At 38.5% G+C, this 83498-nt stretch carries 71 protein-coding genes, 1 tRNA gene and 3 pseudogenes; 17 read left to right on the top strand and 58 right to left on the bottom strand.

What is annotated here, in order from left to right; all coding sequences use genetic code 11:
- The first annotated feature begins 199 nt into the window (after positions 1 to 199).
- Both ACKWB9_RS14715 and ACKWB9_RS14710 read left to right on the top strand, forming a co-directional pair.
- A complete protein-coding gene (locus ACKWB9_RS14715; RefSeq protein ID WP_414003777.1) occupies positions 200 to 448 on the top strand; it encodes a type II toxin-antitoxin system ParD family antitoxin in 249 nt (82 codons plus the stop codon).
- Complete coding sequence (locus ACKWB9_RS14710) at positions 441 to 740, top strand: type II toxin-antitoxin system RelE/ParE family toxin (RefSeq protein ID WP_414003776.1); 300 nt, start codon at positions 441 to 443, stop codon at positions 738 to 740. Before ACKWB9_RS14715 ends, ACKWB9_RS14710 begins: the two co-directional genes overlap by 8 nt.
- Before the next feature lie 297 nt (positions 741 to 1037).
- On the opposite strand, the gene ACKWB9_RS14705 is transcribed toward ACKWB9_RS14710, so the two are convergent.
- Complete coding sequence (locus ACKWB9_RS14705) at positions 1038 to 1307, bottom strand: transposase (protein ID WP_414003775.1); 270 nt, start codon at positions 1305 to 1307, stop codon at positions 1038 to 1040.
- A 46-nt stretch (positions 1308 to 1353) separates the two neighbouring features.
- Positions 1354 to 1413 (bottom strand): annotated as a pseudogene (locus ACKWB9_RS14700) (hypothetical protein); the annotation flags it as partial.
- 652 nt (positions 1414 to 2065) lie between these two features.
- Between ACKWB9_RS14700 and ACKWB9_RS14695 the strand changes: the two are divergent.
- From ACKWB9_RS14695 to ACKWB9_RS14675, 5 genes are all read left to right on the top strand, one after another.
- Complete coding sequence (locus ACKWB9_RS14695) at positions 2066 to 2482, top strand: hypothetical protein (RefSeq protein ID WP_414003774.1); 417 nt, start codon at positions 2066 to 2068, stop codon at positions 2480 to 2482.
- Between the two features lie 200 nt (positions 2483 to 2682).
- Positions 2683 to 3228, top strand: coding sequence for a toxin-antitoxin system YwqK family antitoxin (locus ACKWB9_RS14690; RefSeq protein ID WP_414003773.1), 546 nt, complete (start codon positions 2683 to 2685; stop codon positions 3226 to 3228).
- 104 nt (positions 3229 to 3332) lie between these two features.
- Positions 3333 to 3572: a ribbon-helix-helix domain-containing protein gene (locus ACKWB9_RS14685; protein ID WP_414003772.1), complete on the top strand. Its 240-nt coding sequence runs from the start codon at positions 3333 to 3335 to the stop codon at positions 3570 to 3572.
- Complete coding sequence (locus tag ACKWB9_RS14680; RefSeq protein WP_414003771.1) at positions 3565 to 3945, top strand: type II toxin-antitoxin system RelE/ParE family toxin; 381 nt, start codon at positions 3565 to 3567, stop codon at positions 3943 to 3945. The genes ACKWB9_RS14685 and ACKWB9_RS14680 overlap by 8 nt, the downstream gene beginning before the upstream one ends.
- A protein-coding gene (locus ACKWB9_RS14675; RefSeq protein WP_414003770.1) for an IS3 family transposase occupies positions 3879 to 5059 on the top strand; the annotation gives its coding sequence in 2 pieces (ribosomal slippage) (positions 3879 to 4134 and positions 4134 to 5059; 1182 coding nt in all). Before ACKWB9_RS14680 ends, ACKWB9_RS14675 begins: the two co-directional genes overlap by 67 nt.
- Before the next feature lie 86 nt (positions 5060 to 5145).
- On the opposite strand, the gene ACKWB9_RS14670 is transcribed toward ACKWB9_RS14675, so the two are convergent.
- The 7 genes from ACKWB9_RS14670 to ACKWB9_RS14640 all read right to left on the bottom strand — a co-directional run bounded on the left by ACKWB9_RS14670 (position 5146) and on the right by ACKWB9_RS14640 (position 12615).
- Complete coding sequence (locus ACKWB9_RS14670; protein ID WP_414003769.1) at positions 5146 to 6432, bottom strand: cryptochrome/photolyase family protein; 1287 nt, start codon at positions 6430 to 6432, stop codon at positions 5146 to 5148.
- Positions 6422 to 6907 carry an SRPBCC family protein gene (locus tag ACKWB9_RS14665; RefSeq protein ID WP_414003768.1) on the bottom strand — a complete coding sequence of 162 codons (486 nt, stop codon included), beginning with the start codon at positions 6905 to 6907 and terminating at the stop codon, positions 6422 to 6424. Before ACKWB9_RS14665 ends, ACKWB9_RS14670 begins: the two co-directional genes overlap by 11 nt.
- A 109-nt stretch (positions 6908 to 7016) precedes the next feature.
- Positions 7017 to 7718 (bottom strand): lycopene cyclase domain-containing protein, encoded by a 702-nt coding sequence (locus ACKWB9_RS14660; RefSeq protein ID WP_414003767.1) that lies wholly within the window; start codon positions 7716 to 7718, stop codon positions 7017 to 7019.
- Positions 7715 to 8170 carry a sterol desaturase family protein gene (locus ACKWB9_RS14655; protein WP_414003766.1) on the bottom strand — a complete coding sequence of 152 codons (456 nt, stop codon included), beginning with the start codon at positions 8168 to 8170 and terminating at the stop codon, positions 7715 to 7717. Before ACKWB9_RS14655 ends, ACKWB9_RS14660 begins: the two co-directional genes overlap by 4 nt.
- A gap of 115 nt (positions 8171 to 8285) precedes the next feature.
- A complete protein-coding gene (locus ACKWB9_RS14650; protein ID WP_414003765.1) occupies positions 8286 to 9128 on the bottom strand; it encodes a phytoene/squalene synthase family protein in 843 nt (280 codons plus the stop codon).
- Complete coding sequence (locus ACKWB9_RS14645) at positions 9112 to 10596, bottom strand: phytoene desaturase family protein (protein WP_414003764.1); 1485 nt, start codon at positions 10594 to 10596, stop codon at positions 9112 to 9114. The genes ACKWB9_RS14650 and ACKWB9_RS14645 overlap by 17 nt, the downstream gene beginning before the upstream one ends.
- Positions 10597 to 10731: 135 nt before the next feature.
- Positions 10732 to 12615 (bottom strand): fasciclin domain-containing protein, encoded by a 1884-nt coding sequence (locus tag ACKWB9_RS14640; protein WP_414003763.1) that lies wholly within the window; start codon positions 12613 to 12615, stop codon positions 10732 to 10734.
- Between the two features lie 163 nt (positions 12616 to 12778).
- Between ACKWB9_RS14640 and ACKWB9_RS14635 the strand changes: the two genes are divergently transcribed.
- The gene (locus ACKWB9_RS14635) at positions 12779 to 13672 is read left to right on the top strand and encodes a MerR family transcriptional regulator (protein WP_414003762.1); all 894 of its coding nucleotides are present in this window, start codon (positions 12779 to 12781) and stop codon (positions 13670 to 13672) included.
- Positions 13673 to 13800: 128 nt separating this feature from the next.
- On the opposite strand, the gene ACKWB9_RS14630 is transcribed toward ACKWB9_RS14635, so the two are convergent.
- From ACKWB9_RS14630 to ACKWB9_RS14475, 32 genes and pseudogenes are all read right to left on the bottom strand, one after another.
- Positions 13801 to 14115 carry an endonuclease/exonuclease/phosphatase family protein gene (locus tag ACKWB9_RS14630; protein WP_414003761.1) on the bottom strand — a complete coding sequence of 105 codons (315 nt, stop codon included), beginning with the start codon at positions 14113 to 14115 and terminating at the stop codon, positions 13801 to 13803.
- Positions 14072 to 14323: pseudogene (locus ACKWB9_RS14625) on the bottom strand (tyrosine-type recombinase/integrase); the annotation flags it as partial. The pseudogene ACKWB9_RS14625 and the gene ACKWB9_RS14630, both read right to left, overlap by 44 nt.
- A gap of 428 nt (positions 14324 to 14751) precedes the next feature.
- Positions 14752 to 15582: a glycoside hydrolase family 17 protein gene (locus tag ACKWB9_RS14620; RefSeq protein WP_414003780.1), complete on the bottom strand. Its 831-nt coding sequence runs from the start codon at positions 15580 to 15582 to the stop codon at positions 14752 to 14754.
- Positions 15583 to 15660: 78 nt separating this feature from the next.
- Positions 15661 to 17103, bottom strand: coding sequence for an MFS transporter (locus ACKWB9_RS14615; protein ID WP_414003760.1), 1443 nt, complete (start codon positions 17101 to 17103; stop codon positions 15661 to 15663).
- 49 nt (positions 17104 to 17152) lie between these two features.
- Positions 17153 to 18154 carry a glycoside hydrolase family 2 TIM barrel-domain containing protein gene (locus ACKWB9_RS14610; RefSeq protein WP_414003759.1) on the bottom strand — a complete coding sequence of 334 codons (1002 nt, stop codon included), beginning with the start codon at positions 18152 to 18154 and terminating at the stop codon, positions 17153 to 17155.
- Positions 18151 to 19440, bottom strand: coding sequence for a glycosyl hydrolase family 17 protein (locus ACKWB9_RS14605; RefSeq protein ID WP_414003758.1), 1290 nt, complete (start codon positions 19438 to 19440; stop codon positions 18151 to 18153). Before ACKWB9_RS14605 ends, ACKWB9_RS14610 begins: the two co-directional genes overlap by 4 nt.
- A gap of 17 nt (positions 19441 to 19457) precedes the next feature.
- Entirely contained in the window at positions 19458 to 22919 is a 3462-nt protein-coding gene (locus ACKWB9_RS14600) for a hypothetical protein (RefSeq protein ID WP_414003757.1), read from the bottom strand.
- Positions 22920 to 23047: 128 nt separating this feature from the next.
- Complete coding sequence (locus ACKWB9_RS14595) at positions 23048 to 24739, bottom strand: family 16 glycosylhydrolase (RefSeq protein WP_414003756.1); 1692 nt, start codon at positions 24737 to 24739, stop codon at positions 23048 to 23050.
- 11 nt (positions 24740 to 24750) lie between these two features.
- The gene (locus ACKWB9_RS14590; RefSeq protein ID WP_414003755.1) at positions 24751 to 26835 is read right to left on the bottom strand and encodes a hypothetical protein; all 2085 of its coding nucleotides are present in this window, start codon (positions 26833 to 26835) and stop codon (positions 24751 to 24753) included.
- A gap of 19 nt (positions 26836 to 26854) precedes the next feature.
- The gene (locus tag ACKWB9_RS14585) at positions 26855 to 28306 is read right to left on the bottom strand and encodes a RagB/SusD family nutrient uptake outer membrane protein (RefSeq protein WP_414003779.1); all 1452 of its coding nucleotides are present in this window, start codon (positions 28304 to 28306) and stop codon (positions 26855 to 26857) included.
- A 34-nt stretch (positions 28307 to 28340) separates the two neighbouring features.
- Positions 28341 to 31394 carry a SusC/RagA family TonB-linked outer membrane protein gene (locus tag ACKWB9_RS14580; protein ID WP_414003754.1) on the bottom strand — a complete coding sequence of 1018 codons (3054 nt, stop codon included), beginning with the start codon at positions 31392 to 31394 and terminating at the stop codon, positions 28341 to 28343.
- Positions 31395 to 31630: 236 nt separating this feature from the next.
- Complete coding sequence (locus ACKWB9_RS14575) at positions 31631 to 34312, bottom strand: helix-turn-helix and ligand-binding sensor domain-containing protein (protein WP_414003753.1); 2682 nt, start codon at positions 34310 to 34312, stop codon at positions 31631 to 31633.
- A 201-nt stretch (positions 34313 to 34513) separates the two neighbouring features.
- Positions 34514 to 35131 (bottom strand): BfmA/BtgA family mobilization protein, encoded by a 618-nt coding sequence (locus ACKWB9_RS14570; RefSeq protein WP_414003752.1) that lies wholly within the window; start codon positions 35129 to 35131, stop codon positions 34514 to 34516.
- Between the two features lie 347 nt (positions 35132 to 35478).
- Positions 35479 to 36711, bottom strand: coding sequence for a site-specific integrase (locus tag ACKWB9_RS14565; protein WP_414003751.1), 1233 nt, complete (start codon positions 36709 to 36711; stop codon positions 35479 to 35481).
- Positions 36712 to 36928: 217 nt separating this feature from the next.
- Positions 36929 to 37002: transfer RNA gene (locus ACKWB9_RS14560), tRNA-Pro, on the bottom strand.
- A 260-nt stretch (positions 37003 to 37262) separates the two neighbouring features.
- Positions 37263 to 37988 (bottom strand): M15 family metallopeptidase, encoded by a 726-nt coding sequence (locus ACKWB9_RS14555; protein WP_414003750.1) that lies wholly within the window; start codon positions 37986 to 37988, stop codon positions 37263 to 37265.
- 75 nt (positions 37989 to 38063) lie between these two features.
- On the bottom strand, positions 38064 to 38780 hold the full coding sequence (locus tag ACKWB9_RS14550; protein ID WP_414003749.1) for a gluconate 2-dehydrogenase subunit 3 family protein: 717 nt from the start codon (positions 38778 to 38780) through the stop codon (positions 38064 to 38066).
- A 6-nt stretch (positions 38781 to 38786) separates the two neighbouring features.
- Positions 38787 to 40508 (bottom strand): GMC family oxidoreductase, encoded by a 1722-nt coding sequence (locus ACKWB9_RS14545; protein ID WP_414003748.1) that lies wholly within the window; start codon positions 40506 to 40508, stop codon positions 38787 to 38789.
- A gap of 192 nt (positions 40509 to 40700) precedes the next feature.
- Positions 40701 to 42026 carry a xylose isomerase gene (gene xylA, locus ACKWB9_RS14540; protein ID WP_414003747.1) on the bottom strand — a complete coding sequence of 442 codons (1326 nt, stop codon included), beginning with the start codon at positions 42024 to 42026 and terminating at the stop codon, positions 40701 to 40703.
- Positions 42027 to 42036: 10 nt separating this feature from the next.
- Complete coding sequence (locus tag ACKWB9_RS14535; RefSeq protein ID WP_414003746.1) at positions 42037 to 43518, bottom strand: xylulokinase; 1482 nt, start codon at positions 43516 to 43518, stop codon at positions 42037 to 42039.
- A 322-nt stretch (positions 43519 to 43840) separates the two neighbouring features.
- Positions 43841 to 44461 (bottom strand): response regulator transcription factor, encoded by a 621-nt coding sequence (locus ACKWB9_RS14530; protein WP_414003745.1) that lies wholly within the window; start codon positions 44459 to 44461, stop codon positions 43841 to 43843.
- Between the two features lie 766 nt (positions 44462 to 45227).
- The gene (locus ACKWB9_RS14525; protein WP_414003744.1) at positions 45228 to 46910 is read right to left on the bottom strand and encodes a PorP/SprF family type IX secretion system membrane protein; all 1683 of its coding nucleotides are present in this window, start codon (positions 46908 to 46910) and stop codon (positions 45228 to 45230) included.
- Positions 46911 to 47015: 105 nt separating this feature from the next.
- A complete protein-coding gene (locus ACKWB9_RS14520; protein ID WP_414003743.1) occupies positions 47016 to 48254 on the bottom strand; it encodes a TolB-like translocation protein in 1239 nt (412 codons plus the stop codon).
- Positions 48255 to 48726: 472 nt separating this feature from the next.
- Entirely contained in the window at positions 48727 to 50934 is a 2208-nt protein-coding gene (locus ACKWB9_RS14515) for an Ig-like domain-containing protein (RefSeq protein WP_414003742.1), read from the bottom strand.
- 566 nt (positions 50935 to 51500) lie between these two features.
- On the bottom strand, positions 51501 to 51965 hold the full coding sequence (locus ACKWB9_RS14510; protein WP_414003741.1) for a YHS domain-containing (seleno)protein: 465 nt from the start codon (positions 51963 to 51965) through the stop codon (positions 51501 to 51503).
- Positions 51966 to 51984: 19 nt separating this feature from the next.
- Positions 51985 to 52266: a M23 family metallopeptidase gene (locus ACKWB9_RS14505; protein ID WP_414003778.1), complete on the bottom strand. Its 282-nt coding sequence runs from the start codon at positions 52264 to 52266 to the stop codon at positions 51985 to 51987.
- Positions 52267 to 52397: 131 nt separating this feature from the next.
- Positions 52398 to 52934, bottom strand: coding sequence for a hypothetical protein (locus ACKWB9_RS14500; RefSeq protein ID WP_414003740.1), 537 nt, complete (start codon positions 52932 to 52934; stop codon positions 52398 to 52400).
- A 14-nt stretch (positions 52935 to 52948) separates the two neighbouring features.
- A complete protein-coding gene (locus ACKWB9_RS14495; protein WP_414003739.1) occupies positions 52949 to 53815 on the bottom strand; it encodes a M23 family metallopeptidase in 867 nt (288 codons plus the stop codon).
- A gap of 218 nt (positions 53816 to 54033) precedes the next feature.
- On the bottom strand, positions 54034 to 54501 hold the full coding sequence (locus tag ACKWB9_RS14490) for a hypothetical protein (protein ID WP_414003738.1): 468 nt from the start codon (positions 54499 to 54501) through the stop codon (positions 54034 to 54036).
- A gap of 78 nt (positions 54502 to 54579) precedes the next feature.
- Positions 54580 to 55350 carry a M23 family metallopeptidase gene (locus ACKWB9_RS14485; protein WP_414003737.1) on the bottom strand — a complete coding sequence of 257 codons (771 nt, stop codon included), beginning with the start codon at positions 55348 to 55350 and terminating at the stop codon, positions 54580 to 54582.
- Between the two features lie 167 nt (positions 55351 to 55517).
- On the bottom strand, positions 55518 to 55907 hold the full coding sequence (locus ACKWB9_RS14480; protein WP_414003736.1) for a hypothetical protein: 390 nt from the start codon (positions 55905 to 55907) through the stop codon (positions 55518 to 55520).
- A 14-nt stretch (positions 55908 to 55921) separates the two neighbouring features.
- The gene (locus ACKWB9_RS14475; RefSeq protein WP_414003735.1) at positions 55922 to 56875 is read right to left on the bottom strand and encodes a glycoside hydrolase family 19 protein; all 954 of its coding nucleotides are present in this window, start codon (positions 56873 to 56875) and stop codon (positions 55922 to 55924) included.
- 7 nt (positions 56876 to 56882) lie between these two features.
- Between ACKWB9_RS14475 and ACKWB9_RS14470 the strand changes: the two genes are divergently transcribed.
- The gene (locus ACKWB9_RS14470) at positions 56883 to 57095 is read left to right on the top strand and encodes a hypothetical protein (protein ID WP_414003734.1); all 213 of its coding nucleotides are present in this window, start codon (positions 56883 to 56885) and stop codon (positions 57093 to 57095) included.
- 19 nt (positions 57096 to 57114) lie between these two features.
- Complete coding sequence (locus ACKWB9_RS14465; protein ID WP_414003733.1) at positions 57115 to 57351, top strand: hypothetical protein; 237 nt, start codon at positions 57115 to 57117, stop codon at positions 57349 to 57351.
- Positions 57352 to 57795: 444 nt separating this feature from the next.
- On the opposite strand, the gene ACKWB9_RS14460 is transcribed toward ACKWB9_RS14465, so the two are convergent.
- From ACKWB9_RS14460 to ACKWB9_RS14425, 8 genes are all read right to left on the bottom strand, one after another.
- Positions 57796 to 58251, bottom strand: coding sequence for a hypothetical protein (locus ACKWB9_RS14460; protein WP_414003732.1), 456 nt, complete (start codon positions 58249 to 58251; stop codon positions 57796 to 57798).
- A 30-nt stretch (positions 58252 to 58281) separates the two neighbouring features.
- Complete coding sequence (locus ACKWB9_RS14455) at positions 58282 to 59988, bottom strand: hypothetical protein (protein ID WP_414003731.1); 1707 nt, start codon at positions 59986 to 59988, stop codon at positions 58282 to 58284.
- 72 nt (positions 59989 to 60060) lie between these two features.
- Positions 60061 to 61878 carry an O-antigen ligase family protein gene (locus tag ACKWB9_RS14450; protein WP_414003730.1) on the bottom strand — a complete coding sequence of 606 codons (1818 nt, stop codon included), beginning with the start codon at positions 61876 to 61878 and terminating at the stop codon, positions 60061 to 60063.
- 274 nt (positions 61879 to 62152) lie between these two features.
- On the bottom strand, positions 62153 to 64096 hold the full coding sequence (locus tag ACKWB9_RS14445; protein ID WP_414003729.1) for a discoidin domain-containing protein: 1944 nt from the start codon (positions 64094 to 64096) through the stop codon (positions 62153 to 62155).
- A gap of 55 nt (positions 64097 to 64151) precedes the next feature.
- Complete coding sequence (locus ACKWB9_RS14440) at positions 64152 to 64337, bottom strand: hypothetical protein (RefSeq protein ID WP_414003728.1); 186 nt, start codon at positions 64335 to 64337, stop codon at positions 64152 to 64154.
- A gap of 104 nt (positions 64338 to 64441) precedes the next feature.
- Positions 64442 to 64906 (bottom strand): YHS domain-containing (seleno)protein, encoded by a 465-nt coding sequence (locus tag ACKWB9_RS14435; RefSeq protein ID WP_414003727.1) that lies wholly within the window; start codon positions 64904 to 64906, stop codon positions 64442 to 64444.
- A 147-nt stretch (positions 64907 to 65053) separates the two neighbouring features.
- On the bottom strand, positions 65054 to 65407 hold the full coding sequence (locus tag ACKWB9_RS14430; RefSeq protein WP_414003726.1) for a hypothetical protein: 354 nt from the start codon (positions 65405 to 65407) through the stop codon (positions 65054 to 65056).
- A 394-nt stretch (positions 65408 to 65801) separates the two neighbouring features.
- Positions 65802 to 66407, bottom strand: a complete 606-nt coding sequence (locus ACKWB9_RS14425) for an RNA polymerase sigma factor (protein WP_414003725.1) — start codon at positions 66405 to 66407, stop codon at positions 65802 to 65804.
- Between the two features lie 108 nt (positions 66408 to 66515).
- Here ACKWB9_RS14425 and ACKWB9_RS14420 point away from each other — a divergent pair, with 108 nt between their 5' ends.
- The 7 genes from ACKWB9_RS14420 (at position 66516) to ACKWB9_RS14390 (ending at position 77539) form a co-directional block, all read left to right on the top strand.
- Complete coding sequence (locus tag ACKWB9_RS14420; RefSeq protein WP_414003724.1) at positions 66516 to 67652, top strand: FecR family protein; 1137 nt, start codon at positions 66516 to 66518, stop codon at positions 67650 to 67652.
- Positions 67653 to 67774: 122 nt separating this feature from the next.
- Positions 67775 to 71314: a SusC/RagA family TonB-linked outer membrane protein gene (locus ACKWB9_RS14415; protein WP_414003723.1), complete on the top strand. Its 3540-nt coding sequence runs from the start codon at positions 67775 to 67777 to the stop codon at positions 71312 to 71314.
- Positions 71315 to 71332: 18 nt separating this feature from the next.
- Entirely contained in the window at positions 71333 to 72655 is a 1323-nt protein-coding gene (locus ACKWB9_RS14410; RefSeq protein WP_414003722.1) for a RagB/SusD family nutrient uptake outer membrane protein, read from the top strand.
- Positions 72656 to 72975: 320 nt separating this feature from the next.
- Positions 72976 to 74277, top strand: coding sequence for a redoxin domain-containing protein (locus ACKWB9_RS14405; RefSeq protein WP_414003721.1), 1302 nt, complete (start codon positions 72976 to 72978; stop codon positions 74275 to 74277).
- A gap of 466 nt (positions 74278 to 74743) precedes the next feature.
- On the top strand, positions 74744 to 75841 hold the full coding sequence (locus ACKWB9_RS14400; RefSeq protein ID WP_414003720.1) for a DUF2652 domain-containing protein: 1098 nt from the start codon (positions 74744 to 74746) through the stop codon (positions 75839 to 75841).
- 44 nt (positions 75842 to 75885) lie between these two features.
- Positions 75886 to 76938 carry a helix-turn-helix transcriptional regulator gene (locus ACKWB9_RS14395; protein ID WP_414003719.1) on the top strand — a complete coding sequence of 351 codons (1053 nt, stop codon included), beginning with the start codon at positions 75886 to 75888 and terminating at the stop codon, positions 76936 to 76938.
- A 244-nt stretch (positions 76939 to 77182) separates the two neighbouring features.
- The gene (locus tag ACKWB9_RS14390) at positions 77183 to 77539 is read left to right on the top strand and encodes a hypothetical protein (RefSeq protein WP_414003718.1); all 357 of its coding nucleotides are present in this window, start codon (positions 77183 to 77185) and stop codon (positions 77537 to 77539) included.
- Positions 77540 to 77779: 240 nt separating this feature from the next.
- Here the strand turns inward: ACKWB9_RS14390 and ACKWB9_RS14385 are convergent, their stop codons facing one another.
- The 9 genes and pseudogenes from ACKWB9_RS14385 to ACKWB9_RS14345 all read right to left on the bottom strand — a co-directional run.
- Complete coding sequence (locus ACKWB9_RS14385; RefSeq protein WP_414003717.1) at positions 77780 to 78103, bottom strand: hypothetical protein; 324 nt, start codon at positions 78101 to 78103, stop codon at positions 77780 to 77782.
- Positions 78073 to 78297 (bottom strand): hypothetical protein, encoded by a 225-nt coding sequence (locus ACKWB9_RS14380; RefSeq protein ID WP_414003716.1) that lies wholly within the window; start codon positions 78295 to 78297, stop codon positions 78073 to 78075. Before ACKWB9_RS14380 ends, ACKWB9_RS14385 begins: the two co-directional genes overlap by 31 nt.
- A gap of 364 nt (positions 78298 to 78661) precedes the next feature.
- On the bottom strand, positions 78662 to 79294 hold the full coding sequence (locus ACKWB9_RS14375) for a hypothetical protein (protein WP_414003715.1): 633 nt from the start codon (positions 79292 to 79294) through the stop codon (positions 78662 to 78664).
- On the bottom strand, positions 79295 to 79468 hold the full coding sequence (locus tag ACKWB9_RS14370) for a hypothetical protein (RefSeq protein ID WP_414003714.1): 174 nt from the start codon (positions 79466 to 79468) through the stop codon (positions 79295 to 79297). It lies immediately after the preceding gene.
- A 231-nt stretch (positions 79469 to 79699) separates the two neighbouring features.
- Positions 79700 to 80710 carry an endonuclease/exonuclease/phosphatase family protein gene (locus tag ACKWB9_RS14365; RefSeq protein ID WP_414003713.1) on the bottom strand — a complete coding sequence of 337 codons (1011 nt, stop codon included), beginning with the start codon at positions 80708 to 80710 and terminating at the stop codon, positions 79700 to 79702.
- A gap of 64 nt (positions 80711 to 80774) precedes the next feature.
- Positions 80775 to 81923, bottom strand: a complete 1149-nt coding sequence (locus ACKWB9_RS14360; protein WP_414003712.1) for a hypothetical protein — start codon at positions 81921 to 81923, stop codon at positions 80775 to 80777.
- Between the two features lie 209 nt (positions 81924 to 82132).
- Entirely contained in the window at positions 82133 to 82651 is a 519-nt protein-coding gene (locus tag ACKWB9_RS14355; RefSeq protein ID WP_414003711.1) for a DUF4138 domain-containing protein, read from the bottom strand.
- Between the two features lie 15 nt (positions 82652 to 82666).
- On the bottom strand, positions 82667 to 82816 hold the full coding sequence (locus tag ACKWB9_RS14350) for a hypothetical protein (protein ID WP_414003710.1): 150 nt from the start codon (positions 82814 to 82816) through the stop codon (positions 82667 to 82669).
- Positions 82817 to 83158: 342 nt separating this feature from the next.
- Positions 83159 to 83498 (bottom strand): annotated as a pseudogene (locus ACKWB9_RS14345) (hypothetical protein); the annotation flags it as partial.

The following is an 83498-nucleotide window of genomic DNA, read 5'->3' as shown; positions in this document are numbered from 1 at the left end:
AAAGTATATAAAAAATTGCTATTTTTAGCTTAACCAATGTGAGTTGCTTTGTTTGCTAGCTTCTGATTTTCCTTCGGAAAATCCTCGCACACAAACACGCAACTTTCCATATACATAACCGTTGGGTGTAATTATGCCTCTGAATCAATAGTTTGCAGGTCTTACCAAAAATTGGTATTTTTCAAAAAAAATAAGCGGTATGAAAAATACGTCTATATCACTCGGAAATTATTTTGATCAATTTGTTCAATCACAAGTGTCAGCCGGACGCTATAAAAATGTTAGCGAAGTTATTCGCGCGGGCCTTAGGCTTTTAGAAAACGAGGAAAGTAAGGTAATTGCACTTCGAAATGCAATTCAAGAAGGCCTAAATAGCCCAAGAGTCGAAGATTTTGACTTTGATAAAAACCTTGAAAAACTTAAAGCCGAAAAAAGGAAGAATGGCTAAAGTTATCTTAAGACAGGAGGCCATTGATGATTTGAATGATATTTGGCGATACACTTCTGATCAATGGTCCGAAAAGCAAGCTGATAAATACTATGCTAGAATAAAATTTGCCTGCAAAGAAATTGGTGAAAACCCAGAACTTGGGAGGAATTACAATGGAATTGAACAAAATCTACTTGGACTTAAATCTGGAAAACATATAATCTTTTATTGTCAAATATCGGATAACGAAATTGAAGTAATCAGAATTTTACATGAGCGTATGGATTTAAAAAGGCGAATTAGAGAGTAGTAAAATAACTACACTCAACAACGGCTCCTATGAAAAGCCCTGGTCCAGTTCTCTAAAGTTAATCAATATTTTCTTTTTTTGCTTAAACCACCTTTTTTCTTTTAATATAACTTGCTCCGCATCCTATGTGCGATACATCTTTTTTTAGGGTTCACCGGCATCTGTATGATCATAAGTTATAATAGGCCCGGCCACTTGCTATAAATTTGTAATCCTCGATGGCTATCGGGGTCACCCACGTTGTTTTGTGGTACAGGTCTTATCTACTGTTTCGTGAGCTTTGTTATTTAATTACTTTTATTCGATTATACCTATCGTATAGGGTGTCTCGGTCTTTATAACCGCCAATGTCCTACTTAGCGGCTTTCTCGCTACTTTGATGATGATACTCTTTGTGTTCTTGCCCTGATGTTTACGGTAATACGCCTGCATGATCGGATCTGCCCGTATCGCCTGCCAGGCGGCCTCCACGAAATACGACCGGATCAAACGGTGGGCCCGCATGCTCATGCCCGTGGTCTTGTAATTGCCGCCACTTTGGTGCACCCCGGGGGGCAAGGCCCACATAGCCCGCCAAATGCTTTATGTTGTTGAAACGACGAAGATCGCCCGGTTCGCAGAGTATGCCACAGGCCACTATGCCCCCGATACCCGGGATACTGCGGAGCAACATATAGTCTTTCTTGTAGTTCACCTTGCAATAGCGTCTGAGTCGGGTCGAGACATCCCTGAGCTCTTGGTCCACGAAACGGAAGGAACGCATCCCGCTCTCCAAGGTGGCCTTGGCCGTGGCAACTTCATAGCCCGGGAAATGTTTTGAAACATAGGTTCGCAATCGTTCCGGATCAGGGGACATGCTGAAGGACTTGCCCGTGAAAAGGTCCGTACCGCAATGCACCTTCCAGCTCCGCTTGTGAATGTCGATACCAATGTATAGCTTTGGATAAGCGGTAATTTGAGGTTCCATATCTTTTCTAATTTTCGTGAATTCTACAGATACTCGACTTACTGCTTTTTCATAGATGCTATAATTCATTGTGGTTTTGTGCCACACCAAAGTAAAAGTATAAATCAAACGGCTGGATTTCGGCGGAATAATCCTGCGGATGATTCCACAACGAAATCATAGCCAGAATAATATAACAGACGAACACAGAAATGAACAAATTGAATAAAACCGAAATTTTGACAAACCTATTATGGACTGTATTTGGAATAATTGGAGGAATAAGTTATTATTCAAAAGCGGAATATTGGATTTGCGGAATTATGTTTTTAATCGGAATTTTATATGCTTATAAATTAATTAAATCAGTAGTGGAAAAATGAAGAGAATACATTTTGACAATTTAGGGAAAAATAAATATTGGATAATAATTATACTTTTATCTCTGGTTTTAATTTTTATTGAGGAATTACCAATTGAATTTGAAAACCCAAAATTTTATAAATATTTACGCGCAAGTGGATTTCTACTACAAGCAATTTATTGGAGTAAGTTATTTTGGTTTAAAAATACTATTCAATGGAATAAAAAAGGAGCAGTAATACGAATTAATTCTTTTATGGGGAAATCTTTGCGTTTTGATCAAATAAAGAAAACCGAACTGAACGAAAACAAATTGATTATCACAAAAAATGGCGGAGAAATAGTAACATTTGACTTGAATGAAATTGCGGAATCTGACACAAAGAAACTAAATGAAATAATCGTGAAAAATACTATAGCCAACACAGTATAAAAATAATTGCGGTTTAGTGCTTAATCAAAGGTCGTTGCGTGTTTGTAACGACTGAATTTCCGAAGGAAATTCCTCGCATACAAACCCACAACTATTCTTATACAAACACGTTATACACTATTTTGAAAACAGTTCTAAAATCAATATTTCTGCTAACAATAAGCCTCGCGTGTTTTAGTCAAAACAGTGGGGAAAAGAAATTGAATTTAGTATTTTATGATGATTGTTTAAACCAAATAATTGAACCTGAATTTGAAATATTATATGTGTCTGGCCTGAATTATGACTTGATTACGGTCTATAAAGAAGTTGACGATTGGGTACTTCAATACTCAACAACCCTAAAAACAAAAAACGACACGATACGAATTCCAAAAATTCTTTTTGCTGGTGGGAATGAGTTGCATTCTCAACGTTGGACCTATCTCAATTGCGAAAAAGTTTGCAATGGAAAAGAAACAGACTTTTATCACAATGGAAACAAGCGGACTTCGGGAACTTATGAAAATGGAAAACCAATTGAAATCAAGGAATATCATGAAAACGGAACTTTGAGAGCTCAATATTTTTATAAAAATCTGACTCTCAACTATAAACGAATTGATTATTACGATGGAAATGAAAACTTGGAGGAATATCAGATTTATGAAAACAAGAAAAGAAAAATGATAATCAAAACGTTTAACAAAAATGGAAAACTGACTAGTAAAGAGACTGAAAAAAAATACATTGTACGAAATAAATAACTACGCGCAACAATGTATAACCGCAACTGACGGTTATACGAGACCGTTGGTAATAATTTGGAAGCGATTCACATTTGGTGTACATTTACATCAAATTAAGGATTATGACAAGACAAAGCATATCATTTACAAAACCGAATGACGAATGGCTGAAAACTCAAGTAGATAATAAAGAATATTCAAGCAAAAGTGAGTTAGTGAATGACTTGATTAGACAAGCTCGAAAACAACAAGTTCAAATTGACTGGATTCGAACTAAGATTGAAAAGGCTGAACAAAGCGGATTTACAAACAGTAGTAAAGACGAAATCTTGGCTCAATCAAGGTCTTTATTAAATGGCTAAATATCGATTAAGCAACGAAGCCAAAAATGACTTGATCCGAATTCATCACTATGGCGTTAAAAAATTCGGAATGATTCAAGCTGACAAATATTTTTACTCATTTTTTGAATATTTTGACATTATTGCTGAACGACCATTTTCGTTCGAATCAGTTGACTATATAAAAAAAGGATACAGACGCTGTGTTTGTGGAGTTGATAGCATTTATTATAAAGTCAATGAAGATATAATCGAAATAATGGACTTACTACATTTGACCGGACAGTTAGAAAAGAGCATGTTTGTTGTTCAGATTAAATCAGAAACATGTCAAAACCAAAAAGAGGGTATACTGCGGAGTTCAAACAAAAAGCAGTTGAACCGAGTTGTGTAAGGGGCAATGCCGCCGAAGTCTGTAGGGAACCGGGGCTGAACCCTTCGGTGCTTGGCCGATGGCGCCGGGAGGCCAAGAAGTATGGTCCGAACAGTTTCCCTGGCAAGGGGAACCCAAAGCTGACCGATGGGCAACGGGAAATAGCCGAGTTGAAGAAAAGGTCAAGGGATATGGAGATTGAACGGGACATCTTAAAAAAGGCGATCAGCATCTTCTCCTAGGGCGACAGGAAAAATATAGGTTCATAAAACATCATAAGTTTAAATTTCCTGTTGGGAAGATGTGCAAAATATTCAAGGTGGGCAAAAGTGGATATTATCACTGGTTGAAGAGGGCCCCCTCCAAGAGATGGTCGGAGAACGGGTCCCCGACAGTTGCCATCCGTGACATTTTCAATGAAAGCTTTGGGAGTTACGGGGCACCAAGGGCCAGGGCCGAACTCTTGAAAAGGGGGTATAACGTCTCAAGGCCCAGAGTGGCCGGATCGATGGGCGCAAATGGATCGTTTGCAAAGAGAAGGCGAAAGTTCAAGGTGACAACGGACAGCGGGCACGATTATCCATTGGCCCCCAATATATTGGACAGGGGCTTTACGGTATCGGCGCAGAACCGGGTCCGGGTGTCGGACACCACCTATATCAAGACCGGTGAGGGCTGGACGTACCCGACGGTCATCGTGGACCTGTTCCACCGCAAGGTGGTCGGGTGGTCAATGGGCAAGACCTTGGAAACGGCGGATACCATAATCCCTGCTTGGAAAATGGCAATAAGGTCGAACAATATCACAAAGGAATTGATATTCCATTCAGACAGGGGTTCACAATATGCCGGTCATGATTTTGCCAATATCCTTAAAGACCATAACGGCTTGGTGGTACGGTCCATGGGCAGGAAAGGAAATTGCCGGGACAATGCAGTGGCGGAATCTTTTTTCAAGAGTTTAAAGGTCGAATGGGTGTACCATCAAGATTATAGGCTAAGGTCCGAGGAGGAACTCTCCATATTCCAATGGATAGAGACCTGGTACAATAGAAAGAGGATACACTCTACTTTGGACTATAGAACAATAGAGGAATTTGAAAACGAAATGTATAACCAAAAAACAGCGGCATAGCTCTTAACTATTATATCTTAACCAATAGTCCAATTTTTTGTTGCAAGTCCAATTTCTATTTACACACTTTATGAGACAGTACTAGGCTATTTAAAAGCATCTTTATATACCCTTAAGCATCTTTCCCTTGCATGTTTATGGTCTACCATGGGCTTTGGGTATGTTAATTCTTGAAATTCGGGCACCCATTTTTGGATATAATCAAAATCTTTGTCAATTCTTTTTATTTGGGCGGTCGGGTTGAATATTCGAAAGTATGGGGCCGCATCGCAACCGGTACCGGCCGCCCATTGCCAATTGCCATTATTAGAGGACAATTCAAAATCCAATAATTTTTCTGCGAAATAGGCCTCTCCCAAACGCCAATCCATTAACAAGTGCTTACATAGAAATCCAGCGGTCAGCATCCGTATGCGATTGTGTATATAACCTGTTTCATTCAGTTCTCTCATACCCGCATCTATAATTGGGTATCCGGTTTTTCCTTCACACCACTTAGCAAACTCATTTTCATTATTTCTCCAGACAACCGCATCGTATTTCCGTTTAAAATTATTCGTAACTACTCTCGGGAAATGAAACAAAATCTGCATAAAGAACTCCCTCCAAATAAGTTCACTTAAAAATGTGGCGTTCGTCTTGAACGCAAGTTGAACTATTTTACGAATACTCACTATTCCAAATCGGAGATAAGGAGATAAATATGACGTTTTATCTTGCGAGGGAAAATCCCTGATTTTATCATAATCACCTAAATTCGATAAATTATATGGCTTTACTTTCATTGTACCTTCTTTAAAGCCAATCCATTTTAATGTGGGGAAATCCAGTGAAATCTTATAAAAACCCGAAAAGTCCGGCACAAATTCTTGGGTGTCTTTTTCTATTGAAAATGTTTGCGACCACTTGTTCTTATAGGGGGTGAAAACTGTATAAGGTAACCCGTCGTTCTTTACTATTTCATTTTCTTCAAAAATGACTTGATCCTTAAAGGAGTAAAATTTAATACTTTTTGCCGCTAAAAAATTCTTGACACGATCGTCCCTTTTTATTGCATAAGGTTCATAGTCTTTATTTGCATATACAGCATTAATATTAAATTCGTTGGTTAAATCTTGCCAAACCTGGATCGGAGTCCCTTTCTTAACAAGCAAGGATGACCTTTGATTTTTTAATTCCGCATCAAGATCTTTTAAGGTTTTATAGATAAAAGAAAGACGTGCATCATCTTTGGGAAGTTTGTCTAAGATATTGTCATCAAAAATAAAAATAGGAATTACCTTGTTCCCAGATCGTAGTGCTTTATACAACCCTTTATTGTCCTCTAACCGTAAATCTCTACGAAACCAAAAAAATGAGACTCTATCCACCATTGAACATTCTTTCTAAAGCTGCATAACGGTATTCAAAAATAGATTTCAGTTTTTTTCTTATGAAAATTTGTTGTGCCAAACTACCTATGATACCAAAAGGAACTTTATAGGATATTTCATCCTTCATCAAGGTTTTTCCGTTTGGTAAAGCTTTGAACCAATGCTCATGATGCCACATTTTATAAGGACCAAAACGCTGTTCGTCAATAAAATATTCCTGATTTTTAAGCTGTGTGATTTCTGTTACCCAGCTAGATTTTATTCCTGGCAATATTCCTATTTTATAGGTTATGACCTGACCTGCATAGACTTTTTTGTTAAGCTCGGAAGTTATTTGAAACCCCATATTTAAAGGTGTTATTTCCTCTAGATTCCCTGGGGAACTAAAAAAATCCCAGGCCTTACCCAAAGGTATATTTAAAACTTGCTCGGTTTTTATTGAATGTATTCCTGAATGTTTTTTAAAATCGATCATTTACAACAACTTGGTTATTTAAGAATCTATGGCTTTTTGATTTGAGCTTGTTAGATCCAATCCCGTATTTTATGTCATTTAAAACAGAAAAGGCATAAGTCTATATGGTTTATGCTTCTGCATAAAACTTTTTCTTTAATGTGTTAAATATCAATTGAATTGGAAACAGCATGTTAAATGCATAAAAAAAATCCTCTAACGGAATAGTAAAGATTCTAAATCCTAAATTTTCATTGTCATTGTACCATATCACGGAACTATCGATAAAACTTCCCGTTAAAATTCCGTTTACCAGCAGGAACGGTAATAAAATCACCAAAAAACTGGGAAAATACTCCTGAAGTGTTCCTAAATGATACTTCAATCCGTATAAAACAAGTAAAATAAAAAGCATAAAGTTTATGGTCGTATACCATTTACCGTAGTTCAAAATAAGTAATAACCCCATTATCATAATCAATGAAGAACTTATAATCAGTGTTATCGTTTTTGACAATTTGAACTTTGGCAAATGATATTTTAAGATTTCATGTGTAAATAAACAGGCATACGGAATACAAAAGAAGAACAGCCATTCCTCTATGGGCATACCAAAAGCTTTTACGCCCAAAAAATAATCCGGATCAAAACCCCAAATGCCATTCTTTGTAAAAATCCCGTCCCAAATTAAAAATGGAACGGCCACTGAAACTATACTTATAACCGCTATTTTAAAGTATCGAATAAAATAAAATTTTCTTTCTAAAATACTGTACAACAGCGGTACGCTTACACTTCCTAAATTTAGTAAGAGGTATAGATATGGGCTCACTTTGCGTTTTTAAAATATTTAAACGGAACAAACAACATTCCAAAACATTCACCATCTGGTTTGCCTAAATGCTTATGGTGAATCTTATGCCCTTTTCGCAATCCCCGTAAATATTTATTGTTCGTATTTTTAAACCATTTAAAGCGCCTATGTATTAAGACATCGTGCACTAAAAAATAAGCAATTCCGTAACATAGGATACCCAAACCCATAAAGAATAAAAAATTCAATTCGGGTCTAATTCCAAAGTAGAACAATAAAATACTCGGGATTGCAAAAATGACAAAAAAGGCATCGTTCTTTTCAAATTTATGAGGATATCCCGGTTGGTGATGGCCTTTATGCAAATACCATCCAAAACCGTGCATTACATACTTATGGGTACACCACGTAATGGCTTCCATAATAATAAAGGTTGCTATTGTTATTGTTAAAAAAAAGAGCCAACTCATAATGAGGTGTTTTTAATAATATACGTACCTAGATAATCTGTACTCCGGCAACAACATTTGAAATACTATTGTTGACACAACAATGTAAAAAGCATATGGAAAACAGAGGGTATTATTAAATTATTTTCAACTTATATTTCACATAACTTCTTGCCAACAAGTTCATTTTCATTGTGTTGGATATTCTAACCCTAGTTTTCATAATTTCGGAAATAGGTACTTTCTTTAGCTTTTTCAACAATCTCGAATAATAACGATATGCCACATAAACTCCAAATTTAGATTCAACGGGCAATTTTAAAATCCCATTGCGAAAGGCATAATTAAAATCACCTTCTATATCTTTTATAATCGCATCTTTGGAACTCGCATTTAACCCCGTTAAATTTATTTTAGGAAAATACGAACGATTTAACACTTCAAAATCATCCCTTAGATCACGTAAAAAATTAACTTTTTGAAACGCAGATCCCAGTCGCATTGCCGCACCCTTTAGCTCATCATACTTTTGTTGATTTCCGTTTACAAATACCTTTAAGCACATTAGACCGACAACATCGGCCGAACCATAAATATAGGTTTTATAAGCCTCATAGGATGTGTACGCCGTTTGGCACAGATCGGTCTTCATACTTTTTAAAAATGCCCGTATTAGGTCATCTGTAATATCAAATTCATTTACGGTATGCACAAATGAATTAATAATAGGGTTTAAGCTAATACCATTTTTTTCAGATTCATAATAATCCCTTTCAAACTTGAGCAACAACTGTTCTTTGTCATAATTGTGAAAAGAGTCGACAATTTCATCGGCAAAACGAACAAAACCATAAATATTGTAGATGGCCGAACGTATTTTAGGCGATAACATTTTGGTCGCCAGCGTAAACGATGTGCTGTATTTTTGAGTTACCAATTTACTACAGGCACAAGAGACTTCATCAAATAATTGCTTCATTCCTGTTTTCTTTTAAAATTAAATCCGAAGCGATCTTACCGGAAATCAATGATGGTGGAACTCCGGGGCCCGGTACTGTCAATTGTCCGGTAAAAAATAGATTCTTAACCTTTTTACTCTTGATTTTCGGCCTTAAAAATGCAGTTTGGGTCAATATATTTGCCAATCCGTAGGCGTTTCCTTTATATGAATTATAATCCTTTATAAAATCGTTTACACAAAAACTTTCTTTAAACAATATGTGCTTTTTAACCGTTTGGCCCGTTAAACTTTCAAGTCTGTTTATTATGATATTAAAATAATGCGCTCTAATTTCAGCCGTGTCCTCTATTCCGGGAGCTAACGGAATTAAAAAGGTTGCCGCTTCGTTTCCTCTTGGAGCAAAAGAATTATCTGTTATAGATGGAAAGCTTGCATAAAATAATGGTCTTTTTGGCCAACTTGGATTATCATATATTGTTTTGGCATGTGTATCAAAATCCGTATCAAAAAATAAGGTATGATGCTGTACATTTTCCAATTTCTTATCAAAACCAACAAAAAACAATAAAGACGATGGCGCAAAAGTCTTTTTGTTCCAATATTGTTCTGAATATTGTCTGTAACTATTTGGCAATAGCGTTTCTGTATGGTGATAATCCGCTCCGCTCAAAACAATATCCGCTGGAATAAATTTGTCATTTACAACAACTCCCGTAGCTTCGCCAGCTCTGTTTACAACAACTTCTTCTACACTTGCGTTGGTTTTAAACGCTACGCCCAAAGTAGTTGCCAAAGTAACCATAGCCTCAATAATTTTATACATGCCTCCTTTTGGATGCCATGTTCCCGATCCAAAATCGGCATAATTCATAAAATTATAAAAGGCAGGGGTGTTACTTGGTTTTGCCCCTAAAAACAATACGGGGAATTCTAAAATTTGTATGAGTTTTTTGCCCTTTATCTTTTTTCCGACTTGTTTTCGTAACGTTGAAAAAAACTGACCGATTTTTCCAACAGTTGCCGGTGTAATTAATTCCAATGGAGATATTCCCGGTTTATACACCAAACCGTTAATAGCTATATCATAATTATATTTAGCGGACTTTAAAAAGGTTTTTAAATGTTTGGAACTTCCTTTTTCCTCCTCCTCAAAAACCTTATATATCTCTTCTAAACTTCCTGGAACCGTAATTGAATCATTTTCACCAAAATATACCTGATACGCCGGGTCCAATCTTTCCAATTCATAATAATCGGATGGTTTTTTATTAAAATCGGCAAAAAACCTTTCAAAAACATCTGGCATCCAATACCAAGTTGGACCAATATCAAAGGTAAACCCATCCCTTTTTATTTGACGGGCCCTTCCTCCAATATCAGAATTTTTCTCCAATACTTGCACATTAAAACCAGCCTTTGCGAGATAACAACTAGCCGCAAGTGATGAAAATCCTGAACCTATTATTGTGACTTTCTTATTGTTCATTTACGGTCAATTGAAAGAAAAGTGTTTTCACTTTTTACCTATTTAATATAACAAGCACTGCGAACATATTGTACCAGTGCTTGTTACTCAACAAAAAACAACCTAAATTTTCTTTTTCATCAAATCATAGTTATGTTAATTGGTCGTATCTGGAATCAATACTTGATCCACCACGTGTATGACACCATTATTAGCTTGTACATCTACAACAATAACACCTATACCGGTATTGCCGGAGCCATCGGTAATATCGGCAATATTATCTCCGGTTCCCGGTAAGTTAATGGTTAAATTATCCCCTTCCAAGGTCTCCGGGGCAATTCCATCGGTTAGGTCGCCCGCTCTAATGTTGCCGTTTACTACATGATGGTTTAAAACAGATGTCAATAATGTTTCATCAATATCACTGACAGTAGTCCAGTCCATATTATTATCCAATAATGTTTGAAAAGCGGTATCCGTAGGTGCAAAAACCGTGAAAGGCCCGTCTCCGTTAAGGACTGAAACAAAATCAGTTTCAGGTGTTCCATCAGTAAGTGCCGTTACAAGTGGACTAAATGTGGCGTCCGCAGTGGCGAAAGTGACTATCGTAGGAAGATCGATCACTGCATCTACCGCATGAATTACCCCGTTAGTGGCCACGATATCGGCTAGAGCAACTTTACTTGTCCCGTTTAAGGAAACGCCATCATCAATATTTATGTACATGCTTAAATTGTCCCCATCTGAATTGGTGGCGACGGTCGTTACATATGAATTGGTCAATTCAGAAGAAAAAGCAGCAGTTCCCCAGATTACGTGATTGGATAGAATTGCATCTAAATCATTTGACATAGGATTGGTAAATTCCATAAAGGCCGCGTTCACTGGAGCAAAAACAGTAAAGTCCGTTGCGCTATCCGAAAGCAGATCGGTAAAGGTAGTATTACCTTCTGCCGTTAAGGCTCCTACCAATTCGGATAAATCAGTGTTAGCAACAGCATGGTCTACAATATTCGGCAGCCCTATAACCGCATCAACAATATGTACCACCCCATTAATTGCCTTATTATCGGCAGCAGTAACATTGGATATACCGTTTAAAGTAACCCCGTCAGAAAGATCGATCAACATACTTAAATTGTTCCCTTCCGGCCCTGCGGTGGACAGCGATGATACATAGCCCGAGACCAAAGATGTAGACACATTATTTCCGCTAACAACATGATTTAAAAGTACTTGGGTAAGCAACTCGACAGGTACCTCGCTCAAATCGGCAAAACCATTATCGGTCAAGAATGTCTCAAAAGCACCATTTGTTGGCGCAAATACCGTGAAGGGGCCCTCTCCGGCCAAAACAATGGGCAAATCACCCTCCGCTGCCATAAGTGCCGCTACCAAGTTTTCCAATCCGGGAGTGGCTATCGCCAAATCGGTAATTGAAACCAAAAGTATATCATTAAGGGCGTCCAATGCCGCTTGTGGAAGAAGTATTTTATCGATTAAATGCACGATGCCATTATCCGTAGATACATCCGCAGTGGTTACCGCTGCCGATTCCCCCGCAGCGTCCGTAAAAAACACACCTCCATCGAGACTAACGACCACGTTCTCTCCCTGAACCGTGGTAATGACTTGTCCTTCCGTTAAATCGCCTGATGCGACCGAAGCACCGGATACGACATGATAGGCCAAAATATTGGCCAATAAATCTTGTAATTGTGCCGTATTAAAATCATCCAGTGAATCAAAACCGTCCAATCTACCTAACAGTTCATCAAAAGCATCATTTGTTGGTGCCAAAACGGTAAAAACACCATTTTCATCACTCAATGTGGAAACCAAGTCGTTTGAGGCACTTTCATCCGCTTTCATCAAAGCAGCAACTAAACTACTCAGGGCTTCAGTACCTTGAGCAGTTTCTACCACGTTCATGGTTTCCGGTTGCATTTCAATAATAGGTTCGTCATCATCACTACAGGAAAAGACCAATAGAGATACCGCAAGAACCAAAAACAAATAACTAATTTTCTTTTTCATAATTTAAAGTATTTGAATTTTTTGTCTAATATTTTTTCTTTATTGTTAGACAATATTAAATAAAAATTTTAACATGTCCAACTTTTTGAATTTTTATTTAGACATTTGTAACATATAATTGAGAATCAAATTGAATTATTCTCGTAAAAACTCAAATCGTTTTATGTCTACATACTCAATGTCAGATATTGTTTCAATTACTGGAATCAATGCACATAGCTTAAGAAAATGGGAATCACGATATGATTTTATTGCAGCAAAAAGAACAGCTACGAACATTAGATATTATACGGATGATCAATTGCGAAAATTGCTCAATATTGGTATTCTCACGAGAAATGGGTATCGCATATCGAACATCAACACTATGTCCGATGACCAAATACATGAAATTGTTTCAAAAATTCTTCTGAAGGCCACTCCACAAGATGACATAAATGCGCTCATAGTAAGTATGTTGGAAATGAACGAAATGAGCTTTAACGACATATTGGGCAAACACATCTCAAAATATGGCTTATTAAAAACGGTAACAGACCTTTTATATCCTTTTTTGAATCATGTGGGGGTACTTTGGGGAACGAACAAGGCCATGCCGGCGCAGGAACATTTTATCTCTAATCTTATTAAGCAGAAAATGTTCAGTGCCATTGATACCATTCCCTCTAAGGATCAAAGCTACCCCACTATCTTATTGTATCTGGTGGAGGGTGAAAGTCATGAAATAGGGTTGCTTTTAGCAAATTACATCGCTAAACAATTAGGGTGGAGAACTTTTTATCTTGGCTCCAATGTGCCTTTAGAAAATATCAAGGATGTCTTGGAAATAACCAAACCTCAATTAATGATGACCATTTTCACCATGTTAAGGCCGGCAAAAATAGAAGAACTATTTGTATCACTTTTAAAGAATACTACTGTAACTCTTGCCGTTTCCGGTAACGGAATTTTTAAAAATTCCCTGGAAACTCCTAATCGGGTCATTTACTTAAATAATCCGAAAGAGTTTATTGAACTGCTTAACCAGGAACAAAATTCGTTTACTTCTGAAAAGTAAACGAATTTTTAGATTTCCCGATGCACGGTTGACTTCCTCTCTTGTTTAGATACCGGCCATAACTAGAGAATCCGGGCTTTTGGATATGTTAGTTGATCGGATTTTTTGTTTTATCTAAAAGATTGTTTCTATTGTTGGTTATTATCAACTAATTCAAGTATTGCCATTACAGGTCTGTGATCCGAAGCTATTTTTTCATCCAGAACTTTTGTAGAAGAGATCTTCCAATTTTTATTCGAAGCATACATTATATAATCCAGTTGGATTTTAGGTAAGTCAGCAGGTGCAATTTTTTCATTTGTCACTGCATTTCCCATATTTTTTTTGAGTTGGCCTATAACTTCACTATCCGGCACATCGTTCAGATCACCTGCAAAAAGTAATGGGGTTTCCCGATAGCTAGACAACATATTTTCTATTGACCACAATATGTTTGTTGTCATCCTTCCCATTAATTCCTTTAAGTCGGTTTTTCAAATTTCCAATATCCACACTTACTTTTTGTTCCAACACACGTGCATAGACCTGTGTAGTGGAAATTTTGGTATGACCCAGCAATTTTGAAACTGTTTCAATTGGTACGCCATTTGAAAGTGTCACCGTAGTTGCGGATGTATGCCTAGCGGAATGAAATGGCAAATTCTTATAAATGTTCTTGAAGCACCCATATACTCTCACTTTAAGTGAATATTCGATTTGTTCGTGAAAGTCAAATCGAAGCGAAAGTCAAACGCTATAGAGTTACCAAAATAGTGAAAAAATGCGGCTAAAATAGGTAACCGAATAGGTAACTTTTGTTGTGATATTAAAGCTAACCAGATGAAATCAGAAAAAATGAATTTCACTGAAAATCATTTAGTTAGCATTTTTATGGTTTCGTTTGAAACCCATTTTGTCGGGATGACAGGATTTTTCAAATCATCACAACTGAATGAATATCAATATTTTACACGAATCCACCAAACTGATTCACCGAACTCTAAACTAGGTTTAAATCAGTACGTTCTGTTGCAAAATTTATGGGTTATTTTGCTTTTCAAAATTACAAAACTAAACTTAGTTCTGTCGAATACATATCCCTAAAACTTCAATTTTTCGTTTTTGTTCCAAAGTCCCCAATAGGCCCCGACATCGCCTTCATCTCCAGTTTTCCAACCTTCATCAAAGGATGAGAAATAGAAAATCTCAATATCCTCTTCTAGAGACCATTTTTGGGTATTTATAAAATATTTCAAGGCATTTGGGTAAGATGGGAACGCTCCTTCCAAATTAGTACCCTGACTAGGCCAACCCGTTTCTGTTATAATTACTTTTTTACCGTTTCCAGCCTTAATCGCCCTCTGATACATATCCTTCATATATAAAAGGGAGTAATCCAAGTCGCAGCCTTCCCAAAACGGATAACAATTGGCCAAAATAATATCGCAGGCTTCGGTAATTTTTGGTCGTTCCGAAAACTCGTAATAGGCATCAACATAACCAACGTTAATGTTCGGAACTGCATCCTTTACAAGGTAGATGTGCTTCAACAATTCTTCTTCTGTAAGATCACCGCGGTACATTACTTCGTTTCCTACGGCAGCAACATCTACGTACCCTTCATTTGCCAATTCAATTAATCCAGCGATTTCCTTTTCATTGGTTTCCGGGTCCGAACCTAGCCACGCTCCCACCAAAGTTTGCATTCCATATTCCTTGGCAATTTTCGGAATCAGCTCATTTCCCTCAGTGCAGGAAAAAGAACGCACCCATTTGGTATAGGGTTGAATTACCTCGATTCGCTTTCGTATTTGTTTTTCTGAAACTTGGTCTCCAGGTTGCTGTCCTTCAACATAGGGGCTGAAGCACAATCCATGCAAACCATCCTTAAGCGTCGTCTTAGCCAACTTTCTCAGTTTTTTGACCGACATACCATTGTAATCAAGGGCTGTAAGTGCTAAAAATTTCTCTGGGCGTTTAGATGACATACTATTGCAATTGTTATTTCGCTATTGAAGGGTTGACTTATTTTCTTGATTTTTCCGCTTTTCCAATGCTGTTCGTATTTCAGCGGCACGTTCTTCGGTCACATCGTAGTTTCGCATCACGTAAATTGCCGCCAATGTTCCTAAAATGGGAAATCCGGAATAGAATACCCGCAATCCCGTAATGGCACCTTCAGGCTGAACAGATGCTTCAGGATCAAAACCGACTACCGACATAATGGTGCCTGTCAACAATCCTGCAATAGCAAAACCAAATTTCACCATCCACCAATAAATCGCACCGAAAACGCCTTCTCTGCGTAGACCGGTATTCAACTCGTCCAAATCAATGACATCTGCGGTCATGGACATCATTAACGTGAATAGACTTCCTATCCCGAAAGAGAAAAATGGCAAGGCAAAAATGAACAAATAGGGTTTTCCTGGAACAAATAGGAACCACAACATGATGTACCCCAAAATGGAAATCGCCTGGGACACAATAAATGCTTTCTTTTTTCCCATTTTTTTTGACATTCGTGCTACCAACGGAATCACCATAAACGTAGTGGCCAAAGCGCCTATACTTCCAAAAAGGGTGGGCCACACACCTGCAGCTCTGGCATCACCATTGAACAAATGGTACACGACTATGAAAAATGAAAAACTGGCAATCGTATAAAATGTATTGTAAATGAGAAATGTGGCCACGCAAAGTTTTCTGAAAGGCACAGACTTGAAGGCTTCTTTAAAGCCATCAACAATTTTCTTTAGGCTGCCTCCAATATTTTTTAGGGTCAAAGGGGCATAATCGGCATCAACGGTGGATTCACTTTTTAAAAATATAGCAGGAACCATGGCAAACAGCATACAGACTATCCCTACCCAAATGGCCAGTTCACGAGTGGCAACATCGGCCGATTCGAACCAACCTTGATCGTACATGATTACCCAAAACCAAGGGGCAATCACCCAGGCCCATTGACCTATCCATTGTGCAACGGCCATGATATCGGTGCGTTCATGGAAATCATTGCTCATTTCGTACCCCATTGCCACGTAGGGAACACTGAAAATTGTCAATCCCAAGTAGAAAACAAATGACCAGAGCAAGAAAAAATTAAAATTGTAGTCCAATCCGTTTTCTCGATACAATTGCCACATGATCACAAAGGATATGCCCATAATTACAGCTCCAATAAGCACATATTGTCTTCGACGACCCCATTTGGACCGCGTGTTATCTGAAATAAACCCCATAATTGGGTCGGTAATGGAATCGAATATTCTGGGAATAAAAAACAGAACGCCCCACATCCAACCGGGAAAACCTAAATCTTGTACAAGCACCACCATAAAAATTCCAAGTACCGCAGGAAACATTTGGTTGGCCAACATTCCAATACCAAAAGCGACCTTATCCCTAAAAGGGATTTTCTGCTGCAATAAATTATCTGTGTTGCTCATAATTGTTCTTTTATTCGATTTGTAATGGAACTATTTCATCAACATCATGCTATCGATATTTGTTTTTCACCACCTCAAAAGCTTGTTTTTTGTTTCTATCGATGTCCACAATCCCCCAATATTCTTCATTGGGCGTACCATCGTATGGCACTCCACTACTGTTGGGTGCCCAACCTCCGGGGTTCTGTTCGTTGGGGTTGCCTGCTTTCCACCATCCATCGGTGAATGAAAAAAGTGTCACTCCAGCACAAACAATTTTATTGTTAAAAACAGCTTCTAGGATTTTTGCATTGGCATCTGCCTGTGCTTTTTGGTTCATTCCTTTTTGATAGCCTTGCTTTGTAATGGTCATGTAACTATCTCCACCAGCTTCGGACAGGTACATTGGCTTTTCACTGACATCTTCCCATTGTTCAAAAATTTCCGATGGGTCGTCCCAACGGTAGACATTCATTCCCCACACATCGATATTCGGGCATGAAGTCAAGGCCGTAGCATCTGGTAAATCTCCATGAGCGGTGGTAACGGGGTGCGCATCATCTATATTTTGAATGGCTTTTGCGGATTGATTTAGAATCGCATACCAATTGTCAATATTCCCTTCAAACCATTCTGGGTGATAGTTGTATTCGTTTCCCAATTCCCACATAAGGATGGCTTTATGGTCTTTGAATTCTTCTACGTAATCCAAAAAAGTGCTGGAAAGGATATCAAATTTCCCATTTTGATTGTACCCAAATCCTATGACCACCCTTATTCCTGAAGCATACATGGCATCCAGAACTTTTCTATCGGCTATGGGTTCATACACTCGTATGGTATTTATTCCAGCTTCTGCCATTAAAGCCAAATCCACATCCAAGGTTTCAAAACTCCTTTGCGTGCTTCCCTTCGGAACTGGATGATAACAGATTCCTTTGATCACATAATTTGCTCCATCAACTAAAATATTCCGTCCATTGACTTCCACTTTGCCGCTGGATTGACTTTGGCATGCCACTATGCAAAATGATGCAATTAGGACTATTATTTTGGGGAACTTCACCATCATTGATTTATAATTTCTTCTCTTCTTAGTTCAGGAATCACAATAGCATTCAATAATACTGTTTCGTTTCCATTATAGGTTTTGGTTATTGGGTTGCCACCTCTTGACAGGCCATTAAAAACTCCTTCGTCAACCAAATCCCAAAGAGCATATTTGGCCTTGCCATCTATGGTGAACAGTCCAAAATGATTTTCCGAGCCTTCTTGGTTTTCGGCATCTTTCCATTTTTCGTTGAAGGCTTCAAAATAAAAACAAGAGATTCCTTCTTTATTGGTCCAATCCCGTATGTGGTGATAGTACTTCGCTTCTTTGTATTCGTCTGTAGCCTTTGACCCTTCATTTCCATAGAAACCATTTGAAGCACTGGCCCAACCTGTTTCACCAATATGAATCGGTTTTTGAATTCCCAAAGATTCCATGTAATTATGGACGCTTTTATATTGGGAAATGGCGTACGATTTGGCACGGAACATCGCTGAATCTATTTTTTCGGTTTTTGATAGGCTTTGTTCTTCTTCATTAACACCCCAGAAATTGGGATTGTAATGGGTATCGTGCATGGGGTAGGTATGCATGGATATAAAATCTACCGCATGCCATAGTTTTTCCAAATCGGGAACGTGGTACTCAGCATCTCCCCCGCCCCAAGAAGCAAAATTATCTGAACTGGTAATCCACAGGTCTTTGGGCAATTCTCCCCCATTTTTTAATGCCTGAAGATGGTTTACCCACTTTAGAATAACCCCTGGTTGCACATAATAACTGGTGGCCCATTTTACCATGGCTTCGTTACCAACTGCAATAATTTTCACAATTTCTGGATACTTGTTGGCCAAAAACACCGCCCGAGCAATTTCATATTTGTTTTGCTCGCTTTCAGCTTCATGGTCTGGTGACGCATCCGTCCATGCATTTTTGCAATCAATCCAAGCGCCCAGCATCACATACATTTCAAAATTTGGATTTTCTTGCTTGAGCTGATCAATGGCCCGTAACACATTGGAAGCATGTGCCCGCTGCACATTGTAGGTTCGTAACACCTTAATTCCCATTGCGGACAAAATTCTCATGTCCTCCTTGAGTTCTTCTACGGTAGGCTGAACATCACGGCTCATTTCTCGATATCCGCCATATGAAATGGCCTGATATTCAGGGTTTCCTAAAATGTCTTTTGCCGTTACTTTCATGTTGGTTTGGGATTGCTCCGCTACTGCTTTTATATTTTGGTTACAGGCGCAAAAAGTCGTAAGAATCATTGCTAAAACAACCGATTTTACACTTATTTTCATCACGCCTTTTGTATTCGTTATCTTAAATTGTCCTCATCAATACTTACAATGATATGCTCCACTTCTCCGGTTCGTTCAAAAATCATTTTACTTGTTGCCAAATCAAGGTTTGATGTTTCAAAATCCAATTGGGTACCATTTTTAAAATGTACCGTGATCGCTTTTACTGAAGCCTTCTTATAGGTTATGGGTACTTGACAATAGGTAAAACCGAGGGAATCAGCTTCCAAATCGAGCTGCTTGTTCACACCCTCAACATCCACATAATCAAACGCATTGGAACTTGTCAAAAACTCTTCTTTTCTCAGAAGTTTTGGGGCAAAGCATAGCTTTCCTTCTTCCACAAATACGCCCAGCTCATAAAATCGCGTCAGGATATCCTCTTTTACCTGCCCTGTCATTCCTGGTTGTTGGGCTCCCTTTCCCGCTGGTGTATGTGAATATGGGTCTGTTGGAAATGCCCCATATAATGATGGTGATTTGTGAACCCCGATACCTTCATTGATTTCGTAGAAATGTTCCAAAAGTCTTCCGATGGTTTCTTCATCTTCTTGTTCATCGATGGCCTTTAAACAGCATTCTTGGGTCACCAACACCAATTTGGACACCATATGCCAATAGATGGACCCCAAACCTTCATAACCGTAAAATGTCCCTGATCTTCCCGTGAAGGACTTATGATCAAATACATTTTCAAAAATTTGAAGTGCTTTTTTATTGTCCGAAGCTATCAAACTACCATATTGTGCTTCGGATAATTTGGTCAACGTCGCTTTTAAATCATTGGCATTTTTGAAATTTCCATTGAAATGATAGTCTCCGTTTTCGTCTTTTTCTAGGATGCTGGTGTTTCCATCCGCCACTAATTGCTTCAAAAGATCACTGGAATGTACAGCTGCTTCGGGAATAGTATTTCTTTCGAAAAACAAGGGAAGTTCTTTGTTGGGGTACAAAATATAACTGTACTGGTCTTCCCTGAAAAGCTTACTCTTTTTAAGGGCATCCAAAACTTTTAGGGATGCTTTGGGAGTCAAATAACCCGAACTCAAAACGGCCACTTGCCCTTCCAACATCTCACTGAGATAGGAAATGGACACCTCATCTGCATTTTCTACCGTCATCAAGTTATAGGCGTGAAACAAACCATCCGCTCTTTGGTTTTCTTTGATGGAGTGTTCCAAATATTGAAGCGCCAATGCCACAAATTTTTGAATGTACTCGATGGAAATAGAACTTTTAGTTCCTGAAAAGGCATTCTTGTAAATCTGTTCCCTAAAATCGCTTCCGGCATTGCCAAGACCATCCATTAGCTGCTTTCTGGCGTTATCGTCCATTTTAGCCGACAATAGTCCTTGATGCATATCGAATGTTTGGTAAATTCCATCAAAAAATGAAACAACTTCTTCAGAAATTGCTATTTCCGTCACCTTAGATTGCTCCAATATTTCATCAAAAAAGCTCAAAAATCGTCTTAGGTAATAGAGCGTGACCATGGAAACGCCGTTCCCTACAAGGGCATTGTTCGCATCGTTCCATTCGGGGCGTTGGGTGTTCATCCAAATGCCTCCTTCGGGAATAAAATTGGAAAGTTTGGACAGTACCGTCGCCAAAATCTTTTCCATAAAATTGACGCGACAGATGTCTCCCTTTTTATTTTGAAGCAAAGCTCCATCAGCCCCAAGTTCATTCCTTCTTTCACGAATCTTCACATCCAGATCATGGTCGAACGTTATGGTATCCTTTGGATTTTTTAAGATTTCCGCGTAGCTTTTAATGCGATAGGGAACATTGGCATAAACAAAGTTTTCCTGATCTAAATAGGCTTCCAGTTTTCCTGGGGATTGTCGGTTTACGAACTCCAAAAACTTGAGCAAGTAAATAATTTGATGATCTCCCCAATACCCAATATAGGACCATGGGTCGTCCGGTTCAATGGTTTCCCAATCAAAACCATCCTTGGTAACCCTATAAGGGTTATAGCCATCAAAAGTGCTAGCATTCAGAAACTTGGCGATCATTCCTTCAATAAATTCGGGATAGGAATGCACCATCGCCTCCCAATTTTGGAAAATGTCCCTCCAGTTGCCTTGATAATCCAAGACTTTGGAACCATCGTTCTCATTCTTGGTATTGATGGAAAAACGGTTCCACGGCCTACTGGGATCTCCATGCCTTCTACTGAACTTCAAAGGCATGTATTCCAAGCAAAGTCTTTGAAAGTTCGTATTATCACTTTTACCAACCAATGCTTTTAGGTCAGCAAGTGAAAATACATCAGGAAGATTTTGAGTTAGCCCTTTTGAAGCTTCAAAGACTTCTTTGTTCGCTTTGGAAATATAATTGGTGAAATCCCATTTTTCAATAGCATAGTTGTCATCGAAAATCCCACCACGCATTATGTTGAACATGGTGTTGGAAAAATGTCGGGTATCGCGAAGTCCATCCGCGGTCATCTGCAATCCGTCCGAAGCGGCCGTCAATTGCACCAATCGCTGTGTACCCAACGTTATATCTGTCATTACTTTTTGATGCAGATCCGCATTTTGTTGTATTTCGTTTGAAATTTTGACAATGGATGCGTGGCTCTGATTTACATTGGCCACAAACATCCATTGCTTTTGATCTTTTGGTACAAGAGTTACGTTGGCATGTACCAAATAAGCTCCTTTTTCGGCCTTGATATCATTTTCTGGTTGTAATGGGAGTCCTTTTCTAAAATTGGACAACTGCAATGACGATAATAAGTGCACTGCACTTTCAAACCCCATTGACCATACCGTATTTGCTTTTAGGGCTTCGCTAGGTTCTGCCTTGTCGACAATAATGGCGCTCAAGGCATAGATTCCCATTTTCGAAGCTGTCAAAAGTTCGCTTCGCTTGTAGGCATCCACCAAGTTACTTTGTCTGTTTTGGATATCACTGCCCACACCATAGGGCAAAATATTCTGGATTCCGTCCAAAATTGCGATGGAGGTTTCCGCATATCCATTATTGGTCAAGGTACACTGCCTTACAAACCCATAGGTATCACTGGAACTCCATTGGTATTTAAAGGTAAGCTCCAAATCATCGTTTATTTCTTCAAAAATGATTTTGTTGCCGTACCTGTTCTTGTACAAATTTCTTCTGATTTGATAAATGCCCTCTAGCCGGTCCGAAAAGGGTTCCCACAGTTGGGTATTGCTATCCTTTTCTACCCGAAACAACGTTTTGCAACCTGTTGTTTCAATGGATTCCGTGATTTTATCATCCGTGTAGTACGGCAATAATGCGTATTCGGCATTTTTTCTTCCTGCGGTAAGCCCCCCATTACTGGATATGAACATCCAATGGTCAGAATCGCTCACAATGCTCATAAAAAATCGGCGAAGTGCATCACTATCGGAAATTTTAAAATAGGTTTCGTTATCTATTTGAACCTGTTCCAATTTGTTGTTCTTATTTGTTTCCACTTCAGAAATGGCATTTAAATCTATCATCTCAAATTCAATGTGCTTGACGGTTCTGAACCGCTCTTTGTATTTTGATTTGGTTTGATAAAAAAGGCCAGCTTTGACCACTGGCCTTTCTCAATCCAACACTTAACCAACCAATTAGACCTATATTTTTATTGATATACTCTTATATAATCGACTTCCATGGTCGAGGATGTGAATGCAGGATCTATGTTTCCTCCAAAATTGCCTCCCATGGCCACGTTCATTATTAAGAAAAAGTCTTTATCGAACGGACGGTTTGTATCATTGGTGAGGGTTCCAAACTCCACGTCATCTACCAAGAAGGTAATGTTGGTTTCTGTCCATATCACACTATATACATGAAAATCGTCCGAAGCACCTTCAACCGTGGTCTCGACACTTCTTGCATCTCCTCCTGAATTAAAGGGGTCGTGTGTACTTCCGAATATTTGGTCTTGCTGGTTGCCCACGTGCTCCATGATGTCAATTTCTCCCGCAGCGGGCCAAATATTGGTTTCAAAATCGGCACCCAACATCCAAATGGCAGGCCAAGTGCCTCCTCCTGTAGGAAGTTTTGCCCTCGCATCTACCCGTCCATATTGAAATTCAAATTTTTGATAGGTCTGTATTCTTGAAGAAGTATAGTCGCTGCCACTAAAGCTCTCTGCTTGTGCGGTAATTTTCAACACACCATCTTCAATCCTAATATTTTCAGGGCGGTCAGTATAATATTGTGATTCTCCATTGCCCCAACCGTTGTTCCCTGTACCAAGGTCATAATTCCATATGGCAGGGTCGGGAGCACCATCAACATCAAATTCTTGCGAAAAGACCAAGGTATCGAACGAATCCTCAGAACCTCCTCCATCATTTCCTTGTTGATCCACGGGAGTGGTGGAAAACTTAAGATACCATGCCAAATTGGGGTCGTTTCCGTCAATTGCCCTAACGTGCATAAAGTTGTTGGTAATTTCCAATATTTCATAGGATGATGTACTGATGTAATATCCCATAAAGCCATCATTGGTGAAGTTCATTACCGTACCTCTTGAACTGAAAGCCGGGTCTGGAACCTGAGTCCAATCTACTGTCGTTGGTGCCAAGGAAACACTGCTCACGCCTGAAGTATCAAAATCGAAACAAGCATCTTCGCCAGCATTGCCGCCCACAACATCTTGATGATTTGCATTGAAGAATGTAGCTCCTTTATTGTCTTGTTCATAGGTTAAATCGCCTGCTGCATTCAATGAAAATGTAAATTCATCATCACAGAAACAACTGCTGATATCGTCCTCGCATCTTTCAAAAGGTGAAGCTGAAAAGAAAGCTGGAAACCAAAATTGGTCTGGTAAAAATGCAAAGGTGGCTCCAACGCCAAGGTGTCCGGGTTCAACAGCTGCCAAATACCACGTTTTGGATGCTGGCGACACTACTTCTCCTTCATCATTTAAATCACCTCCTGAAAGCAATTCTGTAGCTTGAAAGTCTGAAAAATCACTTTCAACCGACACTTGGAACGATGCTGATGAGCTTACTCCACCCGTTCCAGAAGCCACAACGGAATAGTCATAGGTATTGAGACCTACGCGAGTGAATCTTTTGGTGACCGTTCCATTTGGAGATACCTGAACATCTCCATCGTTAAACCTAAAAGTATAGGTGATTGCATTATCCGCATTGGCGGTAAACATTACAATTCCTGAACCATCCATGCTCACCTCAGTGGCAACCGACAGGTTTGAAGGGACTATGATGGCATCTAAAATCGGGTCTTCTTCTTGGCAACCTACCGCAAGGATAAGGGCCAAAAATGATACGATAACTAATTTAACTTCTTTCATGCTTACTGGTTTTAATCTTTAACCAATTTATATTGCCAGAACACTCCTGACCCTGCTTCAACAACCACATTCATAACAGTGTCATTATCCGATAATGTGATTTCGTAGGTAATGGAATCGGGAAGTGCAACATTTGGGAGTTCCCCTGCATTAACGGCTTTGGGGAGTCCCAGATAGGAACCTGCTCCGTTGATTGTCAATGTTCCCGCAGCTGAATCATAACTAAAGGTACCAGCCGTCGCGCCATCGTGCGGGGCTACGGGAGCTCCACAAGCTTCGGAACCTCCTTGCCATCCTTCGATCCAAGTTTCCGATCCTAAAACATTTTGGAAGGAACCATCTCCACCAAAGACATAGGTGTCATCAAAATAACAAGCTCTATCCGTCAACCCTTGATCATCAATGGCAAACCAACTTGTATCTCCTGGTGCGGGGCCCACTCCCAAAGAGCCTGCCTCCGAGGCCATTCTCCATGTACCTTCCAAAGGAGAGGGTACATCCTTGATCAACTTGTACTGCCAGTAAACACCTGACCCTGCTTCAATGACCACATTCATGGTATTGTTATCATCGGCAAACGTTACATTATAAGTGATTGATGTAGGCACGGCAACATTGGGCAATTCCCCTGCATTTACGGCTTTTGGCAATCCTAAATATGCTCCTGCACCTTCAATGGTCAATGTTCCAGCTGCTTGATCAAACACATAGGTGGCGGAAGCCGAACCATCGTGCGGGGCTACGGGAGCTCCACAAGCTTCGGATCCTCCTTGCCATTCTTCAATCCAAGTTTCAGATCCTAAAACATTCTGGAAAGAACCATCTCCACTGAAGACATAGGTGTCATCAAAATAACAAGTTCTATCTACCAGACCTTGGTCGTCAATGGCGAACCAACTAGTATCTCCCGGTGCCGGGCCTACGCCCAAAGAGCCTGCTTCAGGAGCCATTCTCCAAGTGCCTTCCAAAGAAATAAGGGGAACACTTTTTATCAATTTGAATTGCCAGAACACTCCTGAACCAGATTCTATGACAACATTCATTGTTTCATTATTATCTGTCAACGAAACATTATAAGTTACTGATGAAGGAACGGCCACATTGGGAAGTTCTCCTTCATTTACGGCCTTTGCAAGTCCGATGAACGCACCTGTTCCATTTAGGGTCACCGTACCGGCCACCCCATCTACTGAATAGGCAGCTGCTGCCGAACCATCGTGTGGGGCTACGGGAGCTCCACAGGCTTCGGAACCTCCTTGCCATCCTTCTATCCAAGATTCACTGCCGAGCATATTTTCAAAAGAACCATCTTCATTAAAGGTATAGGTGTCATCGAAATAACAGGCTCGGTCAATTACGCCTTGATCATCTATAGCGAACCAACTGGTATCACCTGGTGACGGCCCTACACCCAAGGAACCTGCTTCGGGTGCCATTACCCAAGTACCGACCAAATCTTCTGCAACAAGGGTTATTGGTTCTTGAATGTTTATGGTTTGGGTGGATTCCACGGTTGCGGAACCTACTCCACGGGCAATTACCCTAACTTCAAAGTTTCCAGCTTCGGTATATATGTGGTTGATGGTTTCTCCACTCATGATAGTGGTAGCTTCTTCATTCTCGACATCTCCAAAGAACACATCAAAAACTGTAGCGTTGCTAGCGGTGGGAGATACCGTAATCTCAAAGGAATTTGTTGTGGATACGGCAACATCCACAGCCAAATCACTTGGTGGTGTGAACGAAATGGTGACTATCCTACTCAATTCGCTGGTAAGTCCGGTTGCCCCGACACCTATAATCTTTAAGGTAAACTCTCCTTCCGCATATACGTGATTTGCGGTTTCACCTGGGGCAACCTCGGTAGCCGATTCATCTTCCACATCACCAAAAAAGACTTGGAAAATTGATGCACCTTCGCCCGTTGGGGTCACTGAAACGGTTCCGGTATCGTCATCGGAGATATCGAAAACGGCATTCAGATTTGTGGGTGCTGAAATATCTTGGAATGCGAAAGATTGATCATCATCTTCTTCACAAGAATTGAATACGCCAAGTACGACGAAGAATACCAATAGATGTTTAAAATATTTCATTGTTCAAAGTTTAGTTTTATTAATATCCTGGGTTTTGCTGCCAGCGATTGCCCGCTAATTCTATTTCTATGGATGGTATTGGGAAGAGTTCGTGTTTTCCCGTTTGGAAACCATCAATTTCGGCTCCTGCCCTTCCTGTTCTTACCAAATCGAAGAAGTGGTGTCCTTCTCCAACAAGTTCAACCCTCCGCTCTCTGTAGATTGCATTGGTGAGGGCACTACCAGTATCCATAACATTGGCCAGACCTGCCCTGTTTCTTACGCTATTTAAATAGGTGAGTGCCCTTGTGTCGTCTATATTTCCTCTGTTAAGGGCTTCTGCTGCCATCAACAGCACATCGGCAAACCTGATTGCCCTGTAATTGTTGGGATTGGTCAGGTTAGCATCCCCGGTGTTCAAATCTCCTTGACGTGCTATGTATTTTCTGTTGTAGTAGCCTGTGTGCTCAAAGCCTTCAAAGTAGGATACTCCCGAGTTTGCATCGGCCCAAGCTTCTATATCCAAAATGGCTACATCACGACGTATGTCACCGGCCTCAAAAGCGTCAAATACTTCTTGGGTGGGTATGTTAAAGCTAAATCCTGATTCGAAAACCGGTCCCGAGTAGTTTCTGATGCCGTTAAACCCAACGGCCACATTTCCTTCACTACATTGCAAGCAGTTAAAATCCGCACCTTCCAAATCGGTGTATTGTACTTCGAAAACGGATTCTATATTGTTCTCGTTGTCATTTTCGAACATTGTGGTGTAATCTTCCAACAGGTCATAGGTGCCCGAATTGATCACTTGTTCCAAAACGGTTGCTGCTTCTTGGTATTTTTCTTGAAAAAGGTATGCTTTGCCCAAGAGTGCCTGTGCGGCTCCCCTTGTCGCCCTACCTACTTCGGCTTGGGTTTGTGGGAGGTTGGCCGATGCGAAAATCAGATCGGCTTCAATCTGGGCATACACTTCGGAAGCTGGGGTGCGTTCTACCGTGTTTTGATCTCCAAATAACAAGCGTTGGTCAACGGCCAGTGGAACATCTCCAAACCATTTCACCAATTCAAAATAATAATAGGCCCTAAGAAAGGTAGCTTCTGCAAGTACTGCATCTTTATTGGGAAAATCGGTCTTGTCCCGAAACTCCAAGATATAGTTTGCTCGATTTACCCCTGCAAACATCCAGTTCCAAATATCCCGAAGTTGTTGGTTCACGGGGGTGTGCACCATATCGTCAATTTCTTGGATGCCTGGGGTATCGGTAGCACTTTCGCCGCCTGCCAAGGTATTGTCCGAAGCAATCTCGCCCAGCATCACATTCAAATAGGTAGAATGGAGCATGTCATAGGCCGCGATAAGCGCACTTTGGTAATCTTCTTCTGAATTGAAAAAGTTTTCAGAATCCTCATTAAAGGAGTCCACATCGACAAAGTCGTCGGAACAAGCCCATATTGCAAGGCTAGAAAGCAGTACAAAAAGAATTCTTCTCATTGGTTTTATTGTATAATTGCTCATCTTCATCCTTTTAAAATTTAAAGTTCACTCCCAACAAATAGGTTCTTGGCACTGGATAGAATCCTTGGTCTATTCCTGCCCCAATGGGTGCCCCACCAGAGGCACTAGGGTCATATCCATTGTATTTAGTGAAGGTGTAGATATTGTTGGCTGAGACATACACCCGTAGCTTGTCTGCTCCGAAACGCTCCATTGCTTTTCTGGAGAAGGTATATCCCAATTGTGCATTTTGTATTCTCACGAAGGAACCGTCTTCCACATAAAAATCTGAAAACAACGTATTGGAAGTTGCCCCAGTGGTGACTCTAGGATATTCGTTTGTTGACCCCTCACCTGTCCATCTGTTCAAGGCGAAAACCGATTGGTTCACCAAAGGTTGGTTTCGTTGATAGTTTCTCACTATTTCGTTGCCTATTGATGCAAACGTATAGGCACCAAAGTCAAAGTTTTTGTAATTGATGGATAGGTTCAATCCCATTGTTGCATCGGCTATGGGACTACCAATATCTACTCGGTCATCGGAATCGATTTGTCCATCACCATTTTGATCTACAAACCTTAAATCTCCGGGAGCGGTATTGGTCTGCGTGGCGTGGGCATCTATTTCGGTTTGATTTTGGAAAACGCCGTTTGTTTCCAGTCCGAAGAAATATCCGATGGGCTTACCGGCCTCCATTCTTGATGGTGGGTCCTGCCCTACACCAAATGCACCTCCTTGGATGAATCCGGCTTCGTTGTTCACCTCCAACACTTCATTATCAAGGAATGTGACATTGTAGTTGATTCCGAACGAGAAATCTTCTGAAGGGTTATAATCATATCCGATGGCAAATTCAAAACCTGAGTTTCTCACTTTACCTCCGTTTACAAATGGAGCCAGTGCCCCTGGAGCATTCACTCCCAAAATACCGGATACTTGGGGTTGCAATAAAAGCCCATCTGTTGTTCTGGTAAAGTAATCAGCCGTGATATCAATAGTACTGTTAAAAAGTCGCGCATCAAAACCTATGTCCAATGTCTTTTGTTCTTCCCATTTAATTTCTGGATTGGATAAAACTCCACTTGCCCTTCCAAAAAACAATTGATTGTTGAACACATAGGTTCCTTCGCCATCCAACACGGAACGGAATGCATTGGCCCTAATCTGGTCATTCCCGATGATTCCGTAACTGGCCCTGATTTTCAAGAAATCCAACTGTCCAGTGTTCGATAAAAAGTCTTCTTCGGTTGCTACCCATCCTATAGATCCAGATGGAAAATAACCGAACCTGTTGTCGGGTCCAAAGTTGGACGAACCATCTCTTCGGATTACTCCAGATACCAGATAGCGTTCTTTATAATTGTATTGGGCACGTGCAAAAACCGAATAGAGCCTAGTATCAAATTTTCCACTAAGACCACTGTCCACAAGTCCATTTTGAATGGTTACTGCGTTAGATAAATCAGCATTAGGGAAATCGGTTGGTGCAATTAAATTACCTCTATTACCCCCAAAAAATTCACCTGCTTCGGAAGAATACGAAGTTCCCAAGGTAAGATTCAATTTATGGTCTTCACCAAAGAATCTTTCATAATTTAAATAGGTATCCCAAATATAATCTCGGAACAAATCCTTGTTCTCGGTCAAAAATGCAAAATCACCGGCTTCCCCTCCTGGGTCAAACACAGAACCATTGAGGTTGGGGTCTCCGACCAAAGCAAAGTTTCTTCCTTGTGCTTCTGCATAATTGAATTGAAAATTGCTTGTGATGCTAAGTCCTTCCAAAATTTCGTAGTTCAATCCTAATTTTCCGCTTATTCGGTCTACTTGCCCTCTATTAAAGGTGCTTTCAACAAGACCGATTGGGTTCACCACTTCAGTACCAAATCGTCCATTGGTCGGGGTAAGATTTCCATTGGAATCCCGAACAGGTTGTGTCGGTGCAATATTGAGTGCACTATAGAGTACTGAACCGATTGTATTTTCCACCAACGTTCTCCTTTGCGTTCCGGTGTAGGCAAAATTTGCGGTGAGCTTCAACTTTTCAGTGAGATCTGTATTGATGTTTAATCTTGTTGAATACCTTTTGAAATTTGCCTTGCTCCCTCCCACGACTCCGTCTTGTGTCAAAAGTCCCGTACTCAATGAAAAGGTGGATTTTTCCGTTCCTCCGGTAATGGTAAGGTTGTGATTGAGTATTGGTGCATTTTGAAAAACTTCATCTTGCCAATTGGTGCCTATACCCAATTGTGAAATATCCGGAAATGGATTTGGGTCGCCGTTGGCGGCAAAAGCTTCGTTAACGATGACTGCATATTCGGTAGCATTGAGCACTGGAATGGTTCGGGAAGTCTGCTGAAATCCCCCGAAGAAATCATAACTGAACTTTAGTTCTGAATTTTTTCGACCTGTTTTGGTAGTGATCAAGATGACACCGTTGGCCGCCTGAACGCCATAGATACCAGCTGTGGCATCTTTTAATACGTTCATGCTCTCAATATCACCAGGATTCAATACACTTAGGTCCTCTATGCGGATTCCATCCACCAATATCAACGGACGGTTCTCCCCATTTGTGGAGATTCCACGGATACGGATATTGGAACCACTTCCTGGAGAACCTGATTCTGCGGTAATGTTCACCCCTGCCACTTGACCTTGCAAGGCTTGTTCTATTCGTGTGGGATTCAGTTCTTCAATAGTTTCTGAACCGACCACGGCAACGGCTCCCGTGATTTCTTTTTTGGATTGGGTACCGTACCCCACAACCACTACTTCATCCAGAGTGCTTACATCTTCTTGTAGATATATTGTAATCGCATCTTGATTTGAAATGGTTACTTCTTGTGTCTGAAAACTGATATAGGAGAATACTAATACATCACCTTCAGAAACATTGTCCAAGGTAAAGTTGCCATCAAAATCGGTAGTTGTTCCATTGGTGGTATTCTTAAGAATAACGTTGACCCCTGGCAATGGCTCATTCAATGATTGATCGTATACCGTTCCCGAAATGGAAAAACTTTGGGCAATCCCCCAAGTAATGCTGCACAACAAAAACAGAAAAGATAAGACATACTTCATTTGAGTTAATTTTGAGTTTGCAATCTAATTTGGAAAATTTAAGAATCCTTAAAAATAACCCCTACAAAAAGTCAACTTTATTAAAAAAATGCAATAAAAATTATCAAATCACTATAAAAAGCCTGTATTATCGGTGTTTGAGCACTTTCTTATTTCACGCTCATTTTTTGAAGTTTAACGGGTGAAAATGGAAGATGTATAGGTGATGTTGAGGTATAAATCCAGAAATGTAGCGCTTAAAGCTTCAAGATATAATCCACCAAATTGTCATTATGCTCCAAATTCATCTTTTTTCGCAGTCTGTAACGTTTAATCTCGACGCTTCTAGGTGAAATATTGAACATGGGGGCTATCTCTTTTGAAGATAAATTCAAGCGTAGGTAAGCACACAATCTAATATCATTTGGAGACAGATTTGGGTGGGCACTTTTCAATTTCTTCAAAAACTTTCTATCCGCATTATTGAAAGCTTCTTTAAAGAGTTCCCAATCATCATTTTGCTTTAAGCTTTTGTCAATGATCTCTATTATGGATTTTACGGCATCTTTATTTTCCATACTGGCCAAAAGTTCTTGTTTGACCTTTGCCAAAAGTTCGTTCTTTTTAATGATACTCATTGTAGAGGCCGCCAACTCGTTGCTTTTATCCTTAAACTCTTTTTTTAATTGTTGGTTTTTGAGCTTGATGATTTCCTTTTCGTTTTGAGCTTTGGCCAACGCCATTTTACGTTGGTTTCTGAGAATCAATTTCTGTTGTCTTCTGTTATAAAATCGCTTATAGGCATTGTGAATGGCAATGGAACCTGCAATGGCCAGTAGTGCATAAATGACCAAAAACAAATTGGATGCATACCAAGGTTTCGCTATTCTAAAACTGTAGGATGCGACATTATTTGAAACTGCATCTCCCATTTTTGCCCTTACTTTAAAGGTGTAATTTCCAGAGGGAAGGTTTTCAAAAGTGACCAATGCATTACTGGACCAATGACTCCAATTGGGATAAATGCCTTCCAACGCATATTGGTATTGGGGCTTTATGTACCTGTTATAGATGGGCACATGGTATTCAAACAGAAGGTTGTTGTCGGTGTTTTCAAAATTTCCCACTTCATTTTGATTCAATTGACCAGCCCCAGTTTTGTTTCTGCTTTTTCCAACTTTGTTGATGGCGGATATATTAACCTTGAACTCTTTTTTTTGAATATTGTTGATATCGATGGTAAAATATCCAGAACGTGCTCCTAGCAAATACTTACCGTTATCCAAAGCCGTAATACTTTCATACCCAATGATTCCGTTGCGCATATCTTCAGTCAGTGGAACTTTTTTTATGCTGGGACTACTACCAAGGCTTCCTTGTGGCACAAAACCGATATTGGAGTTTGAAAATGTCCAAAGGTTTTCATTTTTATCCAAAGTCATTTTGCCCGAAACATATTCTTCCTCCGAATAAAGCTGACCTAGGACACTATCTTTTATAAACTGATTTTTGGTCCAATCGTATTTGAATATTCCTTTTTTGTAAGCGTAAAGCAAATCACCTTTGTATTTTACCATTCCAGAATTTGAACCCCTTATTAAAGTGTCAATTTCGATGGATTGGAAATGGGAAAAACCATCATTCAATTTCAATTTAAAAACGCCCTTGTACTCATGGTTTACAAAAACTTGGTTCTTGAAAATTTCGAAAAAGCGTGCCGAATGTTGAAATCCTTCAATCTTGTTTCGTAATTTCCATGTACTGTTTGTTTTCTCCAAAACATACAATCCGTCATAACTTCCTTGTAAAAGAAGATTTGGATGATCGGGTATTTCATCAATCTTCCAAGCGCCTAGAATATCTGTTATTTTCCGAACCTTATTCCCTTTCACCACAAAGGTTCCGCTATGGTGTCCGCAAAAAAGTTTTCCGTCAATTTCTTTTAATGACCATACCTGACCGTGGGTACCTTCTATAAATTGAAAGTCTGAGCCATCCCCTAACTCTTTATAAAAAAGTCCTTGATTGGTGCCCAAATACAGCTTCCCGTTTCTTGAAGCAGAGGCATAAACGCTTCCGACCAAACCCTTATGATCTGGATAAATCTGAAACGGTGAATCTCTGTTGATATAACTGATACCCACATCCAATCCCAACCAAATATTTTCATCACCATCTTCAAACAGGGAAAGCACCGTATTATTCTGTAACCCCTTAACTTGATCTATGTGGTACGTGACAGCTCCTTGACCATCCAATAAGATAAGACCATGCGATATGGTTCCTAGTGCAAATCCACCGCCTCGAAGCTGTATTCCGCTGTAAAGACTTATTTCCCCCAAAAGGTAATCTGCCCCCGTCTCCCATTTTTGGATGGACTGCCCTTCCATTTTTAAAAAGCCATTGTTCTTGGTCAAAATCAGTAAGCCTTCTTCTTGTCCAAAAACATTGATTACCTCATCATTTTTGAGCACATCATCTTCAGATACCAAAACTGATGTCCCATTTTCAATCTTAAAAATGCCCTTACCGATTTGCTGAAAATAAATGGTTCGCCCAACTCGATACATTTTGGGTAAAAATGAATCTGAATCAATCTTGTTAAGGGCTTTATTTATATGATCATAAATATATATGCGGTTGTGTGATTGAAAAACCACGTAATCTTCCAATGCTAAAATGCCCCAAAACTCTTCATCTTGGAGTAAATCGACCTTCATTTTTTGGGACAAACTGGTATATTGCAGCTTACCCATAACATCTTCTTCCCAATAACCGAACTCCATGTAAGAACCCGTATAAATCCGATTGTCGATTACTTTTAACGACCGAATAATGGATTCGTTTGGCGAAGGGTGCAACTTCCAAAAAGCCCCATTGAACCGCAACAGCCCATTGTTATTGGCCGCCAAAATGGTCTTGTCCCAAGCTTGTGCCACAGCCCAATTTTGACTTTCTGAATGATACTCTGATGGCGCAAAATTTTGAATAGGCGGGAGCTCTTGTGAACAAATACAGGAGCTGAAAGCTGCAATGATAAATTTCAAAACATTTTTGAGGTCAACCACTTAGAAAGTTATAACTGTTTTCTACCTATTGATTAAAATATAAAAAATCCTTTTAAAATAGGTGTTTTTCATTCAATTTACAACAAAGGTTATTATTGTTCTTATTATCACGGAAAGTATTGAGTGTATATTTCCAAAGCTATTATGAAAGCTAACCTTGTTTTGCGTTTCAAGCGTCCCAAAAGTGGGTTTGACAAAAATCAATTTATCAATAAGGTTAGAAACCACACTTCTTATCTCTTTGTTCGATTGGCTCAAACGTTCATATTCTTTCCCTTCAACTACATTTTCACGAAAAAGCCATTCCTCTTTCGTCAGCCTTTGTTCTTTGAACATTAGTTCTTCTTCCTCTTCATTTTGACTTACCTTTTTTGAAAATTTATAGGGTTTACCATCAAAAAGGGACTTCAACATTTCATAAGTAGGCTTATGATACTTTCGTTCCTGCTCCCTAATAAGCTCAATGATATATTCCAGTCTTTTTAAAATCTCGTTCTGGAATTTTATAAGATTCAGAGTATATCGGTTGAGGGGAGTAGTATTTGTCTCCTCAAAAAAATCAATCATACAATCCAAGGTCTGTGAATGGGATTTTGATATTTCTTTGGAGTATTCCCGAAATCTACTGGCCGTTATTCTATTGATGCTTATAGCTGTAAAATCACTTTTCCTTTTCTTTTTCAATTCCATTACAGTAGTTTTTTGTAGTATTTACAAGCATTACGGAGCTTTTGGTGTAAAAAACGGAAGATCAAAACATTCATATTCGTTTTCAAACATAATTAAGCCAATCACAATCAATTACTTATCATTTATCCTAAAATCCAGTTACAGTACTTTTTTCCTTTATTTACAGGGCTCAAAAAGACATTTAGTGCAATTTTTGCCATACAGCATTTTCAAATATTAACATAACAACTTGAAAATGAAATAATTAAAAAAAGTAACGCCGCTTTAGCGCGTTACCCTCTTGCTTTTCCCCTTAGTTTTGAATATCCTAAAAAGGGCTTTTCAATAACCAAAAAGTAGGATGCGCCCTATTCTATTTTTGCTTCAAAAAGGTCCATCAGGTTTTGCATATCCTCCCCTACTTTCTTCTGCAATACCCTTGCATAAATCTGGGTGGTGGATAGCTTTGTATGTCCCAATAGTTTTGAAACAGTCTCAATAGGTACTCCGTTGGACAAAGTTACCGTTGTGGCGAAAGTATGCCTAGCAGTGTGAAAGGTCATATGCTTGTTAATACCACAGGCTTTAGCTATTACCTTTAAGTATGAATTCGTCTTTTGATTACTGAATACAGGAAGAAGTTTCCCAAAAACATCAGGTCTTGTATTTTTTGTGTACTTCTCAATAATTTCTTTTGCCTTGGACAACAGTGGAATCTTTAATGTTTCATTGGTCTTTTCCCTTTTGGTATGTATCCAGAGGTTTTCGTCGATTCCCAAAACCAACTGATGTGATTTCAATTCCTTGACATCAATATGTGAAAGCCCAGTATAGCATGAAAACAGAAATACATCTTTTACCTTTTCATATCCGGCTCCATTGAAAGTTGTTTCCTCAATGCGCTGAAGTTCCCTTTCCGTAAGATACCTCCGTTCTGTTTTATGAAAGTTTAGCTTATAATTGCGAAATGGGTCTTTTTGCAACCATTCCAACCTTACCGCAAGATTTGCCATTTTCATTAACCGTTCCAAGTGTTTCATGGCTCCATTGTTGGCACAGGTCTTTCTAGCTTTTTTGGGCTTATAAGTTCTGAGATATTGCTCAAAATCTGTAATGAACTTGTAGTCCAACTGTTTCAAATAGATGTCGGGAAGCTTCAATTTCTCATCCAAGAACTTATGTAGATACTTTTCCGTGGAATAGTAGTTCTTCATGGTACCTGGTCGCAGAATCAAAACTTGTGTCTGGTTATGGTACTTTATAAGTTCTTTTAAAGTTTTATTTTGATTATCCTGTCCTAGAAAACGCGCTTTGATGGATTGTGCAGTAATTACTTTCCCCTCACTCAACAACTGCTTATGAGAATCCATTATCTGAACGTAAACCTCATCTAGATAGCTGTTCAGCAAACGTGTCTTTTGTGAGAAGCCGACAACTCTACTTCGGTTTTCATCCCATTCATTCTCCGATACGTAGCGTTTCAAACTGATTTCAGCTCGTCTTCCATCCACGGTTATCCGTGCGTAAATGGTAAGTCTTTTTGGATTGTTTGAGTGATCTCTAGTAAAAATGAGAACTTTTAATGTACTGTTGTTCCGCATGGTACAGGTCTTAAAATGAAACACATATTGTTTGCCAAGACGACCCTAAATAGCCTTATATGCTATCAAAATTATGCACAAGGAACGTACCAATTCATTCACCGAACTCTACACCTTTTATATGATTTTAGATGATATCAGATGAATTCAATAAAAATTAAAAGCACTGCCAATCAGTCAGTTGACAGTGCTTTGATATTCACTTAAAAGTGGTTCGTCGGGATGACAGGATTTGAACCTGCGACCACACGGCCCCCAGCCGTGTGCGCTACCGGACTGCGCCACATCCCGAAAAACAGCTTGTTCAGCTGTAAAACTTCAATATTATAATTTCAAGCACCAAAAAATATGGTTTCTTGAAAAGAGAATGCAAAAATATAAAAGTTGAATAGATTATTAAGAGTTTTTGGATAAAAATAGCTTCAAATTATGGTAAGCTTTTTTTCCTTAAAATTTAAAACTTCATCTACCCCTCCAAATCTTCCGAACAGCGACCATGTCTTCCCTTTGAATATAATAACAGATTACTATAGGCTTAAGGGTTTTAACAGCTATTCCTTACAATCCCATTTAAAATCGGCTACTTTATCATTGGAAGCAGAAGAAAGATTGTAATGCCACCATTCCGTCCGGATTGACCAAAAACCATATTTTTCTATGGTCTCCTTGAGCAATTTTCTGTTTTTCAATATCTCTTTAGGCAAATCAAGGTTATCGTGATAGGCACGTTTACCAAAAAAATCGAAATCCGTGCCCATATCCAATACTTTTCCGTCCAGTGTTTCCAATGTAACATCCACGGCACCTCCTTTATTATGTATAGATCCTTTTTTAGGGTCTGCCACATATTGGGGATTGGGCACTATCTTCCACATTTTATATTGCACGGAGTTAGGCCTATAGCAATCAAAAAACCGTAAACGCAGGCCTTGCTCCTTAAAGTCGTTGTTGGCCTCAATTAAAGCTTTAGCAGTCTTTACCCTGGTATAACATTCTGCACAATCATAAACTTTGGCCTTTAAAAAATTGTTTTCGGTAGCATATCTTAAATCATACGAAAATTCATCGCTAAAATCGGCAAGCCTAATGAATGTAGTATCTGAAAGGCCTTTAAAAGTCCGTAACCCCGATACTGTTTTAGATGCTACTTGTTTTGATGTACCTACAGGTCCGGTTTCCTTTTTTGGAGCCTTTTCCACCACCGTTTTATGTTTATCCTGTCTTTTACAGGACAGGATAAAACTTAGCGTTACTAGAAAAAGAATTTGAGTTCTCATTAAAAATGATCAGGAACCAAAGACAAATTATTTAGACCCGGTCGTTCATTTATAAAAAATGAACATAACTTGACCTTAGGTAAGTAGATTTCCGTTTTCATCCCATTCGGCAATGATGCCACGTTTGCTTTGATCTACACATTTTGCGATCCATTCCGGATCATAGGCCACTCCATGTTGATCCAGGACATCCTGGGGTACACCATTCCACACATTGGGCATGTTTCCTTTATAGCCCAAATCGGCAATACCAACTTTGGAGGTGTAATATCCTGTTACCGTTAAACTCCTCATTAAAGCAAAAAATTGAATCTCCAAAGGTTGTTCGTCCAAGGGAATCTCTTCATCATGCCAGCAAATCTGATTGCATAACTGTTTTTGCTGTTCTAAGTTGGCCGATTTAAATTCTACTCCAAAATCTGTATTACTTTTATGGTCCAACCACATTAATCCTCCCAACAGGGTAGTTTGCATTTCTGGCAGGTCTTTTCCCATAAATTCGATAAAATTGGGAACATCTGCCTCTATAGGTCCGCCATGGGGCTCTTTTGGCGGAAGAATCACCGTACTCAACACTCCTATCGTCTCCAATTCATGTTCGTTGAACAACTGTTCGGCATTCAACTTTTCTATCCGCTCCAATTCCTTGGGCGTCCTGCCAAAATAGTTGGTATCTTCTGAGGCAATAATTTCCTCATTTGGTGAGCTTTGCTCCGTTTTACAACCGTGAAAAGCAAGTGCGGAAGCACCGGCACCCAGTATAATGGTTTGTATACTTTTTCTTCTGTCCATCGTCTTCTAGATATTTTGCTGTTTCAATTGTTCGATTATGTAGTCCGATGCCCTCCAGGAAAGTGCTAATATGGTCCAGGTACAGTTTTTATCCGCCTGAGATACAAAAGGCCCTGCATCTACCACAAAAACATTGTCCACATCATGCAGCTGATTGAACTTATTCGTTACCGAGGTTTTGGGATCATTGCCCATTCTTGTCGTGCCTACTTCATGTATGATCTTACCCGGGGCCTCCAATCCATAATTTTTATCCTTGCCGGGCTTTTCACCCAAAGGATGGCCACCCATATTATGAATAAGCTCCTCAAAGGTATCCTGCATATGTTTTGCCTGTTTAATTTCCAGATCGGACCACTTGTAATTAAACTTTAATACGGGAATACCATATTCATCAACAGTGGTGGGGTCAATTTCACAATAGTTTTCCTTACGGGCTATACCTTCTCCACGGCCCCCGAAACCAATAACGGAGCCGTAGTATTTTTTTACGTCCTCCCGAAGGCTATCACCATAACCACCCACTTTAAGACCAAAAAACTTATTAAATTCATTGGGGTTCCAACCAAAACCATAATTGGGCTGCCCGGCTCCTCCCCAAACCTCGATATGATAGCCTCTGGGGAAATCCAATTTGGTATTATCTCCCCACCATGGGGAATATACATGCATGCCTCCCACCCCATCTTCATTATAGGAGATTTTCCTGTTCATTAAAGCGGGGATAAAACCGGCCGCACTGGCCCCTGTTGAATCGTGCAAATATTTACCGATCAAGTTACTGCTATTCCCCAATCCGTTAGGGTGTTGCTTACTTTTGGAGTTTAGCAATATCCGTGCGGAACTACAGGCAGATGCCGCCAATATGACTATTTTGCCCTTTAATTTATATTCTTTTCTATCATCTTTGCTTATATAGGATACTCCCGTGGCTTTTCCTTCGGCATTGGTGGTGACTTCACGGACCATAGAATTCACAAAAATCTTGACCCTACCCCCATTTTTTTGTGCCGGGAATATCAAACAACTCCCAGATGAGAAATCTGCATATACCTGACAAGATCTTGCACATTGGCCACAATAGAAACATACTCCTCTATCATTGTTGATTTTCTTGGTCAACATAGACAATCTTCCCGGTATTACAGGAATGCCGGATTTTTTTGCCCCATCAATATAAAAAAGCTCATGTAGCCTTGGCTTGGGAGGCGGTAAAAAGAAACCGTCCGGATCATCCCTCAGGCCTTCATTAGTTCCAAAGACACCGATTAATTTATCTACTTTATCGTAATAGGGTTTAACATCGTCATAACCAATGGGCCAATCCTCCCCATGACCGTCCCGGGTCTTCCCCTTAAAGTCCCTGGGGCCAAAGCGAAGGGATATACGCCCCCAATGATTGGTACGTCCACCCAACATTCTTGATCGGTACCACCAAAAATCCGTATCACCTTCCTGGGTATAGGGTTCCCCATCTACCTCGAATCCGCCATAGGCCATATCCCATTCGCCAAAATATCGGTCCGTTCCGGCACCTCGTCTCGGGGATTCATAAGGCCATTTTAACTGGGTCATGGTTTTGGGATCGGCAGGATCAAAAAACGGCCCCGCTTCCACAACGGCAACATTAAGGCCTGCATCCGCCAATTGTTTAGTGGCCATACCACCTCCAGCTCCAGAGCCAACGATGATTACATCATAAACTTCTGAGGATTCCTTTATTTGCATAGATAATCTTTATTGAGTTAGGTTTAGAATTCACAATATACATCTTTATAAAAAATCAAAATATCAGAAAAGATCAAACGACAGTGTATTATAGCTGAATAACAAATTTATGAGTATACAACTCGTTTTTTAATAGAAATAGGACGTGCTTTTCCACTATTGAACCTCATCTTAAAACTTTAACCCGGGCCACTAAATATATTGGTTGATGATATTCTCGAACAATTCCTGTTTTCCACTTTGTAATTCCAATTCCCCATTTTCTTTGGCAATGGTATAGAGATCGGTTAATTCCAATTTACCGGCTTCAAAGTCTTTCCCACTTCCGGTATCAAAGGAACTATATCGTCTTTCCCTAAGGGCATTATATGAGGAAGAGGAAATAATCTTATCCGCAGTCAATAATGCTCTGGCAAACGTATCCGCACCACCGATGTGCGCATGGAAAACGTCATCTAAATCCGTAGAGTTCCTTCTGATTTTCGCATCAAAATTCACTCCGCCGCCCTGCAATCCACCGGCTTTTAAAAAGACCAACATGGCCTCTGTAGTTTCCAGAATATTATTGGGAAACTGATCGGTGTCCCAGCCATTTTGATAATCTCCGCGATTGGCATCCAGACTACCCAACATTCCCGCTTTTGCGGCGACCGCCATCTCATGTTGAAACGTGTGCTGTGCCAGAGTGGCATGATTTACCTCTATATTGATCTTAAAGTCCTTTTCCAGACCGTATTCCCTTAAAAAACCAATGGCCGTGGCCGTATCAAAATCGTATTGATGTTTACTGGGTTCCATAGGCTTGGGCTCTATAAAGAAATTGCCTTTAAATCCTTGCCCGCGTGCATAGTCCCTGGCCATGGCCAAAAACTGTCCCATATGGTCCAGTTCCCTTCCCATATCCGTATTCAAAAGTGACATATAACCTTCACGCCCGCCCCAAAACACATAATTCTCACCTTCTAGGGCCATTGTTGCGTCCATAGCCAGTTTTATCTGCGCCCCGGCCCTGGCGACCACATCAAAATCGGGATTAGTGGCCGCCCCGTTCATGTATCTGGGGTTGGAAAAACAGTTGGCCGTTCCCCATAATAATTTGATACCCGATGTTTTCTTTTTCTCTTTTATATAATCTGTAATAATCGCCAGTCTTTTTTCGGATTCGGAAAAAGTAGGGGCTTCCTGAATTAAATCGAAATCATGAAAACAGAAATAATCAAATCCCATTTTGCTTATGAACTCAAAAGCCGCATCCGCTTTATCCTTGCCCGCCTGTATCGGATCCTTGGCCCGGTCCCATTCAAAATTCTGGGTACCCGGCCCAAAAGGGTCGGCTCCCTGTCCGCAAAACGTATGCCAATAGGCAATGGCGAACTTAAAATGGTCCCGCATGGTCTTTCCTGCAACGACCTGATTTGGGTTATAATACTTAAATGCCAACGGATTGTCCGATGTTGCCCCTTCGTATTTTATTTCTCCAATGCCCTTAAAATATTCTTTATCCCCAAGTAAAGTCATAGTTTTTTTATTATAAGATTAGTTCCAATTCTTTTTTCCAACAATCATATGCCTTTTTATATTCCTCTTTATTGTCCATTGGCCTATATGTCATTACATAATCGTTTTTCATAATATGTTGTCCGAAAGATTCAAAATCACCTTTGTGTAATGAAGCCGCCCTTGCCGCACCTATAGCACCGGTCGTTTGGTAAATCTCTATATCATGATCAATAAGTGTAGCAATGGTATTTGCAAATATTTCCGAACGGAAAAGATTGTCATTTCCAGCTCTTATCACATTGATCTGGATACCATCGGACTTCATAATATCCATACCATATACAAAAGAGAAGGCAATACCTTCCAAAGCCGCCCTGCACAAATGCGCTTTTGAATGATTGTTCAGGTTAAGGTTTAGGATTCTAGTCCCGACCTCTAGATTGTTGAGCATACGCTCGGCCCCATTGCCATAGGGAATGATACAAACACCGTCCGAACCTATGGAAATCCCGGAAGCCAGGGTATTCATTTCATCATAGGAAGAAACATCCAGATTGTTCAATAACCACCTGTACTGTATTCCCGCTCCATTAATACAAAGCAGTTTTCCGATTCGGACAGCTTCCCCTTTCTTATAATTTACATGGGCAAAATTGTTCACCCTGGCACTTTCCTTGACCGAAAGGCGATCCGTTACGGCATATACCACTCCGGATGTTCCTCCGGTAGCGGCCACTTCTCCCGGATCAAGAACATTGAGCGAAAGTGCATTATTGGGCTGATCACCGGCACGATATAAAATAGGGGTTCCCATGGTGAGCCCACTTTCCTCCGCACCATTTTCATTCACAGAGCATTGTTCGGAAAAAGTAGCTACGATTCTCGGGACCAAAGAAGTTTCAAAACCATAATGCTCCATTAAGAAATCTGCCAAATCGTCTTCCTTAAAATCCCAAAAAATTCCTTCGGAAAGTCCAGAAATGGTGGTATTCATAACTCCTGAAAGTCTGTATGCAATATAATCCCCGGGCAGCATGAATTTATAGGTCTTCTTGAAAATTTCAGGTTCATTTTCCTTGACCCACTTTAATTTTGACGCCGTAAAGTTAGCGGGAGAGTTTAGCAAATTCCTGGTACACTTATCATTTCCAAGGGCGGCAAAAGCACTTTCCCCAATGGTCACGGCACGACTATCGCACCATATTATGGAATCACGCAAGACGGTCCCTTCCCTATCCACTAAAACCAAGCCGTGCATTTGGTAGGATATTCCAATGCCCTTTATGGCATCGGAAGAAACATTAAATTGCTTTTTTATCCGAGAAATTCCTGTGCAAACACAACGCCACCAGTCCTCGGGGTCTTGTTCCGCCCAACCATTTTTTATGGCCAACATAGACATCTCCGTTTCTGGCTCTTGCAATACACCGATACTTTTCCCCGTCTGTATATCTACCAATGCAATTTTAATGGAGGAGCTACCAACATCAAGACCCAGATAATACTTCATCTTATTTCCATAGTTTAAAAAAGCCAGCTTTCTACAAAGGGCATAAGCTCCAAGGTAAGCCTTGGGCAAAGAATAAAAATAAAACAAATGATCGCTCTTAGGGCATAATTCGTATTAAATATTTATACGATAGGCAGTGAAGGAAATAAACGAGTAGATGTGTTATAAATGTATAAAAAATTACAGATCAATATATTGAATAGTTTTTATGGTCCATGAACTCTTTTGAAATATTCTTTATAAAACCTCCGCTCTTTAGTTCTTTTAGGGGGATATTTGGGGAACTTTATTGTTGTAAAACTAAAAAACGGAGGATGTGTGTTTATAATTGCCCTAATTTGGCCAGAGCTTCGGATTTAGAATTTACGTCCAACTTCAGGTATATATTCTGAATGTGAAAGTTAACGGTGCTCGTGGTCACAAAAAGCTTTTCCGCTATCATTTTATAGGTAGCGCCCTTGCATAGATAATCCACTATTTGATTTTCCCGTTCCGAAAAGAACTTAAACGACTTACGATGGAGGTTAGACACCACCTTTTTCACAATATCATTGCTAATAGTAGCGCCATCTTCCTTAACACAGGTTAGGGCATGATGCAATTTTTCTTCGGTCATAGGTTTGGTCAAATACCCGTTTGCCCCACTTTTAAAAGCTCTTTTGATAATGGTAAAGTCATTATTATCACTTATCATGATAATTTTAACGCTCCAATCTTTTCTTCGGATCAACTTAATGGCATCGATGCCGTTCATTTCCGGGAGTGCAACTTCTGATACGATAATATCCGGTCGAAATTTCTTAATATCCTTTAAGGCAGCATTGACCTTTGAATAAATCCCGACAAGATCATATTCCATATAAGTTTCAAAATATGCTCTATAGGCATCATGTAATTTTTGGTCCTTTTCTATGACCATAATTTTTGAAAAATCTGTTTGCATAATTAAAAAGTATTGTCCTGTGTAGTATCCGGGGGGATAGTTTTACAGGGGTTAGTATTGAGTAAAGTCTGGGCCAAAACGTCTATTAGACAATCTTAAAACAAAAAAATAGGGGTTATATCCATCTGAAAAATCAAACAGAAATTATCCGGTTCAAATAGTTTTATCCGAACTGTGGACGGGCATTAAATCGACCCGGTTCATGTATCCATGAACTACTAAAATTTTGTTTTGGAAACTGTTAAGCTATCCCTGGGTAAAATGAAATCCGAAATGAAAATACATTTTATAAAAGAGCGGCTTGAAAATTGCGCTAAGACGAATTCTAAAATCCGAAAGTGTTCTCACACTCTCGTCCATATCTATAACCGAATTGTTACTTGTAAAGAGAGGTAGGTAGAAATTTTCCATGTTCTGGGGGATTTGGGGTTAATACTAATTGTCTCTAACATTCACATTGGGAATTTACTTATTTATGAAACACATCGGACAAATGTGTGATTTTTTTCGTTAAAATGCACAATTCGATAGCATTTCATCGGATTTTTGCTGTTTTCTGTTTTAGAAAACCTTAACATTTACCATAAGTATATTTCACCCATAGCACTTTAATCGAAAAAGGAGGGGGCCCAGTTATCCCCCCGGATACTACCCCTCCTTCTGTCGACAATTTACTCAAACATAGAAATACTAAAACCTGATGTCGTACCTATAAATTATCCTTGTTCCGTTATGTAATTTGTTAAATCGGTATTCTCTTTTGTCCTTAATATTCATCATCTTCAAATGTATTGGAAACCGTGGCCATGGAATTATCGACCTGCATGATCCATTTTTCATCGCGGTACTTACCGTTCATATCGGATACAAATGCAGTTTGTGCATCTTGTTTATAGTCATAATCCGCCAGATACACATAATGCAATCCATTCTCTTTATTGTAAAACTGCTTGGCCTTGATTCCCTTTTTCTTTAAATCGTTTATAAAGGCATTTAAATACTTTTTATTGGAATATACATTGGCAATGACATAGTATCCGGACTTTACACCAATAATATCGGATTCTCCCAAAACCTTTATGGGCAGCTTTGCAAAGTTCTTTCTTCTTTCTTCATTGGCGAAGGCCTCTTTAATATCTTCCTGCATATCGTTGGACACCAATACCGTATTTTCTTCTTTGCTAAATTCGCTCAAGTTAGATTTGATACTGTTCTTGACATCATTCCTCAAAAGCCTTACTACGGTCTCAAAACGTTGTTCGAAGGCTGCGGTACGTGCTTCTTCAATAGAATCCTGTCTTAGGATCAATTCGTCCAAGATCATACGGTTTTGATAGGCCAAAGAGCTTTCTTCCCCTGTGGGGCCCGGTATATTTTTTCTTTTTGTTTTCTTTTTCGCCCTGTCCCTTTCCGCAATAAGGCTTGCAATCTGTTCTTCGTAGTTTCGGACAATACGGTCTATCTTACTATCCTGCGATGCCTCAACATAAATGTTTCCGGAGATACCTTCTTCCTTAAATTTATAGGCCAGGGAAAGTTCATGGTTCCATCCTAAATTGGCATCTTCCCGGGAAAGGTCTTTTTCCATTAGATATCCCAGGGACATCTTTTTGCTTAAATTGAAGCCTATTCCTGCAGAAATGCCATACTCATCGTCTATTGTTGTTTGAAGCCATCCATATTTGGGCAAATCCAGCAATAATGACCCTAAATAGGACAGGCTGCCATCCTCGTTCTTACCGATCTGTGCCAACGGCATTAACCGGGCACTCTCGAACAGCCCTCTACCTGCCGTAAAATTATGGGTGTACTGTAAAGATGCACTTATACTATTCACATTTAAATTGGTCAAAAACTCATTGGTCGTCTGGTTATAGCGCAACAGATCTTTGGCGTAAAGACCAAAATCAAAATTCCCAACGGAAAGATTGATTCCCGGTTGAACGGCGATCTTACTTTCTTTTCTTGCTTCCGCCACTTCAGGATCGTTTTCTGTGATCACGACCCTATTTTTATCCAAACCCTGGTTAAAATAGGTAACATTGGTTCCAAAGGCGAGTTTGGTCTTATCTCCCAACCTTACGGATGTGGCATAATTGGCATTAAAGCCGAATTCCTGTATGACACCCGACCATTGACTATAGACACCGATACCCAAGGCCGTTCTTTCATTCAGCTTATTGCTAAATCCTATAAAATAGTTTTGACTGTTATCATCAAAAGTAGCATATTGGTTTCTGTGGAGTATATTTAAATAGGACTTGTTTTCCCTTACCAATGAAAAGGTAGGATTGATCAAGAACCGATTAAAAAACAATTGATTGTGATAGGTACTGCTCGAACTTAGGTCGGAACCGGTTTCCTGGGCAAATACCGCTAAGTTTCCAAGAACCAACATAAAAACAAGGGGGAAACCTATTTTTCTGAATATTGTGTACGTATAGTCCATTTGAGTAAATTTTTATGATTTGGGTAAGTATCGCCTTCAAAAGTCTTAATCTTTTGAATAGTAACCATCAACTAGATCTGGGGGTATCTATTTGATGTATTTTGGTCATTCATCTTCGAACATATTGGAGGAATAGTTTATCCGGCCGTTGTTGGCAGCCTCCAATAGGTGATAATCTTTTTCTATGGCACCGTCGCTATGGCCAAGATAGGAAAAGGCTATTTTTTGGGCATTGTTTCCTTTTTTACCTCTATTTGAAACTACATAGCCCATCCCGTTCTGTTTTTCAAAGTGAATTGAAAAGTCATCTCTTACGCTATTGACCGGACTGCCCAAGTTTATGGCCAGGCCAACTTTACGTTGTTCTATCTGCACCATAAAAACATCGAGCCCTCCGTATCCCTTATGGCCTTCGGAAGCAAATACCAATGTATTATTTTCCATGATCTTAGGATACATATCGTTCTTTTTTGTATTTACCTTTTCGCCTAAATTTTTAGCAATACCAATGCTGCCATTCCGGCCTATATTGGAAACATAAATATCATATTCCCCAAAGGTGCCGGGCATATTGGAGGCAAAGAAAAGTCGCTTGCCATCTACGGAAACCGTAGGATGCAAAGCGGAAAACCCGTTAGGGCAAAGTGGCAATTCCCTGATGGTTTTCCACTCACCGTTTACCTTGTCCGCCTTATAGATTCTATGGACCAATTCTTTTTTGGAAAAAATGCCGGTAACAGGTTTCACATAGGTCGCTTTACTAAAATAGGCAGTATTCCCGTCCTTTGTTACCACAACCGGGGCATTGTAGTTCATTTTTGCCGTCGGGTCCGTATCAAAAGGTTCCTGAACCCCTAAAGAAAGACCGTCTCCAGCAGTCTGAAATTTCAAAGGCCGAAACGTGTCCCTAAAAGAAACACGTTTCTCCCGATAAGGAGCTGCTTTGGTCATCTGGTAATCTTCCAGAATCAGCTCTGTCCAATTTTCATCTTCCTCTTGTGCGGATTCCCGGGAACCATCTATTTTAGATAGTGCATAGTCATATCTTTTTTGATAGTTCCGTTCCAGGGTACCATTTTGGGAAAGTTCTATGAGTTTTCCGTACCAAAAAAGTGCGGTCTCATATTTCTTGGATAAGAAATTGGCGTTTCCCAGGTCTTCATAAATCTCCTTTTCCGTATAGCCCAGAGATTTTAATTCCTGAAAATTTTCAAGCCTTTTATAGTTCTCTTCCAAGAACTGATTTTTGTCCGAGTAGACCGATGCCAGTTGAGCGGACAGAGAACTGCACAGCAGACATAAAGCCAAACCCAAGACTGTCCTGTAATCTAAGATATTCCTCATGATAATGGATTTTGGGGGTTAACAGGTCAAAGTTCCGAAAGATTTTGGGCCAATACTTATTAATAATTCATAGGTTTTGGTTTTTTTATTCTTCGGTTATAAAAAATCAGAACTTATGGAAGGTTTCCCTGTTCAAATCGCCATTGCGCCATAATTATCATCTGGATAAGAATAAAAAAATGCATTCATTAAAATTATGGATCCTACATTTATCAAAAAAGTGAAAGGCCTACTCCATGGTAAAATTGCCGTATAAAAGAAAACCTTTTAGATCTGTGGTTCTAAAAGGTTTTATTTTTTATTGCTCTTATTGGCACTTGTTAAAAACGAGCGGTAGCCATTCTGGGGAACAGCGAAACTTTATACTCTCTCCTTGCTCGGCACGAGTTACAAATTAATCCCAGGAACTCAAATTCCAAACTGTCCGGTTTAGCGGGAGGAGGGCAACTTAAAGCAACTTGAAATCAATGGCTTACTGAAATAGAAAATCTCTAATTGGGATGTTAAAGTCGCCAGTCCTGGACTTGAACACCAATTGATACCAATCCGTGGCTTCTAGCACATTGGTTTGATTCTTCACCATCCTGTCAATATATTGATCATATGATGATATGGAACCATATGAAATCAGTTCCACCTTCTCTACTTTGATATTACCGCTCTGATGGGCAGATTCTATGGGGTGGGAAATACTTACGGGCAATTCAGGTATAATTACGGTACTTATGTTCTCACTGTCATACGTAATGTTCCAAACATAGGTAAGATTGTCGAAATCCACACACTGAACCCTACCCACTACATGTTCTGTTCCCTGCACAGCGATATTGATTTCATTATCGGAAATAGAATAGTCCAACGAAACATCCGGCACTGTGTAGGAAGCTAAGGGCCTTCCTTTGCGCTCGGTATAATAATTACCAAAATGGAGAGCATGTCTATATGAATAGAACGTTGAATTCAAGGTGTAATCCATAGGGGTATCTAAATTCCCTACCCGGTTCCAAACAAACATCTCGTGAAACTTGTTGGATACTTCATCTTCTTGTGACAAAGCTCCTGCAATACGCATAACTGAATTTGTATTGGCCAATATATTGGGCGAACTAACCACCAGCTGTCCGTTCTCAAGATTGTCATTACGCAAGTTGGCTTTGTCCAAGGTATAATCCGATGCCGGAGGGTAGGATATTAAGGTATTTTCGTATGTCGAAAGATCAAATACATACACTTGATCGAAAGGATCAAGATATACAGGATCCTCAGCGGTTGAAATATTTAAAAAATCTTGGGCCGTATCAAGATAAACGGTATAACTCGCAGGTGAATCATCTGTTGATTGAAAAAAACTATAGGAGGGACCGCTTTCGCCAATCAAAACATCGTTGGAAAGGAAATTAACAATGGGCACCTGCCTACCTGAACCATTTCCCTCTCTTCTAACCGGTTCTGCCAAGTTAAGTACGCCTGGATTGCCCCTTGTCAGATTTTGATGTGTTGTTATACTTGCCATACCTCCATTATCCTCCATAAAGAAAGAAACCATAAATTCGGTGGACAAGTCAAACGATTCCGGTACGCTGAGGATGATTTGTCGGTCCTCAGGGACAATCTCTTGCCAGACAACATTTGATCCGTCCATACGAGAAACAAATACAACTGCTGCCGTAATGGATGGGTTAATACGATTCTCGGGAATATTAATTTCAATAAGTCTGCGGTAAATGTTGGCATCTATTGTCATTGAAGATGTATTTCCCAATCCATCGATAGCGATAATTTCAAAAGTGCTTTCCCCGACCGAATAATTTTCGGGGTCGAATTCATAATTGATTGGTGCTTCTGAATCCGTAACGGTGAGCGTCTCGTCGTTGAACTTAATTTCAATTGAAACCACCTCAGAATATTCATCCGTTACAGTAGGATTCAATAGCAATACTTCATCGATGATGATTTGATCTGTTAGGTTTTCGAATGAAACCACCGGGCCAGAGTTATCTGTTATAAAATCAAGCTCAAAGATTGCCATATTACCGGCAACGTCCGTGGCCTCTATCTTGAGTATGTTCGAACCATCCGGTAAAACTGATGTATCGATGTTCGATTCATAAGGCTCCTCAATTTCGACTTGTGCATACAATTCTTCATTGAGATAGAGCATAATGGATTCTAGTCCCTCATTGTCCGAAACCAGAAATGAAAATGGGTTTGTGTTCCCTGTCAAAGTTGATTCAGGAATCAAAGAAACATCACTGACAACGGGTATTTCATTGTCCACATTAATTATTTGCTCTTTAGAAGTTGTGTTTCCCGCTCTATCGGTCGCTACAATCTCCAAGGTATAATTCTTATATTTTCCTGCAATTGATTTAGATGTGTATTGTGAAACATCAATAGTAATTAAATATGGAGCAGATGCATCCTCCCCCACTTTCTCACCGTCCAAAAAGGCCTCTATTTTATCTATGCCATTGGAATCTTCGGCCGATATTGCTATTTCGATTTTTTTACTCACTACAATGGGTGAGCCTTCTGAAATATTAGGAAAACCTTTGAATGTAAGATCCAAGACTGGGGGGGTGTTATCATTTTCTAGAGGGTCAATTTCTTCGTTATTTGAAGAACAGGCAATAAAGATAATGGAAATCACGAGCATTAATGCTCTCCAATAGTTAATCATATAAGGTGGTTTAAGTTTGGGAAACTAGCTAGTTGATTTAAAATTTAAATAGAAAATCCGACGGTTTTTCCATTGCGCAAATATATTAATCGAAATATACGAAGATTAAGATAAAATAACCTATAGTAAAAACTTTTAAATTTTGAGGATAGCCAGATAATGCCAATTTTAAAAATATCGTCATTAAGCCGACTTCTCCTATCTATACACAAAATAATACTAATGAATTGGATAAGCAAATGCGGCAAGTTGAAATTCTAACATCGTGATTCTTCATACTTTGACAGCTTCGAGAAGAAATTTCTTTGATCAATTTCAAGTTGGTCCATCTAGTTCAAATGATGATTAAACTCAGCCGTGTACTCTCTTTTTGGTTTTGACATGTTTCTAAATTGATTTTAACTGCAAACATGCTCTTTTCTAACAGTCCAGTCAAATGTAATAAGTCCAAATACTGTACATATCCTATATAAACACATCGATCCATTAAATCAAAAAACAACAAAGCATGCCGACCATATGGTCGGCATGCCAAGAATCTGAAAAAAGTAATCACAAATAAAACACTATTTCGTTTTTAAGCTTTTCCAATTCTTATTGGCCGTAGCCAATAATTTGGATTCTTTTTCAGAAACCCACAATTGTTTTGCATCGACCTCAACATCGTTCAAGAACAAATAATATTTTCCATTACTTACCACGAATTTGTTAGGGTCTACCCTAAACTTGGCACCGGCGTAGATACCAAAAGCGCAATAACCGCCATACTGTGGCATGTACTTTTCAGGATTGTTCTCAAAAGCCGTCTTTTGCTCCGCCGAAGTAAAATAATACGCTACTTTATTGTGAATGGATTTATATTGCTTAGATCCCCTTTGGGCAAGGCCCATGTCCAAGTAAGATACCGGGCTGTATCCCTGCAGACCGATCTTACTGTCATCAATATTGTTCGCTTTCTTGTCCTGTGCAATACTCATTGTACCCATTAACAAAGCTATTGCCACTACTGTTGTTTTAACTAAATTTTTCATTGATTTTCTTTTTAATTATCTAATTAAACGGCGTTCCTTTTCCAGTTTCTAAATCTATTTCTGATTGAAAGCTTTTTATAGGATCATATTTTTGACCATTTTTTCTGCCTCTCAAATGTAAATGAGGTCGGGCGCTATCTTTACTATTGGCATTACCTGTCGAACCTGTATAACCGACTATATCCCCTTGTCGTACTATATCTCCATTTGTATAAGGTTTCCCAGTATCAGGGTTTGTCGCTACTTCTGATAAATGCCAATATCCAAATTGATAATGAGCGTTCCCCTGAAAATGGGACAGTAAGTTAAGTTCACAAAAAGAAACTTAAATTTTCTAAATTAGAAACGTTGTAAAACAAAAAACACCGAAACCTTTAAATTTCGGTGTTTTTGCTTTATACACATACTGTTTATGTGACAATGCTATGCTGTTCAAAAATAATTTCCGTTAAAAGCAATATACTTTATCGAATCATTTTCAAAACCAAAAGCAAGAACATTGTAGTCTATAAAAACAAATAATGTATTATCTCCTTGTTGTTTAAAACCATTACCCCCTAAAGCAGTCTTTACCTTCGAAATAGAATCTCCAATATTAAAAACTTCAGTACCAATCGTGACAGAAACATCAGGATGAGTTAAATAAAACTCTGGTAATTTTTCATCATACACCTCAAAAGACACTTTTCCTAAATTATTCTTAAATACAAAATACCAATAAGTAGAATTTCCACCTGTATCTTCATTTGCAGGTTTATTCACCTCTTTTGTTAATGGTAAACTAAATGTTTGTTTAATTTCAGAAATAGTATAATTTTCTACACTTTTTTTATTACAAGCTGTATTTATTTGTAAAACTCCTAGATACAATTTATCATTACAATATGATAATGTATCACTTTGATCTTTTTCCTGCCCATTACATGAGATAATAAATGACAAGAACAATATTTTTATAAATGATTTCATAATTTGTTTATTTTTTAATTACATGGGTTAGTTGTATTACCAAATTCATCAAACTCAGATTGAAAAAAGTCTTTAGGGTCTGCATAATTTTTATACTGGCCATTTTTCCAATACTCTATATGTAAATGAGGTCCTCCACTACCAGGAGCTTGAACAGAGCCTGTCGCACCTGTGTAACCTATTATATCTCCTGCTTTAACTTCGGTATTTCTACTATGAATAACCCCTCCCTCTTGAAGATGCATGTATTGAATATGATACATCTGCCCATCTACAACAACCTCCAATCTGAATCTATTTCCTCCACTATTCGAGTCCAAACCATCTTCTTTTCGTTTATCTCTAAACTCGTTCCAATCAAGACCTCCCATATCATCTGGCCACGACGTAACAATATTACCTGTTATCTTCCCATCGTACGAGGCATAAATAGGAGTCCCTGGAGTTGCTGCTAAATCAACACCATTGTGATGACCTCCTCTTCCTCCGTAATCACCATTTACAGGTTTTCCATTTCTGGCAGAAATATCTCCAGGTGTTGGTAAAATTTTCATATCAATAAGTGGATTTGCCTTTTTTCCATCATCACTAACACAGGGTTTCTCATTATTACATTCCGTAGTTATTTCAGGATTCCCATCATCACAATCAGGCCCATGGGTTAAACGGTCCCAATTCTCCCCTGAATAGGCCGAAGGTAATTCTACCGTACGTATATGGGCCGAATGATACCCATCACCATCATTGTCCAAATACCGGTCCTTCTCATCCGGGTCGGTATTCGGTGGAACCTCCCATTCACCATCACCGTCTTCGCCCGTAGGGGAACCATCATTAATCCCATAATTATCATCTGGATAAGAATAAAAAAATGCATTCATTAAAATTATGGATCCTACATTTATCAAAAAAGTGAAAGGCCTACTCGATGGTAAGATTGCTGTATAATGTAAAAACCCTCTAGAACTGAAGCGCTAAAAGGTTTTTGTTATTTATCCTAATTCTTACCGCCACTAATTGCAAATTAGCGGTAGCCGTACTATGGAACGGTCGCAATTATTACTTACTCTCTACACTTATTTAGTAGGCAAAAATAAAATTATGTGAACACTACATATGAAATTTTTGATACCAATCCATTAGTGTCAAAAACAAATGAAATCGCTGCATAGTCCTGAAAACGAACAACTAAACGATCATTTATTTCTTCATGATTTTCAAATTTACTCTTTACCTCAGATTTACTAGCTCCAACTGTAATGCCATTAATAGATAACTTTGTGTCCTTTATAGTTATACTAGTTATTGCATGAGACTCATCCTTAAAGTCTATATAAGACGCCCCATACTTGTAGATATATGTATTGTATCCGAACTCTTGTACAATTTCCGACCCGCCTTCTGATATTGAATCTGGAGTACCTATTTTAGATATTATTTCACTTTGATTGAACTCACTAGAAATATTAAAATCATTAACAAAATATTCCTGAGCCGTAACTGTTTTACAAGAAATTAATATCGTTAAAAAAGCTAAGTTTAATATAATTTTAATTGTATTTTTCATTATCACTACGTTTATTAATCACAAGGCGCACCTTGTCCTGTTGTTGTATCTATTGTTGTGTCAAAGCTTTCTATTGGGTTATATCTTTGTCCATTTTCTTCCTCGTAAATGTAGATGGGGTCCTGCACTATCATCACTATTAGCATTACCTGTTGTGCCTACATACCCTATTAAATCTCCTTGAGCAATTGTATCTCCTGCTTTGTAAGGCTCTCCTGTATTAGGGTTTGTTTCTACTTCTGATAAATGCCAATACCCAAATTGATAATTATCTGAATCTACAGTAGAACTTATGTATATTCTGTTTCCAGCCCCATTTCTATCTCCCGTCCAAGTTCCTCTTTCATCCCAATCTTCACCTTCTGTATGGCTAGTAATAGAAAAATCAACCGTACCTCCATAGATTGAATAAATTGGAGTGCCTACAGAGGCTTCAAGGTCTACGCCATCATGAAAGCGTCCACGACCGTTACCATACAGCCCTCCAGGAATACCACTGTTTATTGTACCTAAAACCTGAATAGTATTCAAAGGATTTGCCTTTTTTCCATCATCACTAACACAGGGTTTCTCATTATTACATTCCGTAGTTATTTCAGGATTCCCATCATCACAATCAGGCCCATGGGTTAAACGGTCCCAATTCCCCCCTGAATAGGCCGAAGGCAATTCTACCGTACGTATATGGGCCGAATGATACCCATCACCATCATTGTCCAAATACCAGTCCTTCTCATCCGGGTCGGTATTCGGTGGAACCTCCCATTCACCATCACCGTCTTCGCCCGTAGGGGAACCATCATTAATCCCATAATTATCATCTGGATAAGAATAAAAAAATGCATTCATTAAAATTATGGATCCTACATTTATCAAAAAAGTGAAAGGCCTACTCGATGGTAAAATTACCGTATAAAACAAAACTTTTTAGATCTGTGGTTCTAAAAGGTTTGGTTTTTTTACTCTTACCGGCACTCGTTAAAAACGAGCGGTAGCCATTCTAGGGAACAGCGGAACTATTCTTTATTGTAAATAACAAAACCGCCATTACCCAAAAACCTAAGTGAAAGGGTACTTGAAGTAATACCATTAATTTCATAACAATAAATGTCCTCAGAATCTACAATATTAACCAACTTTAAATAACTTGTATATTGATCTACGTGAACTTCCTCTCCACATTGTGGACTTATATTACTTATAGAAAAAGTATATTCATCCTGTTTTTCATTATCATAAAACTCCATACATTTTCCATCAGGAGTAAAAACAAGTTTTAATTTAGGATCATTTTCTGAAACCCAATAACCTATAATTGAACTATTTGTGTTCGTAATACAAAAACCTAATACAGAAACAAAAGTTATTAAGCTTAATATACCCAATATAATTTTTTGATATTTCATTTTATATAAATTTATTATTTATAGTCTACGTTATTTTTAGCTTTATTAAATTGAGTTTTCCTATCTGTAAGACCTGTTGTCCCTCCATTGACTTTTTTTGTAACGCTTTTAACGGAGGTGTCACTATCAATGTCTATTTTATTCAAAACTCTTTTTTGATAAAACCATAAGGCACTCAATATAGCTATCTCTTTATCGGAAGATAATAGTTCAGGATTTGTAACAAAATTTTTATCAGAATCATATATTTCGTTATAAGCATTTGTAAAGCTCTGATAATTGTCTTTTCCTGTCAATTGAAATATGCCACGCCCTCTATACTTATAGCCATCTCCACTTGCTTCATTTCCATTACCCATTCTATTTGCATAAACAAAATTTGCTAGCTTAGACGAATTCTTAGTATAATCATCAGGGTCTTTTTTAGAAGAGTCTGTTTGCGAGAATCTACTAGGCCAAACTTGCTCTAATCTACTAGGAGTTGAATAGTATGTGCTTTCAGTACTTGTCAATTTATTAAACCCTCCTGTTTCATGCGATGCTTGGCCTAAAAAATGCCGTAATTTTTCTTTAGTATCAATTCCAAAATCTTTAGCTTTATCATTTAAAACATTAGCTAGTTTCTCTGAGTCGGAGTCGCTTAGATTAGAAAACGCTTTTTTTAAATCGTCTTTACTTGTATTATCATCATCATCATTACATTCCGTAGTTATTTCAGGATTCCCATCATCACAATCAGGCCCATGGGTTAAACGGTCCCAATTCTCCCCTGAATAGGCCGAAGACAATCCTACCGTACGTATATGGGCCGAATGATACCCATCACCATCATTGTCCAAATACCAGTCCTTCTCATCCGGGTCGGTATTCGGTGGAACCTCCCATTCACCATAGCCGTCTTCGCCTGTAGGGGAACCATCATTAATCCCATAATTATCATCTGGATAAGAATAAAAAAATGCATTCATTAAAATTATGGATTCTACATTTATCAAAAAAGTGAAAGGCCTACTCGATGGTAAAATACCCCAAGAGGTCATTATTGAGGATAAAACGGCTGTGGAACAAATGCGCCTTATACAGCAGCTCGATGAGGAAGACAAAAGCACTATCATGAAGATTATCGATAAGATGCTTACCACCAAAAAGTTTAAGGACTTCTTTAATAAAAACGTGGCTACTTTATAAAATAACAAAAACCCTCTTAGTGAATACTAAAAGGGTTTGTTTTTTTGCTTACTCTTACCGCCACAAGTTGCAAACTTGCGGTAGCCGTCGCTTTGACATACTATACCACAGCGGGGATAGTGCTTATGAGCAGATTGACAAAGAAACTTTACAACGTTTAAAAGATATACAAAAGCTATCTAAAGAAAGTAAAGAACACGTATTTGCTTTATTAGATGCCTTTATTATGCAAGCTAAATTACAAGCTATTTTATAAAACATAAAAAAACCAAACCCTCTTAGGGAAAACTAAAAGGGTTTGGTTATTTTACTGCTCTTAATGCACAAACAGTATTGTATTAGTTGAAACTAATTTCGTAAAGATTATAAGTTATTTTTAAAACTAGCAATCACCCAAAGTATCAAATAAACTATAAAAGGTAATATTCCCCACAAAACCAACTTATTACTGATTATATGCTTGAAGAAGTTAATTTTCTGTTTTAAAACATACCTAACTTCTGTTATAATAAAATAAATAAAAATCCATAGCGAGAAAAAAAGGAATAAATAAACTCCCAAAATAGCAATAGTCCAATAATCGTTTTTACACCCCAATAAGTTTAAGTAATAGGGTATAAAAAGCAGAACGCACAAGTTAATGCTAACAAGGTTAATTAGCCTGATTGCATTGCTTCCTTTCATTTATTAATAATTAAAGTTAATATCCATTATCTGATAAGATTTGAGATATTTTCTGATCAATAGTTCCTTGAAAATTCGGCATTAAATCATATAGCTCTTTTTTTATTAGATTAGATATTGGAATTGATGGTTTGTCAGAAAAGTCATTGATTAAATTTTGCATTTGTTGATTTGACAAATTATTATTGAGTACCTCAATTGCTCCATTTTTAAAAATATTATAATCTATGCTATTTTTAATTTGAACCCAAATATTATCGGGAACATGAGGCTTTTCCTGTTTTTGTGAATCTATATATTTATTTGTGAATTTTACAATTCTAGTTGACACAACTAACCTACTGTAGACTTGTTCGGCAAGACTTATTTGTTCTATGTTTACTTTTTCTGCTTCCAATGAATTAGCAGCAATTAATTCAGTCATACTACTGCTTAATAAAATTGAAATAATTACTATTTTTATATTTTTCATTTTAATTAAAATTTGTAATTCTTATAATTTCTATTCTGGACAATCTCCTTCGTTATACTCATACCTTTTACCATATTCTTTGTTCTTATCAAAAGATTCCGCATTGCCTCCTGGTTTATCATTGATATATTTTTCAATCGTTTCCATTAAATTTTTCCAAGTCCTGTCTGCTAAATCAAAAGCAAAATCTCCACCTAATCCAAGTGTTACATTTGCAGCAGAATCAACCCAAGTAGTTAATCTATCTGCTCCTCTAACAACAAAAGAATAACTACCATCTCCATTATCTTCTATACCAAACCGTCTATGTCCACTAACTGGGTGTCCTAAATGGTCTACACTATGTACAGTAGTAAATATCCAGTACATTTCACTTTGGCTATATTCTGTACATATTACTGTTGCTGTATCCATTAAAGTATCAAAATCCATAGCAGAACCTACAGGGTTTGATGAACCCCAAGAATTTGTGTCTTGGGCAGCATAGGACATAAATTCGGCTTTTTCCCAAAAATAATCTCCTCCTGTAACCAAGTCATAAAAGTTTGTTCTTATTTCTTCAAACAATTGTTGGGGAGTATAGCCATCAGGCAAGCTATTTATTTCTAGAGAATAACGATCTAAATTTATATCACTAGTTCCATCCTCTATAGTCTGTATTTCAAAAGATTTAACATTGGCTGCAACACTTCCTCCTGGAACACTCACTCCTTGCATCCTCTGATCAATTTGATTTTTAACATTATCGGATACTTTTTTATTTGTTAAATCTTTATTCTTACAAGGATCATCACACTCATTTTCTTTTTTACATTCTCCACATGTGTTCAACTTATGAACCTCTGGATTCGTATCATCACAATCAGGCCCATGGGTTAAACGGCCCCAATTCCCCCCTGAATAGGCCGAAGGCAATTCTACCGTACGTATATGGGCCGAATGATACCCATCACCATCATTGTCCAAATACCAGTCCTTCTCATCCGGGTCGGTATTCGGTGGAACCTCCCATTCACCATCACCGTCTTCGCCCGTAGGGGAACCGCCATTGATATCATAGTCACCAAAATAATTGTTGGGATCATATAAAATAGTTACAATGGGTACATGGTTGGGGTCATTGTTCCCGTTTGCCGTTACAGTGACCTCGTCCAACTGAATACCACTACAAAATTCCCCTGGGAGCAAGTCTTCATCACAGTCATCATCGTTTCGACCCGTCTTTGCCGCCGATCTATGCTTACCGTTTGTGGCAAGGTTACTGTTCCTATACGCTCTACGGGTCACCCCATCCTGCATCTGTAAGATTATCAACAATTCACCATCTAATTTGGTAAATACCAAATCTCCTGTATATTCCGGTGTTGTAGCCGCTATCCTATTGGGCATCCTAGTCATCAGTACTTTTTTTAGCTCACCGTCTATCTTTAAGAATAGGACACTGCTCTCCAAACCTTTGTATTTTGTACTTGCGGGCACTACCGTAAGTTTGGCCTGGCTACCGGTAATATCGTCTTGCCTTAACTGGTCCAGGTGCGGCACGATATTCAGCCCCTGTTCGCTGTTTTTACCTAACTTTTTATCCGGACCAAAAAAATCTTCGACTTCTGAAACGGACACCGTTTCCAACAGGTCGTCCTGTACTATGTCGACCCCGCCCTCTTGATCGTCTTGCTGACATGCAAAAACAAAAGATAAAAGAAACAGAATGCGTATGTAATAACCCTTATTGTGCATAGGAATGTTCTTATTTTTTTAATGGGTCTTAAAAGTAAAGAAATAAATTTAGAAGGTCTTCTTTTTAGATATTTATTTAGGCGGTTTATAAGAATCAATAAATTCTTGCATTTCATTTTTAATTTTACGGACCGTTGTTGATTGTATTTTTATAGTACCGGTTATAATCTCTTTGGCCAGTTCAAATGCTTTTTTATCTTGATCGGTTTCAATAAATAATTTTACCAGCAAATATTTTGGATATAATTTTATCGGTACCATATCAGATGCTTTTTGATATGAAAATGCCGCTTTTTTATATTCCCTCATTTTCTTGTATGCATCGGCCAATGCCATTTGGGTTTTATAAGTACTTAAATACTTTTCTGCTTTGCGCAAAACAGTAATGGCCCCTTGATATTGCTTTGCCCTATATAGTGTTTTACCATATATAAATAAGAACAGACCGTTTTTTTCAAATAAAGGCAATAGTACTTCATACTCTTTGGCACTCATTTCATAATCTTGAAAAATATTGGCGTTCTTAATCGTATTCCATCTTAAAAAGCCTTTATCAAGTCCATTTACTTTTTTTATCCCCCAAAACAAGGTTAACACAATGGCGAATGTACATATCACCCTTAAAGTATAGTTAAGATACCTTGTAGTGACCGGAATCATAATTTTTTTAGCATGTTGATCTAAACCTGCTAAAAAACCCAATAAAACAACACTTATGATCTTGATAGGCAGAATGTGCGAAGGGTAGGAGAAGCAGGCAAAAATAATCAAGGTAATCATATTTATTTTTAGAAATACCATTAAAAACGTATTTCTAAGAATGGTTGTTGACCTGAATAGTGTAATACCTGCTATCAATAAAAACAAAAAACCTATAAACCCGTTCTCTATAAAAAATTGCAGCCCCTCATTATAGGCGTAGTAAACATTATCTGCAATGTTAATTTCCGCCGTATTTTGATATTGTGAAAAATACACCGCCTGATAGTTCATGTAAGATGATGCAAAGCCATCAAAACCAACTCCGAAACAGATGTGTTCTTTTAGCATTGAAGTGCTTATTTTCCAAATTAACAATCGACCATTGGCAGATGCTATCTTTAAATTGTACAAAACCAATACTAACGATGACACCCCCATTATTAAGGCCATAATCATTAAACCCTTTTTGGCAAAACTACTTTTACCCGATAATCGAGATTTAAATGTTGCGAGGCTTGCCTTGAAACTTTGAACGTTTTTTTCTTGCAAATGCCTTGCGGGCTTGCCCTTAGGTAGTTTACCATAAAATAGTTTTTTAAAATATCTGTACCTTAATTCCAGTAACAGCGCGCAGCTCAGGAGAAAAGACAGGTACGAGGCCCTAGATTCTGTTAACGGCAGTATTAGTATCACACATAAAACGGCAGCTAATGAAATGTATGGAAGTACGTATTTAAAAAATAAAACAGCTGTTTTACCCTCATTACCATAAATACGTCTAATATGTTTTTTAAATAGATATAGTGCAAACGCTATTGACCCTGTAATAGCCAAAAAACCGGCATAAGGTGCCGGATTAAAAAAACTGCCCGTTACATCAAACTTTAAATGATTTGAATAATAATATCCTTGAAATTGAAGCAGCCCGTAAATGGCTTGAATGATTCCCGATAAAACAATGACCACTAAAAACCAAACATAATACTTATAACTGATACCTCTTAAAACAAGATATAGTAAGCTCAAACCTATCAATTCGAAATATCGAATCGAAAAAGCATAATCAGGCTGTATCAAATACCTGTTCACCAGTATATAAACCAATAAAAGCAATAGGGATATATCTAGTTTCGAAATTCTGATCGCCCCTACATTGGTAACGATCCAATATAAAACATATACCGCCATTATAAAGAACATTAGGTAAGCGAACCATAAAAATTTGCTCGTTATAGGGCTATATATATATTCTTTTATATTTATGATAGGGATCAGTACAAGTACTAAGCCAATTAAAAAAACTAAAATTAACTGTGTGTGGTTTCTTATGGAGGAAAAAAATGTAAGCAACGTTTTTTAAATATTTATAGCGTATTAAAAAATTATCCAACAGAAAATCTATTGCGTTTTGAAATTACTTCACAATCGGGTACTGCGTTATGTTTATAAATATTAATTATCATCATTTAGCTGAACTCCAAAAATGTTGTCTTCCGTTTTTATATACAAACAGTTCCTCTTCAATACCCTCACTTAAGTTACGCAACCACATTAACGCTTTTTCAGGAACATTATCATATTGTACATTATGGGTTTCCGCCTTTTTTATGCCCAAAGAGACCCATTTGTCGTTCCAATAAAGCAGTTCATAATTGTCTCCTGGTTTTACATAATTAACATCGCTTCTTGGAGCAAAATACAACTTTGATATTTTTTGCCTTTTTCCAAAATCCATTCCGATCCAAGATATGGAATCCTCGATCTTCCGAGGTGAGAAATAACTAAGAAGGTCATCATCGAATGCATTCTTGCCATCATCCGAATTATGAGGTCCGATTATTTTTCCGGAAAGTTTTCTTTCTTTGGAAAACCATTGCATTTCTGCAATTTCCGCTGGCCAGCCTTTTTTACCTTTATATCTGGCATATCGATACGTTTTCCGGGATTGTATGTTAACTGTTCTTGGCATCAATACGGTATCACCTTCAGAGATTTTGTTCACCGTCACAGCATTCCTAAAATCAGGATCATTGGATAATTGAAATACGCCGCCAAACATTCGCCGCCCAAACCATTTAATACGATTTGTTATCTTGGTTTTTCTATTTAAGCGCACTTCAATTTTTTTCGATCCGTTTGCTATATGTGTATATTTATTTCCAGCCATATCTATTGAAAATGGGTTTGAAGCTGCGACCCATTCCCCTTTATCAAAATAGAAAATAATGTGAATATTTCCCCTTCCTACTTCGTTGAACGTTGTATATCCTCCTTTTTCAACATTGGTCTTTGCTATTGGTTGCCATTTGTTGTTATTGAACACACACAGATACGCCGTTGAAAATGCTTTTCCCTCAATAGTCCTTACTTTGGTCCTTATACGGTTGGTTTCGATGTATTGCGAGGTAACATCCACAATATGAGGATTATCAAGAAACGTATTTGTTTTTATACGTTCGTTATGATTTTCTGACGCTTCTTGTTGGGCATACAGAAGCCGATATATCTTTGCGATCTTTTTTCGTGGTCTATATGAACCATGCTTGCCCGAAAACACAAATCCATCGGTACAAAGGATACTATCTTTGCTATAAACTACAGAATTCCAATAATGGGAACTTCTCCCATTTGGCCATATGGTAAAGTCAATGACCATGGGAATGCCCAATGCTTTGGCTTTAAAAGCAGCATAAATAGAAAGATTTATACAATCGCCCGTTTTGCCCTTTTCAAAATCACTTATAGGTAAATCGATCGGAACAAATTGGTTATATTGAAAATGGGATGGAGCAATAGATACATCCTTTACCACCTCGATCATGCTATCAATAGAGGTGCTGTCGTTTAGTTTTTGTTTACTCTTTTGGTATTGTTTTGCCCGTAGCGTTAATTCCAATGCTTCATTTTTTTGCCTGTAGGGCAATATGTAGTTGCAAAACCCATCAAAATCTAAAAAATCGTTCCAGGGCTTTGGCCAAACTTCAAAAGCAATATCTATATTTTCTATCAACTGCTCCGCATTGATGTTTTCTATATCTTTTTGAAATGTATGTTTTACCGTTCGATTATATTCAGCACTTTTAAGGGCATCGGCAATTGCCTTTGGGTAATTGTCATATTTTTGTTTTGTATGGTTATCCGATAATTTTAATGTATCCCTCCTTTCATTACGTGGCTCCATAGCATAATAATAATGGTGTTCCATATTTTCAATTAAGAAAACCGCTGCGCTATGTTTTAAGCTATCCTTAGGGTTTTCTGAATAATGGGCCAATACTTTTTCCAGCTCAGGTCTATTCCCCGATAGTTCTAATGTGCGTTCAAGTTTATTGGTAAATTGGCGTGATTTTTCGTTACAGGCAATGAACAAAATCAGGAAAAGATAGAAGCAGGTATGTTTACTCATTCCTATTTTACTTTACTTTATCGTGTTTATTGGTAATTATTAAAAAACCTTAATGCTACTTATTAGGGGCTAATGTAACCAAATATATAAACATTTTTAATGCATTTGGCGTGAGCAAGATACCCGAACCAATTGGTTCCAGTTTTCGGCTCCTTTCATAAAGCTGATACTCGATCCCCAATTTTTCAAAGGCCAAAGCCGTTGTAAGCCCTCCTATTCCACCACCGATAATACTATACATATCCTATATAAACACATCGATCCATTAAATCAAAAAACAACAAAGCATGCCGACCATATGGTCGGCATGCCAAGAATCTGAAAAAAGTAATCACAAATAAAACACTATTTCGTTTTTAAGCTTTTCCAATTCTTATTGGCCGTAGCCAATAATTTGGATTCTTTTTCAGAAACCCACAATTGTTTTGCATCGACCTCAACATCGTTCAAGAACAAATAATATTTTCCATTACTTACCACGAATTTGTTAGGGTCTACCCTAAACTTGGCACCGGCGTAGATACCAAAAGCGCAATAACCGCCATACTGTGGCATGTACTTTTCAGGATTGTTCTCAAAAGCCGTCTTTTGCTCCGCCGAAGTAAAATAATACGCTACTTTATTGTGAATGGATTTATATTGCTTAGATCCCCTTTGGGCAAGGCCCATATCCAAGTAAGATACCGGGCTGTATCCCTGCAGACCGATCTTACTGTCATCAATATTGTTCGCTTTCTTGTCCTGTGCAATACTCATTGTACCCATTAACAAAGCTATTGCCACTACTGTTGTTTTAAATAAATTTTTCATTTTTATTGTTTTGAAATATTAAATAATTATTGTTGTCCCTGTTTTGCTATGTTTAACCTAACAACGGCAGGGATTACCGCTTTTTTTGTCCGTACGAACATTCCTTCAGGCCTTATCAATTGAAACAGACCGTTCGTACATATTTTATTATTGGGCGTTGAAATATTCTTCTTTCGCTACTTTACCATCATTGTTCCAGGTACGACGGATAATTTCATGCCAATAAATTTTACTGCCGTCCTTCATGTTGAAGTCAAAAGTAAATTCAGAAGCGGATTCATTATTATCTACGATCGTGGCATGGTGCGTAATGCCATTTACCTCGGCAATAGCCCCTGCAAAGCCTTCCATCTTTTCTACCATCTGTTGTTTGTTGGTCGTTGCTACGCCATTATAATCGGATGTAGTGGCATCGTCGGCAAAAAATCGTTTGACCGCATCAACAATTGCCCCCTTGGAAACTATACCGTCCATTTCTGTAGCCAATGTTTTAATACTCATTTTTATAATTTTTAAAGTTTAACAAATATTGTTTTGTAATTATGGTACAAATTTCAGGATGACATCAAGGTTTTCACCTATACAAAAAGCGCAAAAAATTGTACTTTTTATATATTTAGATTCCAAAGGGAAATGTTCCGCCATACCGAACTTGCCACACTTGACGGGACCATTGTTTTGGATGATCATCTCTGTAGCTCAAGATCAAACGGTTTTTTTATGAGAATCTATGTTATAGGGTTTACTTGGGGTATTCGACCTTTCAAAAGGGAGTAGGGCTCAAAATAACGGAAATCGGATATGCTCAAAAAATAGAAGGGGCTATTTGGTCTTTATTCACGGCAAATGGTGGACGTTTCCATATTACCCTGATCAAGGTCCTAAAAAAAAACCTTTAAGAGCATTTGAAGCTTTTTTCCCCGAGTCTATTCCCAAGGACCAATAAAAGGATCATTTTTATCTTATGGTGTAGTTTGCGCCGTAAAACCTTATAGGCTTTGGTAATCTGTGTTTCCACCGTTTTTATGGAAATTCCCAGATAATCCGCTATTTCGTTATTGGTAAGACCATCTTTTTTGCTCAACAAAAAAATATGCTGACATTTGGGCGGAAGGTTTTGTACCTCTTCCTTGACCATGGCAATGACTTGGTCCAGTTCCTGTTCATTGGACTGTCCGGTCATTTGTTGAAGTGCCTCCGCATAATGGCATTCCAAGTCTAGCATAGCCTGTTTTTGCCTGTATTTGTTGATGAATTCATTGTATACCGATTTATATAAAAAACTCTGGATGGAATACTTGTCGTCCAAATTTTCGCGAAACTGCCAAGTTTTTAAAAATACATTCTGTACAATGTCCTGCGCCATGACATGGTCGTTTATTAAGGAAACGGCGTATGCATGTAGTTTTACATGATACCGATCGATCAAAAAAAGATATGCTCTTTCTTTTCCCTTTTTAAGGCCCCTAATAAGCTTATCGTTTTCCTTATAATTCTCCATTTTGGCAGATATGGGGCACAATAAACGAAAAATAACCTAGATGATAAAAAATCAAGAAAAAAGTAAGGGTGTTCAATTTTGGCATCGTATTAAAAAGAAAGCACCCTAATGAATCCGAAGGAAATAGAACATCTTATTATAAAGTTTGTAAACAAATCGGCCAATGCCAATGAGCTTGATTTGCTAAAAGACCATATTAAAGACCCTAAGAGCAGAACTGTTGTAAACGATTATATAAAACTACACTTTGCCATTACAGTAGCTATGAACGAATCCAGTGCCGAAGACATCAAAAAACGATTTTTGAAAGAAATCCGTAAGGAAAAAATATACCGTTTGCGTTTGCCCTCTATTTTAAAATATGCTGCAATCATATTGGTTTCCCTATCCTTGGGATATATCTATTATAGCAATTACGGCCAATCGGATATCATAATTCCCAAAGAGGAGGAGATAACACTTGAATTGGGCGACGGTACGATCAGAACCCTTTCGAAAGATGAAAATTTTGAACTGACCGTTGACAAAGGGCAGGTTGCAGGTGTAAAAGGAGGAAAGCAATTGGTCTATACTAAAGCCGGACAAGATGAACTCATCTATAATACACTATGCGTTCCGTACGGTAAAAGGTTCAGTGTACAACTCTCCGACGGAACGCTCGTGGATCTTAATTCGGGTTCGTCGTTAAAATACCCGATAGGCTTTCTTGAGAATCGTTCCCGACAGGTCTTTTTGGAAGGAGAAGGTTTTTTTAGGGTAACGAAGAATGAATCGGTACCCTTTCTGGTACATGCGAACGAATTGAGGGTAGAAGTCCTGGGAACCAGTTTTAATGTTGGGGCCTATGTTGAAGATCGTACCGTTGATGTCATTCTTACGGAAGGGAGCGTTATGTTGTACGATGAAAGTTCCGAAACGGGGAAAACATATCTAAAACCGGGAACAAGGGGACGCTATCACAGAAGCGAGGGATCCATTGCCACGGAACAGGTAAGTACGGCCATTTATACTTCTTGGGTAAAAGGTACCGCAGTTTTCAGGAATGCCAGTTTTGATAACATTATCAAGAAACTGGAACGGTTTTACAACGTCACCATTATCAATCAAAACCAAGAACTTTCCAAAGAAACCTTCAATGCCAACATAGACGTAGAAAAGGAAAGCATTGAAGAAGTGTTGACTTATTTTAATACGATCTATAACATAGAATATCAGATACATAATAACAAAATCATTATCAGATGAACTAAAATCAATCAAAAAAAATCAGTCCAATGAAAAAAGGAGAAATGCTGGCACATTTCTCCTAAGGGTTTGGAATGATCAACTCGTATGAACCAATCATTACTAAAAAACACTTTAAAAGTATGAAAAAACCAATCAAATTGCCCAGAAAAACACCTGTGCAATTCAAATTTGACCTAAGAATGAAGCTCTCATTGCTTTTGACATTTGCAGCTATATTGACATTACAGGCCAATATTTCGTATTCCCAGACCAAAATCACATTGAATGTAGATCACGTAAATATTGGTAGCGTAATCGATGAAATCGAAACCAAGACACAATTCAAATTTATTTTCAATACACGGATTGTGGACCTGGAGCGTAAAATTTCCCTTAAAGTATATCAAGAACCCGTTATTGACGTACTCGACAAAATGTTCCAAAACACTAAAACGGCCTTTCATATAAATGATGAGAGGGTCTTTCTGTTCGAAAGAAAGCAACATCCCGATATTTCACAAAACAACGCTATTCAAGAAATTGAGGTAAAGGGCGTTGTGGTAGACAATAACGGCGACCCCATATCCGGCATTGCGGTATTCATAAGTAAAGACAAAGAGTTTAATGCAAATGCGGTCCTTAAGGGAACCGAGACAGACTTTGATGGGGCATATACCCTTACTGCCAACGTGGGTGAATTTGTAATGGTGAAAGGACTCGGTTATACGACAAAAGTCAAACAGATCGAACAAGGCGTTACAGTCTACGACTTTCAAGTACTGCAGATTGCAAACGAATTGGAGGAAGTGGTGATTACCGGCTACCAACAGATAAAAAAAGAAAGGGCCACCGGGTCATTTGCCAAAGTGGAGCAAAAAGTGTTGGACAATAGAATTTCCAGTAACTTTTTCAACAAAATAGAGGGTTTGGTACCCGGTTTGCTCAATCAAGGAGGGCGGTTCCAAATACGTGGGGTAACCACCTTTAGAACCGATGATGAACGATTTCCCGATAGTCCGGTACAGAGTACCCCACTCATAGTGGTGGACGGTTTTCCCATAGGGTCCAATGCCAGTAGGACCTTAAATCCCGAGGATGTAGAATCTGTCACGGTACTCAAAGATGCGGCGGCAGCTTCTATTTGGGGCGTACAGGCCGCCAACGGGGTTATCGTGATCACTACCAAGAACAATCGAAAGGGAAAATCCAAACCTAAGGTGGAATTTTCAAATTTTGTAACCCTTCAAAATCATGCGGATTATAATACACAGGCACTTGCCAGTACACAGAGTATTATTGATTTTGAATACGAAGGCTATAGATCTGGGTTCATTCAAACGGCCCCCAATCCTTTTAGCAATTATTCTTTAGTGGAGGAAATCTATCAAAATGAAACAGATGGCAATATTACCCCGGAAGAAGCCCGACAACAATTGAATCAACTCGGCAGGTATAGTGTTATTGACGAAAATGCCAAGTATTTTCTGCGGTCCAAAATAGAGCAACAATACAATTTATCCGTTCAAGGAGGAGGTGATTTGATCGATTATTATTTCTCCACCTATTATACGGAAGATAAGTCAAATACCATCGGCAATGGTTCCGACAGGCTTAACCTGAATTTTAAAAACACCTTTAAGATCAGTGATAGACTCAATTTTTTTGTGGGCGGAAACATTACATTTCTCAATACTGAAAACAACGGGGGCAATGCTCTGAGATTTAGGGCCTATCAAAGAATAAAAGATGAGGACGGGGATTTTGTGCCCGTGTATACAGGCATTTCCCAAAGGGAAAAGGAAAGATTGGTAAACCTGGGGTATTTGGATTGGAATTTCAACCCATTACAAGATCTTGAATTTGTGGACAATACTTCCAAAAGGTTCGATACCCGATTTCAGACCCGGGTAAATTGGAGTCCGTTAAAGGGAATTGAATTTTCATCGACCTTTCAGTATGAATACGGAACCCAAAAGGCAATCGATTATTCAAAAGAAGGTTCCTATGAATCAAGGGACCTATTCAATAGATATACCTCTGTAGATCCCACCACCAGTGTACTGACAAAGAACTTCCCCCAAGGCGGTATTTATTCGGAAAATCATTCCCTCTACAGGATCCTGAATTTTAGGAACCTTTTAAATATAGACACCAAACTAGGGAACGATGATCACCGACTCGCAGGAATTTTGGGAACCGAGGTCCAAAAAATCACTTCCGAAAGTACCGCTACGGGAAATATTTATGGTTTCAACGATCAATCCTTTCAAGGAACGGATATTCGTTGGGAAAGCGTTGTGGATTATAGAGGGTTCAATGCAGGACGTCCTTCACAAAACAGGACTATACGGTTGGCAGACGATAGATTTGTCTCCTTTTTTGGGAATATGGGCTATACCTATCTCAATAAATACACCCTTACAGGAAGTGTCCGTGTGGACCAAACGAACCTTTTTGGTACCGACCCCAAGTTTAGGTACAGACCGTTATGGTCCGCAGGGGGCTCATGGCTTATTACCAATGAGAACTTTTTTAATGTAAAGAATATTGATTTCCTAAAACTGAGAGCTACCTATGGGCTCAATGGAAATGTGGATAAAAACCATGGCCCGTTCTTAAAGATAGCGTTGTCCCCTGCCACCGGCTTTAACCCATTCCCTTCTACGAGCTTGAGGGCTCCTGCCAACCCCTTCTTACGATGGGAAAAAACGGAAGTGACCAATCTGGGATTGGATTTCAGTTTGTTCGAAAACAGAATCGGGGGCTCTATTGAAGCCTATTGGAAAAACAGTAGTGACCTTTTGGGCGATAAAGTCCTTGATCCCACATTTGGATTCAGCAGTGCCAGGGTAAATTCAGCTTCCATGAAAAACAAAGGCTTTGAACTGGATTTGAGGATAAAGTTCTTGAAGGCAAAAAACTTTAACATAAATGCCAATATTAATTTAGGGTACAATGAAAACGAAGTCGTCAAATATTTTGTGCCCAACCCCAATGCAACAGACTTGCTCGGCAACAATTACAAATTGGTGGGAGAATCCTTTTTCTCGGAATATGCCTTTCGTTGGGCAGGACTTTCGGGCAATGGGCATCCACAAATTCTTGATGAGAACGGTGACACAGTTGAAATATCAAGTACCATAGGAGGTGCAGATTTGGAAAACAATAGAAACCTATTGGTCAATATAGGGCAGACGACACCCAAATATTACGGTGGCACCCAATTGTTCTTTAATTATCGAACCTTTAGTATCGGAGCCTATTTCTCGTACAAATTTGGCCATAAGTTCTTTAGGCCCACGGTAAATTATATAAATGCCCATAGAACTGCCTTTGTACATGAGGATTTGGAAAAAAGATGGCAAAATCCGGGAGATGAAAACAATACGGATGTCCCATCGTATCCTACGGATCAATTAGACCCTAGAATGTCCGTCTATTTAGATTCAGATCATTTAGTGGAAAATGCCGGGTTTATCAATATCGACCAAATTTCACTGAGTTGGGCGATGCCCAAAAAATATTTGGAGAAAATAGGCTTATTGGGGCTGTCCTTCCAAGGGCAGGTGAGCAATATTGGGAACATTTGGACGGCCAATGATCTGGGGTTGGATCCCGAACGGCCATTCTCGGCAAACAGGACCCCTATCTATACCATGGGTCTGCGTCTTAATTTTTAAATCGATAAAACAACAACAATGAAAAACTATATAGTACTTAGTGTAATCGCCATAATTTTGTTATTCTCTTCGTGTGACGATTACTTGGATGTTATACCCAAGGGAGAATTGATACCCGAAAGTATTGATGATTATGCATTAATGCTCAATTCGGTAGAGTTTTACAACGTTCCCAAATTGCATGTGATGATAGACGATGATTTTTTTACCAACCAACCAACCTCATTACAAAAGCCCCAGGCAGCCGCTTATTTATGGGAAGATTTCTTTTATGATGATACCGAAAACGATCCCAACTGGGGTTTGTTGTATGAGCAGGTATTTTTGGCCAATACCATCCTTAAGGGTATCGAGGGCATTGAGTCTGACGAAAAAGTAGATCAAGTAAGGGCAGAGGCACTGTTCCAAAGGTCATATGCCTTTTTTCTTTTGGTCAATCTATATGCCAAACACTATAATAGTGCTACAGCAAGTGCCGATTTGGGAATTCCACTGATTTTGAGTCCCTCTTTGGAAGAAGAAACCTATGTTAGAAATACTGTAGAGGAAGTTTACGCCAGGATTATAGCCGATGTGGAAGACCATGTGGACTTTTTGCCCGATGTACATGAAGATAAGGTACGTCCCGGGAAAGATGCAGCTTACGGATTCTTGGCCAGGGTTTTCTTGTACATGGGAGAATTTGAAAAAGCCAAGGAAGCGGCCACCAATGCCCTGAACCTCAATGACAGCCTTTTTGATTTGAGAACCAGTGTTGCAGGATACCCCTATAGGTTCCACGATTATGTAGAAGGGTATATCAACAAAACTGCTTTTGGAGTCCCATCTGCCTTTACAATGGACAATACCACCAAAGCAGAGGTATATACGGAAGGAACAGACCTTAGATACAACGGTCTATTCTTTAACTTTGTGGTAAACAGTCTCTATAGGTTCTTTGCATTGAACTATACCGGGCCCAGTACGCCCGAAATGTACCTTATACGTGCCGAGGCGAACGCGCGCAATAACAATGTGCAAGAAGCTTTGGACGATCTTAATGAAATGAGGAAGTACAGGTTTCTTGAAGCGGATTATCAGGAAATCCTTCCTTCGGATGTTGATGATATTTTTGAACTGGTGCAACTGGAACGGCGTAGGGAACTTATGTATAAAGGGCACCGTTGGTTTGATGTAAAACGGTTGAATTCCGAAGGTGTATGGAATGTTTCCTTAGAGAGAAGGGATGCGACCGGAACTGCGATCGCTACCCTTCCCGCAAATGATAATAAGGCTGTTTTTGCCATTCCGCCAAAAATAATTTCTGAGTTCAATACCAATTTGCAACAGAATCCCAGATAGTTGATTAATGGGCCTGAGCACCATCATGTTAAGATAATTCGTGATGGTGCTTATGGAACATAAGGGGTATTGATCGGTGATCGGACATCACATAGAGAATGTACAAAAAGTATTGCTATTGTTTCCCAAGCGTCCAAGCCAAAGGACAGCGATCCGTATTCTCGCGTTGTCAGGGCCTTTTCGTTATATAAGGCCAATGAGGAAAGGGAGCCTTTAAATTCCCCGGAAAGTACAACTTTAAAGGAAACAGAAAAATGACGTAGCGCTATAATAGAAACCCTTGGAAAACAGAGAGAAACGACTAAACCAAAATATTGAACATGAAATTGAAATTATTTTTACTTCTGGGCAGTTTGTTGCTTTTGTTAGTTATGTGCAAGCAAAAAAAAGAAACGGACTCCACCGCCTTTGAAATAGAATTCCAGATCAATGGTTTGGAAGGAACCAGTACATGGTTTGTAGAGCAACCAGTAGCAAATTATGGGAACCTATTTGTGGATACGGTAACCATTTCACAAGGAAAACTTCTCTATAAGGGAAATATTCCATATCCAAAATTGAGCAAATTGGTATCTTTTGAAAAAAAGGGAGCCTTGGTCTTTATGCTTGGTCCGGGAAAACATAAAATTACCGCTGATTATAAAAACATATCAAAATATGGCCTTGGAACCAAGTTCGAGTATGCCCCTAGCAAGTATGATGATGATTATCTATTACAATCTGAATTGGAAAAATTTTGGAGCATTCCGGCCCAACGCACATTTGCAGATTTACAGAAGCAATTAAAGGTTAAGGAAAGAGCCATGTTTAAAGAGGTCTACGGAGTTTCCCAAAAAGAATATTACCAATGGATCCGCTCCAAGGACAAAGAAGACAAAAAAAAGGCAAGGGCCGTTTATTCCAAGGTTGATCCCACGGCGATCAAACAATTGAAAGAGCAAAACACGCAGAACAAATTAAAACTATATGAATTTAACAAAGAATTGATCATACAGTACTTAAAAAAGCACCCCAATAGCTATGTCTCCTTATTCTACGTTTTGGAAAACATTTTTTTGTTTGGCCCACCACAGACAGCGGAGGTGTTGGAAGAGTATGTGCATTTGTTCGGGAATGAATTAAAGGGCACAAAGGAATATAAGGCCATCTTTAAAAAATACCAAGCTGAAAAAAACCTGAAAGAAGGTATAGCCCCTGATTTTGAACTGCCCACTCCCGAAGGAGAACGGATAAAGCTGTCATCCTTAAGGGGAAAAGTTGTCCTAGTGGATTTCTGGGCGAGTTGGTGTGTTTATTGCAGAAAAGAAACGCCCAATTTAAAGCAGCAGTATGAAAAATATAAAGACCATGGTCTGGAGATACTGAGCGTTTCTTTTGACACCAAGCGCGAACATTGGTTGAAAGCTTTGGAAGAAGATCACATGCCATGGTTGCAAGTGGCCGATTTAAGAGGAGTCAAAAAATCGGAAGTAACAGGAGATTATGGCGTAAATGCCATACCGTTCATCTTTTTATTGGATAGGGAAGGAAAAGTAGTTGCCAAAAATATAAGACAGCCTTCCATGGTCAACGATGAGGCATATAGCATCAATTTTCATTTGAAGAATATATTCGGATTCTGATTTTTTTCTGATGTTTTGATTGTTGATGAGCGATCAAGAATATTTTTTTGTGTTGAATTAGCGACATGCAGAAAGGGCGACTTCTTTAAGGAGTTGCCCTTATTTGTACAAGGTAAATACAATAAGGTCTTTTCATTTTTATCCTACACGATAAGTTGGCCATTCGTGACTTTTAACCGAACAGTATTCCTCGAGGTTTTGCTGAAACTGTCATTCCCGATTTGTTTGGGAATCTATAGTGAACGGTCTTGTCCGGAAAAGGGTCATGCGGTCTTTTCTCTATACTTCAAAAAACAATTTACATTTCAAAACCATCCATGTATGGTGACAAGTATAGTTCCACGATATCCAACAATTTAAAATGTACAATAATTTGCGTGGTTTTTATAGTACCCTTCTATTTCCATAACAAGAACTTTGCATCTCGGATTCCAAGTATTGGAATCCGAGATAATGGATCTGATCTATGAAAAAACACGCCATATATTTTATTCCCGATATCAGTGGTTTCACGGATTTTGTAACAAATACCGAAATAGAACATAGTAAACATATTATTGCTGAACTTTTGGAAATTCTTTTGGACAATAATATCATTCACCTGGAACTTGCCGAAATCGAGGGTGATGCACTCTTTATGTACACCCGTAAATTGCCCGAATTCAAAAAATTGGCAGCGCAATCAAAATTGATGTTAAGGAAATTCAAGGCACACCTTTCTCTTTACGAATCAAGGCGTATTTGCAATTGTGGGGCGTGTATATCCGCACCTAACTTAAAACTAAAGTTTATCGTTCATTATGGTGAGATTGCCTTTATGCGGGTAAAGAAAATAATAAAGCCTTATGGTAAAGACGTGATAAAAGTGCATCGGTTATTGAAGAACAGTTTACAAATAGATCAATATCTCCTAGTTACTTCCAACACCGTTGATTTCTATGAGGTTGATATGCAAAGAGACTATCCATCTTTTAAAAAAGGTAGGGATCGTTATGATTTTGGTTCCTTCACTTATTTTTTTGATGATTATTCCGGGATAAATACCGAGAAAAAAGGTTTGCATATGAGAATCCCGAGCAAACCGGCGGGAGAACCAAAGCTATTACTTAATGAGTATACAAATCTGGATATTTTAAATACCTATAAAATAATTTCAAGTTTTGAACATCGTACCAAATGGTATAAGTTGATCGACGATTTGATCTATGATGAATTTAGGGTCAACAGAGGAGGCACCGTACACAATTGCGTATCCGGATCTGAAGTATATAAAGTTGAAACCTTATCGACGGTCGCAATGGACGACGCCTATATATATGCGGAACGTACACAGGACATTGAAAACCTGAGCGATTTTTCTTTTTACATTACCCTTTTTAAAGATAGCAACGATCGGACACAACTAAAATTGGAAGTGTTTTTTGAGTACGAAACAGAGGATACGCAGGTGCAATCACGGATAAAAATGAAATTATTTTCCGTTTGGCGGGAGAGCATGGCAAGGCTCGTTGCTCTATTGGACACCATAGGCATTCAACAAATAAAATCTATCCGCGCTACATAAGATTCAGGGATTTACTAATTTTGTGTTCACCACCATTAGTGAAAATGGAAAGCACGACCGTCAGAAAATTTTACGCCGAACTGGACAAGGTTTATTTTATCAACCAATACACCTTGGTACATATCCTTAAAGGTTCAGGTACCATTCAGGTGGATTTCAAAACGTATTCGGACTGGGACGACAAGATTATTTATTTGGAAAAAGGACAGTATATAAAATTCCTCTCAGAGGACTTTTTGGTTCGCTTTATTACTTTTCCAGATGAAATCCTATTTAAATCCAAAGATGTAAGAATCCTCTTTAAACATCTGGTCTCTCTAGGATATATTAACTATAGCGAATGTGAGGACTGTAGATCGTTTTTGGGGAAAACCGTATTCAATACCAATATGGACAAATTGATCGATACCTCCATAGATCAATGGTATTGGCAAAACCCGTTCAGCGCGAATAAGGAGGAATACGGGATTATCTTTGATGTTAAGGAGATTATAGACAAGGAATTTTCCGGTCACATTAATATAGGTCATTTAAAAGACCATTTGATCCATTCTACCCATTATAACATTCAAGGGCTGTTAAAGGATAAATTGGGTATTTCCATTCAAAAAATGGTAGCCGGTAAACAGTTGATGGAAAGCCAAAAGGAACTCGCCTTTACGGATAAGAGTATACAGGAAATAGCTTTTGAAAAAGGGTTTAAGGACCCTGCTTATTTTAACCGTGTTTTCAAGAACAAGCTCGGTCAGACCCCTAAGAACTTTAGGGACAATTTTGATTACGGAAACAGGGATCGTTTTACCCAGGACCTTATTGAACTCATTCAACTTTTCCATAAAGATGAGCATAAACTTGCCTTTTATGCCGATAAGATGAATATTTCGGTAAAGGCACTCTCCAAAAAAGTAAAGGAAAGAATGAACGTTACGTTGGGCGAATTAATTCGCGCACAACTAATAGATTCTGCCAAGACAATGCTTCAACAGGGCGAAATTGTTAAAGAAGTTGCCTTTTCATTAGGGTTTGAGGAACCCAATAATTTTTCCAAATTTTTCGCACAACACACCGGTGTCGCACCCTCCATTTTCAAAAAATAAAAAGTACAATTTTCTGCGTTTTTTTTATACGTTAAGTTTTGGCCTTCATGCCTAAGTTTGTAATGTAAATATATTCCTAGGTATTGTTAGGTATTGAAAATTAATGAATTGGCATATATAATATAAAGGACGATCATATCGTTTATTCATATTGAATACCGTTTCATAAAATGACCGATTCCAAATAATCTCGGGAAAAATAATACAAAACAAATAAAACTTTAATCATTTAAAATTTGTAATCATGAAATTTGTAACGAAAAGAATACATGCATTTTTAGATTATCCTGTAGCTATTGCATTAATAGCACTTCCTTTTATTTTGGGATTGGGCAGTTCCAATCCATTGGCCTTACAGGTTTCCGTAGCTACCGGGGTTGCGGCATTTATTTTAACCTTATTAACGGACCATCACTTGGGGGTATTACGCGTAATACCTTATAAGTTTCATTTGATCGTTGATTTTTTAGTGGCAATCGTGTTTATTATTGTTCCTTTTATTTTTTCTTTTAAAGGATTGGATGCCTATTACTATTGGGTCAACGGTATTGCCGTGTTATTTGTGGTTAGTATGCATAAATCGGAGCCGGCGATTGCTTAGCATTATTCATAAAATTATGGAAAAAGCGCAGATACTGATCTGCGCTTTTTTTATATTGAACAGTGTTCCGGTAAATTATTGTCATTCTTTGTTTTTGATTCGGTATTTGGTTGTATTGTAGCCTAGCCTTTTTTAGGACAGCGCTAAATTCATACAACATCGTTATTGACCTCCTCCCAATTTTAGCTTGATTATGTATTTGGTTCATCTAATGGAACAGGGTTCGTACCAAACAGGCATTTAAAAACATATCGAAAGCCTTGTGTGGTAAAATCTCCTCTTATCTGCTTCAAGGAGCAATCTTTCACTTTGGCCCATGATTTTTACATCTGCATTGGACAGACCTAATGACGATGAAGTAACACCGGGTTTAAGTCCAGGCTTTTTAATATCAAAATCGATTTCCCCAGTGAGATTATATGGTCTGGCAATAACTTCTTCTAAATTGATGGTTCTATCCTTTAGATTAAAGAGGTGTATGTATCCAAACGAATTTAGACAAACATCCTGATTTACAATTGGAGGGATAAGGTTTAATTTAACTGCTTTGATCGTTGATAACAATTTCTTCCAAGGGCCATTGTTTTACGTTTGATCCTTTCTCTTCTTCGGGTGGTTTGTTCGTCTCTTCCAAAATACACATCGGCCGGGGCCAGGTTCTTCTCTTCCGTCGAAAACCGGGGTCTGGTCCGTCGTTTGACTTCCTTGATAAAACTCTCAGTTTTTTGAGTTGCTTCTCTCTTGGTCTTTCTGTCCATTTCCTGAAATTTTGATCACTAGGGCCAGCCCTAGTGATTGGATTAATAAAACTGATAATCCTCCTGATCAACTCTCAGAAAAGTTGTCCACATTTGTTTGAAGCTATACACTTGATAATCATACGATTATCAAGTTTTTATTACTAATTGATTTGTTAAAAAGTCGGGGGTGGCAGGATTAACTACCACATCCTATACTATTAATAAGTTACTTTGATTTTTTTTTCAAAACAGGTAACCGAATAGGTAACTTTTGCTCTGATTTTATTTCATTAATAAAATCAAGTATTATTTGGGACTCATTGGATACAATTCAGATATCTTTTCCAAAATAAACCGGATTTCAATTCTAAAATCGACTGTCCTATTGAAATTCAATCTCCTTCCTAGGCAGAAAAAAACCTTTTATACAATTAGGGTTTCGGATACAAATCTGTATATGACTCTTTTTTTGTATCCCGGCACCTTCAAAAGCAGGGCCGCCTTCGGTAAATACTCCTCGAACGGAGTCAAAATTTTTAAAAGTACTAAACCCATTTTCCCTAACATCCTTTTCTATCTTTTCACTTATTTTTTGATGCATGAATTCCAAAACAGCGCAATCCAATTCCCGAATTAACTTATCCTTGAATTTATCGAATTTCGCATCTTTATTCTCTGGAATATTCTTGCCAATGGTATTATAATATTCGACCATTAGGTTATAATAAGTCACAAGTGCATCTATAAATTGATTATCAAGTAAATCAAAGCAATGCTTTAATGAAATCACCGCACCAATGACCGAAGGTTTTTTTATCTCTCCCCTACGTGCCTTATCCTTGGCCCAAGCTAATGCCCTATCGTAGTTATTTTCCCAAAAATAAACCCCATGCCCGAGCCAATCAAAAGGTCTTTCGCTTTTATGTATATAATGGGGTCTTGTAAGAAGGGCATCTCTAATTGATTCATCACATCCGTGAAAACCAATTAAAAGATTATTTTTGGTGGAATACATCTATTCCGAATCATTCACTATTATTTCTTCAAGTGATTCGTAGTTATCGGTATGTTCACCTTCGGAATTTAATATGCCTGCGGAAATTAACGATTCCATAGCAATCTTGACGGTAACTTCATTTTTTAAGTCTTCCGCCAACTCCTGTAGTTCTTTCAAGTCTTTATTGCTCATGACATATTATTTAAATTCAAAAATACAAAAATTAGGCCAATCTGTAAATAACCATTCCCCTAATCATTAATAATTTAGCAGCACTCTTCTACCCCCTTTCAACTCCTTCAATTCAATCTGTAATCTCTCATCATCCCCAAGCACAAATTTGGTCAGCACATAGACAAAACGTTTCTTCTCACCATTTTGTATGCTTTCCTTAAAACCAACCTGATTTTTTTAGTAGTTCTATCAAGCTTTTTTTGCTATTACTACGGATACAGGTTTATGATCACTTGTACTGGCGTATTTTGGGTTACTGGCATTTATCAAATCATGGATTTCATGTTCTATAAAACCGGATTTACTCTCGATCACTATAGGTAAAGAATCATTGACCAAGCTTTGGGTAAACAAAATATGATCAAGTAATATTTTAGGGTCTCGATTTGGGTCGATGAAATCTTCAAAATGAACACTCCATCTTAAGTTATCTTCAAAATCAAATAACGCATGGTTCAAGAATCTCTCGGCCTCAAATACATTTCCTTGAAGATTTGACAATAGGTCAAAAAAGATGTATTGTTTTTCGAAAAACTCTTTGCCAGGCCCATCATTTAAATCTCCCATAACCATTATGGCCGGGTCGGATACTTGTTCAAATTTTGTGTTGATATAAGCTCTAACATTGGCCACTTCCGTAGTCATCTTAATTCTTGCTTTAATTGCATTTTTTATAAAGGTTTTCTGCCTTTCACCACCTGCATTCCAATCACTTTTACCGCTTTGTACAAATTTACTTTTTGTGTGCAGCCCTATCAGTTCTAGTCTGACACCGTGCCACTCCAATATTAAAACTTGAGGATGTCTATAGTGCCTATGTCTTGAGGTCTCGAAATCACCCCAATAATTAACATCCCAACTGGCACTTGAGAATTCATCGTAAATTTTAGTCGGTAATAATGATGCACTATGCTGTAATTCAGGTTTGACCAAAAACCAAATCCACTGCCTACCCTGTATTTTATAATCATTTGCCAAGGCCTTTATCGCAACATACTTACCTCCTAAAGTATCTGCACAAAAACTATCGATTTTAACTTCTCCCTTAAAACCTTCAAGAATACAAAGAACATCTGCATCAATATCTAATATTTCCTGTTTTATGGCATCTATTCGCTTTTGCTTCTTACTATCAATATTATCAAACAATTTGTCTAACCATTTAACATTCCATGAGGTTACTTTTAGTTGATTGCCCATATCTATTATTTTTAGATTCTAGTTTAGAAAGTTTAGCTGTTTTTATTGTTTGTTGAATTTCATTTTAAGTAATTAAGCTATCTATGCGGTTAGGGTTTCCTTTATGTTTCTTGGTGTTATCATAAGTTTTAAAACCCGTGACATTATAAGCAGCATATACTATGGAACCTATTCCTGCCGCTAGAGAGGCACCGAGATCTGCCACTGCAACTTTTTCATTTCCTAGAATAGATAAAGTGTTATTCGTAGTAGTTGTGCCCATCCAAAGTTCTCCTTCTTCTGTTGCGGAAAAAAAACATATCCCACCAGAATAAAATGCCCATACAACATCAAAATTAAATACTTGGGGACGTGAATTATCTACTATTAGGTTTAATGAATCTCGTAGGGTTACTTTCCAATCATTACCATCGATCCAATAATACCAAAGATTTTTATCGGCTTTTCCTACTGAACAATTGGCTACCAAAAGGTTTTGCCCAACAACACTAATTGCATTTATACCTCTTTGGGCCGAAGGGTTAAACAAGGTTCTTGACAATATATTACCGCTTGGCACGTCTACAACACAAATCTCTCCATTTTCGGAACCTGTTACAACTTGAATATTTTGATCATTACTTATAAACCAATCAACTCCCCTTATATTCTGTAAACCCCATGGGTTGACCGGTTTTGAACTTGTTAAATCAACAGCTCTTATTAAGCTAATATTGGTCCCATCTATATTTGCGTTCCATATTAATAAAAAGCCGTTCTCATGACCTGTAATAAGGTATAGGGTTTTACCAATGTTTTGTACCGTGGAACAATTGGCAATACCATACGATGAATTGTATTGAACAGTTTGTAGGGTTATAAGGTCTTCAAATGTACCAGATGGAGATTTCCAAACGACCATCGAAGAAGCATCATTAGAGGAGATAAAAGTATTTTCCGCAACCCAATCGAGCATCTGAATTCCCTGATCGGCCGGGGCTGATACAGCTATAGAGATAACAGGGCCTAATGTGGTGGAATCCGTTTTATTGAAAATACTTATGCTACCATCCCAACGTCCAATGGCAAAATGATCCAAGCTCACCCAACATGCCTGTTGTGCCATGGTAAATGTAGTTCCTAACTGCGTAAGCGGTAAATCTGTATCCTCTTTTATCTCACCAAGATGAATTAACGATCTTGCTACAGGAATATTGGCTAACTTACTGTACATGGTTTTTTAATTTTAAATCTATTCCTTCAACTAGTACACCTTCCTTATCAGGAATTGTTTAGTTAAATGAAATCTTTATAGGGGGGGAAGACTTTAAATATAATAAAAGAATCTCAATTGGAATCCTTTTTTGTACGTAAAAACTTATTTTTATAAAACCGCCTTCCTACTCCTCTTCAACTCAATCTCCAACTTTTCATTATCTCCCATCACAAACTTTGAAGGCACATACACAAAACGTTTTTCTCTCCAACCTTAACTTGGTTGGGCATTTTAAATTGATGTATCACATTTTGTCCTAATCTTTGAAAAGAAGCTTTACGTTTCTTGTTTCCGTTGGTCCTATAAATATTGAGATAATCAATCTCAAAATCGATTCCGGAACTGTTTTTGATTTCCAGTACCAAATAAACTTCCGAGGTATTATAGACCATCTTTTGAAGTTGTAGCCTGACCCCTTTCTTTCCTTTTGTGGCCATACTTTCGTAATTGGATTTCAATAAATACGCACTGAATTTTTGAAAATATGCGGTCTTACTTGTATCCCGTATTTGAACAGTTGGTTTTTGCCCTATCTTTTTAGGTCGTTCGTTACCGATACCGTTTTCTTCGGGAATGAAGTAGTTCGGTTTTGGTAGTTGCTTTGCATACTTCAAAATATAGGGATAGACCTGTCCGTTATTGGTCACGGTCAATAGATTGTTTTCCTCCCCCGGTTTTGTCTGCAACAATTCAAAGTGTTGTTATTTCTCCCTGTTGTAGGTAAACACAATATGGTCTGCCCCGGTAATCCCTTGACGTATAGAGTTTGGAAAGAACAGGGCCACATTTTTGGTCATTGGCATAATGGTGTCCAGGGGTCGTTGTACACGTATTGAAATTGAATGTGCCAACAATATGAGTATTATACGTGTTTCATATATATAAACTTTAATGATTGCCCATTATGGACTTTCCGAATATTTGATTTAAAGAAGATGGGAGCCATCCGATTCTAGACGCTTTCTTAAAATATTCAGGGTCTTTTCACAAAGTTACATATCCCTGGTCCGACTATTCTATGTATGTTCTGGCATTGTTATGTATTTCATTCAGTCCGTCATTAAAATTGGATAGGATGGTGTCATATAACATATTCTCGTAGCAATATTCGATTAGTATCGGAATATGTTGGTCAGTTGTTTGAAATCAATTTAGATTTGATCAAACTAATACCTTTAAGCAAAAAACCTTGATTATCGTTCGAAATCGGTACTTGTTATTTTTATTTGGGTGTTTTTTAATCCTATTGCAGATGCTTCCAGCAAAATATCTTCGGATACATTTTTTATTCTAAGTATAATCGATGCAATTCCCGCTTTTGCCTTTACAGGATTTTCACCTATAAGCTCTGCATTGCCCGACATAACGGAAAAATTGACCTCATCATTGGCATCATGGATCATATTCCCGTATTGATCGAGCACCCTTGCATGCAGAATGACAATGTCGTTGTCCGCCGGGGCAATATGTTCCATATCCAGTTCAAGTGCCAATTGTCGGGCCCCGCCCGATGTTACCACTTTATCTTCACAA

This window comes from Maribacter spongiae (genome assembly GCF_047345125.1).
In the GTDB taxonomy this organism is placed as follows: Bacteria; Bacteroidota; Bacteroidia; order Flavobacteriales; family Flavobacteriaceae; genus Maribacter.
The sequence above is the reverse complement of the archived record's forward strand: the minus strand, read 5'-3'. Positions and strand labels throughout refer to the sequence as shown.

What these genes read in the sequence shown, in the direction of transcription:
- ACKWB9_RS14715 (WP_414003777.1), top strand. Translation starts at nt 200, where the DNA reads ATGAAAAATACGTCTATATCACTCGGAAATTATTTTGATCAATTTGTT.
- ACKWB9_RS14710 (WP_414003776.1), top strand. Translation starts at nt 441, where the DNA reads ATGGCTAAAGTTATCTTAAGACAGGAGGCCATTGATGATTTGAATGAT.
- ACKWB9_RS14705 (WP_414003775.1), bottom strand. Translation starts at nt 1,307, where the DNA reads ATGTGGGCCTTGCCCCCCGGGGTGCACCAAAGTGGCGGCAATTACAAG.
- ACKWB9_RS14695 (WP_414003774.1), top strand. Translation starts at nt 2,066, where the DNA reads ATGAAGAGAATACATTTTGACAATTTAGGGAAAAATAAATATTGGATA.
- ACKWB9_RS14685 (WP_414003772.1), top strand. Translation starts at nt 3,333, where the DNA reads ATGACAAGACAAAGCATATCATTTACAAAACCGAATGACGAATGGCTG.
- ACKWB9_RS14680 (WP_414003771.1), top strand. Translation starts at nt 3,565, where the DNA reads ATGGCTAAATATCGATTAAGCAACGAAGCCAAAAATGACTTGATCCGA.
- ACKWB9_RS14670 (WP_414003769.1), bottom strand. Translation starts at nt 6,432, where the DNA reads ATGGTGGATAGAGTCTCATTTTTTTGGTTTCGTAGAGATTTACGGTTA.
- ACKWB9_RS14665 (WP_414003768.1), bottom strand. Translation starts at nt 6,907, where the DNA reads ATGATCGATTTTAAAAAACATTCAGGAATACATTCAATAAAAACCGAG.
- ACKWB9_RS14655 (WP_414003766.1), bottom strand. Translation starts at nt 8,170, where the DNA reads ATGAGTTGGCTCTTTTTTTTAACAATAACAATAGCAACCTTTATTATT.
- ACKWB9_RS14650 (WP_414003765.1), bottom strand. Translation starts at nt 9,128, where the DNA reads ATGAAGCAATTATTTGATGAAGTCTCTTGTGCCTGTAGTAAATTGGTA.
- ACKWB9_RS14645 (WP_414003764.1), bottom strand. Translation starts at nt 10,596, where the DNA reads ATGAACAATAAGAAAGTCACAATAATAGGTTCAGGATTTTCATCACTT.
- ACKWB9_RS14640 (WP_414003763.1), bottom strand. Translation starts at nt 12,615, where the DNA reads ATGAAAAAGAAAATTAGTTATTTGTTTTTGGTTCTTGCGGTATCTCTA.
- ACKWB9_RS14635 (WP_414003762.1), top strand. Translation starts at nt 12,779, where the DNA reads ATGTCTACATACTCAATGTCAGATATTGTTTCAATTACTGGAATCAAT.
- ACKWB9_RS14630 (WP_414003761.1), bottom strand. Translation starts at nt 14,115, where the DNA reads ATGACAACAAACATATTGTGGTCAATAGAAAATATGTTGTCTAGCTAT.
- ACKWB9_RS14620 (WP_414003780.1), bottom strand. Translation starts at nt 15,582, where the DNA reads ATGTCGGTCAAAAAACTGAGAAAGTTGGCTAAGACGACGCTTAAGGAT.
- ACKWB9_RS14615 (WP_414003760.1), bottom strand. Translation starts at nt 17,103, where the DNA reads ATGAGCAACACAGATAATTTATTGCAGCAGAAAATCCCTTTTAGGGAT.
- ACKWB9_RS14610 (WP_414003759.1), bottom strand. Translation starts at nt 18,154, where the DNA reads ATGATGGTGAAGTTCCCCAAAATAATAGTCCTAATTGCATCATTTTGC.
- ACKWB9_RS14605 (WP_414003758.1), bottom strand. Translation starts at nt 19,440, where the DNA reads ATGAAAATAAGTGTAAAATCGGTTGTTTTAGCAATGATTCTTACGACT.
- ACKWB9_RS14600 (WP_414003757.1), bottom strand. Translation starts at nt 22,919, where the DNA reads ATGATAGATTTAAATGCCATTTCTGAAGTGGAAACAAATAAGAACAAC.
- ACKWB9_RS14595 (WP_414003756.1), bottom strand. Translation starts at nt 24,739, where the DNA reads ATGAAAGAAGTTAAATTAGTTATCGTATCATTTTTGGCCCTTATCCTT.
- ACKWB9_RS14590 (WP_414003755.1), bottom strand. Translation starts at nt 26,835, where the DNA reads ATGAAATATTTTAAACATCTATTGGTATTCTTCGTCGTACTTGGCGTA.
- ACKWB9_RS14585 (WP_414003779.1), bottom strand. Translation starts at nt 28,306, where the DNA reads ATGAGAAGAATTCTTTTTGTACTGCTTTCTAGCCTTGCAATATGGGCT.
- ACKWB9_RS14580 (WP_414003754.1), bottom strand. Translation starts at nt 31,394, where the DNA reads ATGAAGTATGTCTTATCTTTTCTGTTTTTGTTGTGCAGCATTACTTGG.
- ACKWB9_RS14570 (WP_414003752.1), bottom strand. Translation starts at nt 35,131, where the DNA reads ATGGAATTGAAAAAGAAAAGGAAAAGTGATTTTACAGCTATAAGCATC.
- ACKWB9_RS14565 (WP_414003751.1), bottom strand. Translation starts at nt 36,711, where the DNA reads ATGCGGAACAACAGTACATTAAAAGTTCTCATTTTTACTAGAGATCAC.
- ACKWB9_RS14555 (WP_414003750.1), bottom strand. Translation starts at nt 37,988, where the DNA reads ATGAGAACTCAAATTCTTTTTCTAGTAACGCTAAGTTTTATCCTGTCC.
- ACKWB9_RS14550 (WP_414003749.1), bottom strand. Translation starts at nt 38,780, where the DNA reads ATGGACAGAAGAAAAAGTATACAAACCATTATACTGGGTGCCGGTGCT.
- ACKWB9_RS14545 (WP_414003748.1), bottom strand. Translation starts at nt 40,508, where the DNA reads ATGCAAATAAAGGAATCCTCAGAAGTTTATGATGTAATCATCGTTGGC.
- xylA (WP_414003747.1), bottom strand. Translation starts at nt 42,026, where the DNA reads ATGACTTTACTTGGGGATAAAGAATATTTTAAGGGCATTGGAGAAATA.
- ACKWB9_RS14535 (WP_414003746.1), bottom strand. Translation starts at nt 43,518, where the DNA reads ATGAAGTATTATCTGGGTCTTGATGTTGGTAGCTCCTCCATTAAAATT.
- ACKWB9_RS14530 (WP_414003745.1), bottom strand. Translation starts at nt 44,461, where the DNA reads ATGCAAACAGATTTTTCAAAAATTATGGTCATAGAAAAGGACCAAAAA.
- ACKWB9_RS14525 (WP_414003744.1), bottom strand. Translation starts at nt 46,910, where the DNA reads ATGGACTATACGTACACAATATTCAGAAAAATAGGTTTCCCCCTTGTT.
- ACKWB9_RS14520 (WP_414003743.1), bottom strand. Translation starts at nt 48,254, where the DNA reads ATGAGGAATATCTTAGATTACAGGACAGTCTTGGGTTTGGCTTTATGT.
- ACKWB9_RS14515 (WP_414003742.1), bottom strand. Translation starts at nt 50,934, where the DNA reads ATGATTAACTATTGGAGAGCATTAATGCTCGTGATTTCCATTATCTTT.
- ACKWB9_RS14510 (WP_414003741.1), bottom strand. Translation starts at nt 51,965, where the DNA reads ATGAAAAATTTAGTTAAAACAACAGTAGTGGCAATAGCTTTGTTAATG.
- ACKWB9_RS14500 (WP_414003740.1), bottom strand. Translation starts at nt 52,934, where the DNA reads ATGAAATCATTTATAAAAATATTGTTCTTGTCATTTATTATCTCATGT.
- ACKWB9_RS14495 (WP_414003739.1), bottom strand. Translation starts at nt 53,815, where the DNA reads ATGAATGCATTTTTTTATTCTTATCCAGATGATAATTATGGGATTAAT.
- ACKWB9_RS14490 (WP_414003738.1), bottom strand. Translation starts at nt 54,501, where the DNA reads ATGAAAAATACAATTAAAATTATATTAAACTTAGCTTTTTTAACGATA.
- ACKWB9_RS14485 (WP_414003737.1), bottom strand. Translation starts at nt 55,350, where the DNA reads ATGAATGCATTTTTTTATTCTTATCCAGATGATAATTATGGGATTAAT.
- ACKWB9_RS14480 (WP_414003736.1), bottom strand. Translation starts at nt 55,907, where the DNA reads ATGAAATATCAAAAAATTATATTGGGTATATTAAGCTTAATAACTTTT.
- ACKWB9_RS14475 (WP_414003735.1), bottom strand. Translation starts at nt 56,875, where the DNA reads ATGAATGCATTTTTTTATTCTTATCCAGATGATAATTATGGGATTAAT.
- ACKWB9_RS14470 (WP_414003734.1), top strand. Translation starts at nt 56,883, where the DNA reads ATGGATTCTACATTTATCAAAAAAGTGAAAGGCCTACTCGATGGTAAA.
- ACKWB9_RS14460 (WP_414003732.1), bottom strand. Translation starts at nt 58,251, where the DNA reads ATGAAAAATATAAAAATAGTAATTATTTCAATTTTATTAAGCAGTAGT.
- ACKWB9_RS14455 (WP_414003731.1), bottom strand. Translation starts at nt 59,988, where the DNA reads ATGCACAATAAGGGTTATTACATACGCATTCTGTTTCTTTTATCTTTT.
- ACKWB9_RS14450 (WP_414003730.1), bottom strand. Translation starts at nt 61,878, where the DNA reads ATGGCGGTATATGTTTTATATTGGATCGTTACCAATGTAGGGGCGATC.
- ACKWB9_RS14445 (WP_414003729.1), bottom strand. Translation starts at nt 64,096, where the DNA reads ATGAGTAAACATACCTGCTTCTATCTTTTCCTGATTTTGTTCATTGCC.
- ACKWB9_RS14440 (WP_414003728.1), bottom strand. Translation starts at nt 64,337, where the DNA reads ATGTATAGTATTATCGGTGGTGGAATAGGAGGGCTTACAACGGCTTTG.
- ACKWB9_RS14435 (WP_414003727.1), bottom strand. Translation starts at nt 64,906, where the DNA reads ATGAAAAATTTATTTAAAACAACAGTAGTGGCAATAGCTTTGTTAATG.
- ACKWB9_RS14430 (WP_414003726.1), bottom strand. Translation starts at nt 65,407, where the DNA reads ATGAGTATTAAAACATTGGCTACAGAAATGGACGGTATAGTTTCCAAG.
- ACKWB9_RS14425 (WP_414003725.1), bottom strand. Translation starts at nt 66,407, where the DNA reads ATGGAGAATTATAAGGAAAACGATAAGCTTATTAGGGGCCTTAAAAAG.
- ACKWB9_RS14420 (WP_414003724.1), top strand. Translation starts at nt 66,516, where the DNA reads ATGAATCCGAAGGAAATAGAACATCTTATTATAAAGTTTGTAAACAAA.
- ACKWB9_RS14415 (WP_414003723.1), top strand. Translation starts at nt 67,775, where the DNA reads ATGAAAAAACCAATCAAATTGCCCAGAAAAACACCTGTGCAATTCAAA.
- ACKWB9_RS14410 (WP_414003722.1), top strand. Translation starts at nt 71,333, where the DNA reads ATGAAAAACTATATAGTACTTAGTGTAATCGCCATAATTTTGTTATTC.
- ACKWB9_RS14405 (WP_414003721.1), top strand. Translation starts at nt 72,976, where the DNA reads ATGAAATTGAAATTATTTTTACTTCTGGGCAGTTTGTTGCTTTTGTTA.
- ACKWB9_RS14400 (WP_414003720.1), top strand. Translation starts at nt 74,744, where the DNA reads ATGAAAAAACACGCCATATATTTTATTCCCGATATCAGTGGTTTCACG.
- ACKWB9_RS14395 (WP_414003719.1), top strand. Translation starts at nt 75,886, where the DNA reads ATGGAAAGCACGACCGTCAGAAAATTTTACGCCGAACTGGACAAGGTT.
- ACKWB9_RS14390 (WP_414003718.1), top strand. Translation starts at nt 77,183, where the DNA reads ATGAAATTTGTAACGAAAAGAATACATGCATTTTTAGATTATCCTGTA.
- ACKWB9_RS14380 (WP_414003716.1), bottom strand. Translation starts at nt 78,297, where the DNA reads ATGGACAGAAAGACCAAGAGAGAAGCAACTCAAAAAACTGAGAGTTTT.
- ACKWB9_RS14375 (WP_414003715.1), bottom strand. Translation starts at nt 79,294, where the DNA reads ATGTATTCCACCAAAAATAATCTTTTAATTGGTTTTCACGGATGTGAT.
- ACKWB9_RS14370 (WP_414003714.1), bottom strand. Translation starts at nt 79,468, where the DNA reads ATGAGCAATAAAGACTTGAAAGAACTACAGGAGTTGGCGGAAGACTTA.
- ACKWB9_RS14365 (WP_414003713.1), bottom strand. Translation starts at nt 80,710, where the DNA reads ATGGGCAATCAACTAAAAGTAACCTCATGGAATGTTAAATGGTTAGAC.
- ACKWB9_RS14360 (WP_414003712.1), bottom strand. Translation starts at nt 81,923, where the DNA reads ATGTACAGTAAGTTAGCCAATATTCCTGTAGCAAGATCGTTAATTCAT.